Source organism: Streptomyces sp. NPDC012637, from assembly GCF_042954805.1.
Classification (GTDB): Bacteria; Actinomycetota; Actinomycetes; order Streptomycetales; family Streptomycetaceae; genus Streptomyces.
In genome coordinates, this window is the sequence record NZ_JBIBDS010000008.1 from 1 (window position 1) to 114,735 (window position 114,735).

General features: G+C 71.8%; 99 protein-coding genes and 3 tRNA genes (1 of these 102 only partly in view). 25 read left to right on the top strand and 77 right to left on the bottom strand.

What is annotated here, in order from left to right; all coding sequences use genetic code 11:
• The first annotated feature begins 345 nt into the window (after window positions 1-345).
• Together ACFY8W_RS28490 and ACFY8W_RS28495 are read left to right on the top strand one after the other, a co-directional pair.
• Complete coding sequence (locus ACFY8W_RS28490) at window positions 346-1,719, top strand: FAD-dependent oxidoreductase (RefSeq protein ID WP_391111100.1); 1,374 nt, start codon at window positions 346-348, stop codon at window positions 1,717-1,719.
• A gap of 84 nt (window positions 1,720-1,803) precedes the next feature.
• Complete coding sequence (locus tag ACFY8W_RS28495) at window positions 1,804-3,417, top strand: LuxR C-terminal-related transcriptional regulator (protein WP_391111103.1); 1,614 nt, start codon at window positions 1,804-1,806, stop codon at window positions 3,415-3,417.
• Between the two features lie 93 nt (window positions 3,418-3,510).
• Here the strand turns inward: ACFY8W_RS28495 and ACFY8W_RS28500 are convergent, their stop codons facing one another.
• Together ACFY8W_RS28500 and leuA are read right to left on the bottom strand one after the other, a co-directional pair.
• Window positions 3,511-4,203 (bottom strand): TerB family tellurite resistance protein, encoded by a 693-nt coding sequence (locus ACFY8W_RS28500; protein ID WP_391111106.1) that lies wholly within the window; start codon window positions 4,201-4,203, stop codon window positions 3,511-3,513.
• A 203-nt stretch (window positions 4,204-4,406) separates the two neighbouring features.
• The gene (leuA, locus tag ACFY8W_RS28505; protein ID WP_391111109.1) at window positions 4,407-6,170 is read right to left on the bottom strand and encodes a 2-isopropylmalate synthase; all 1,764 of its coding nucleotides are present in this window, start codon (window positions 6,168-6,170) and stop codon (window positions 4,407-4,409) included.
• 297 nt (window positions 6,171-6,467) lie between these two features.
• On the opposite strand from leuA, the gene ACFY8W_RS28510 reads away from it, so the two are divergent.
• Both ACFY8W_RS28510 and ACFY8W_RS28515 read left to right on the top strand, forming a co-directional pair.
• Window positions 6,468-7,526, top strand: a complete 1,059-nt coding sequence (locus ACFY8W_RS28510; protein ID WP_391111112.1) for a M4 family metallopeptidase — start codon at window positions 6,468-6,470, stop codon at window positions 7,524-7,526.
• A 20-nt stretch (window positions 7,527-7,546) separates the two neighbouring features.
• Entirely contained in the window at window positions 7,547-7,810 is a 264-nt protein-coding gene (locus ACFY8W_RS28515; protein ID WP_391111114.1) for a protealysin inhibitor emfourin, read from the top strand.
• Between the two features lie 84 nt (window positions 7,811-7,894).
• Here ACFY8W_RS28515 and ACFY8W_RS28520 read toward each other — a convergent pair whose 3' ends face one another.
• The 10 genes from ACFY8W_RS28520 to ACFY8W_RS28565 form a co-directional block, all read right to left on the bottom strand.
• Window positions 7,895-8,782, bottom strand: coding sequence for a hypothetical protein (locus ACFY8W_RS28520; protein ID WP_391111117.1), 888 nt, complete (start codon window positions 8,780-8,782; stop codon window positions 7,895-7,897).
• Between the two features lie 4 nt (window positions 8,783-8,786).
• Window positions 8,787-9,143 carry a peptidase inhibitor family I36 protein gene (locus ACFY8W_RS28525; protein ID WP_391111119.1) on the bottom strand — a complete coding sequence of 119 codons (357 nt, stop codon included), beginning with the start codon at window positions 9,141-9,143 and terminating at the stop codon, window positions 8,787-8,789.
• Between the two features lie 96 nt (window positions 9,144-9,239).
• The gene (locus ACFY8W_RS28530) at window positions 9,240-10,226 is read right to left on the bottom strand and encodes a helix-turn-helix domain-containing protein (RefSeq protein ID WP_391111122.1); all 987 of its coding nucleotides are present in this window, start codon (window positions 10,224-10,226) and stop codon (window positions 9,240-9,242) included.
• Window positions 10,227-10,382: 156 nt separating this feature from the next.
• Window positions 10,383-11,342: a GTPase Era gene (gene era, locus ACFY8W_RS28535; RefSeq protein WP_391111125.1), complete on the bottom strand. Its 960-nt coding sequence runs from the start codon at window positions 11,340-11,342 to the stop codon at window positions 10,383-10,385.
• A gap of 21 nt (window positions 11,343-11,363) precedes the next feature.
• Window positions 11,364-12,317 (bottom strand): WxL protein peptidoglycan domain-containing protein, encoded by a 954-nt coding sequence (locus ACFY8W_RS28540; protein WP_391111128.1) that lies wholly within the window; start codon window positions 12,315-12,317, stop codon window positions 11,364-11,366.
• Window positions 12,318-12,388: 71 nt separating this feature from the next.
• Entirely contained in the window at window positions 12,389-13,735 is a 1,347-nt protein-coding gene (locus tag ACFY8W_RS28545; protein ID WP_391111131.1) for a beta-xylosidase, read from the bottom strand.
• Between the two features lie 222 nt (window positions 13,736-13,957).
• The gene (locus ACFY8W_RS28550; protein WP_391111134.1) at window positions 13,958-14,437 is read right to left on the bottom strand and encodes a hypothetical protein; all 480 of its coding nucleotides are present in this window, start codon (window positions 14,435-14,437) and stop codon (window positions 13,958-13,960) included.
• 231 nt (window positions 14,438-14,668) lie between these two features.
• A complete protein-coding gene (locus ACFY8W_RS28555; protein ID WP_391111137.1) occupies window positions 14,669-15,031 on the bottom strand; it encodes a cytidine deaminase in 363 nt (120 codons plus the stop codon).
• 26 nt (window positions 15,032-15,057) lie between these two features.
• The gene (locus ACFY8W_RS28560; RefSeq protein ID WP_391111140.1) at window positions 15,058-15,789 is read right to left on the bottom strand and encodes a hypothetical protein; all 732 of its coding nucleotides are present in this window, start codon (window positions 15,787-15,789) and stop codon (window positions 15,058-15,060) included.
• Window positions 15,790-15,960: 171 nt separating this feature from the next.
• The gene (locus ACFY8W_RS28565; RefSeq protein ID WP_391111142.1) at window positions 15,961-16,848 is read right to left on the bottom strand and encodes a helix-turn-helix domain-containing protein; all 888 of its coding nucleotides are present in this window, start codon (window positions 16,846-16,848) and stop codon (window positions 15,961-15,963) included.
• A gap of 112 nt (window positions 16,849-16,960) precedes the next feature.
• Here ACFY8W_RS28565 and ACFY8W_RS28570 point away from each other — a divergent pair, with 112 nt between their 5' ends.
• The gene (locus ACFY8W_RS28570; RefSeq protein ID WP_391111145.1) at window positions 16,961-18,409 is read left to right on the top strand and encodes an MFS transporter; all 1,449 of its coding nucleotides are present in this window, start codon (window positions 16,961-16,963) and stop codon (window positions 18,407-18,409) included.
• Between the two features lies 1 nt (window position 18,410).
• Here the strand turns inward: ACFY8W_RS28570 and ACFY8W_RS28575 are convergent, their stop codons facing one another.
• From ACFY8W_RS28575 to ACFY8W_RS28595, 5 genes are all read right to left on the bottom strand, one after another.
• On the bottom strand, window positions 18,411-18,764 hold the full coding sequence (locus ACFY8W_RS28575; protein WP_391111148.1) for an MmcQ/YjbR family DNA-binding protein: 354 nt from the start codon (window positions 18,762-18,764) through the stop codon (window positions 18,411-18,413).
• Window positions 18,761-20,065, bottom strand: coding sequence for a CNNM domain-containing protein (locus ACFY8W_RS28580; protein ID WP_391111151.1), 1,305 nt, complete (start codon window positions 20,063-20,065; stop codon window positions 18,761-18,763). Before ACFY8W_RS28580 ends, ACFY8W_RS28575 begins: the two co-directional genes overlap by 4 nt.
• A 13-nt stretch (window positions 20,066-20,078) precedes the next feature.
• The gene (gene ybeY, locus ACFY8W_RS28585) at window positions 20,079-20,576 is read right to left on the bottom strand and encodes an rRNA maturation RNase YbeY (protein ID WP_391111153.1); all 498 of its coding nucleotides are present in this window, start codon (window positions 20,574-20,576) and stop codon (window positions 20,079-20,081) included.
• A gap of 12 nt (window positions 20,577-20,588) precedes the next feature.
• The gene (locus ACFY8W_RS28590; RefSeq protein ID WP_391111155.1) at window positions 20,589-21,611 is read right to left on the bottom strand and encodes a PhoH family protein; all 1,023 of its coding nucleotides are present in this window, start codon (window positions 21,609-21,611) and stop codon (window positions 20,589-20,591) included.
• Window positions 21,612-21,742: 131 nt separating this feature from the next.
• Window positions 21,743-22,846: a PfkB family carbohydrate kinase gene (locus ACFY8W_RS28595; protein WP_391111158.1), complete on the bottom strand. Its 1,104-nt coding sequence runs from the start codon at window positions 22,844-22,846 to the stop codon at window positions 21,743-21,745.
• 279 nt (window positions 22,847-23,125) lie between these two features.
• Here ACFY8W_RS28595 and ACFY8W_RS28600 point away from each other — a divergent pair, with 279 nt between their 5' ends.
• Window positions 23,126-24,475 carry an MFS transporter gene (locus tag ACFY8W_RS28600; protein ID WP_391111161.1) on the top strand — a complete coding sequence of 450 codons (1,350 nt, stop codon included), beginning with the start codon at window positions 23,126-23,128 and terminating at the stop codon, window positions 24,473-24,475.
• Window positions 24,476-24,560: 85 nt separating this feature from the next.
• Here ACFY8W_RS28600 and ACFY8W_RS28605 read toward each other — a convergent pair whose 3' ends face one another.
• From ACFY8W_RS28605 to hrcA, 7 genes are all read right to left on the bottom strand, one after another.
• Window positions 24,561-25,565, bottom strand: coding sequence for an adenosine deaminase (locus tag ACFY8W_RS28605; protein ID WP_391111164.1), 1,005 nt, complete (start codon window positions 25,563-25,565; stop codon window positions 24,561-24,563).
• A gap of 24 nt (window positions 25,566-25,589) precedes the next feature.
• Window positions 25,590-26,492: a ribonuclease Z gene (locus tag ACFY8W_RS28610; protein WP_391111166.1), complete on the bottom strand. Its 903-nt coding sequence runs from the start codon at window positions 26,490-26,492 to the stop codon at window positions 25,590-25,592.
• A gap of 30 nt (window positions 26,493-26,522) precedes the next feature.
• Entirely contained in the window at window positions 26,523-26,882 is a 360-nt protein-coding gene (locus ACFY8W_RS28615) for an HIT domain-containing protein (RefSeq protein ID WP_391112192.1), read from the bottom strand.
• A gap of 295 nt (window positions 26,883-27,177) precedes the next feature.
• Complete coding sequence (locus ACFY8W_RS28620; RefSeq protein ID WP_391111169.1) at window positions 27,178-27,921, bottom strand: 16S rRNA (uracil(1498)-N(3))-methyltransferase; 744 nt, start codon at window positions 27,919-27,921, stop codon at window positions 27,178-27,180.
• Window positions 27,918-28,997 (bottom strand): nitronate monooxygenase, encoded by a 1,080-nt coding sequence (locus ACFY8W_RS28625; protein ID WP_391111172.1) that lies wholly within the window; start codon window positions 28,995-28,997, stop codon window positions 27,918-27,920. Before ACFY8W_RS28625 ends, ACFY8W_RS28620 begins: the two co-directional genes overlap by 4 nt.
• Window positions 28,998-29,294: 297 nt before the next feature.
• The gene (dnaJ, locus tag ACFY8W_RS28630; protein ID WP_391111174.1) at window positions 29,295-30,431 is read right to left on the bottom strand and encodes a molecular chaperone DnaJ; all 1,137 of its coding nucleotides are present in this window, start codon (window positions 30,429-30,431) and stop codon (window positions 29,295-29,297) included.
• Entirely contained in the window at window positions 30,432-31,451 is a 1,020-nt protein-coding gene (gene hrcA / locus ACFY8W_RS28635; protein WP_391111177.1) for a heat-inducible transcriptional repressor HrcA, read from the bottom strand. It lies immediately after the preceding gene.
• A 147-nt stretch (window positions 31,452-31,598) separates the two neighbouring features.
• Between hrcA and ACFY8W_RS28640 the strand changes: the two genes are divergently transcribed.
• Together ACFY8W_RS28640 and ACFY8W_RS28645 are read left to right on the top strand one after the other, a co-directional pair.
• Entirely contained in the window at window positions 31,599-32,321 is a 723-nt protein-coding gene (locus ACFY8W_RS28640; protein WP_391111180.1) for an MBL fold metallo-hydrolase, read from the top strand.
• A gap of 84 nt (window positions 32,322-32,405) precedes the next feature.
• The gene (locus ACFY8W_RS28645) at window positions 32,406-33,209 is read left to right on the top strand and encodes a DUF3097 family protein (RefSeq protein ID WP_391111183.1); all 804 of its coding nucleotides are present in this window, start codon (window positions 32,406-32,408) and stop codon (window positions 33,207-33,209) included.
• Window positions 33,210-33,281: 72 nt separating this feature from the next.
• On the opposite strand, the gene hemW is transcribed toward ACFY8W_RS28645, so the two are convergent.
• The 3 genes from hemW to lepA all read right to left on the bottom strand — a co-directional run bounded on the left by hemW (window position 33,282) and on the right by lepA (window position 38,531).
• Window positions 33,282-34,514 carry a radical SAM family heme chaperone HemW gene (hemW, locus tag ACFY8W_RS28650; protein ID WP_391111186.1) on the bottom strand — a complete coding sequence of 411 codons (1,233 nt, stop codon included), beginning with the start codon at window positions 34,512-34,514 and terminating at the stop codon, window positions 33,282-33,284.
• Between the two features lie 76 nt (window positions 34,515-34,590).
• A complete protein-coding gene (locus ACFY8W_RS28655) occupies window positions 34,591-36,468 on the bottom strand; it encodes an AMP-binding protein (RefSeq protein ID WP_391111189.1) in 1,878 nt (625 codons plus the stop codon).
• A 191-nt stretch (window positions 36,469-36,659) separates the two neighbouring features.
• Window positions 36,660-38,531, bottom strand: coding sequence for a translation elongation factor 4 (lepA, locus tag ACFY8W_RS28660; RefSeq protein ID WP_391111191.1), 1,872 nt, complete (start codon window positions 38,529-38,531; stop codon window positions 36,660-36,662).
• A gap of 185 nt (window positions 38,532-38,716) precedes the next feature.
• Here lepA and rpsT point away from each other — a divergent pair, with 185 nt between their 5' ends.
• Window positions 38,717-38,983, top strand: a complete 267-nt coding sequence (rpsT, locus tag ACFY8W_RS28665) for a 30S ribosomal protein S20 (protein ID WP_030211082.1) — start codon at window positions 38,717-38,719, stop codon at window positions 38,981-38,983.
• A 357-nt stretch (window positions 38,984-39,340) separates the two neighbouring features.
• On the opposite strand, the gene holA is transcribed toward rpsT, so the two are convergent.
• Window positions 39,341-40,330, bottom strand: a complete 990-nt coding sequence (gene holA, locus ACFY8W_RS28670) for a DNA polymerase III subunit delta (protein ID WP_391111193.1) — start codon at window positions 40,328-40,330, stop codon at window positions 39,341-39,343.
• Window positions 40,331-40,385: 55 nt separating this feature from the next.
• Between holA and ACFY8W_RS28675 the strand changes: the two genes are divergently transcribed.
• Window positions 40,386-40,631, top strand: a complete 246-nt coding sequence (locus tag ACFY8W_RS28675) for a hypothetical protein (protein WP_391111195.1) — start codon at window positions 40,386-40,388, stop codon at window positions 40,629-40,631.
• 122 nt (window positions 40,632-40,753) lie between these two features.
• Here the strand turns inward: ACFY8W_RS28675 and ACFY8W_RS28680 are convergent, their stop codons facing one another.
• From ACFY8W_RS28680 to ACFY8W_RS28725, 10 genes are all read right to left on the bottom strand, one after another.
• A complete protein-coding gene (locus tag ACFY8W_RS28680) occupies window positions 40,754-41,644 on the bottom strand; it encodes a YceI family protein (protein ID WP_391112195.1) in 891 nt (296 codons plus the stop codon).
• A 142-nt stretch (window positions 41,645-41,786) separates the two neighbouring features.
• Window positions 41,787-43,046, bottom strand: coding sequence for an MFS transporter (locus ACFY8W_RS28685; RefSeq protein ID WP_391111198.1), 1,260 nt, complete (start codon window positions 43,044-43,046; stop codon window positions 41,787-41,789).
• A 5-nt stretch (window positions 43,047-43,051) separates the two neighbouring features.
• The gene (locus tag ACFY8W_RS28690; protein WP_391111201.1) at window positions 43,052-43,648 is read right to left on the bottom strand and encodes a helix-turn-helix domain-containing protein; all 597 of its coding nucleotides are present in this window, start codon (window positions 43,646-43,648) and stop codon (window positions 43,052-43,054) included.
• Window positions 43,649-43,703: 55 nt separating this feature from the next.
• Window positions 43,704-46,451: a ComEC/Rec2 family competence protein gene (locus ACFY8W_RS28695; protein WP_391111203.1), complete on the bottom strand. Its 2,748-nt coding sequence runs from the start codon at window positions 46,449-46,451 to the stop codon at window positions 43,704-43,706.
• On the bottom strand, window positions 46,448-47,206 hold the full coding sequence (locus ACFY8W_RS28700; RefSeq protein WP_391111205.1) for a helix-hairpin-helix domain-containing protein: 759 nt from the start codon (window positions 47,204-47,206) through the stop codon (window positions 46,448-46,450). Before ACFY8W_RS28700 ends, ACFY8W_RS28695 begins: the two co-directional genes overlap by 4 nt.
• A gap of 578 nt (window positions 47,207-47,784) precedes the next feature.
• Entirely contained in the window at window positions 47,785-48,630 is an 846-nt protein-coding gene (locus ACFY8W_RS28705; RefSeq protein ID WP_391111208.1) for a DegV family protein, read from the bottom strand.
• Window positions 48,631-48,901: 271 nt separating this feature from the next.
• On the bottom strand, window positions 48,902-49,687 hold the full coding sequence (locus ACFY8W_RS28710; RefSeq protein ID WP_391111211.1) for a hypothetical protein: 786 nt from the start codon (window positions 49,685-49,687) through the stop codon (window positions 48,902-48,904).
• 187 nt (window positions 49,688-49,874) lie between these two features.
• Entirely contained in the window at window positions 49,875-52,745 is a 2,871-nt protein-coding gene (gene leuS / locus ACFY8W_RS28715; protein ID WP_391111214.1) for a leucine--tRNA ligase, read from the bottom strand.
• Between the two features lie 263 nt (window positions 52,746-53,008).
• Window positions 53,009-53,081: transfer RNA gene (locus ACFY8W_RS28720), tRNA-Ala, on the bottom strand.
• A 69-nt stretch (window positions 53,082-53,150) separates the two neighbouring features.
• Window positions 53,151-53,223: transfer RNA gene (locus ACFY8W_RS28725), tRNA-Ala, on the bottom strand.
• Between the two features lie 122 nt (window positions 53,224-53,345).
• Here ACFY8W_RS28725 and ACFY8W_RS28730 point away from each other — a divergent pair.
• Window positions 53,346-54,701: a glycosyltransferase 87 family protein gene (locus tag ACFY8W_RS28730; protein ID WP_391111216.1), complete on the top strand. Its 1,356-nt coding sequence runs from the start codon at window positions 53,346-53,348 to the stop codon at window positions 54,699-54,701.
• On the opposite strand, the gene ACFY8W_RS28735 is transcribed toward ACFY8W_RS28730, so the two are convergent.
• The 8 genes from ACFY8W_RS28735 to ACFY8W_RS28770 form a co-directional block, all read right to left on the bottom strand.
• Window positions 54,680-54,913 (bottom strand): hypothetical protein, encoded by a 234-nt coding sequence (locus tag ACFY8W_RS28735; protein WP_005317760.1) that lies wholly within the window; start codon window positions 54,911-54,913, stop codon window positions 54,680-54,682. The two genes, ACFY8W_RS28730 and ACFY8W_RS28735, sit on opposite strands and share 22 nt — an antisense overlap.
• 250 nt (window positions 54,914-55,163) lie before the next feature.
• Window positions 55,164-55,236, bottom strand: a tRNA-Ala gene (locus ACFY8W_RS28740).
• A gap of 139 nt (window positions 55,237-55,375) precedes the next feature.
• Window positions 55,376-56,029 carry a histidine phosphatase family protein gene (locus ACFY8W_RS28745; protein WP_391112198.1) on the bottom strand — a complete coding sequence of 218 codons (654 nt, stop codon included), beginning with the start codon at window positions 56,027-56,029 and terminating at the stop codon, window positions 55,376-55,378.
• The gene (gene rsfS / locus ACFY8W_RS28750; RefSeq protein ID WP_391112201.1) at window positions 56,026-56,463 is read right to left on the bottom strand and encodes a ribosome silencing factor; all 438 of its coding nucleotides are present in this window, start codon (window positions 56,461-56,463) and stop codon (window positions 56,026-56,028) included. The genes ACFY8W_RS28745 and rsfS overlap by 4 nt, the downstream gene beginning before the upstream one ends.
• Window positions 56,464-56,543: 80 nt before the next feature.
• On the bottom strand, window positions 56,544-58,346 hold the full coding sequence (locus ACFY8W_RS28755) for a LytR C-terminal domain-containing protein (protein WP_391111219.1): 1,803 nt from the start codon (window positions 58,344-58,346) through the stop codon (window positions 56,544-56,546).
• 19 nt (window positions 58,347-58,365) lie between these two features.
• Window positions 58,366-58,986: a nicotinate-nucleotide adenylyltransferase gene (nadD, locus tag ACFY8W_RS28760; protein WP_128979797.1), complete on the bottom strand. Its 621-nt coding sequence runs from the start codon at window positions 58,984-58,986 to the stop codon at window positions 58,366-58,368.
• 52 nt (window positions 58,987-59,038) lie between these two features.
• A complete protein-coding gene (locus ACFY8W_RS28765) occupies window positions 59,039-59,203 on the bottom strand; it encodes a hypothetical protein (RefSeq protein ID WP_384416701.1) in 165 nt (54 codons plus the stop codon).
• Between the two features lie 83 nt (window positions 59,204-59,286).
• A complete protein-coding gene (locus ACFY8W_RS28770; RefSeq protein ID WP_391112262.1) occupies window positions 59,287-59,613 on the bottom strand; it encodes a hypothetical protein in 327 nt (108 codons plus the stop codon).
• A gap of 128 nt (window positions 59,614-59,741) precedes the next feature.
• On the opposite strand from ACFY8W_RS28770, the gene ACFY8W_RS28775 reads away from it, so the two are divergent.
• Window positions 59,742-60,866: a M48 family metalloprotease gene (locus ACFY8W_RS28775; protein WP_391111224.1), complete on the top strand. Its 1,125-nt coding sequence runs from the start codon at window positions 59,742-59,744 to the stop codon at window positions 60,864-60,866.
• Here ACFY8W_RS28775 and ACFY8W_RS28780 read toward each other — a convergent pair.
• The 8 genes from ACFY8W_RS28780 to rfbA all read right to left on the bottom strand — a co-directional run bounded on the left by ACFY8W_RS28780 (window position 60,851) and on the right by rfbA (window position 69,012).
• Entirely contained in the window at window positions 60,851-61,930 is a 1,080-nt protein-coding gene (locus ACFY8W_RS28780; RefSeq protein WP_391111227.1) for a hypothetical protein, read from the bottom strand. The two genes, ACFY8W_RS28775 and ACFY8W_RS28780, sit on opposite strands and share 16 nt — an antisense overlap.
• A gap of 99 nt (window positions 61,931-62,029) precedes the next feature.
• A complete protein-coding gene (locus ACFY8W_RS28785; RefSeq protein ID WP_391111229.1) occupies window positions 62,030-62,602 on the bottom strand; it encodes a hypothetical protein in 573 nt (190 codons plus the stop codon).
• A gap of 89 nt (window positions 62,603-62,691) precedes the next feature.
• The gene (locus ACFY8W_RS28790; RefSeq protein WP_391111232.1) at window positions 62,692-63,975 is read right to left on the bottom strand and encodes a glutamate-5-semialdehyde dehydrogenase; all 1,284 of its coding nucleotides are present in this window, start codon (window positions 63,973-63,975) and stop codon (window positions 62,692-62,694) included.
• Window positions 63,976-64,362: 387 nt separating this feature from the next.
• Window positions 64,363-64,851 (bottom strand): hypothetical protein, encoded by a 489-nt coding sequence (locus ACFY8W_RS28795; protein ID WP_391111235.1) that lies wholly within the window; start codon window positions 64,849-64,851, stop codon window positions 64,363-64,365.
• Window positions 64,852-65,019: 168 nt separating this feature from the next.
• Window positions 65,020-66,141 (bottom strand): glutamate 5-kinase, encoded by a 1,122-nt coding sequence (gene proB / locus ACFY8W_RS28800; protein ID WP_391111238.1) that lies wholly within the window; start codon window positions 66,139-66,141, stop codon window positions 65,020-65,022.
• Window positions 66,142-66,410: 269 nt separating this feature from the next.
• Entirely contained in the window at window positions 66,411-67,400 is a 990-nt protein-coding gene (gene galE / locus ACFY8W_RS28805) for a UDP-glucose 4-epimerase GalE (RefSeq protein WP_391111241.1), read from the bottom strand.
• Between the two features lie 100 nt (window positions 67,401-67,500).
• Window positions 67,501-68,106 (bottom strand): dTDP-4-dehydrorhamnose 3,5-epimerase, encoded by a 606-nt coding sequence (rfbC, locus tag ACFY8W_RS28810; RefSeq protein ID WP_386863225.1) that lies wholly within the window; start codon window positions 68,104-68,106, stop codon window positions 67,501-67,503.
• Between the two features lie 27 nt (window positions 68,107-68,133).
• Window positions 68,134-69,012: a glucose-1-phosphate thymidylyltransferase RfbA gene (rfbA, locus tag ACFY8W_RS28815; RefSeq protein ID WP_391111243.1), complete on the bottom strand. Its 879-nt coding sequence runs from the start codon at window positions 69,010-69,012 to the stop codon at window positions 68,134-68,136.
• Window positions 69,013-69,138: 126 nt separating this feature from the next.
• On the opposite strand from rfbA, the gene rfbB reads away from it, so the two are divergent.
• From rfbB to ACFY8W_RS28855, 8 genes are all read left to right on the top strand, one after another.
• Window positions 69,139-70,125 carry a dTDP-glucose 4,6-dehydratase gene (gene rfbB, locus ACFY8W_RS28820; RefSeq protein WP_391111246.1) on the top strand — a complete coding sequence of 329 codons (987 nt, stop codon included), beginning with the start codon at window positions 69,139-69,141 and terminating at the stop codon, window positions 70,123-70,125.
• Window positions 70,125-71,039 carry a dTDP-4-dehydrorhamnose reductase gene (gene rfbD / locus ACFY8W_RS28825; protein WP_391111249.1) on the top strand — a complete coding sequence of 305 codons (915 nt, stop codon included), beginning with the start codon at window positions 70,125-70,127 and terminating at the stop codon, window positions 71,037-71,039. Before rfbB ends, rfbD begins: the two co-directional genes overlap by 1 nt.
• A complete protein-coding gene (locus ACFY8W_RS28830) occupies window positions 71,036-72,304 on the top strand; it encodes a hypothetical protein (protein WP_391111252.1) in 1,269 nt (422 codons plus the stop codon). Before rfbD ends, ACFY8W_RS28830 begins: the two co-directional genes overlap by 4 nt.
• Window positions 72,305-72,452: 148 nt before the next feature.
• On the top strand, window positions 72,453-72,845 hold the full coding sequence (locus tag ACFY8W_RS28835) for a DUF2304 family protein (protein WP_391111254.1): 393 nt from the start codon (window positions 72,453-72,455) through the stop codon (window positions 72,843-72,845).
• Window positions 72,842-73,576, top strand: coding sequence for a glycosyltransferase (locus ACFY8W_RS28840; protein ID WP_391111257.1), 735 nt, complete (start codon window positions 72,842-72,844; stop codon window positions 73,574-73,576). Before ACFY8W_RS28835 ends, ACFY8W_RS28840 begins: the two co-directional genes overlap by 4 nt.
• Window positions 73,573-74,517, top strand: coding sequence for a glycosyltransferase (locus ACFY8W_RS28845; protein ID WP_391111260.1), 945 nt, complete (start codon window positions 73,573-73,575; stop codon window positions 74,515-74,517). Before ACFY8W_RS28840 ends, ACFY8W_RS28845 begins: the two co-directional genes overlap by 4 nt.
• A gap of 48 nt (window positions 74,518-74,565) precedes the next feature.
• The gene (locus ACFY8W_RS28850; RefSeq protein WP_391111263.1) at window positions 74,566-76,836 is read left to right on the top strand and encodes a CDP-glycerol glycerophosphotransferase family protein; all 2,271 of its coding nucleotides are present in this window, start codon (window positions 74,566-74,568) and stop codon (window positions 76,834-76,836) included.
• Between the two features lie 40 nt (window positions 76,837-76,876).
• A complete protein-coding gene (locus ACFY8W_RS28855; protein ID WP_391111266.1) occupies window positions 76,877-78,445 on the top strand; it encodes a hypothetical protein in 1,569 nt (522 codons plus the stop codon).
• 348 nt (window positions 78,446-78,793) lie between these two features.
• Here ACFY8W_RS28855 and obgE read toward each other — a convergent pair whose 3' ends face one another.
• From obgE to ACFY8W_RS28945, 18 genes are all read right to left on the bottom strand, one after another.
• Window positions 78,794-80,233: a GTPase ObgE gene (gene obgE, locus ACFY8W_RS28860; protein ID WP_391111269.1), complete on the bottom strand. Its 1,440-nt coding sequence runs from the start codon at window positions 80,231-80,233 to the stop codon at window positions 78,794-78,796.
• A 108-nt stretch (window positions 80,234-80,341) separates the two neighbouring features.
• Window positions 80,342-80,596, bottom strand: a complete 255-nt coding sequence (rpmA, locus tag ACFY8W_RS28865; RefSeq protein WP_010476314.1) for a 50S ribosomal protein L27 — start codon at window positions 80,594-80,596, stop codon at window positions 80,342-80,344.
• A 14-nt stretch (window positions 80,597-80,610) separates the two neighbouring features.
• Window positions 80,611-80,931: a 50S ribosomal protein L21 gene (rplU, locus tag ACFY8W_RS28870; protein WP_365340082.1), complete on the bottom strand. Its 321-nt coding sequence runs from the start codon at window positions 80,929-80,931 to the stop codon at window positions 80,611-80,613.
• Between the two features lie 186 nt (window positions 80,932-81,117).
• Complete coding sequence (gene galU / locus ACFY8W_RS28875; RefSeq protein ID WP_391111274.1) at window positions 81,118-82,038, bottom strand: UTP--glucose-1-phosphate uridylyltransferase GalU; 921 nt, start codon at window positions 82,036-82,038, stop codon at window positions 81,118-81,120.
• 91 nt (window positions 82,039-82,129) lie between these two features.
• On the bottom strand, window positions 82,130-85,885 hold the full coding sequence (locus tag ACFY8W_RS28880) for an Rne/Rng family ribonuclease (RefSeq protein WP_391111276.1): 3,756 nt from the start codon (window positions 85,883-85,885) through the stop codon (window positions 82,130-82,132).
• 235 nt (window positions 85,886-86,120) lie between these two features.
• Complete coding sequence (locus ACFY8W_RS28885) at window positions 86,121-86,912, bottom strand: TIGR03936 family radical SAM-associated protein (RefSeq protein ID WP_391111277.1); 792 nt, start codon at window positions 86,910-86,912, stop codon at window positions 86,121-86,123.
• Between the two features lie 125 nt (window positions 86,913-87,037).
• The gene (locus ACFY8W_RS28890) at window positions 87,038-88,423 is read right to left on the bottom strand and encodes a hypothetical protein (RefSeq protein WP_391111280.1); all 1,386 of its coding nucleotides are present in this window, start codon (window positions 88,421-88,423) and stop codon (window positions 87,038-87,040) included.
• Between the two features lie 72 nt (window positions 88,424-88,495).
• Entirely contained in the window at window positions 88,496-90,427 is a 1,932-nt protein-coding gene (locus ACFY8W_RS28895) for a TIGR03960 family B12-binding radical SAM protein (RefSeq protein ID WP_391111283.1), read from the bottom strand.
• A 52-nt stretch (window positions 90,428-90,479) separates the two neighbouring features.
• Entirely contained in the window at window positions 90,480-92,021 is a 1,542-nt protein-coding gene (locus tag ACFY8W_RS28900) for a CHAD domain-containing protein (RefSeq protein WP_391111286.1), read from the bottom strand.
• Between the two features lie 70 nt (window positions 92,022-92,091).
• Entirely contained in the window at window positions 92,092-93,291 is a 1,200-nt protein-coding gene (rodA, locus tag ACFY8W_RS28905; protein WP_391111288.1) for a rod shape-determining protein RodA, read from the bottom strand.
• Between the two features lie 3 nt (window positions 93,292-93,294).
• Window positions 93,295-95,490 carry a penicillin-binding protein 2 gene (gene mrdA / locus ACFY8W_RS28910; RefSeq protein WP_391111291.1) on the bottom strand — a complete coding sequence of 732 codons (2,196 nt, stop codon included), beginning with the start codon at window positions 95,488-95,490 and terminating at the stop codon, window positions 93,295-93,297.
• Between the two features lie 19 nt (window positions 95,491-95,509).
• Entirely contained in the window at window positions 95,510-96,178 is a 669-nt protein-coding gene (gene mreD, locus ACFY8W_RS28915) for a rod shape-determining protein MreD (RefSeq protein ID WP_391111294.1), read from the bottom strand.
• Window positions 96,175-97,194 (bottom strand): rod shape-determining protein MreC, encoded by a 1,020-nt coding sequence (gene mreC / locus ACFY8W_RS28920; protein WP_391111297.1) that lies wholly within the window; start codon window positions 97,192-97,194, stop codon window positions 96,175-96,177. Before mreC ends, mreD begins: the two co-directional genes overlap by 4 nt.
• A gap of 77 nt (window positions 97,195-97,271) precedes the next feature.
• The gene (locus ACFY8W_RS28925) at window positions 97,272-98,291 is read right to left on the bottom strand and encodes a rod shape-determining protein (RefSeq protein ID WP_046905593.1); all 1,020 of its coding nucleotides are present in this window, start codon (window positions 98,289-98,291) and stop codon (window positions 97,272-97,274) included.
• Between the two features lie 293 nt (window positions 98,292-98,584).
• Window positions 98,585-98,998, bottom strand: coding sequence for a nucleoside-diphosphate kinase (gene ndk, locus ACFY8W_RS28930; RefSeq protein WP_391111300.1), 414 nt, complete (start codon window positions 98,996-98,998; stop codon window positions 98,585-98,587).
• Window positions 98,999-99,297: 299 nt separating this feature from the next.
• Window positions 99,298-99,651, bottom strand: a complete 354-nt coding sequence (locus ACFY8W_RS28935) for a DUF4233 domain-containing protein (protein ID WP_391111303.1) — start codon at window positions 99,649-99,651, stop codon at window positions 99,298-99,300.
• A gap of 3 nt (window positions 99,652-99,654) precedes the next feature.
• Window positions 99,655-101,202, bottom strand: coding sequence for a glutamate ligase domain-containing protein (locus tag ACFY8W_RS28940; protein ID WP_391111306.1), 1,548 nt, complete (start codon window positions 101,200-101,202; stop codon window positions 99,655-99,657).
• Window positions 101,203-101,407: 205 nt separating this feature from the next.
• The gene (locus tag ACFY8W_RS28945) at window positions 101,408-102,547 is read right to left on the bottom strand and encodes an ATP-binding protein (protein ID WP_391111309.1); all 1,140 of its coding nucleotides are present in this window, start codon (window positions 102,545-102,547) and stop codon (window positions 101,408-101,410) included.
• A 102-nt stretch (window positions 102,548-102,649) separates the two neighbouring features.
• On the opposite strand from ACFY8W_RS28945, the gene ACFY8W_RS28950 reads away from it, so the two are divergent.
• The 4 genes from ACFY8W_RS28950 to ACFY8W_RS28965 all read left to right on the top strand — a co-directional run bounded on the left by ACFY8W_RS28950 (window position 102,650) and on the right by ACFY8W_RS28965 (window position 107,578).
• A complete protein-coding gene (locus tag ACFY8W_RS28950) occupies window positions 102,650-104,029 on the top strand; it encodes an ATP-binding protein (protein ID WP_391111311.1) in 1,380 nt (459 codons plus the stop codon).
• On the top strand, window positions 104,026-104,712 hold the full coding sequence (locus tag ACFY8W_RS28955) for a response regulator (protein WP_391111314.1): 687 nt from the start codon (window positions 104,026-104,028) through the stop codon (window positions 104,710-104,712). Before ACFY8W_RS28950 ends, ACFY8W_RS28955 begins: the two co-directional genes overlap by 4 nt.
• A 158-nt stretch (window positions 104,713-104,870) precedes the next feature.
• On the top strand, window positions 104,871-106,025 hold the full coding sequence (gene wecB, locus ACFY8W_RS28960; protein ID WP_391111317.1) for a non-hydrolyzing UDP-N-acetylglucosamine 2-epimerase: 1,155 nt from the start codon (window positions 104,871-104,873) through the stop codon (window positions 106,023-106,025).
• A 221-nt stretch (window positions 106,026-106,246) separates the two neighbouring features.
• Window positions 106,247-107,578 (top strand): glycosyltransferase, encoded by a 1,332-nt coding sequence (locus tag ACFY8W_RS28965; protein ID WP_391111320.1) that lies wholly within the window; start codon window positions 106,247-106,249, stop codon window positions 107,576-107,578.
• A gap of 138 nt (window positions 107,579-107,716) precedes the next feature.
• On the opposite strand, the gene ACFY8W_RS28970 is transcribed toward ACFY8W_RS28965, so the two are convergent.
• Window positions 107,717-110,338 carry a valine--tRNA ligase gene (locus ACFY8W_RS28970; protein WP_391111323.1) on the bottom strand — a complete coding sequence of 874 codons (2,622 nt, stop codon included), beginning with the start codon at window positions 110,336-110,338 and terminating at the stop codon, window positions 107,717-107,719.
• Between the two features lie 138 nt (window positions 110,339-110,476).
• Between ACFY8W_RS28970 and ACFY8W_RS28975 the strand changes: the two genes are divergently transcribed.
• Window positions 110,477-111,448 (top strand): hypothetical protein, encoded by a 972-nt coding sequence (locus ACFY8W_RS28975; RefSeq protein WP_391111326.1) that lies wholly within the window; start codon window positions 110,477-110,479, stop codon window positions 111,446-111,448.
• 110 nt (window positions 111,449-111,558) lie between these two features.
• Here the strand turns inward: ACFY8W_RS28975 and ACFY8W_RS28980 are convergent, their stop codons facing one another.
• The 4 genes from ACFY8W_RS28980 to ACFY8W_RS28995 all read right to left on the bottom strand — a co-directional run.
• Entirely contained in the window at window positions 111,559-111,831 is a 273-nt protein-coding gene (locus ACFY8W_RS28980; protein WP_391111329.1) for a hypothetical protein, read from the bottom strand.
• 170 nt (window positions 111,832-112,001) lie between these two features.
• Window positions 112,002-113,285 carry an ATP-dependent Clp protease ATP-binding subunit ClpX gene (gene clpX, locus ACFY8W_RS28985; RefSeq protein ID WP_128980430.1) on the bottom strand — a complete coding sequence of 428 codons (1,284 nt, stop codon included), beginning with the start codon at window positions 113,283-113,285 and terminating at the stop codon, window positions 112,002-112,004.
• Between the two features lie 156 nt (window positions 113,286-113,441).
• Window positions 113,442-114,104, bottom strand: a complete 663-nt coding sequence (locus tag ACFY8W_RS28990; RefSeq protein WP_391111332.1) for an ATP-dependent Clp protease proteolytic subunit — start codon at window positions 114,102-114,104, stop codon at window positions 113,442-113,444.
• Between the two features lie 62 nt (window positions 114,105-114,166).
• On the bottom strand, window positions 114,167-114,735 hold the 3' portion of the coding sequence (locus ACFY8W_RS28995) for an ATP-dependent Clp protease proteolytic subunit (protein ID WP_351182970.1). It continues 49 nt past the right edge of the window; only the last 569 of its 618 coding nucleotides appear in the window; the start codon falls outside the window, past its right edge — the gene reads right to left on this strand; it ends in the stop codon at window positions 114,167-114,169.

Genomic DNA, 114,735 nt, shown 5'->3' on the forward strand with positions numbered 1-114,735 from the left:
CAACGGCTGGCTCGCCGTCACCTGGTGCGCCGGCCTCGCGGTACTCGGCTACCTCTGGTCGACGTCGAAGTTCAACGACGACCCGAAGTAACCGCCATGACGGGGCGAACCGCCTCCCGCACGCCGTACCGGCTCCGCACCATCCGAGGGCGGTGCACACCGACGACACGTCGGAGTGCGCCGCCCTTTCGCGTGCCACAATCCACGCGGGCACTTATGGAACCCATAAGTCCACCTTATGGGGCCATAGACCGGGGGCGGGTACTCCTCCGCGACCCGGATTATTTAGGGTGACCTAAGTGGCGGCGCCTTCGCCGCCACGTCGCTTGCGAAGGGAATCCAGTCATGCCCCGCCCCCTCCGGGTCGCGATCGTCGGCGCCGGCCCCGCCGGGATCTACGCCGCTGATGCGCTGCTGAAGTCCGAGGCCGCCGCCGAACCGGGTGTGTCCATCGACCTCTTCGAGCGGATGCCGGCCCCGTTCGGCCTCATCCGCTACGGCGTGGCGCCCGACCACCCGCGGATCAAGGGCATCATCACCGCCCTCCACCAGGTCCTGGACAAGCCGCAGGTCCGCCTCTTCGGCAACGTGGACTACGGCACCGACCTCCACCTCGACGACCTCCGCGCCTTCTACGACGCCGTGATCTTCTCCACCGGCGCCATGGCCGACCGCGAGCTGAAGATCCCCGGTGTCGAGCTCGACGGCTCGCTCGGCGCCGCCGACTTCGCCTCCTGGTACGACGGCCACCCGGACGTCCCGCGCACCTGGGAGCTGTCCGCCGAGAAGGTCGCCGTCCTCGGCGTCGGCAACGTGGCGCTCGACATCGCCCGCATCCTCGCCAAGACCGCCGACGAGCTGCTGCCGACCGAGATCCCGGCGAACGTCTACGAGGGCCTGAAGGCCAACAAGGCCGTGGAGATCCACGTCTTCGGCCGCCGCGGCCCGGCGCAGGCCAAGTTCAGCCCGATGGAGCTGCGCGAGCTGGACCACTCCCCCAACATCGAGGTCATCGTCAACCCCGAGGACATCGACTACGACGAGGGCTCGATCGCCGAGCGGCGCAAGAACAAGCAGACCGACATGGTCGCCAAGACCCTGGAGAACTGGGCGATCCGCGACACCGGCGACCGCCCGCACAAGCTCTTCCTGCACTTCTTCGAGTCCCCGGTCGAGATCCTCGGCGAGGACGGCAAGGTCGTCGGCCTGCGCACCGAGCGCACCGAGCTGGACGGCACCGGCAACGTCAAGGGCACCGGCCGGACCACCGACTGGGACGTCCAGGCCGTCTACCGCGCCGTCGGCTACCTCTCCGACGAGCTGCCCAAACTGCCGTGGGACACCGTCAGCGGCACCGTCCCGGACCAGGGCGGCCGCGTGATCGAGGAGGGCGGCGAGCACATGGCCTCCACCTACGTCACCGGCTGGATCCGACGCGGCCCCGTCGGCCTCATCGGCCACACCAAGGGCGACGCGAACGAGACCGTGGCCAACCTGCTGGACGACTTCGCCAACGGCCGGCTCCTCACGCCCGAGACCCCGGAGGAGGACGCGGTCGTGTCCTTCCTGGAGGGCAAGGGCGTCACGTACACGACGTGGGAGGGCTGGTACCGGCTCGACGCCGCCGAGAAGGCGCTCGGCGAGCCGCAGGGCCGCGAGCGCGTGAAGATCGTCGAGCGCGAGGACATGCTGCGCGCCAGCGGCGTCGAGCTCGCCTGACGCCCGTGACACCGGCGTGACGCCCGTCCGACCAGCCGCGGCTTCTTCCCGGTCCTATTCTGAAAGGACCGGGAAGGAGCCGTCATGGCCGTGCTGGAACGGGCCAGGAGTGCGGCGGCCCGCGAGGACTGGGCCGGTGCGTACGCCCTCCTGCACGAGGCCGACCGGCATCCCGCCGACGTCCTGACGCCCGGTGACCTCGACGCGCTCGCGGACTCCGCGTGGTGGTCGGGCCGGGTCGACGAGTCCGTCGCGGCCCGGCTGCGGGCGCACGCGGCGTACGTGGCCGAGGGCGACTGGCGCGGCGCCGGACTCACCGCGTGGTGGCTGTCCTTCGAGTACCGCCGCCTCGGCCGGCCCGCGGCCGCCGCGGGCTGGCTGCACCGCGCCCGGCACCAGCTGGAGGGCCGGCCCGACTGCCCCGAGCAGTGCTTCCTCGCCTGGACGGACACGGAGGAGGCCGACGGACACCACGACCCGGCCGCGGCCCTCGCCGCCGTCCACCGCATGGGCCGCCTCGCCCTCCGCTCCGGCAGCCCCGACCTCCTCGCCCTCAGCCGCCAGGCGGAGGCCTCCGTCCTCCTCGCCCAGGGCCGCCGCGCGGAGGCCTTCGCCCTCCTCGACGACGCGATGGCCTCGGTGACGGCGGGCGAACTGAGCGGCCTGTTCACCGGCCGGCTCTACAGCCTGGCCCTCACCCAGTGCATGTCCGCCGCCGACCTCCGCCGCGCGGTGGAATGGACGGACGCGGCGATGGCCTGGTGCGCGGCCCCCAACAACCCCTTCCGGGGCCTGTGCCGGATCCACCACGTCGAGGTGCTCGACCTGCTCGGGGAATGGACCCGGGCCGAGGAGGCGGCGCGCCTGGTGTGCCAGGAGGTGTTCGTCGACTCGCTCGGCACGGCGGCGGCCGCCTCGTACGCGGCCGGGGAGATCCAGCGGCGGCAGGGGCGCCTGGAGGAGGCGGCCCGGTCGTACGGGCGGGCGCACGAGCTGGGCCGGGTGCCGCAGCCGGGGCTCGCGCTGCTGCGACTCGCGCAGGGGCGCGCGGACACCGCGCTGGCGGGGCTGCGGCTCGCGCTCGACTGCCAGTCCGACCCGGCGCACGACCTGCTCGGCCGGGCCCGGCTGCTCGCCGCCCTGACCGAGACGAGCCTCGCCCTCGGCGACCGCGCCGCGGCCGCCGGAGCCGCCACCAACCTGGAACGGCTCGCCTCCCCCGACGTCCCGCTGCTCTCCGCGATGGCGGCGACCGCCCGCGGCTCCGTCACGCTCGCGCCCGCGCCGCTGAAGCGCGCCCTGGCGCTCTGGCTCCGGCTGCGCGTCCCCTACGAGGCCGCGCAGGTGCGGATGCTGCTCGCGGCCGCCGACCGCGCGGCCGGCGACGAGGAGGCGGCCCGCCGCGACCTGCTCGCCGCCCGTGCGGCCTTCGAGCGCCTCGGTGCCGTACCGGACGCCCGCCGCGCCGCCGCCCTGCTGACCGGCCGGCCGCCGCGGCGGCCGCCCGGCGGGCTGACCGTGCGCGAGGCGGAGGTCCTGCGGCTCGTGGCCTCGGGTGCGAGCGACCGGGACGTCGCCCGGAAGCTGGTGATCAGCGAGCACACGGTCACCCGCCACCTGAACAACATCTTCGCCAAGCTGGCCGTCTCGTCCCGCGGGGCGGCGACGGCGTACGCGTACGACAACGGCCTGGCGTAGCGCCCGTCCGCCGTGATCGGGCCCGCGCGGCCGCGCCTCGTACGAGGGCGGCACCGTCCGGCCCGCGCCGCCGCGCCTCGGCGGTCGTGCCCCTCAGCCGACCTTGCGCGCCGTCGCGAGCAGCCGTGCCGTGTCGTCCGCGCACAGGGCGAGCGCGTTGCCGACGGTGGTGAGGACCTCCCGCTCGGCGGGGCTGTACGGGCCGTCCGCGAGGGCGATCATCGCGCCCTGGAGCAGGATCGATTCGCGGCCCGAGGGGGCCAGGTGCGGCGAGAGCGGTTCGAGTGCCTCGTGGAGCTCGATGGCGAGGGCCGCTCCTCCGCTGCTGACGTCCGGCAGGAAGCGGCCGGTGTCGGCGGCCAGCGCCTCCACCAGCTCGACGAGCTGGAGCCCGGTGCAGTCGGCGAAACCGGCCGCCCGCACACCGCCCACGGCGATGTCGACGGCGGTACGGGAGGAGGTGCCGCCGGCCGCGAGGACGGCGAGGGCCACGGTGTGCACGGCGTCGCGCAGCATCCCGGAGAACCGGCTCGTCGTCGGGTGGGCCAGCACGTCCGTGCCGAAGTGGGTGTGGCAGGCGGCGCACTCCACGACCGGTCCGGCGTGGCCCCGGGGCAGCAGCGGCACGCCCAGGACGGCGAACCGGCGGCGGCCGGTGCGTCGGCGGTAGTTGCGGTCCCCGCCGCACTCCTCGCAGAAGAACTCGCCGTCGCCGACCGTGTTCCACGAGGTGCGAATTCCGCAGAGAACCCTGCTCCGGTCCCGTGACTTCCGCGCTGACCGCACGCCGCACCTCCTTAACGTCCCGGCAACACTGCCGGCGTTGGCGTGATGTTAGCCACATCGATGATGTGGCGTCAGCACCTCGTCAGCAGAACGCCAAGGAGATGGCCGAGACCCGCCGCCCATCGCAGCAGCCCGGAGGGCGATCCGCCGGTGGCGAGATCACCCTCTGGGGTGGACGAGGGCAGCGGGTCCGGGGGCGGGCGTCAGCGCGCGGAGCGGTTGACCGCGGAGACGACGGCCTTCAGCGAGGCGCGGGTGGTGTTGGCGTCGATGCCGATGCCCCACAGGACCTTGCCGTCGATGGCGCACTCGATGTACGAGGCGGCCTGCGCGGACGCGCCCTCGCTCATCGTGTGCTCCTGGTAGTCCAGCAGTCGGGCGTCCACGCCGACCGCCTGCAGCGCGGCGAAGAAGGCGGAGATCGGACCGTTGCCGGAGCCGGTCAGGACGGTGTCGACGCCGTCGACGACCGCCTCGACCTTCAGGGTGTCGGTGCCGTCCGTGTCCGAGGTGGACTGGCCGGAGCGCAGCTGGATGCGGCCCCAGGCGTTGTCCGGGTTCGGCAGGTACTCGTCCTGGAAGACGGACCAGATCTCCTTCGGCGTGACCTCGCCGCCCTCGGCGTCGGTCTTGGCCTGGATGATCCGCGAGAACTCGATCTGCATCCGGCGCGGCAGGTCCAGCTTGTGGTCGTTCTTCAGGACGTACGCGATGCCGCCCTTGCCGGACTGCGAGTTGACGCGGATGACGGCCTCGTAGGAGCGGCCGACGTCCTTCGGGTCGATCGGCAGGTACGGGACGGCCCACTCGATGTCGTCGACGGTCTTGCCCTGGGCGGCGGCGTCCGCCTCCATGGCGTCGAAGCCCTTCTTGATGGCGTCCTGGTGGGAGCCGGAGAAGGCGGTGTAGACCAGGTCGCCCGCGTACGGGTGGCGCGGGTGGACCTCCATCTGGTTGCAGTACTCGCTCGTGCGGCGGATCTCGTCGATCTGCGAGAAGTCGATCTGCGGGTCGACGCCCTGGCTGAACAGGTTCATGCCCAGGGTCACCAGGTCGACGTTGCCGGTGCGCTCGCCCTGGCCGAACAGGCAGCCCTCGATGCGGTCGGCGCCGGCCATGATGGCCAGCTCGGCGGCCGCCACGGCCGTACCGCGGTCGTTGTGCGGGTGGACGGACAGGCAGACGTGCTCGCGGCGGGTCAGGTTGCGGGACATCCACTCGAAGCGGTCCGCGTGCGTGGACGGCGTCGAACGCTCCACGGTGGCGGGCAGGTTGAGGATGATCTCGCGGCCCGGGCCGGGCTGCCACACGTCGCAGACCGCCTCGCAGACCTCCAGGGCGAAGTCCAGCTCGGTGTCGGTGAAGATCTCCGGGCTGTACTGGTAGCCGAAGGTGGTCTCCGGGCCCAGCAGCTTCTCCGCGTACTCCATCACCAGGCGGGTGCCGTCGACCGCGATCTGCTTGATGTCGTCCTTCGAGCCGCGGAAGACGACCCGGCGGAAGGTGGGCGCGGTCGCGTTGTACAGGTGCACGGTGGCGCGCTTGGCGCCGACCAGGGACTCCACGGTCCGCTCGATCAGGTCCTCGCGGGCCTGGGTCAGTACGGAGATGGTGACGTCGTCCGGGATCGCGCCCTCTTCGATGATCGAGCGCACGAAGGCGAAGTCGGTCTCGCCGGAGGACGGGAAGCCGACCTCGATCTCCTTGTAGCCCATGCGGACCAGCAGGTCGAACATCTCGCGCTTGCGGGCCGGGCTCATCGGGTCGATCAGCGCCTGGTTGCCGTCGCGCAGGTCGGTCGACAGCCAGCGGGGCGCCTTGGTGATGCGCTGCTCGGGCCAGGTGCGGTCGGGGATGTCGACGGCCTCGTACTGCCCGTACTTGTGCACGGGCATCCCGGACGGCTTCTGCAGGTGCGTCGCGTTGGTGACGGGCGTCGGGCGGCTGATGAACGGCGACTGGGACATTGCGTAGGGCTCCTCGGAAGTCCTGCGAGAGAGGGACGGCCGACTGTCGAACGCAACACCGAAACCCGCGGGGAGGGGGTCGGCCTACGACTACAGGCCCTCGCCGCGGCAGCTAAGGAGAAGCAGCCCGAAACGCATGATGTGCGTCACCATAGCCCAGGACCGGCGGGGGCGGACGTCCCGTTTCAGTATGCGGGACGGCCCTCACGTCAAGGGAGAAAGGTGACCCATCACTCTATTTCACCAATCACCGTCGCTGCTCGTGACAGTCACGCCACACAGTGCCACATTGCAGGGATGACTCCCCCCTCTTGCTCCACCCCACCCGGCGTCTGCTCGATCGTGCCGCCCCACATGCTGGAGCGGCTCGCCGAGTCCGACAACCCGGCCTTCGCCGAGGCCGCCCGGCGCACCCTCCTCGTGGACGCCACCCAGCGCTCGGCCCGCGAGGAGGCGCCTCCTGCCCCGGCCGGCGGCGAGGCCTCCGACAAGCCGCAGCGCACCGTCTACGACGCCGAGCACGGCACCGAGCTGCCCGGTGCCGAGGTGCGCGGCGAGGGTGAAGCGGCCGTCGCCGACACCACCGTCAACCGGGCCTACGCCGGGCTCGGCGCCACCTTCGACCTCTTCGCGAAGGTCTACGGCCACCGCTCGATCGACGGGGCCGGGATGCCGCTGCTCGCCACGGTCCACTTCGACGAGAAGTACGACAACGCGTTCTGGAACGGCGAACAGATGGTGTTCGGCGACGGCGACGGCGAGCTCTTCCTCGACTTCACCATCCCGGTCGACGTCATCGGCCACGAGCTGGCCCACGGCTTCACCCAGCACACGGCGAACCTCGCCTACTTCGGCCAGTCCGGGGCGCTCAACGAGTCCGTGTCCGACGTCTTCGGCTCGCTCGTGAAGCAGTACGCGCTCGGCCAGACGGCCGACCAGGCGGACTGGCTGATCGGCGCCGGGCTGCTCGGCCCCGCCATCGACAACGGCGTGGCGCTGCGCTCGATGAAGGAGCCGGGCACGGCGTACGACGACGACGTCCTCGGCAAGGACCCGCAGCCCGCCACGATGGACGACTACGTCCGCACGAGCTCCGACAACGGCGGCGTCCACATCAACTCGGGCATCCCCAACCACGCCTTCTACCTGCTCGCGACCGAGCTCGGCGGCTTCGCCTGGGAGCGGGCGGGCCGGATCTGGTACGACGTGATGACCGGCGGAACACTGACCGAGGAGGCCCGGTTCTCCGAGTTCGCGCGGGCGACGGTGGCCTCGGCACGGAAGCTCTTCGGCGACGGCGACGAGCTGGCGGCCGTCCTCAAGGCCTGGTCGCTCGTCGGCGTGCCGACGAACTGAGACCCCTGTAGACAGGTCCCATGCGGATTCGAATACAGCGCACGGGAGGCTTCGCGGGCGTCCAGCGGTCGGCGGAGGTGGACACCGCCGGCCTGGCGGACGCGGCCGAGTGGCACGGTCTGGCCGACACCGTCCTCAGGGAGGGCGGGGGAGACGGCCGGGCCGTGCCGGACGGCTTCTCGTACGAGATCACGATCGACGACAGGACGATCCACTGCTGCGACCCGGACCTCACGGACACGCAGCGGACCCTCATCACGAGGGTCCTGAAGGAAGGCGCCTGACCCGCGCCCCGGCCTGGGCCGGCTCCCGGCCCGAGTCGCGCCCCGTGCCCCGCCGGCCCGCGTCGCGCCCCGTGCCCCGCGGGGTCACGCGCCCGTCCGGCGCAGGGCGCGCTCGCGCAGCTCCCCGACTCGGCGGGCCTTCGTCCATGAGGACTCGGGCAGACGGGCCTGGACGTGCTCCTGGGCGGTGCGCGTGGCCTCCGCGAGGTCTCCGCGGCTCTGGCAGAGCGCGTCACGCCGTGCCAGTTGCTGTTCGCGGCGGCCCGTCCGCAACAGGGCCGAGCGGTCGCCACCGGCCCGGAGCACCGCCTCCTGGATGAGTCGTCGGGCCTGCTGGAGCGTGGTGACCTTCTCCCCCTGCTCCGCCATGCAGGCGGCCCACGTCTTCTGCGCGGCCACGAACTCGGGGGAGGCGACGACCTGGGCGACGATCTCCGTAGCCGCTCCGGTGGCGTCGACCTCCGCCTGTTCCCACGCCCCGCCGTACACGTCGCGACGGGCCAGGTACACGCAGCCGTCGGTGTTGACGCGCAGGGTGGGCGCGCCGCTCGCCGTCAGCGTGATCTGCCGCTCCCCCGTGCCGATCAGCGCCTTCTGCCAGGCCGTGCGCCTGGGCTCGGCCAGTCGTGCGACGGCGGCCGTGTTGGGGTCTTCCGCAGGGCCCGCGAGCGCGACGGACGCCAGGCCGTACCCGTCGGCGCCGGCGGCGTCCTCCGTCAGCAGCCCGTAGGGGTTCGCGGAGACGTAGCGGCCACCGGGCACCGGCTCATAAGTGAATCCGCGTCGCTGCATGCACGCCTCGACGGAACGTTCCTCGGCCTCGTGCAGCGCCCCGGCCTGCCGTTCCGCAACGACGGTGACCCCGTCGAGAGGGACGGGGAGGCTGTCGGCGTCCCCGTGGGCGGGTGCCGAGGAGCACCCGCCCACCGCCAGCAGGCACAGGACGAACAGGGCTGCTGGTCGCAGGTTCACGGCATCAGCACCAGTAGTTCGACGCGATGTTCTTGTAGTACGGGGTGCCGGACAGGTCGCCCAGGCCGTACCCGCGGGGGATGTTCATCGAGGAGCCGGTGTAGCCGGTACCGCTGTACACGCGGACGCTGCACTGGGTACCGGAGTTGGACACCGAGACGGCGTTGTCGAACTTGTTGTACTGGAGCAGGTTGGTGTTGTTGCCGTAGACCGTGCCCGGGTCGCCCGCGTAGTCCGTGTACAGGTACGCGCAGAGCGCCCCGGACGGGCACGGAGACGCGGACGCCGGCGTGACGGAGAGGCCGACGCCGAGCCCGGCGGCGGCGAGCACGGCCGCACTCGCGATCAGCTTCTTCAGCATGTGGGTTTCCTCCCGTAGTGGCGGTGGTGCTTCCACCGACCACCACGACGCTAGTCAGCCTCACCCACCGGGTCATTCACACCGGGTGCCCGGTCGTTACCTCTGCGCGCCCTTGCTCAGCAGGGCCCGGTGCCGGTACTCGCCCGGCGGCATCCCGTACGCGGTCCGGAAGGCCCGGCTGAAGGCGGCGGGCCGCGGGAATCCCCAGCGGGTGCCGATGGCGTGCACCGTGAGGTCGCTGAGGTGACGGGCGGACAGGTCGCGCCGGCAGTGTTCGAGACGCTGTCTCCGGATGAACTCGGCGACCGTCGTGTCGTGGTGGCGGAAGAGCCGGTGCAGGGCGCGGACGGACATCTGGTGGGCGGCGGCGACGGCGGAGGGCGTCAGGTCCTCGGACCCCAGGTGAGCGCGGATGAACGACTCGATCCGCAGGAGCAGGACCTTCTCCCTGGCGGACGCCGGCACCGCCTGCTGCCGGTCGAGGTGGTGGGCGAGGACCGCGCCCGTCAGGTCGAGCACGGTGGTGTGGAGCCTGCCCGTGTCCTGGGGCGTGCAGTGGGGCACCTCTTCACGCAGGCCGGTGAGGAAGCGGGCGAGGAGTCCGCCCACGCCCTGCCGCGCGGGGAGCGGCACCGCGAGGAGCCGGGAGGCGTGGGCGTCGCGGAAGGGGAGCAGCCTCTTCGGGAAGTGCAGGATGAGCGAGCCCGCCGGCGGCCCGTCCGCGGTGACCGAGGCCTCGTACGGCCGCGAGGAGTCGTACAGCACCATCTCGCCCCGGCCCAGCGTCACTCGTCGGCCGCTCTGCTCCAGCCGCTGGTGCCCGCCGGTGATCAGGGCGAGGTGGTACAGCTCGGGATCCGACCTCCTGATGAGCGCCGGGGTACGCCGGCAGGCCAGCGGGCTGTAGCTGAAGTCCGCGAGCTGTACGCCCTCCCGCAGGGCCATGGCCTTCAGCCGGACTCGCAGGGGGCCCTCGCCCAGCGGTCTGACCTCGGTGGCGCCGAGCGCCCGGTGCGAGAGGCCCCGCCAGCCGCTTGCCCGCGCACCCGCCGGCGAGGCGTCACCGTCGAAGACGACGTCCACGTGTCCCCCTGTTGCTCGATCGACCGATCATGTCGATGCCTCGACCGGATGATCATGTCGACGGAACAGGGGGGACCCGCGCCGTTCCCTGTCCCTGGGACGGGGGCCGGGCGTCCCAGGGACGGACGGGACGGGAGAAACCCGGCTCGGCTCGCCCTAGAAGCCGAGCCGCCGGAGCTGCTTGGGGTCCCGCTGCCAGTCCTTCGCGACCTTCACGTGGAGGTCCAGGAAGACCGGGGTCCCGAGCAGTGCCTCGATGTGCTTGCGGGACTTCATGCCGACCTCCTTGAGGCGGCTGCCCTTGGGGCCGATGATGATGCCCTTCTGGCTGGGGCGCTCGATGAAGACGTTGGCGTGGATGTCGAGCAGCGGGCGGTCCGCGGGGCGGCCCTCGCGCGGGATCATCTCCTCCACGACCACCGCGATGGAGTGCGGCAGCTCGTCCCGCACGCCTTCGAGCGCGGCCTCGCGGATCAGCTCCGCGACCATGACCTGCTCCGGCTCGTCGGTGAGGTCGCCCTCCGGGTAGAGCGGCGGGGACTCCGGCAGGAGCGGGATCAGCAGGTCGGCGACCAGCTGCACCTGCTTGTCGCCGACGGCGGAGACGGGCACGATCTGGGCCCACTCGATGCCGAGCTCCTTGCCGAGCTGGTCGATGGCGATCAGCTGCTCGGCGAGGGTCTTGGAGTCGACCAGGTCGGTCTTGGTGACGATGGCGACCTTCGGCGTCTTCCGGATCTCGGCGAGTTCCTTGGCGATGAACCGGTCACCGGGGCCGAGCTTCTGGTCGGCGGGCAGACAGAAGCCGATCACGTCGACCTCGGCCCACGTGGTGCGCACGACGTCGTTGAGCCGCTCGCCGAGCAGGGTGCGCGGCTTGTGGAGGCCGGGGGTGTCGACCAGGATCAGCTGGGCGTCCGGGCGGTGCACGATGCCGCGGACGGTGTGCCGGGTCGTCTGGGGCCGGTTGGAGGTGATCGCCACCTTCTGGCCGACCAGAGCGTTCGTGAGGGTGGACTTGCCCGCGTTGGGTCGCCCGACGAAGCAGGCGAAGCCCGCCCGGTGGGGGGCGGTGTTCTCATCGGTCTCAGGGGTGCGAACGCTCATGGGGGCCATTGTCCCCGATGAGCGCCCGCCTCACGTACTCAGTGCCCGTCGGCGGCGCATCCGCAGGGCCAGGACGCCTCCGGCGGCTCCGGTGAGCAGGGCGGCCAGCGGCAGCCAGGGCAGCGCCAGGAAGGAGACGCGGCCGGACTCGCGGACGTCCTCGGCCGTGGCGGTGAGGGTCACGTCGCCCCAGTCGAGCTGCGGCGATCCCGTCCACCGCGCGGTGAGCCGGATCTTCTGCCGGGGCAGCAGCTCGGCGGGCAGCCGGTCCAGGTCGCGGGAGAGCAGGGTGCGGCCGAAGAGGCCCTGTGCGGTGAGGGCCACCTTGGGGTTGAGGGTGACGTTGCCGCGGTTGTGCAGGGTGTAGCCGACCAGGGCACTGCTGGTGCGGGTGCCGGGAACGAGCGGCCGGTCCTGGCTGAGGGTGACGTCCTCGACGGACAGGGCCGGGACCGTGGGTCCGCCGACCCGCAGATAGACCCGGGCGCCGACCGCCCGCTGCACGCCGAGCGCGACGGGGCCGCCCGCGCCTTCGGCGATCCGCTCGTCGAGGGCGACGACGGCACCGGGATGGTCGCCGGGCTCGGCGTCTGCGGGGACGGTGAGGGTGTACGGCACGGTGACGGCCGAACGCGCGGGGACGGTGACCCGGTCGCGGGCGGGCCTGATCCAGGCGCCGGCGCCGGTCTGCTTCTCCTGCCGGGTGCGGACGGCGAAGCCGCCGTCGCGTTCGGTGTTGTAGGCGTCGGCGCCGTACAGGAGGAAGGTGAGCGGGGCGGCGGTCTTGTTGGCGACGGTGACCTTGTCGGTGACGGTGGTCCCGGGGTCGGCCGAGAGGTAGAAGTACGGGCGGCTGCCGAGCCGCGACGCGGCCGGGTAGACGGCCCACTCGCCGTTCTCGGCGGCGGAGGCGGGCGCGGCGGCGGGCAGCGGGCCCAGCAGCGCCAGGGCGGTGCACAGGAGGAGGACGTACAGCGTGCGCACGGGTGCGGACCCCTTGAGGTAGGTGGCGGGCCGGCCGGGTGCGCGCCCGGCCCGCTCGGCGGTCGGTCGGGTCAGGACAGCGTCAGCGTGAGCACGCCCGCGTACGAGCCCGGCGCGGTGAACGCGGGGACGTCGAGGGACAGGCCCGCGTCGACGGTGAACTCGCCGCCGGTGAGGGTGCCGTTGGGCGTGGAGGCGAGGGTCGCGCCGGTGCTGCCGACGGCACCCGCGCTGCCGGGCACGCAGGTGCTGGGGCTGCCGGCCTTGGTCGTGCAGGCCGGGCTCCAGCTGAGCCTGCCGGCACCGATGGCGCCGCCGGGACCGGTGAAGTCGGTGACCTTGCCGGTCAGGGACCAGCCCGCGGGCCCGCCGCGGAAGTCCTTGACCGTCACCGTCTTCAGCGCGCCGGTGGCCGCGCCGCCCTGCCCGAAGTCGACGGCCGAGAGCTCGACGGCGTCGCCGGCCTGGGTCATCGACAGCTCGCCGGCCTTGACCGACGCGGTGACCTTCTGGCTGTTCGGCGGGGGCGGGGTGTCGTCGATGACCTGGTACGCGACGGGGCCGGCGCCCTTGTCGGGGTCCCAGGCCGCGCCCTCGTACGCCACGATCCCGGTGGTCGCCAGGTCGCTGACGCTCAGACGTGCGGCGAAGCCGCCCTGGCTGTCCGTGGTGACGGTCATCCGGTCGGCGGTCTCGGCCGCTCCGGCCCGGCCGACGACCGTGACCTCGGCGAGCGGCGTGAACTTGCTGCCGGTGACCGTGACCCGGACGCCGGGCGCGCCGGAGGCGTTGTCGAGCTGGAGGGCCCGCTCGTTGGCGCCGGGCTGTGCCGTCGCGGTGACCGTCTCGGAGACGGGCGCGGGCGGGTTGGTCACGGTGCAGGGCGTGTCCAGCTCCATGATGTAGCTGGTGTGGATGTTGTAGTCGCCGGGCGAGAGGTCGATCGCGCCGGGCGCGGTGACCGTGAAGGTGCCCTTCATCGAGAAGGGCGGGAAGGCGCCCTTGCCGGGGACGGGCGGGTTCTTCTTCTCGCCGGTGACGGTGACGGAGCCGGTCTGGGCGCCGCCGAGGGTGACCTTGCCGCTCGGGGTCATGATGTCGGCGGGGAGGGCCAGGTCGACCGGGTTGGAGGCGGCGGGCTTGGTGACCGTGTAGGTGACGGTGACCGTGTCGCCGACCTTGGGTGCCGGGTTGTCGACCGTGATCTCGGCGGTGGTGGTGCCGTCGATGGGCGGGATGCCGGCGATCGGCGGCGGTATGCAGTGGGTGGCGAACTCCACGGCCTTGGAGGCGGTGGTGAGCGCGCCGGCCGGCGCGGCGAACGCCCCGCCCGCGGTGAGGGCGAGCGCGGTGGCGCCGAGGGCGGCGGTCCAGCGACGCCGTCTTCGAGCCGCCGCGCGGCTTCGGGTCTGTGCCATGTGGGTCCCCTCCTGAGGGATGAGAGGGCGCCATTGACGGCTGCGGGCCGAGAGAAGTCAATGGAATCGAAATGCACCGACTGATGACCCATCAGATACTGTCAAGATCGGCAGTCGGGGACGGTTTCCCCAGGTCACAGCGGCGCCTCGACTGAAGCACCGCACGGCACAGCAACGACCGGCACCGCCCTCGGCGGTACCGGTCGGCCGTGCGGGAAGGGCTCAGCTGAACACGAAGGGCCCGGGCGACTGCGAGGTGAGCGCGTCACAGTTCACCGTGACGCCGAAGATCACCATCTTGAGCGCGGTGCCCGCGAAGTAGGAGTCGAGGCTGTCGCCGGAGGCGACCGTCCCACTGAGCGGGCCGATGGTGACGGCCTGGTTCGCGGCGAGCGCCGGGTTCTTCTTGCCCGTGAACACCCGGGTGCCGCCGCCGGCCTTGGCCATCGTCAGCGTGGCGCTGATCTGGTCGGCGCCGACCGCGATCGGCGTCTTCACCGCGGAGGTGAGGGTGATGGTCGCGGCGGTGCCGCTCTGCGTGGCGGTGAGCGTGGCACCGCCACCGCCCCACGACCCGCAGTCGTACGTGGCCGTGGCCGAACCCGGCGACACGGCGGCGGCCCCCGGCGCGAAGACGAGACCGGCGGCGGCGAGGGCTCCGGAGAGCACCGCGACGATCCCTAAGCTGCTGCTGCTTCTCATGGCGAGGTCGTACCCCTTCCGTTTCCGATGACGAACGCAGGGGTGCGGACACTGCGTCAAGGAACTCCGCGAGAAGGGCGGAGAACTGACGGTCCGTCGGACCGGTCGCTGCTATTGACGCGCATTCTTCACAAGAGCACAAGGCCCGTGCGGGAGCGGTACCACGAGGGCCCGGCGCGTGGTCCACGCGCCGGGCCCCCAGGGTTCGTACGTCACGGACGCACGGGCCGTTCAGCCCGCTGTGACCGCTTCCCGCAGCCGCCCGTCGGGCCCGGCGAGCAGCACCGGGGTCTCCGGCCCGCCCAGGTCCCGCACGGCCGCGCGGTCCTCGTCGGACGCGGACTCCGCGGTGGAGACCACGGCCGCGGCCTCCAGCGACTGCGCGCCGCTGGCGACGGCCATCGCGACGGCGGTCTGCAGCGCGCTCAGCTTGAGCGACTCGAGTGCGACGGTCCCGGCGACGTACGTCCGCCCGGTCTCGTCCCGTACCGCGGCGCCCTCCGCGACCCCGTTCCGGGCGCGGGCGCTGCGCGCCAGCGTGATGATCTTGAGGTCCTCGGCGCCGAGGTCGTCGTGCTCGCGGTTGAGTGTCATGATCCGAGGATAGGTCGGGTCGCGGCTCAGCTCTGAGCGGCCTTGGCGAACTTCTCGGTGGCCGTCTTGGCGAGGCCGTCGAAGTCCTTCTCGGCCTTCGCGGCGTCCGCGAGGTGCACCATGCGGAACGCACCGGTGCCCTGTCGGCCGACCAGGAGCTTCGGCTTGATCGTGATGCCGGGGGAGACCTCCAGCGCGAACCGGAAGGCCAGCACCTCCTCGGCGCCCTGCGGGGCGGTGAGCTTCTCCACCCCGAGCTTCATCTTCTGGCCCTCGGTCTCGACGGAGAAGCTCGTACAGGCGTCGAGCGCCGTGGCGATCTTCTTGGTGTAGTCGGCCGCGCCGGTGCCGGCGAAGGTCATGACCTCCTGGCTGAGCTCGGATGCGTTGTTGCCGATGACGAAGTCGACGCTCGCACCCTTGGTGGCGCCCGGGACGTTGGCGCTGATCATGTCGGCGAGCGGCTGGCACTCGGCCTTGTCGGACTTGTAGTCCGACTTGTCGTCCTCGCCCTTCTTGGCCTTCCAGCCGGACGGCAGGTCCTTGACCTCCAGGGCGGCGGCCTTCATCTGCGCGTCCGTCAGCGGCGCGGCCGGCGCCTCGGACGTGGGGGCGGCGGAGGTCGTCGCGCCGGCGGCCGGCTTGTCCGCGCCGTCCTTCTTGGTGTCCTCCTTCGCCCCGCCCCCGCACGCGGCGGTCAGCGAGAGCGCGGAGACGGCGAGGGCGGCGGCCAGGCCGCGGCTGATGCGAGTACGCATGGTGAACTGCCTTTTGAGGGTGGGTGAATGAGCGGAAAACGCCTGGTCACCGGGGTCGGCGACCGAACGGCGAGGAGAATATACGGGGCCGGTGACAGGCCCCTGTCACCGGCCCGTCCCTATCCGGCCCCACCTGGCCCTCCCCGGTCGGGTGCGTCCCGAGAGCGTCCGTCAGCCCGCCACCGGGTACATCGCCCCCCGCCGCCCCTCCGGCGACGTCAGCCACTCCAGCTTCGCCGCCGTGTCGGCCTCGGGAAGCGGGGTGTGGAGCACGATCACCAGGTCTGGGCGGGCCGGTACGCGGAGCTGGGTGGCCTCCACGTGCAAGGGGCCGGCCAGCGGATGGTCCAGGATCTTGCGGGTCTGGCCGCCCGGCATGATGTCCCGCTGCTCCCACAGCTCCGTGAACTCGGCGCTGGCCGCCTTCGCCTCCTCGACCACCGCCCGGAAGCCGTCGTCGTCCGGGCTCTCCGAGCAGGCCGCCCGGAACTGGGCGACGACCTTGGGCGCCAGATCCGCCCAGTCGTTCGCCCGGGAGCGGTAGATCGGGTCGGTGAAGAACGAGATCAGGCAGTTCTGGACGATCTCCGGCCGCATCCCGAGGACGAAGGACGCCGCCTCGTTGTACATGACCGTGTTCCAGTAGGCGTCCATGATGTGCGCCGGGAACGGCATCCACGCCTCGATCAGCCGTCGCAGCCCGTGGCACATGTCCACCGAACCCGGGTCGACCTCCGGCGCGGGCGGGTTGAGGCCCGCGAGGACGTACAGGTGGCGCCGCTCGGCGGGGCTCAGCCGCAGCACCCGCGCGACGGAGTCGAGCACCTGCGGGGAGACGGTGATGTCGCGCCCCTGCTCCAGCCACTGGTACCAGGAGACCCCGACACCGGCGAGGACGGCGACCTCCTCGCGGCGCAGCCCCGGCGTGCGGCGCCGGGCACCGCCGTCCGGCAGACCGGCCTCGGCGGGCGTCACCCGGGCCCTGCGGCTCATCAGGAACTCGCGCAGTTCGGCCAGTCGGTGGGCCTTGCCGTCGGTACTCTCCAGCGCCGTGGCCACGTGTGCTTCCTCCCCCTGGACGCATGGTGGTGTCTGGTCGTGCCTGGTGGTGCGACCAACAGGATAAGTTCCCGCTCCCCACGGACATTCCCGCGCCACGAGAGTCGTGGCCATGGCAACCGTCACCTCCCCCGAGGCTTCCCCGAACGAGACCGCCCCGGTCGCTCCCGCTCCCCCGACCCCCACGGCCCCGGCCGCCCCCGCGCTCACCGGCCGCGCCCGGCTCATCCTCATCGTGCTGTGCGCAGCCCAGTTCATGGTGTCGCTGGACTTCTCCGTCCTCAACGTGGCCTTGCCCGTACTCGGCGCGGACCTCGGCCTCAGCACCTCCGCCCTCCAGTGGGCGGTCACCGCCTTCGCCCTGCCGTCCGGTGGCTTCCTGCTGCTCTCCGGCCGGATCGGCGACCTGTACGGACGCAAGAAGCTGTTCCTCGCCGGCCTCGCTCTCTTCGGCGCGGCCTCGCTGCTCGCCGCCTTCGCCTGGAGCCCGGCCGCGTTCCTCACCGGCCGCGCCCTGCAGGGCCTGGGTGCGGCGGCGATCGTGCCGACCGGCATGGCCCTGCTGACCACCACCTTCCCCGAAGGCCCGCAGCGCGACCGGGCGCTCGGCATCTCCGGCACCATCCTGTCGCTGGGCTTCACTATCGGCATGGTCCTGGGCGGTGTCATGACCGACACGTTCGGCTGGCGCTCGACCATGGGCCTGCTCGCCGTGTTCAGCGTGCTCGTGCTGCCCTTCGCCCCGGGCCTGCTGCCCGAGTCCCGCACTCCCGAGCGGCCCCGCCTCGACGTGCCGGGCGCGGTGACCGTCACCGGCGGCCTGCTGTCCCTGATCTACGCCCTGTCGACGGCGGCCCAGCGCGGCTTCGGCGGCACGGACGTCCTGGTCACCCTGGTGGCGGGCGTGGCCCTGCTGGTCGCCTTCGTGGTCGTCGAGTCGCGGCACGAGTCCCCGCTGGTGTCGCTGCCGATGCTGAGGCGGCGCACCGTCGCCTTCGGCAACCTGGGCGGGCTCGTCACCTTCGCGATGATGTCGACCGTCGTCTTCGTCCTGACCCTCTACCTGCAGGAGACGCTGGGCCTGTCCGGCTTCCAGACCGGTCTGGTCTTCGGCGTCCAGGGCGTGCTGTCGGTGCTCGCCGGCTCCTTCGCCGCCAAGGTGATCGGCCGGATCGGCGCCCGCCGCACCCTGGTCCTCGGCCTCACCGGCCAGGGCGTGCTGACCGCCGGGCTGCTCGCCATCGGCACGGACTCCGGCGCCGTCCTGGCGACGGTCGTGGTCTCGCTGGCCTCCATGTGCCACCTGGCCGCGATCATCTCGTACGGCGTGACCGTCACCTCCGGCGTCCCGGACGAGGAGCAGGGCCTGGCCACCGGGCTGGTGACCACGACCCAGCAGGTCGGCCTCACGGTCGGCATCCCGCTGCTCGGCGTCCTCGCCACGACCGGCGACAGCCTGTACGGGGGCGTGCGCACGGTGCTCGCGCTGGACGTGGCGATCGTCCTGGTGACGGCGGCCCTGGTCGCGCTCGGCCTGCGGCGCCGGACAGGCCTCAGGTGAGCTACGGCCGGTCGAGACGGAGCCGTACCGCCTTCGGCAGGCCGGCGACGACGAGGTCGTACGAGTCCTCGACGAGCTCCCGGACCATCCGGTCCGGGAGCTCCGGCACGGTCACCGTGTTCCAGTGCCGCTTGTTCATGTGGTAGCCGGGCGCGATCGCCGGGTACTCCTCGCGGAGCCGTACGGCGTCCTCCGGGTCGCACTTGAGGTTGACGCTCAGCGGATCGGCGTCCAGCCACGACAGCGCGAACATCTTCCCGGCGACCTTGAAGACCGAGACGTCCGGGCCGAACGGGAACTCCTCCGTCGCGTCGTTGAAGTCCAGGCAGAACGCGCGCAGCTGGTCGGGCGTCACCTCTCGGTCTCCTCCTCGTCGGTCTTGCCGAGCGGCTCGACGAGCACCGTCACGATCTTGTTCCGGCGGCCTGCCGGGGACTCGGCGGTGAGTCGCAGGGCCCGCCCGTCGGGCAGTTCGACGACGGCGTTGGCGCCGGCGATCGGCACCCGGCCGAGGGCCTTGGCGAGCAGTCCGCCGACGGTCTCCACGTCCTCGTCGTCGTACTCGTCGGGGCCGAAGCCGTAGAGCTCGCCGAGGTCGCCGATGTCGAGGCGGGCGGTGACCCGGTAGCGGTCCTCGCCGAGCTCCTCGACGGGCGGCAGCTCCCGGTCGTACTCGTCGGTGATCTCGCCGACGATCTCCTCCAGGATGTCCTCGATGGTGACGATCCCGGCCGTGCCGCCGTACTCGTCGATGACGACGGCGACGTGGTTGCGCTCCTGCTGCATCTCGCGCAGCAGGTCGCCCGCGTTCTTGGTGTCGGGCACGAAGGCAGCCGGGCGCATGGTCGTGGAGACCACGTCCGCCTCGGCGTCCCGGTTGATGTGCGTCTTGCGGACCAGGTCCTTCAGATACACGATGCCGACGATGTCGTCCTCGTTCTCGCCGGTCACCGGGATGCGCGAGAAGCCGGAACGCAGCGCCAGGGTGAGGGCCTGGCGGACGGTCTTGTAGCGCTCGATGCAGACGAGGTCGGTGCGCGGCACCATCACCTCGCGCACCAGGGTGTCGCCGAGCTCGAAGACCGAGTGCACCATGCGGCGCTCGTCGTCCTCGATCAGCGACTCCTGCTCGGCGAGGTCGACCATGGCCCGCAGCTCGGCCTCGGACGCGAACGGGCCCTTGCGGAAGCCCTTGCCGGGCGTGAGCGCGTTGCCGATGAGGATGAGCAGCTGCGGGATCGGGCCCATGACCCGGGCCAGCGGAAGCAGCACGTACGCGGCGGCGGTCGCCGTGTTCAGCGGGTGCTGACGGCCGATGGTGCGCGGCGAGACGCCGACGGCGACGTACGAGACGAGCACCATCACCGCGATCGCGACGAGCAGCGCCTGCCAGGTCTCCGAGAACTCCTCCAGGCAGGCGTACGTGACGAGGACGCCGGCGGCCATCTCACAGGAGACGCGGACGAGCAGCGCCACGTTGAGGTAGCGGGTCGGGTCGGAGGCGACCTGGGCCAGCTTCTCGGCGCCGCGCCGCCCGGACCGTACGGCCTCGGCGGCGCGGAAGGTGGAGACGCGGGCGATGCCCGCCTCGGCGCAGGCGGCGAGCCAGGCGACGATGACGAGGGCGACCGCCCCGATGATCAGTTGTGCGCTCATGACCGGACGGGGGTCAGGAGACGGTCGGCGCCGGCGACGGGCCGGTCAGGCCGTGCTCCGCGCGCCAGCCGTCCACGATGGCGGCCTGGAGACCGAACATCTCGGCCTTCTCGTCCGGCTCCTCGTGGTCGTAGCCGAGGAGGTGCAGCACTCCGTGGACGGTCAGGAGCTGGAGCTCCTCGTCCATGGAGTGCCGCGTCGGGGCGTCCTCGCCCTGCTTCTTGGCCACCTCGGGGCAGAGCACGATGTCGCCGAGGAGCCCCTGCGGGGGCTCCTCGTCGTCCTTCGACGGCGGGCGCAGCTCGTCCATCGGGAAGGACATGACGTCCGTGGGGCCCGGCAGGTCCATCCACTGGATGTGGAGCTGCTCCATCGCCTCCGCGTCCACGACGATCACCGAGAGCTCGGAGAGCGGGTGGATGCGCATGCGCGCGAGCGCGTAGCGGGCGATGTCGAGGATCGCCTGCTCGTCGACCTCGGTACCGGACTCGTTGTTGACGTCGATCGACATGTGCTCTTGCTTCTACTTCCCGTTGCGGCCGTTGAGGCTGTCGTACTTCTCGTACGCGTCGACGATACGGCCGACGAGCTTGTGCCGTACGACATCCTGCGACGTGAGCAGGGAGAAGTGCACGTCCTGGACCCCGTCCAGGATCTCCCGGACCTGGCGCAGACCGCTCTTCGTGCCGCCGGGCAGGTCGACCTGGGTGATGTCACCGGTGATGACGATCTTCGAGTCGAAGCCGAGGCGGGTGAGGAACATCTTCATCTGCTCGGGGTTCGTGTTCTGCGCCTCGTCGAGGATGATGAACGCGTCGTTGAGCGTCCGGCCGCGCATGTACGCGAGCGGCGCGACCTCGATCGTCCCGTTCGCCATCAGCTTGGGGATCGAGTCGGGGTCGAGCATGTCGTGCAGGGCGTCGTAGAGCGGGCGCAGGTACGGGTCGATCTTCTCGTAGAGCGTGCCGGGCAGGAAGCCGAGCCGCTCGCCCGCCTCGACGGCCGGCCGGGTCAGGATGATCCGGGTGACCTGCTTGGACTGCAGGGCCTGGACCGCCTTGGCCATGGCCAGATACGTCTTGCCGGTGCCGGCGGGGCCGATGCCGAAAACGATCGTGTGCTTGTCGATGGCGTCGACGTAGCGCTTCTGGTTGAGCGTCTTGGGGCGGATGGTCCGGCCGCGGCTGGAGAGGATGTTCTGGGTGAGCACCTCGGAGGGCGTCTCGACCGCCGCTTCCCCGTTCTCCTCACGCAGCATCGCGATCGAACGTTCCACGGCATCCTCCGTCATCGGCTGACCGGTGCGGAGCACCAGCATCATCTCGTCGAACAGGCGCTGGACGACCGCGACTTCCTTCGCGTCGCCGACCGCGCTGATCTCGTTTCCCCGTACGTGGATGTCCGTCGTCGGGAACGCGTCCTCGATCACGCGCAACAGGGAGTCGCCGGAGCCGAGCACCATGACCATGGGGTGCTTGGCGGGGACCGTGAACTGGGCGCGTGCCTGCCCCGGCGCGAGGGCGTGGGCTGTGGGTGTCTGAGTCATGGGCCGGCACTGTGGCCTGCACATACCTCCCGTTGCAGGGTTCTCGCTGCTCGACAACCTCTCGGGTACCAAGCCTACGACTCGCCCCGGACATCGCCGAAGCCTTTTACGGAAGGGCCGGAGGGATCCGGTCAGGTGGCGGGCGCGGGCCGGAAGCCGATCGTCGGGACCGCGCGGCGCAGCGGCCAGGGGCGGGCCGGGCGGTCCCGGAGCAGCCGCTCCAGGAAGGCGTAGCGGTCGCGCAGGGCGGCCGGGTCCTGGCACTCGTGGCCCTGGACGTGCTGCCACCAGGCGGCGATCTCGCCCCAGGTCGGCGCGGACAGCGAGCCGCCGAACTCCTGCACGGAGAGCGCGGCGGTGAGCCCGGCGAAGGCGAGCCGGTCGGCGAGCGGCCAGCCGGCGAGGGTCCCGGTGACGAATCCGGCGACGAAGACGTCGCCGGCCCCGGTCGGGTCGAGGGCGGAGACCTGGATGGCGGGCACCTCGGCGGTCTCGCCGGTGGCGCCGTCCACGGCGTACGCGCCCTCGGAACCGAGCGTGACGACGGCGTACCGCACCTTGTCGGCGAGCGCGCGGGCGGCGGCGCGGGGACAGTCGGTGCGGGTGTAGCGCATCGCCTCGGCGGCGTTGGGCAGGAAGGCCTCGCAGTGCTGGAGGTCGGCGAGCCCGGCGAGGTCCCACCGTCCGGTGTCGTCCCATCCCACGTCGGCGAAGACCTTGGCGCCGCTGCGGGCGGCCCTGGCCACCCACTCCTCGCTGCGGCCGGGCACGAGGGAGGCGACGGCGGCGCGGGCGTGCGGCGGGTAGGCGGGCAGGGCACCGTCGAAGGGCGGGGCCGCGTGACCGTGGGACACCATGGTGCGCTCGCCCTCGTAGGCCATGGAGACGGTCACGGGCGAGTGCCATCCCGGCACGGTCCGCGACAGCGAGAGGTCGATGCCCTCGCCCTGTTCGAGGGCGTCCCAGCAGTACTCGCCGTAGTGGTCGTCGCCGAACGCGGCGGCGAGCGAGGTGCGCAGACCGAGCCGGGCGAGGGCGGTGGCCATGTTGGCGACGCCGCCGGGGCTCGACCCCATGCCGCGGGCCCAGGACTCGGTGCCGCGCACGGGGGCGGAGTCGAGCCCGGTGAAGATGATGTCGAGGAAGACCGTGCCGGTGAGGAAGACGTCGCACTCGGGGTCGGTGGGCTCGCGCAGGCACACCAGGGGGTCGACGTCGGTGTCGCGTTCGGTCACGGCAGGCTCCCCGGTCGTGGTGCGGCGGATCGGCACGTGGTGCTGATCCGGACAGTGTGCCCGAAGGGGACGCTGAGACGGGGCTGACGCAACGAGATCGCCACGTGATACCCGCAGAATCCCATCCCAAACCGATCGTGACCCATATCACAGACCGAATCGGGGGATTCAGCGGGATAACACCTTCTCCGCCCACTCGGATGCTTGATACACATGGTGCCGCGACCCCGTGGATCACCGGGCGCCGTCTCATTTCCCCGTTCAGTTCCTGGAACGCCCATGCCGTCGCGCCGCCCGCGTGCCCTGGGGGCGCTCGTCGCTCTCGTCGCCCTGTTCACGGCCGGTTACGTCGCCCCGTACCTGCTGCCGACGGTCGTCGGACGGCTGTCCGCGGGCCTCGGCCTCAGTCCGGCCGGAGCCGGACTGATCGGCTCGATCCTGCTCCTCGGCTCGGCCTCGGCGGGCTTCACGCTCGCCGCCCGCGTCGAACGGATCGGCCCCCGCCGAGCCGCCCGCCTCGGCCTCGCCCTGATGACCCTCGGCTACGGCACGGCCGCGACGACGGACCTCGTGCCCCTGGTCGTGGCGGGCGCGACCGTCGGCGGCTTCGGCTCCGGCACGGCGACGGCGGTGGCCGCGGCGGGCATCGCGGGCCGCCCGGACCCGCACCGCGCCTCGGCCCTGGGCCTGCTGTCGGTCTCGGCGACGGCCGGAGCGCTCTACCTGACCCTGCCGCACCTGGGCGGCGGCCACGCCCTGCCGTTCGCGGCGATCGCGGCCGTGGCGGTCGTGGTGGCCCCGTCGACGGCGTGGCTGCCGGGCGGCACGGGGGCCGCGGACCGCGGGCGGGCCGCCGCCGCCGACGCACCGCACCACGGGCCGCTCCCCCACCGCCGCGCCGGCACCGTCCTCGCGGTCGCCATCCTGTGCTGGTCCATGGCGCAGAACGCGTTGTGGGGCGTCAGCGGACGGATCGGGCTGACGCAGGCCGGTCTCTCCGAGGTCGCGCTCGGGATGGTGTTCGCCGTGGCGCTCGGCGCCGGGCTGCTCGGCGTCATCGGGGCGGGCGCCCTGGGCGCACGGCTCGGCCGGGCGGTGCCGATCGGCGTGGGCACGGCGCTGATCGCGGGCTGCGTGCTGCTGAGCTCGGCCGCCGAGGGCCCGGTGTCCTTCGCGACCGGCGAGATCGCGTGGAACGCGGTCTACCCGGTCGTGCTCTCCTACCTCCTCGGCCTCGCCGCCTCGCTCGACCCGCGCGGCCGCTGGGCCGTCCTGGTCGGCTCGGCCTCCTCGCTGGGCGTGGCCTGCGGCCCCGTCGTCGGAAGCGTCCTGTCGGAGGCGGCCGGCTACCCGGGCATGGGCGCGGTGCTCTGCGCCCTGCTCCTCCTGGTCGCCGTGCCCATGACGGCCGTCGCCCGCCACGCCTCCGGCCGACCGCTGGTCCCCGGCTCCGTCCGCCGCCGCGGCGGCGCGCCCGCCGCGGTCCTCGCCGCGACGACCCCGCCGAGCGCCCTGGTGCCGCAGATGGGCGCCCCGGAACAGGAGATCGCCCCGATCCCCGTTCCCACCGCCCGCCGCCGCGCGGCGAAGTCGGCCTTCCGCCTGGCCCGGCCGACGGACCGCGGGTAGGGACGCGCGTGCCGGGCGTCGCGGCGCCGGCAAGCTCCGGAGGGCACGCCCCAGGGCCGCGGGACCGCGTCGCGCCCGGCCCCCGTCACGCCCCGCCGGCGCCGAACTCGTACGCCTCGACCTCCGTCAGGTACCGCTCCCGACGCGCCTCGTCGTCCTCCAGGAACGAGGCCAGGAACGAGTTCCGGGCGAGCGTCCTCAGGTCCTCCGGGCCGAGCCCCAACGCCTCGCGCACCGCGTCGAAGTTGTCGCCCGCGTAACCGCCGAAGTACGCCGGATCGTCGGAGTTGACCGTCGCCACGAGACCGGCCTCCAGCATCGACCGCAGCGGGTGCGCCTCGAGGACGTCGACCGCCCGCAGCCGGACGTTCGACAGCGGGCACAGCGTCAGCGGCACCCGTTCGCGGACCAGGCGCTCGACGAGCGACGGGTCCTCCAGGCAGCGCAGGCCGTGGTCGACGCGCTCCACGCCCAGCATGTCGAGCGCCTCGCGGACGTACTCCGCCGGCCCCTCCTCGCCCGCGTGGGCGACCCGCCGCAGCCCGAGCCGCGCGGCCTCCTCGTACACCGCGCGGAACTTCGCCGGCGGATGCCCGACCTCCGCGGAGTCCAGGCCGACCCCGGTGATCCGGCCGAGATACGGCTTCGCGGCCTCCAGCGTCGCCATCGCCGACTCGGCCGGCTCGTCGCGCAGGAAGCACATGATGAGCCGGGTGGAGATCCCGTGCCGCTCCTCCGCGCGGTCGAGCGCCGCGCCGAGCCCCTCCACGACCACGCCCATCGGGACGCCCCGCGCGATGTGCGCCTGCGGGTCGAAGAAGATCTCGGCGTGCCGTACGCCCTGCTCCGCCGCCCGCGCCAGATACGCGTCGGCGAGGTCCGTGAAGTCGTCCGCGGTGCGCAGCACCGCCATCAGGCTGTAGTACAGGTCCAGGAAGGACTGCAGGTCGCTGAAGCGGTACGCCTCGCGCAGCGCCGCCGTGTCGGCGTACGGCAGTGTCACGCCGTTGCGCCCGGCGAGCGCGAACGCCAGCTCGGGTTCGAGGGTGCCTTCGATGTGGAGGTGCAGTTCGGCCTTGGGTACGGGCATGGTTCCGTCTTCTCGGTACGGGGGCTATCTCTTCGGTACGGGGACCCTCATCAGGTCCTGCGCGATGCTCAGTTCCCCCTCGAACCCGGCCGCCCGCGCCTGCCGCTCGAACTCCTCCGGGTCGGCGTACCGCTGCGAGAAGTGCGTCAGGACGAGGTGCCGCACTCCCGCTTCCCGGGCCACCGCCGCGGCCTGGCCCGCCGTCAGATGACCGTGGTCCACGGCGAGCTGCACGTCCTCGTCGAGGAAGGTCGACTCGATGACGAGCATGTCCGCGCCCTCGGCGAGCGCGTGGACCCCCTCGCACAGCCGGGTGTCCATGACGAACGCGAACCGCTGCCCGCGCCGCACCTCGCTGACGTCCTCCAGCGTGACGCCGTCCAGGACGCCCTCCCGCTGGAGCCGGCCCACGTCGGGGCCCGCGATGCCGTGCGCGGCCAGCCGCTCGGGCAGGATGCGGCGCCCGTCCGGCTCGGTCAGCCGGTAGCCGTACGACTCCACGGGATGGGAGAGCCGGCGCGCGTCGAGCGTGAACGTGCCGGTGACGGCCAGCGGCCCGTCGGCGGCCACCGGCGCCTGGGTCAGCTCCACCGTCTCGCGGTACGCCGTGGCGTACCGCAGCCGCTCGAAGAAGCGCTGCCCGCTCGCCGGATAGTGCGCGGTGACCTGGTGCGGCACCTGGTCGAGGTTGATCCGCTGGATCACCCCGGCCAGGCCGAGCGAGTGGTCGCCGTGGAAGTGCGTGATGCAGATCCGGTTCAGGTCGTGCGCGGCGACCCCGGCCCTGAGCATCTGCCGCTGGGTGCCCTCACCGGGGTCGAAGAGGATGCCGTGGCCGTCCCAGCGCAGCAGGTAGCCGTTGTGGTTGCGGTGCCGGGTCGGGACCTGGCTGGCCGTGCCGAGGACGACCAGTTCGCGTACGGACAAGGGTTCTGACTCCGTCCGGTCCGTCCGGGGTTATCCGGGCGGCCAGTTGAGGCCCCGGCCGCCGAGGACGTGCGCGTGGGCGTGGAAGACGGTCTGCCCGGCGCCCGCCCCGGTGTTGAACACGATCCGGAAGCCACTGCCGTCGACCTTCTCCTGCGCCGCGACCTCGCCGGCCTCACGCAGTATGTCGGCGGCGACGGACGGCGCGGCGGCGGCGAGCGAGGCGGCGTCCGGGTAGTGCAGGCGCGGGATGACCAGGACGTGGGTCGGCGCCTGCGGGTTGATGTCGCGGAACGCGAGGGTCGTCTCCGTCTCGCGCACGATCGTCGCCGGGACCTCTCCCTCCGCGATCTTGCAGAACAGGCAGTCGCTCTGCGGCTCTCCGGCCATGGCCCGGGCCTCCTCGCCTCCGTCGATCATCAGTACACGCGCATGCTATCGGTGCGGTCGGACACTGCTCACGACCAGCGCCCCGCCGGCGTCGGACCCGTCTGACCGCCGGCGTCGGACCGGCATCCCACCGACGTCAGACCGGCCTCCGACCCGGCTCGGAGCAGCGCCCCGCCGGCGTGGGACCGGCGTCGGACCGGCGCTCCGACGTCGGACCGGCGTCCGGCCCGGCTCGGACCGGTGTCCCACCGACGCCCGACCGGCGTCGGACCGGAGTCCGGGCGGCCGGTGCCGCTCACGACCAGCGACCGGTCCGTCCGAGGACGAGCGCCGCGGCCGCCGTACCCGCCGTGGAGGTGCGCAGGACGCTCGGCCCGAGGCGGTACGGCCTGGCGCCGGCCTCCTCGAACAGCGCCAACTCCTCCGGCGAAACGCCGCCTTCGGGCCCGACGACGAGGACGATCGAGCCCTGCGCGGGCAGTTCGGCGGTCGCCAGGGCGGCGCTCGGGTGGTCGCGGTCCTCGTGCAGGACGGCGGCGAAGTCGGCCTCGGCGAGGAACGCGGCGACCTGCTTGCCCGTCATGAGTTCCGCGACCTCGGGAAAGCGGGTGCGGCGCGACTGCTTGCCCGCCTCGCGGGCGGTCGCCCGCCACTTCGCGAGGGCCTTCAGACCACGGTCGCCCTTCCACTGGGTGATGCAGCGCGACGCGGCCCACGGCACGATCGCGTCGACGCCCGTCTCCGTCATGGTCTCGACGGCCAGCTCGCCGCGGTCGCCCTTGGGGAGGGCCTGGACGACGGTGACACGGGGCGCGGGCTCGGGCTCCTCGTGGACGGCGGTGACCTCGACCGTCAGCTGGTCCTTGCCCTCGGCGGCGGCGACCACGCACTCGGCCCAGCCGCCCCGCCCGTCGGTGAGCACCAGCTCCTCCCCGGCGCGCAGCCGCTTCACGGACACGGCGTGCCGGCCCTCGGGCCCGTCGAGGAGGAAGCCTCCGGGGGCGGGGACGGTGTCGACGACGAAGACGGGTGCGGTCATGACTGGTTCCTCTGGACGAGATCGTTGAGCGCGGTGCCGAGCTCGGCGGCCAGCACCTCGACGAGCCGGCCGGCCGGCAGCTCGCGGGCGAGACGGTGGCCCTGCCCGGCCCACAGGGCCATGCCCTGCGGGTCCCCGGCGGTCGCGGCGGCCTTGCGCAGCGGGGCGGTGAGGTGGTGGACCTCGGGGTAGGCGGCGGGGGCGTACGGCCCGTGCTCGCGCAGGAAACGGTTCACCAGACCGCGCGCGGGCCGACCGGAGAACGCCCGGGTGAGCTCGGTGTGGGTGAACAGCGGGTCGGTCAAGGCCCGCTTGTGCAGCGGATGCGCACCCGACTCGGGACAGACCAGGAACGCGGTGCCGAGCTGGGCGGCGTCGGCGCCCGCCGCGAGGACGGCGGCGATCTGCCGGCCGCGCATGATCCCGCCGGTCGCGACGACCGGCAGCCGGACGTGCTCGCGGACGTCGGCGAGCAGCGCGAGCAGCCCACGGCCGCCGCCGGCGTCGCCGGGCAGGTCGTCGCGGTGCGTGCCCTGGTGGCCGCCCGCCTCGACGCCCTGCACGCAGATCGCGCCCGCGCCGGCGCGCTCGGCGGTCCGGGCCTCCTCGACGGAGGTGACGGTGACGATCGTGAACGTACCGACCCGGGCGAAGGCGTCGAGCGCGTCCCGGTCGGGGCAGCCGAAGGTGAAGGAGACGACCGGCACGGGGTCGTCGAGCAGGATCGCCAGCTTGGCGTCGTAGGCGTCGTCCCGGCCCTGTTCGGGATCGCCGAGCCCGGTCTCGTACCAGTTGGACTCGCCGGCCAGCTGATGGCTGTAGACCTCGACGGCGGCCCGGTCCGGGGGCAGGCCGCCCGGCGGCATGAAGAGGTTGACCCCGAAGGGCTGCGCGGTGAGTCCGCGGACCTGCTTGATCTCCTGGTAGAGCCCGCCGGCGGTCTTGTACCCGCCGGCCAGGAACCCGAGCGCCCCGGCCTCGCACACGGCACCGACGAGCTCGGGACAGGAGGCGCCACCCGCCATGGGGGCCTGCACGATCGGAAGACGCGAGAGATCGTTCAGTGCGGTGGACATGCAGGCATCGTGCCATGCCGCGAGGGCGGGGCCGAAACACGAAGGGCGCCCCGCACAAGGTGCGGGACGCCCTTCGTTCACGTACTCGGCTCAGCGCCCGTCGAACGTGTCCTACAAGCGCGAGAACAGCCCCTGCCGCCCCGGCGGACCGTGCCGGCCCGGGGACAACCCCCCGGAACCCCCGGCAGACCGCCTAACGCCCGTTGAACGCGTCCTTCAAGCGCGAGAACAGCCCCTGCTGCCCCGGCTGACTGTGCCAGCCCGGGGGACAACCCCCCGGAACCCCCGGCAGACCGCCTAACGCCCGTTGAACGCGTCCTTCAAGCGCGAGAACAGCCCCTGCTGCCCCGGCTGGAACTGGCCCTGCGGGCGCTCCTCGCCGCGGAGCTTCGACAGCTCCCGCAGCAGGCGCTCCTGCTCCGGGTCGAGCTTCGTCGGGGTCTGGACCTCGACGTGGACGATCAGGTCGCCGCGGCCGTTGCCACGGAGGTGGGTGACGCCGCGGCCGTGCAGCGGGATCGACTGGCCGGACTGGGTGCCCGGACGGATGTCGACGTCCTCCAGACCGTCGAGGGTCTGGAGCTGCACCTTCGTGCCGAGGGCGGCCGCCGTCATCGGGAGGGTCACCGTGCAGTGCAGGTCGTCGCCGCGCCGCTGGAAGACCTCGTGCGGGGTCTCGTGGATCTCCACGTACAGGTCGCCGGCCGGGCCGCCGCCCGGGCCGACCTCGCCCTCGCCGGCCAGCTGGATCCGGGTGCCGTTGTCGACGCCGGCCGGGATCTTGACCGTGAGCGTGCGACGGGACCGGACCCGGCCGTCGCCCGCGCACTCGGGGCACGGGGTCGGGACGACGGTGCCGAAGCCCTGGCACTGCGGGCAGGGGCGGGAGGTCATGACCTGGCCCAGGAAGGACCGGGTGACCTGGGAGACCTCACCACGGCCGCGGCACATGTCACAGGTCTGCGCGGAGGTGCCGGGCGCGGCGCCCTCTCCGGAGCAGGTGGTGCAGACGACGGCCGTGTCGACCTGGATGTCCTTGGTGGTGCCGAAGGCGGCCTCTTCGAGGCTGATCTCCAGGCGGATCATCGCGTCCTGGCCGCGCCGGGTGCGCGAGCGCGGGCCGCGCTGGGACGCCGTACCGAAGAAGGCGTCCATGATGTCCGAGAAGTTGCCGAAGCCGCCCGCGCCGAAGCCACCGGCCCCGCCGCCGCCGGACGAGGAGAGCGGGTCGCCGCCGAGGTCGTAGACCTGCTTCTTCTGCGGGTCCGACAACACCTCGTACGCGGCGTTGATCTCCTTGAACCGCTCCTGCGTCTTCGGGTCCGGGTTCACGTCCGGGTGAAGCTCGCGGGCGAGGCGGCGGAAGGCCTTCTTGATCTCGTCCTGGGACGCGTCTCGGCGTACGCCGAGTACGGCGTAGTAGTCCGTGGCCACTTACGACTCCGCCAGGATCTGTCCGACGTAACGTGCCACTGCGCGTACCGCTCCCATCGTTCCGGGGTAGTCCATGCGGGTCGGTCCGACCACGCCGAGTTTTGCGACTGCCTCGCCGCCGGAACCGTAGCCGACCGAGACGACGGACGTGGAGGTCAGGCCTTCGTGGCCGTTCTCGTGCCCGATGCGTACGGTCATGCCCGATTCCTTGGCCTCGCCGAGCAGCTTGAGGAGCACCACGTGCTCCTCGAGAGCCTCCAGGACGGGCCTGATCGTGAGGGGGAAGTCGTGTCCGAAGCGGGTCAGATTGGCGGTACCGCCGATCATGAGCCGCTCCTCCTGCTCCTCCACGAGGGTTTCGAGCAGGGTCGCGAGCACGGTCGAGACCGTGCCGCGGTCCTCCATGTCCTCGAAGGACTCGGGCAGGTCCTGCACCAGCTGCGGCACGTCCGCGAAGCGGCGGCCGACGACGCGGCTGTTGAGCCGGGCCCGGAGATCGGCGAGGGAGATCTCGCCGAAGGGCGCCGGGCAGTCGATGACCCGCTGCTCGACCCGGCCGGTGTCGGTGATCAGCACCAGCATCAGCCGGGCGGGCGCCAGCGACAGCAGTTCCACGTGCCGGACCGTCGAACGGGTCAGCGAGGGGTACTGCACGACGGCGACCTGCCGGGTCAGCTGCGCGAGCAGCCGGACCGTGCGGCCGACGACGTCGTCGAGGTCGACGGCTCCGTCGAGGAAGTTGTGGATCGCCCGCCGCTCGGGCGTCGACAGGGGCTTGACTCCGGCCAGCCGGTCGACGAAGAGCCGGTAGCCCTTGTCGGTGGGGATGCGTCCGGCGCTGGTGTGGGGCTGGGCGATGTAGCCCTCCTCCTCGAGGACCGCCATGTCGTTGCGGACGGTGGCGGGCGAGACACCCAGCTTGTGCCGCTCGGTGAGCGCCTTCGAGCCGACCGGCTCCTCCGTCCCGACGTAGTCCTGGACGATGGCGCGCAGCACCTCGAGCCTGCGTTCGCTGAGCATCGTGCGCACCTCCAGCTGTCGATCCGGTTCCGGTTGCTCCGGATTTGGCACTCGCCCTGTTCGAGTGCCAGGAATCCCCCGGCCAGTGTACGGCGGCCCACGTCGCTCCTGGCAAGGAGGCGGGCTCGGAGCGGTTAGCGTCACGCCATGGACATCGACTGGGAAGCGTACGGGTGGGAGCGGCTCGGGGACGGCGTGGGGAGGTGCCGGCTGGAGGGCTGGGACGCCACGTCGGGCCTGGTCATCGGGCGGGACGCGGTCCTGCTGTACGACACGGGCGCCACGCTCGCGCAGGGCACCGAACTGCGGTCGCAGGTGTCGGCTCTCACGGGCGGCCGGAGGGTGACGCATGTCGCACTGAGTCACCCGCATTTCGACCACGTGCTGGGCACGGCGGTCTTCGCGGGCGCCGAGGTCTTCGGGGCGGTGGGCATGGACACGCTGCTGCCACGGGACCGCGAGGCGCTGCGCACGGACGCGGTACGGCAGGGGGTGGACGAGCGGGCCGCGGCGGAGGCCGCCGAGGTCCTGGTGGCCCCGCGGCACACCGTGACCGGCGAGTGGACCCTCGACCTGGGCGGCCGCCAGGTCCTCCTCGCGAACGTCGGCCCGGGCCACTCGGGTCACGACCTGGCCCTGCTCGTGACCGGGGAGCGCGAGATCGTCTTCTGCGGCGACCTGGTGGAGGAGTCGGGCGAGCCCCAGGCGGGCCCGGACGCGATCCCGTCCCGATGGCCGGCCGCCCTCGACCGCCTGCTGTCCCTCGGCGGCGAGGACGCGGTGTACGTGCCGGGCCACGGCGCGGTGGTCGACGCGGACTTCGTCCGACGCCAGCGGGAGGAACTGGCACGCCGCTTCGACGTGTCGTAGCGTCGCCCGAATGCGCGGTCACCAAACGGATCTGACACCGTTTCGACTGCGCTGCCGCCGCCCTCACCGGACAGAATCGAGCCCATGCGGAGCTACAACCCCGACCTGACACCGCCGTGGAAGCGTCCGGCGGCCGTGCCGGAGGTCCCGGCGGACCGTGACCTGGTGGTCGAGGAGGTCACGACGGGCTTCTGCGGCGCGGTGATCCGCTGCGAGGCGGGCACGGTGACCCTGGAGGACCGCTTCGGCAAGCACCGCGTCTTCCCGATGGAGCCGCGCGGCTTCCTCCTGGAGGGCCGGACGGTCACCCTGGTCCGCCCCTCCCGCCCGGCGCCGGCGCGCCCCACCCGTACGGCCTCCGGGTCGATCGCCGTCCCGGGCGCCCGGGCCCGGGTCGCCCGGGCGGGCCGCATCTACGTGGAGGGCCGGCACGACGCGGAACTGGTGGAGCGGGTCTGGGGCGACGACCTGCGCATCGAGGGCGTGGTGGTGGAGTACCTGGAGGGCATCGACGACCTCCCTGCGATCGTGGCCGAGTTCGCCCCGGCCCCGGACGCCCGGCTGGGCGTCCTGGTCGACCACCTGGTGACGGGCTCCAAGGAGTCCCGTATCGCCGCCCAGGTCTCCTCGCCGGACGTCCTGATCGTCGGCCACCCCTACATCGACGTCTGGGAGGCGGTGAAGCCCGCCTCGGTCGGCATCCGCGCCTGGCCGACGGTCCCCCGCGGCCAGGACTGGAAGACCGGCGTCTGCCGCGCCCTCGGCTGGCCCGAGAACACCGGCGCGGCCTGGCAGCACATCCTGTCGAGGGTCCACTCCTACAAGGACCTGGAGCCGGAACTCCTGGGCCGCGTGGAAGAACTGATCGACTTCGTCACAGCTCCATAAGGGGTGCGTCGCCTCGACTCCCCACCACAGACGGCCCGAGCGTGACGCCGCCGGGTCTCCGTCAGGCGCGGACTAGTCCACCAGGTCCCGCACCACCGCGTCGGCCAGCAGCCGGCCACGGAGGGTCAGGACCGCCTGGCCCTCGGCGTAGGGGCCAGGGGCGAGGAGCCCGTCGTCCAGCGCCCTCCGGGAGGCGGCCAGGCCCGCGGGCCTGAGCAGGTCCAGAGGGCACCCCTCCCGCAGCCGCAGCTCCAGGAGGACCCGCTCCACCCGCCGGTCCTCGTCCGACAGGACCTCCCGCCCGGCTCCCGGCGACTTGCCGGCGCCCAGGGCCGCCGCGTACGCGCCGGGGTGCTTGACGTTCCACCAGCGGACCCCGCCCACGTGGCTGTGCGCGCCGGGACCGGCGCCCCACCAGTCGGCGCCGCGCCAGTACAGCTCGTTGTGGAGGCAGCGGCCGGCCTCCGAGGTGGCCCAGTTGGACACCTCGTACCACTCGAAGCCCGCCCCGGACAGCACCTCCTCCGCCATCAGGTACCGGTCGGCGTGGACGTCGTCGTCGGTCATGGGTATCTCGCCGCGACGGATGCGCCGGGCCAGCTGGGTGCCCTCCTCCACGATCAGCGCGTAGGCGCTGACGTGGTCGGGTCCGGCGCCGAGCGCCGCCTCCAGCGACGCCCGCCAGTCGTCGTCGGACTCGCCGGGCGTGCCGTAGATCAAATCCAGGTTGACGTGCTCGAAGCCCGCCGCCCGCGCCTCCGCGACGCACGCCTCGGGGCGCCCCGGGGTGTGGCTGCGGTCGAGGATCTTCAGCACGTGCTGCCGGGCGCTCTGCATGCCGAACGAGATCCGGTTGAAGCCGCCGGCCCGCAGCTCCTCCAGATACGCGGGTCCGACGGACTCCGGGTTCGCCTCGGTCGTCACCTCGGCGTCGTCCGCGAGCCCGAACTCGTCCCGGATGACCGACAGCATCGACACCAGGTCCGCCGCGTCGAGCAGCGTGGGCGTGCCGCCGCCGACGAAGACGGTCCGCACCGGCCGCGGGTCGTCGCCGAGCACCTTGCGGGCGAGCCGTATCTCCTCCGCGACCTGCCCCGCGTAGTTCTCCCGGGACGCGAGCACGCCTCCGGCACCGCGCAGCTCGCTCGCGGTGTAGGTGTTGAAGTCGCAGTAACCGCACCGGGTGGCGCAGTACGGCACGTGCAGATAGAACCCGAGCGGACGCTCCCCGGCCCCTTGCAGGGCGCTCGCGGGCAGCGCTCCGTCCTCGGGCATGGGTTCACCATCGGGCAGTACGGAAGGCATGAAGCCATTGTCCCGTACTGCCCGACGGACCCGCCCAGCCTGTGGAAAACTCCGCGCCGGGCGCGGAATCCGCAGGTCAGGCCTCCCGCGCGCCCTCGTACATCTCGTCGATCAGGTGCTGGTAGGTCCGCTCGACGACCGGCCGCTTCATCTTCAGGCTCGGCGTGAGCTCGCCGTGCTCGACGTCGAGGTCGCGCGGCAGGAGGCGGAACTTCTTGATGGTCTGCCAGCGCTGCAGGCCCTCGTTGAGGCGGGCGACGTAGCCCTCGACGAGCTTCTCGGTCTGCGGGGCGGCGACGACCTCGGCGTAGGACTTGCCGGCGAGGCCGTGCTCGGCGGCCCAGCCGAGGATGGACGGCTCGTCGAGGGCGATGAGCGCGGAGCAGTAGTTCCGGTCGGCGCCGAGGACCACGATGTTCGAGACGAACGGGCAGACGGCCTTGAACTGGCCCTCGATCTCCGTCGGGGCGATGTACTTGCCGCCGGAGGTCTTGAACAGGTCCTTCTTGCGGTCGGTGATCCGCAGGTAGCCGTCGGCGGACAGCTCGCCGATGTCGCCGGTGTGGAACCAGCCGTCGGACTCCAGGACCTCGGCGGTCTTCTCCGGGAGGCCGTGGTAGCCCTCCATGATGCCGGGGCTGCGCAGCAGGATCTCGCCGTCGTCGGCGATGCGGACCTCGGTGCCGGGCAGCGGCTTGCCGACGGTGCCGGTGCGGTAGGCCTCGCCCGGGTTGACGAAGGAGGCGGCGGAGGACTCCGTCAGGCCGTAGCCCTCCAGGATGTGGATGCCGGCGCCGGAGAAGAAGTAGCCGATCTCGGGAGCGAGGGCGACGGAGCCGGAGACGGCGGCGCGCAGCCGGCCGCCGAAGGCCTCACGGAGCTTCTTGTAGACGAGCGCGTCGGCGACCTTGTGCTTGGCGGTGAGGCCGAAGGGCGCGGAGGCGGTGCCGGTGCGGCGGAAGTTGTCCTGGGTGACCTTGGCGTACTCGCGGGCGACGTCGGCCGCCCACTGGAAGATCTTGTACTTCGCGCCGCCGCCCTCGCGGGCCTTGGCGGCCACGCCGTTGTAGACCTTCTCGAAGATGCGGGGGACGGCGGCCATGTAGGTGGGCTGCACGACCGGCAGATTGACGATGATCTTGTCGATGCGGCCGTCGACGGCGGTGACGTGACCGACCTCGATCTGCCCGGAGGTGAGCACCTTGCCGAAGACGTGGGCGAGCGGCAGCCACAGGTACTGGACGTCGTCCTGGGTGACGAGGCCGGTGGCGGCGATGGCCTTGGCCATGTACGACCAGCTGTCGTGCCGCAGTCGCACGCCCTTGGGGCGGCCGGTGGTGCCCGAGGTGTAGATGAGGGTGGCGAGCTGGTCGGAGGTGATCGCGGCGACGCGCTCCTTGACGACCTCGGGGTGCTTGTCCAGGTAGGCCTTGCCCCGCGCCTCCAGGTCGGCGAGCGAGAGCACCCATTCGTCGGAGGTGTCGGCGCCCTCCGCGTCGATGACCACGACGTGGTGGAGGTTCGGGAGCTCGGCGCGGCGCTCGACGGCCTTGGCGAGCTGTTCGGCGTTCTCCGCGATGAGCACGCGCGAGGCGGAGTCGGACAGGATGAAGGCCGACTCCTCGGCGTTGGTCTGCGGGTACACCGTGGTGACGGCGGCGCCGGCGCACATGACGCCGAGGTCGGCGAGGATCCACTCGACCCGGGTCGCGGAGGCGAGGGCGACCCGCTCCTCGGGCTCGACACCGAGGTCGATGAGTCCGGCGGCGATGGCGTGGACCCGCTCGGCGGCCTGCGCCCAGCTGAGCGACTTCCAGTCGTCGGGACCCTGGCCGGCGGCGGCGGGTACCGGATAGCGGTAGGCCTCGGCGTCCGGGGTCCGCTCGACGCGCTCAAGGAAGAGCGCCGCCACGGACGGCGGCCGGTTCTCGATCAGGGTCTGTGTGTCGCTCACGACGTCCTCCGGGCGGCGGCGGTGCGGTCAGGCGGGGCGTAACTAACTGGCGAGTAACCTTCGAGCGGCTTCAGAGTAGAGCGCCGGAGTCTGGCGCGTAAGGGCTTGCATATAACGAACGGGTCTGCACGCCGGCGGCGCACAGACCCGTTCGGTGTACATGTGAATGTACGGGGCAGCTATCGGGGAGACTACTTCTTGGCCTTGCCGCCCGCCGCGTCGTCGCTCGACAGGACGGCGATGAAGGCCTCCTGCGGCACCTCCACCGAACCGACCATCTTCATCCGCTTCTTGCCTTCCTTCTGCTTCTCCAGCAGCTTCCGCTTACGGGAGATGTCACCGCCGTAGCACTTGGCGAGGACGTCCTTGCGGATGGCGCGGATGGTCTCGCGGGCGATGACCCGGGAGCCGATGGCGGCCTGGATGGGCACCTCGAAGGCCTGCCGCGGGATGAGCTCGCGCAGCTTGGCGACCAGTCGCACACCGTAGGCGTACGCGGCGTCCTTGTGGGTGATCGCCGAGAAGGCGTCCACCTTGTCGCCGTGCAGCAGGATGTCGACCTTGACCAGGCTGGAGGACTGCTCGCCGGTGGGCTCGTAGTCCAGCGAGGCGTAGCCGCGGGTCTTGGACTTCAGCTGGTCGAAGAAGTCGAAGACGATCTCGGCCAGCGGGAGGGTGTAGCGGATCTCGACCCGGTCCTCGGAGAGGTAGTCCATGCCGAGGAGGGTGCCTCGCCGGTTCTGGCACAGCTCCATGATCGAGCCGATGAACTCGGTGGGCGCGAGGATCGTGGCGCGCACGACCGGCTCGTACACCTCGTTGATCTTGCCCTCGGGGAACTCGCTCGGGTTGGTGACCGTGTGCTCGCTGCCGTCCTCCATGACCACGCGGTAGACCACGTTGGGGGCGGTGGCGATCAGGTCGAGGCCGAACTCGCGCTCCAGGCGCTCGCGGATCACGTCCAGGTGGAGCAGGCCGAGGAAGCCGACGCGGAAGCCGAAGCCGAGGGCCGCGGAGGTCTCGGGCTCGTAGACCAGCGCGGCGTCGTTGAGCTGGAGCTTGTCGAGCGCGTCGCGCAGCTCGGGGTAGTCCGAGCCGTCCAGCGGGTACAGGCCGGAGAAGACCATCGGCTTCGGGTCCTTGTACCCGCCGAGGGCCTCCTGGGCGCCCTTGCTCTGGGAGGTGATCGTGTCACCGACCTTGGACTGGCGGACGTCCTTCACACCGGTGATCAGGTAGCCCACCTCGCCGACGCCGAGGCCGTCGGCCGGCAGCATTTCGGGCGAGTTGGTGCCGATCTCCAGGAGCTCGTGCGTCGCGCCGGTCGACATCATCTTGATGCGCTCGCGCTTGTTGAGCTTGCCGTCCACGACACGGACGTAGGTGACGACACCGCGGTAGGAGTCGTAGACCGAGTCGAAGATCATCGCGCGGGCGGGGGCGTCGGCGACGCCCACCGGGGCCGGGATGTCCCGGACCGCGCGGTCGAGGAGGGCCTCGACGCCCATGCCCGTCTTCGCGGAGACCTTGAGGACGTCCTCCGGCTGGCAGCCGATGAGGTTGGCCAGCTCCTCGGCGAACTTCTCCGGCTGGGCGGCCGGCAGGTCGATCTTGTTGAGCACCGGGACGATGGTGAGGTCGTTCTCCATCGCCAGGTAGAGGTTGGCCAGGGTCTGCGCCTCGATGCCCTGCGCGGCGTCCACGAGCAGGATCGTGCCCTCGCAGGCGGCGAGCGAACGCGAGACCTCGTAGGTGAAGTCGACGTGCCCGGGGGTGTCGATCATGTTCAGGATGTGCGTGCGCCCCTGCTCCGGCCCCTCGGTCGGAGCCCAGGGCAGACGGACGGCCTGGGACTTGATCGTGATGCCGCGCTCACGCTCGATGTCCATCCGGTCGAGGTACTGGGCGCGCATCTGCCGCTGGTCGACCACACCGGTCAGCTGGAGCATCCGGTCGGCAAGCGTCGACTTGCCGTGGTCGATGTGCGCGATGATGCAGAAATTGCGGATCAGAGCCGGGTCGGTACGGCTCGGCTCGGGCACGTTGGTAGGAGTCGCGGGCACGCAGGGTTCTCGTCTCGGGCGATGTTCAGAACGGATACGTAGGCTCCATCGTCCCATGACCGCGGGACCTCGGTCGGTTTGGGCGGTGTGGAGAGCGGCTGATATCGTGGACGGCTGTGTCTCGTGTGCCCTCTCAGCTGCGCGACACATCCTGAAGAAACATCGAACCTGTAAAGGCTCTTTTCGTGGCGAACATCAAGTCCCAGATCAAGCGGAACAAGACCAACGAGAAGGCGCGCCTTCGCAACAAGGCCGTCAAGTCGTCGCTCAAGACCGCGATCCGCAAGGCCCGCGAGGCTGTCGCCGCCGGCGACCTCGAGAAGGCCACCGTTGCCGCTCGTGCCGCCTCGCGTCAGCTCGACAAGGCTGTCTCGAAGGGTGTCATCCACAAGAACGCCGCCGCCAACAAGAAGTCGGCGCTGGCCACCAAGGTTGCCTCCCTCCAGGGCTGAGCTCTGATGTGACCAGGCCGTACGGGATCCAGCGGGCCCTCTAACCGCTCCCGGCCGGCCACCCCGGCTCCGTACGCGAGACGCGTTCGCCACGCGTGTACGAGCCATCCCGGATGTACGACGAAGGCCCCGCCGCCCTCCTTCCCCAGGAGGCGACGGGGCCTTCGCCGTTGCTCCGGCGGGGCGCTCGGACTAGGCCGTTTCCTTCGGATCAGGGCCGGACAGGCCGCGGCGTCCGGTGCGGTCCATCGCAAGGCGCCGGAGCGTCGCGACAGCGGAGCTGCCGGGGCGCTTCGGCAACGCGGCGAGGTGCCGTGCCGGACGCCGCGGACCCGGCCAAGATCCGGGAGAGACGGCCTAGCCGCGTCGCATGCGGGCCGCGCGGGCGATGGTGACGACCGCCTTCTCCAGGGCGTACTCGGGGTCGTCGCCGCCACCCTTGACGCCCGCGTCGGCCTCGGCGACCGCGCGCAGGGCGAGGGAGACGCCGTCCGGGGTCCAGCCGCGCATCTGCTGGCGGACGCGGTCGATCTTCCAGGGCGGCATGCCCAGCTCGCGGGCGAGGTCGGCGGGGCGGCCGCCGCGGGCCGAGGAGAGCTTGCCGATCGCCCGGACGCCCTGCGCGAGCGCGCTGGTGATCAGGACGGGCGCGACACCGGTTGACAGGGACCAGCGCAGCGCCTCCAGGGCCTCCGCGGCTCGTCCCTCGACGGCGCGGTCCGCGACCGTGAAGGACGAGGCCTCGGCACGGCCCGTGTAGTAGCGCCCGACGACCGCCTCGTCGATGGTGCCGTCGACGTCCGAGGTGAGCTGTGCCACGGCGGAGGCCAGCTCCCGCAGGTCGCTGCCGATCGCGTCGACGAGCGCCTGGCAGGCCTCGGGCGTGGCCGAGCGGCCGAGCGACCGGAACTCCTGCCGCACGAACGTCAGCCGCTCCGCCGGCTTCGTCGTCTTCGGGCAGGCCACCTCCCGCGCTCCCGCCTTGCGGGCCGCGTCGAGGAGTCCCTTGCCCTTGGCGCCGCCCGCGTGCAGCACGACGAGGGTGATCTCCTCGGCCGGCGCCTCGAGGTACGCCTTGATCTCCTTGATCGTCTCCGCCGGCAGGTCCTGCGCGTTCCGCATCACCAGGACCTTGCGCTCGGCGAAGAGCGAGGGGCTGGTCAGCTCGGCGAGCGCGCCGGGCTGGAGCTGCTCGGGAGCGAGGTCGCGCACGTCCGTGTCGGCGTCGGCGGCCCGGGCGGCCGCCACCACCTCGCGCACCGCGCGGTCGAGCAGCAGGTCCTCCTGGCCCACGGCGAGCGTGAGGGGGGCGAGGAGATCGTCGGGGGAAGACTTCTTGGTGGCCATCGCGCTCCAGCATCCCACGCGCCACCGACAGCCGGGCGTCGTCGAGAATGTGCACGTGAGCGATGTGAGACACGTACTGGTCCTGCCCGACCGCGACGCGGCCGAGAAGGTCGCGGAGGAGCTGCCCGACCGCTTCGGCGTCGCCGAGGAGCCCCAGCTGGTCCGGGACGCCCTGGCGGGCGAGGACGACGCCGAGGACGCCCAGTGGCTCGTGGTGGTCGAGGACCCGGAGGGCCGCCTCGACCCGGCAGTGCTCGACGCGCTGGCCGCCGAGTACGACGGCTGGCTGGAAGCCCCGTAGAGCCCGGCTCAGGGGCCGCAGCGCCCCTGAGCCCAGCCGGCCCCAGGCCGCTCCAGGCCGTCTCAGGCCGTCTCAGGCCGTCTCAGGCCGTCTCAGGCCGTCTCAGGCCGTCTCAGGCCGTCTCAGGCCGTCGGCGGGGCCTTGGGAACGATCTGGACGTCCAGGTCGATGGTGATGCTGGAGCCGACCGCCGCGATGCCGCGGGCGAGCAGCGTCTGCCAGGTGAGGGTGAAGTCCTCGCGGTGCAGCTCGGTCGTCGCGCGGCAGGCGCCGCGGGTCTCTCCCTGCAGCCCGTTGCCCAGGCCGAGGTACTGGGTGTCGAGGGTGACCGTACGGCTGACGCCGTGCAGGGTGAGCGCGCCGGTGACGGCCCAGCGGCTGCCGCCCTTGTGGACGAAGCGCTCGCTGTAGAACTCCATCGTCGGGTACGCGCCCACATCGAGGAAGTCGCCGGAACGCAGGTGGTCGTCGCGCATCCGGACCCCGGTGTCGATGGAGGCCGCGTCGATGACGACGTGCATGGCCGAGTGCTCCATGCGCTCGGCGATCCGGACCGCGCCCGCGAAGCTGTTGAACCGGCCGTGGATCCGGGCGAGGCCGATGTGCCGCGCGGTGAAGCCGATCTGGGAGTGCGCGGGATCGATCTCCCAGTCACCCGGCTCGGGCAGGGCCTGCTGGGGCGCGACCTGGAGCCGGACGTCGCCCAGGCCCGCGTGCCCGCTCTCCTCGACGACGGCGTTGCCGTGGTACGGCGTGTAGCCCTCGGCCGTGACCGCCAGCCGGTACTCCCCGGCCGGCACAGTCGCGAGGACGCTGCCATACGGGTCGGTCTCACCGGCGAGGACCTTGCGGCCGACCGTGTCGGAGACCGTGAACTCGGCCTGGCGCAACGGCTCGTCGACGGGATCGAGGACCCGGCAGCTCAGGACACCCGCCGACGCGGGCACCGCGATCCCCGCGAACGGGCCGCCCCGAGAAGCCCCCGCGCCACGCTTGCCGAACAGACCGAACACCTTCACGTACCCCCGGACGAACCGCTCACGTTTCCGTTTCAACGAATACGCATTCGATCACTGATGCGGCGTTGGAGGCAAACAGCGGAAGTGTTACCGAAGGTCCGAATTAAAGATTCCGGTGACGACCGCTTGGTGCCGCTTACACGGGCGCGGCAACTCGCGCCTGCTCCGGCAGCTCCCGGAGGCGCGGCACCGGCGAGGGCAGCAGCCACAGCACCGCGAACAGCGCGCCCACGGTCGCGATCCAGAGGGTGGGCCGCAGCCCCAGCGTGGAGCCGAGCAGCCCGCCTGCCAGCGCACCGACCGGACGGAAACCGTGGTTGAGCGTCCGGTAGGCGCCCATCACCCGCGACCGGACGGCATCGGGTATCCAGGCCATCTGGAGCGATCCGCCGGCGACGTCGGCCATCATCACGCCGACGCAGGACAGGAACTCGGCGAGGAAGAGCAGACCGACGACCAGCGGCAGCGGACCGCTCGCGGCCGGTATCAGGAGCAGGGGAAGGGTGAACCCCAGGAATCCGGTGACGAGCGAAGGACCGATGCCGATCCGCCTGACGACCGCCCCGCTGAACGCCGCCCCGATCAGCCCGCCGACGGCGCCGGCCCCGAGGATCGCGCCCAGCAGGCCCGCGCTCAGGCCGAGCTCGGCGGTCGCGTAGAGGACGAAGAGGGTGCTGAACATGAAGTTGAAGAACTGCACCGTGCCCGAAGCGGCGAACAGCGCACGCATCGAGGGGTCCCGCAGCACCCAGCGCAGCCCTTCGGTGAAGTGCCCCTTCTCGACCGGCGCGGGAGCCGGCTCGGCCGGACGGATCCTGGCCAGGTAACCGGCCGACACCAGATACGTGAGGGCATCGGCCAGCAGTGCGAACGGTGCCGTGAGCACCTGCACCAGGACACCGCCGATGCCCGGCCCGGCCAGCCAGGCCATCGAACGACTGCCGTTGACCAGCGAGTTCGCCTGCACGTACCGCTCGGTGGGCACCAACGCCACGAACAGCGTGGTGTTGCACGCCTCGAACATCACGCTCAGCGCTCCCACCCCGAAGGCGACCGCGTACAGCTGGCCGAGCGTCAGCACGCCGAGCAGATGGGCGACGGGCAGGGTCAACAGCAGGGCCGCCCTGCCGAGGTCGGCCGCGATCATCGCCCACCGGCGGTGGGCCTGGCGGTCGGCCCAGGCCCCGAGCGGCAGGTTGAGCAGCAGCGCGGGCAGCAGCTCGGCCGTCTTGAGCCAGCCCATCTCGGCCGCGTCGGCGCCCAGGACGAGCACGGCGGCGAGCGGCAGCGCCATGAGCGAGATCTGGTCGCCGACGAGCGAGACGGTCTGTCCGGTCCAGTACCGCCGGAAGGACCGCTCGCGCAGCAGCGCGGGTATGCGTGCTGCGATCGCCATGGTGGTCACTCCCCCTCCTCCTCGTCCGGGGTCTCCCGGTCCAGATAGGCGATCCTCAGGACACTGACCGGGCGGGCGCCCTCGGGCCGCCGGGCCGCATTCGTGCCGCGCTCCTCGTAGGGCCGCAGCAGTTCCTCCATCTGCCGCCCGAGACCCGCGAGCTCCTCGGGCGTGAGGTAGAGCAGTGAGTCGCCGTACTGCTCGGCCTCCTGCCACTCCCGGGGCAGGGTGCGCCGGTTCTCCACGGCCCGGAGGACGCGCTGGAAGTAGAGCTGGATGGCGGCCCCGCTCAGCGCGTCCGCCGCCTCGGCCACGGCCGGGTCCTCACTGTGGCCCGGCCATTCGGTGTACTGCGCCGTCGCCTGCCAGGGTTTCTCCCGCCCCTTGCCCCCGGGTGCCTGCTCCACCAGCCCGTACTTGGCGAGTATCCGCAGGTGGTACGAGCAGCTGGCGACGGACTCCCCGGTCAGCGCGGCGGCCCTGGTGGCCGTGAACGGCCCCTTGCTCCGCAACAGTCCCACCAGGGTCATCCGCGTCGGATGGGCGTAGGCGCGTAGGGCCCGGGGGTCGGTGAGCTGGATGCTGCGAGGCTGCTCCGTCATGATGGAAACATAGCTTTAGAAAGACTCCTTTACAACGGTTTCTTTAGATGAGGCCTCAGCCGGTGTCGACCGCGAGCGTGTACGCCATGAGCCCGGCACCCGCACCGCTGACCGCGATCGCCCCGTCCCGGTCCGTGCTCAGCACCCGCGCCCCGCCCGCGCGGAGCGCCCGCACCGTCCGCGACGAGGGATGCCCGTACGGGTTGTCCCGGCCCGCCGACACCAGCGCGAGCCGCGGCCGCACCGCCCGTATCAGCCCCGGGTCCTGATAGGCAGAGCCATGGTGGGCGACCTTGAGCACGTCCACGGGCGGAAGCGCCGGATACGCCCGCAACAGACTCTGCTGGGCCGGAGGCTCGAGGTCCCCGAGCAGCAGCAGACTCACCCCACCGGCAGCCCGCACGAACAACGTGACACTGGCATCGTTGGCCCCGCCCTCCCCCGACTCCTCGAACTTTCCTGAACCCCTGAGCTCCCCGAACTCTCCGGAGCCCGTGAGCTCCCCAGACGCTCCGGAGCCCGTGAGCTCCCCGGCCCCTCCGGAGCCCGTGAGTTCCCCGGACATTCCCGGCTCTCCCGAGTCCCGGGACCCGCCCGGCCGTATGACCTCCCCGACCGCGCCCCACTTCCTGACCTCCCCGGCCGCTCCCAGCCCTCCCGGCTTCCGGGACCCGCCCAGCCCTCTGACCTCCCCGGACGCTCCCGGCTCTCCCGGCTCCTCGGCGTCCGCCCGGCCCGCCGGGCTGCCCCTCGCTCCCGGGCCGGCCCGCGGCCACAGCACCGACCACTCCAGCGGGCCCAGCCTGCGCCGCTCGCCCGCCCCGGCCCGCACCAGCGGGACGCCGGCCGCGCGTGCCGTCCGCCGCACGAACTCGGCCTGCCCCCGTGGCTCTTCGAGCCCGGTCGTCTGGATCGCGCCGACCGACCGCCCCCGCAGAACCCCTGGCAGGCCGGCCACATGGTCCGCGTGGAAATGGGTGAGCACCAGGAGCGGGATCCGACGCACCCCGAGGTCCCGCAGGCACCGGTCCACCGCCGCCGGATCGGGCCCCGCGTCCACCACGACGGCCGTGTCACCGCCGGCCGCGAGCACGGTCGCGTCGCCCTGGCCGACCTGGCACATCGCGAACACCCACCCCGGCGGCGGCCATCCCGACACCAGCCGGACCAGCGGCGGCGGCCGCACCACCGCCAGGAGCAGCAACACCGCGCAGCCCGCCCCGATCCACCGCTGCCGCGGCAGCCGCCGGACGGCCAGGAGCACGAGCCCGGTCAGCAGCGCGAGCAGCAGCCCGCCCCACCAGCCGTCCGGCCACGACGTCTCCGCACCGGGCAGCTCCGCCCCGGTGCGCGCCACCCTGGCGATCCACCGGGCGGGCAGCCCGGCCAGCCAGGCCACCGCCTGTGCCGCTCCCGGCCAGACGGCCGCCAGGGCCAGCGTGAGGAACCCGAGCACCGTGGCCGGGGCCACCGCGGGCTCCGCGAGCAGATTGGCCGGGACCGCGACCAGGCTCACGCGGGCCGCGAAGACCGCGACGACCGGCGCGCACACCGCCTGAGCCGCGAGCGTCGCGGCCAGCGCCTCCGCGATCCTGCCCGGCACCCTCCGCCGCCGCAGCGCCTCGCTCCAGCGCGGGGCGACCGTGAGCAGTGCCCCCGTGGCCAGGACCGACAGCAGGAAGCCGTAACTCCGCGCCAGCCACGGGTCGTACAGCACGAGCACCAGCACCACGGCGGCGAGCGCCGGGATGAGCGAGCGCCGTCGGCCGGTGGCGACCGCGAGCAGGGTGACGAGCCCGCATGCCGCCGCTCGCAGCACGCTCGGATCGGGCCGGCACACCACCACGAACGCCAGCGTCAGCCCTCCCCCGGCGAACGCCGTGGCACGCAGCGGGATACCGAGGCGGGGAGCGAGTCCGCCTCGCTCGGCCAGTTGCGCCGTGCCGGGTCTGCCGATGAGCAGCAGCAGGACGAGTGTGAGGTTGGATCCGGACACAGCCAGAAGGTGCGTCAGATCGGTGGCCTCGAAGGCCTCCTTCAGGTCGGGCTCGACCCTGGAGGTGTCGCCGACCACCAGGCCCGGGAGCAACGCCCGGGCATCGGGCGCGAGATCCTCCGTGGCCCGCCGCAGCCCGGCGCGCAGTCCGCCCGCCGTGCGCTGCAGCGTGCTCGGCGGCCCGGTGACCGGAGGCTCCCCTGAGCCGTCGACCCGCAGCACCGCGGCGAACGCGTCTCCGGAGCGCGCCGGGACGGCGAGCCTGCCCGACACCCGCAGCCGGGTCGACGGCAGCAGCCGCAGCCAGGCCTCGCGCTCCTCCCCCGCCGGTACCACGAGCAGGACCGGCGCCCTGGTCCGGTGCACCGCGCCGTCCCGCTCCTCGACCCGCGTCAGCTCGCCCTCCACGACCACGGACACCGGCGCCGCCCGGCTCCCGCGCACCTTGGGCGGAGTGAGCCTCGGGTCGGAGGTGACCGCCACCTCCGCCACCACTCGGCCGTCGTCCCGGGCGAGCTCGGGCACCGGCCCCCGGTGCAGGTCCGCCGCGTGCAGCCCGGCAGACGTCGCCCCGGCCGCCGCGCACAGCAGCACACCCGCGAAGGCGGTCGCCCGCGGTCCGCGCCGGGCGGCCGGGAGCAGAAGCAGCGCCGCACCCGCGAGACAGAGCAGCACGCCCGCGACCGTCCACCAGCCGGCGACGCCGACCGCGAGCGCCGCCCCGCCCCAGGCGGCGAGGGCCGGCGGCACGAGCCGCAGATCGGCCGGGCCTTCGCCCCAGGGCGCCGGACGGATGTCCTCGCTCACGGCCGGACCAAGGGCTCGAGGTCCGCGAACCTGCGTGCGCCGATCCCGTTGACGTCCCGCAGCTCGGCCACCGACCGGAAACCCCCGTGCTCGACCCGGTGCTCCACGATGTGCCGCGCGAGTACCGGCCCGACACCGGGCAGGGCGTCGAGCTGCTCGACGGTCGCCGCGTTGAGGCTCAGCGGGTTGGCCGGGCTCGGCGGCGCTGGCGCGGCACCCGGAGCGCCCGCAGCGCCCACGACCGCGCCGACGGTCGCGGCGACGGGAAGCCCGACCACGACCTGCTCGCCGTCCAGCAGGACCCGCGCCCGGTTCAGACCCGTCAGATCCGTGCCGGGGCGAATGCCACCCGCCGCGCGCAAGGCGTCCGTGACCCGGGACCCGGCGGGCAGGGTGAACACTCCCGGCCGGCGCACCTTGCCGCCGACGTCGACCACGACGACCCCACCCGCGCTCGCGCTCGCCTCGGCCACCATGGCAGGGCGCGGACCCGACGCCGGTGCCGTCGGCGAAGTCGCCGCCGGGTCCGGGAACGACACCGCCGTCCCGGGCAGCGGCCGGGCCGCGGCGACCACCTCGGGCGCCCTCACCTGCTCCGGCCGCCCGGCCCAGAAGTAGGCCCCCGCGCCACCCGCGGCCACGGCCAGGACCACGGCGAGCGCGGCCAGCGACCGCCGCTCGAGCCCGCACCGCGACTGGACCCACAGCGGCAGCCGGTCGCGCAGCGCGAGCCGGGCCATCTCCCCGCGCCGCACGGGCGGTTCGGGCCCCGCCCGCCCCCGCTCACCCGACGCCGACCCCGTCGGCGGCCCCGACAGCGGCCCCGACGACTGTGACGGCGGTTCCGGGGGCGTGGAGGGGTCTGAGGGGGCAGAGGAGCCCGGAGAGGTCGAGGTTCCCGGTGCCGGTCCCGGCGGTCCCGGCACGGGCGGCGGCGCCGTGGACGGGAACAGCGCCTCGCCGCGCCGTCGTACCGCCGTCGGTCCCGCGGCCGCGCCGGCCGCCCGCCTCCGATGGATCCGTGCGGCCGCGACCCGCGACCGGGACCTTCCGTCCGAACCGGGAGGACGTCCCGGCCCGCTGGTCGGTCCACTACGACGTGATGCGATGTGTGTGCGAAGAGTCATGGCATCGACGGTAGGCCGACCCCGCGTCCCTCTGCCGAGACCACCCGATTCCCGTGGATAACCGACCAGTTGTGGAAAACTCCGCCACCCTCACGAGGGACGCCAGGCGTCAGCACGACCCATCAGCATCACTCAGGTCACGCAGGGCACGCAGAGCACACAGAGCACGCAGAGCAGGCAGGGCACGCAGAGCAGGCAGGGCAGCGTCAGCAAGGGGACACGACCACCGCGAGCAGCCCCGGACCGGTATGGGCGCCGATGACCGCACCGACCTCGGTGACCTGGAGGTCCTCGACGGCCGGCAGGCGTTCTCGCAGCCGCTCGGCGAGCACGGCGGCCCGGTCGGGCGCGGAGAGGTGGTGCACGGCGATGTCCACGGGTCCGGCACCGGCCCGCTCGACCGCGATCTCCTCCAGCCGCGCGATCGCCTTGGACGCCGTGCGCACCTTCTCACGCAGCTCGATCCGGCCGCCCTCGAGTTCGAGCAGCGGCTTCACGGCCAGCGCGGATCCGAGAAGCGCCTGAGCGGTGCCGATGCGGCCCCCACGGCGCAGGTAGTCGAGCGTGTCGACGTAGAAGAAGGCGGAGGTGCTCGCGGCGCGCTTCTCGGCGGCCGCGACGGCCTCGTCGAGCGAGCCGCCCGCGTCTGCCACCTCGGCCGCCGCCTGGGCGCAGAACCCGAGCGCCATGCCGACCATCCGGGTGTCGACGACCCGTACGGGCACCGGGGCGTCCTTGGCGGCGAGCACGGCGGCGTCGTAGGTGCCGGAGATCTCACCGGACAGGTGCAGCGAGACGACGCCGCCGGCGCCCGCCTCGGCGGCGGCGCGGTAGGTCGCCGCGAAGACCTCGGGCGCGGGGCGGCTGGTGGTCACCAGGCGCCGCTTCTGCAGGGCTTCCGCGAGCGAGCGGGCCGAGATCTCCGTCCCTTCCTCCAACGCGCGGTCGCCGATGACGACGGTGAGCGGAACGGCCGTGATGGCGTGCCGCTCCATCGTCTGGGGTGGCAGGTAGGCCGTGGAATCGGTGACGATCGCGACATGCCGGGACATGAGCGGGAGGTTACCCGCAGGGGCCGCCGCACGGCAGCCCGGGCCCCCGCCACCACCACAGCAACCTCGGACGCCTCAAGCGGAACGCCGCGTGGGAACACCACCGACACGTCCGCCGACCCATCCGCAAAATCCCGGCCCGAGCCCTGCCCCTCGCCCTGGTCCTATCCCTGATCCTGAACTCAGGCCCCGCCGCCGCGGCCCCAGCAGCCGCAGCCGCAGCCGCAGCCGCAGCCGCAGCCGCAGCCGCAGCCCAGGATCCCGCCCGCCCTCAGCTCGTGGTCTCCGGTCGGGTCGACTTCTCCCACGGGTAGGTCGTGCCGCGCGGGTCCGGCGCGTTGATCGCCTGCGGCCGGCCGGACGGCCCCGCCTCGGCGCCCGACCATGTCTGCCCGTGCTCGGCGCCCGCCGCCGGAGCCCCGGCCGCCGGCCATCCCTGCCCGGAACCGGCCGGGCCGGCCGCGCCGCCCGCACCATGGACCTGGTTCTCGAGAGCTTCGTCGACACCGTCCGCACGCGTCCAGTGCCGCAGCGCGCCCGCCTCCATGTCGATCTGGGCGCTCAACGAGGACAGGTCGTCCTCGGCGAATCTGCGGGCCCGGTCGCGTGCCGCGAAGCGCAGCGCGTCGGCGGAGTGGGTGATCTGCTGGGTTCGGTGGCGCAGGTCCGGCAGCTGGGACGCGACATGGGCCCGGTCGGGCTCGCGCTCCAGCCTCTTGATGTCTTCGTCGAGCTCTCGCCCATGGGCGCTCAGCCGCTGGAAGAGGTCCAGGGACTCCCTCAGGGACGCGTCCTCGGCCGCGCCCGCGTGGAGCGCTTCCTGCGTGGCGCGCATCGAGGTGCGCAGAGAGAGCCTCAGCTGGGCCAGCTCGCCCGCAACACCGGTCTGGCCGAAGCTCTTGGCCCGCAGCGTGGTGTCCTCGACCGTGCGCCGTGCGTGGTCGATGGTGCGGTCCACCCCACGCTTGGCCGCCTTGGCCACCTTCACCGTGGCATAGACCCCGAGCGCCACGAAGGCGACGAAGAGCAGCGCCAAGATCGTGATCAAGGCTTCCATGTGGCTCGCCCCTCCGGCCGCTGTTGTGGTTCTTCCACGGTAAACGGAAGGGGCAGGCCGACGGTTCCATTCGAACCCTCAACCTGCCCCGACCCACCCCCTAGGGGTCGTGCGCCGTCAGGCGCAGTGTGCCCCGGAGACGTACGTCACCACCGGCGTCAGCCGGAGACGCCCGTCACCACCGTCGTCACCCGGCGACGATGTTGACCAGCTTCGGCGCGCGGACGATCACCTTGCGGATCTGCGCGCTGCCCAGCGCCGCCACCACGTTCGCGTCACCCAGCGCCAGCGCCTCCAGCTCCGCGTCGGTGATCGACGGGGAGACCTCCAGGCGCGCCTTGACCTTGCCCTTGATCTGCACGACGCAGGTCACGGTCTCGTCCACGACGTAGGCCGGGTCGGCGACCGGGAAGTCCTGGTGGACGACCGACTCGGTGTGGCCCAGGCGGTGCCACAGCTCCTCGGCGATGTGCGGGGCCAGCGGGGCGACCAGCAGCACCAGCTGCTCGGCGACCGGGCGGGACACCGGGCCACCGGTCTTCGTCAGGTGGTTGTTCAGCTCGGTGATCTTGGCGATGGCGGTGTTGAAGCGCATCGCGACCATGTCCTGGGCGACCCCGTCGATGGCCTTGTTCAGCGCGCGCAGGGTGTCCTCGTCGGCCGGCTCGTCGACGACCGTGACGTCGCCCGTCGCCTCGTCGACGATGTTGCGCCACAGCCGCTGCAGCAGTCGGTACTGGCCGACGACGGCGCGCGTGTCCCACGGGCGGGAGACGTCCAGCGGGCCCATGGCCATCTCGTACAGGCGCAGGGTGTCGGCGCCGTACTCGGTGCAGATCTCGTCCGGCGTGACCGCGTTCTTCAGGGACTTGCCCATCTTGCCCAGGACGCGGCTGACCTTCTCGTCCTGGTAGTAGTAGCCGCCGTCGCGCTCCTCGACCTCGGCGGCCGGCACGGCGATGCCACGCGAGTCCCGGTAGACGAAGGCCTGGATCATGCCCTGGTTGTACAGCTTGTGGAACGGCTCGGCGGAGGAGACGTACCCCAGGTCGAACAGCATCTTGGACCAGAAGCGGGCGTACAGCAGGTGCAGCACGGCGTGCTCGGCACCGCCGACGTACAGGTCGACGCCGCCGGTGGGCATGCCCTCGCGCGGGCCCATCCAGTACTGCTCGATGGCCGGGTCGACCAGCTTCTCGTCGTTGTGCGGGTCCAGGTAGCGCAGCTCGTACCAGCAGGACCCGGCCCAGTTGGGCATGGTGTTGGTCTCGCGGCGGTACTTCTTCGGGCCGTCGCCCAGGTCCAGGGTGACGTTGACCCAGTCCTCGTTGCGGGACAGCGGGGTCTCCGGCTGAGTGTCCGCGTCGTCCGGGTCGAAGGTGCGCGGCGAGTAGTCGTCGACCTCCGGCAGCTCCAGCGGCAGCATGGACTCGGGCAGCGAGTGGGCGACGCCGTCCTCGTCGTAGACGATCGGGAAGGGCTCGCCCCAGTAGCGCTGGCGGCTGAACAGCCAGTCGCGCAGGCGGAAGTTGACGGTGCCCTCGCCGATGCCGCGGTCGGCCAGCCAGGAGGTGATCTTCGCCTTGGCCTCGACGACGCCCAGGCCGTCCAGGGAGATCTCGTCGTTGGCGGAGTTGATCAGCTTCGCCTCGTAGGAGCCGAAGGCGTCGTCCCAGGTGGACGGGTCGGTGCCGCGGTCGTCGGACGGCTCCACGACGCAGCGCATCGGCAGCTCGAAGGCGCGCGCGAAGGCGAAGTCACGGCTGTCGTGCGCCGGGACGGCCATGATCGCGCCGGTGCCGTAGCCCATCAGGACGTAGTCGGCGATGAAGACCGGGACCTGCTGGCCGCTGACCGGGTTGGTCGCGTACGCGCCGGTGAAGACGCCGGTCTTGTCCTTGGCCTCGGCCTGCCGCTCGACGTCGGACTTGGCGGCGGCCTGCTTGCGGTACGCGTCGACGGCCTCGGCCGGCGTCGCGTGACCGCCGGTCCACACGTCGTGGGTGCCCTCGGGCCAGGCGGCCGGGACGATCTTCTCGACCAGGTCGTGCTCCGGCGCCAGCACCATGTAGGTGGCGCCGAACAGGGTGTCCTGGCGGGTGGTGAAGACGGTGATGGCGCCGGTGTCGCCGACCTGGAAGTCGACGCGGGCGCCCTCGGAGCGGCCGATCCAGTTGCGCTGCTGCAGCTTGATGGCCTCGGGCCAGTCCAGGCCGTCCAGGTCGTCCAGCAGGCGGTCCGCGTAGGCGGTGATGCGCATGTTCCACTGGCGCAGCTTGGCCTTGAAGACGGGGAAGTTGCCGCGCTCGGAGCGGCCGTCGGCGGTGACCTCCTCGTTGGCCAGGACCGTGCCCAGGCCCGGGCACCAGTTGACCGGGGCGTCGGAGGCGTACGCCAGGCGGTACTCGCCCAGGACCTCGGCGCGCTCGACGGCGCTCAGCTCGCTCCACGCGCGCGTGGAGCCGGGGATCTCACGGGTGCCGTTCTCGAACTGCTCGACCAGCTCGGCGATCGGGCGGGCCTTCTTGGCGTCGGCGTCGTACCAGGAGTTGAAGATCTGCAGGAAGATCCACTGGGTCCACTTGTAGTAGCCCGGGTCGATCGTGGCGAACGACCGGCGCTTGTCGTGGCCCAGGCCCAGCCGGCGCAGCTGGACCTTCATGTTCTCCATGTTGGCCTCGGTGGACACGCGCGGGTGCGTGCCGGTCTGCACCGCGTACTGCTCGGCCGGCAGGCCGAAGGCGTCGAAGCCCAGGGTGTGCAGCACATTGTGGCCGGTCATGCGCGCGTGGCGGGCGAAGACGTCGGTGGCGATGTAGCCCAGCGGGTGGCCGACGTGCAGGCCCGCACCGGACGGGTACGGGAACATGTCCATGATGAACTTCTTGGGGCGGGCCGCCACGGCCGCGTCCCCGGCCAGGTCACCGCTGGGGTTCGGGGCCTCGTAGGTGCCCTCCGCGTCCCAGGCGTCCTGCCAGCGTGCCTCGATGTCGGCGGCCAGAGCCGCCGTGTAGCGATGCGGGGCCGCCGTCTCGGCAGCCGTGTTGATCTCGGTCATGGTCCTTGAAGCTCCATCGATCGTCTCTGCCCACTGCCAGCACTGCCACGAAATGAAAAATCCCCTCGCACAGGAGGGGACGCCGCGCCGATGCCGACCGGATCTTCATCCGTCGGGACTGATCAGCGCGGCCCGCTAAGCAGAAGGCGTACGGCACGCATGGCGTCAGGGTACCGCAGGGCCCGAGCGGGCCGCACCGGCGTTCCGGGGAGCGACACACGACGAAGCGGGCCATCCGATCCGGATGACCCGCTTCTCATCTGTGGAGCTAAGGAGAATTGAACTCCTGACCTCTTGCATGCCATGCAAGCGCTCTACCAACTGAGCTATAGCCCCGTGCGAGGGATTCAGAGTACCGCAGAAGCGGTGCGAGCCGACCCTTCCGGGTGGCCCGCTTCCCTTCTGTGGAGCTAAGGAGAATTGAACTCCTGACCTCTTGCATGCCATGCAAGCGCTCTACCAACTGAGCTATAGCCCCTTGCTGCTCGTCACCGCTCCGGCTTGCGTCGCGGCGACGGACAGAACAGTAACCGGCCGTCCGACGGTTCTCCAAATCCGTTTCTCCGGAGCTGTCCGGACCTTTGGGTAGGGTCGCCCACTGTGTCCGTCTCCGCGCCCCCTCCGACCCGCGCCCGCCGGTGGCCCCTGGCCACCGCCGCGGCGGTCTGTCTGCTCTCGTTCACGGCCTTCTGGGTGGCGCAACGCCTCGCCCACGTGAACATGCTCGACGTGATGGTCTACCGGGCCGAGGCCGAGACGCTGCGGGCCGGCGACGACCTCTACGCGATGCGCGCCACCTCGGCGAACCTCGCGATGACCTATCCGCCGTTCGCCGCCGTGCTGTTCCTGCCGCTGACCCTGGTGAGCGTGCCGCTGATGCGGACGCTCACCACCGCGGGGAACCTGCTCCTGGTGGTGGCGCTGGTCCGGCTCTCGCTCCAGCTGATCCGTCCCGGGCTCTCCCGCCCGGCGGCCCGCGCCGAGCTGTGGCGGGCGACACTCCTGGTCGCCGCGATCGTCGTCTGGTCCGAGCCGGTCTGGACGACGCTGCGCTACGGGCAGATCAACCTGCTCATAGCGGTGGCGGTGCTCTGGGACCTGACCCGCCGCGAGGGAAGCCGCTGGGCCGGCCTGGGCATCGGGCTCGCCACCGCCGTGAAGCTCACCCCGGGCCTCTTCGTGGTCCTGCTGCTCGCCGCCGGCCTGCTGCTGTGGCGCCGGGACCGGGCGACGAACCAGTGGCTGCGGACGGCGCTGACGGCCACCGGGGTCTTCCTGGGGGCGACGCTGGCGATGGCGGTGGCCCTGCCCGCCGACTCGCGGAGGTTCTGGACAGGGACGCTGTTCGAGACCGGCCGGGTCGGCCACGCCGAGGAGACCGCCAACCAGTCCATCAGCGGCGTCCTCGCGCGGCTGATGCACACCGACGCGCCGGGCCTGTGGTGGGCGGCCGCCGCGGCCCTCCTGGGCGGCGCGGCGATCGTCCTGGCGGTGCGGGCAGCGCTCCGCGGCGACAAGGCGGTGGCGGTGACCGTCACCGCGTTCACCGCCCTGATGATCAGCCCGATCTCCTGGTCCCACCACTGGGTGTGGTGCGTGCCCCTGCTGATCCTGCTGTACGACCGCTGCACGCGCGCGTGGACGGTGACGGGAGCCGTGGCGCTGGCCTTCGCCTCGTTCGCACTGTGGTGGGTGCCGCACGACCCGGGCCGCCCCGAACTCGACCAGAACGCCGGGCAGATGCTGCTCTCGGCGGTCTATCCGCTGACCGCTCTCGCGGTGTTCGCAGGTTACGCGCTGGCGCGGTGGCGGGCGCGCGGTTCACGACCCGGCGGGCACGCGGCCGCGGACCCGGTCACGGACGGGCCTCAGGGCGAGCGTCAGGACGGGACGCGGGCGGGCGTCGTCGGCCCCCGGGTCCCCGTGGGCGGGCGTCAGGCCGTCGCGAAGGAGTAGAACCGCTTCAGGGTGCAGTGCTCGTCGAGGAGCCGGCCGTAGATCGGCTCCCCTTCGAGCTCACGGTAGGTCTCGATGGGGTCGCCTTTTATGATCAGCGCCCGCGCGCACTCCTCGCACCAGTACTGGAACTCGGGGTTGACCGGGTCCATGTCCCGGACGATCGGCGTACCGCTGCCGCACCAGTCGCACTTCCGCCTGTGTGCACCCATCACTCAGCTCCCGCTGTGAGTGCGGGACGTGTGCCGGGTGCGTGGCCCGGGAGCGGATTCCGCGACGGCATCGGCATCGATCTCCTCGGCACCGTCCACGGCCATGCGCGCTCCCTCCCGCCCGGACCCTGTTCCCCTCCGGCGGTCCGATTCTGCCATGGCCCCGCAAGGGGGTCAGCGGCCTTGGGCACGCCGGGAGGTGACGGAACGACGAATCCCGCCCCCTACTGGGGACGGGATCCGGTGACTGTGGAGCTAAGGAGAATTGAACTCCTGACCTCTTGCATGCCATGCAAGCGCTCTACCAACTGAGCTATAGCCCCTCGTGTTCCCCGCGCTGAGCGCTGCGAACAAGAAGAACTTTAGCCTGTGACCAGCCGGAAAGTGAAATCCGGGTTCGGCGGGCCGGTCGCGGGACCGGTCACCACCGCCGCGGGGCTCGGCCTCAGCCGCCGCGGGGCCTCAGTCGTCGTCGCCGAGAACGGGCTCGGGCAGCGTCCCGGCGTTGTGCTCCAGAAGACGCCAGCCGCGCGCTCCCTCGCCGAGGACGGACCAGCAGCAGTTCGAGAGGCCGCCCAGGCTCTCCCAGTGGCGGGCCTCCAGGCCGAGCAGCCGGCCGATGGTGGTGCGGATGGTGCCGCCGTGGCTGACCACGACGAGCGTGCCGTCCTCGGGCAGCTTCTCGGCGTGCGACAGCACCACCGGGGCGGCCCGGTCGGCAACCTCGGTCTCCAGCTCGCCGCCGCCGCGGCGCACGGGCTCGCCGCGCTTCCAGGCGGCGTACTGCTCGCCGTACCGCGCGGTGATCTCGTCGTGGGTCAGGCCCTGCCACTCCCCCGCGTACGTCTCGCGCAGCGCGGAGTCGTGGGCGACGGCGTGACCGGTGAGCGCGGAGAGCTCGGCGGCCGTGGCCGACGCCCGCTTGAGGTCGGAGGCGACGATCGCGTCCGGCTTCAGGGCGGCGAGCAGCCGGGCGGCACGGCGGGCCTGGAGGAGACCGGTCTCGGTGAGCTCGATGTCCGTGCTGCCCTGGAAGCGGCGCTCCAGGTTCCAGGAGGTCTGGCCGTGACGCCACAGCACGATGCGGCGGCCGGTGCCGCCCTTGCCACTGGTCAGCTCAGCTCACCGTCCGTCCCGTCGGTCCCCATGAGCCGAGCGTGCTCCTCGGCCTTGCCGCGGGTCTTGATCGCGTCCTCGGGCAGCGGCAGCTCGGGGCAGTCCTTCCACAGCCGCTCCAGAGCGTAGAAGACCCGCTCCTCGCTGTGCTGGACGTGGATCACGATGTCGACGTAGTCGAGGAGGATCCAGCGGGCGTCGCGGTCGCCCTCGCGGCGCACCGGCTTGGCGCCGAGCTCCTTGAGCAGCCGCTCCTCGATCTCGTCGACGATCGACTTGACCTGGCGGTCGTTGGGCGCGGAGGCGAGCAGGAAGGCGTCGGTGATCGACAGCACGTCGCTGACGTCGTACGCGATGATGTCGTGCGCGAGCCGGTCGGCCGCCGCCTGGGCGGCGGCGTTGACGAGCTCGATGGAGCGGTCCGTGGCGGTCACAAGCAGGCTTTCGTCGGCGGTCAGAGACACCTCAAGGGTCTCATGTACCGCCGACGGCCCCGAAAGGGATGACAAAAGGGTCACCGCTTGACGCCGGGGATCTTGTAGTCCTCGCCCAGGATCACGGTGACCTCGGCGTTTCCGCCGGGCTTGCCCTTGGTGACGGATCCGGCGGGCAGCCCCAGGGTCTTGGCGACCTCCGCGGCGGTCGCCTTCTGGGCGTCGTCCGCGTACACGACCTGAGACTTCTCCTGGGTGCCGGCCTTGGTGCCGCCGACCACGGCGTAGCCGCCGTTGATCAGGACCACGCGGGCGGCCTCGGTGGCGTCCTCGCCGGTGGCGTCGCGGATCGCGACCCGGGTCGCGGCGCCCTGCTCGGGCGCGCTGACCTTGCCGCCGAGGATGTCCTTGACGACGCTGTCGCCGGTGGCCCCGCTGAGGGAGCCGTCGGGCTCGACGGGCAGCACCGCGGTCTTGTAGTCGCCGACCTTGGCGTGCTCGGCGAGCTTGGCGAGGGAGGCGCCGAGGTCCTTCTCGGGCAGCGACGGGTCGAGGATCTGGGCCAGGGTCTCGATGGTGACCGTGGCGGCCTTGGGGTCGTCGGAGATCTTCCGCAGCACGCCGTACATGACCTGACCGAAGCGCTGGAGCTGCTTGACCTCGGCCTCCCCGGGCGCCCGGTAGGTGGCGTAGGCGACGGCGGCGCGGCCGTTGAGGGTCTGGTTCTCGCCCTTCTTGACCAGCGGCTCCGTGCCGGGCTTGTCGCCGGGCACGTCGGTGTCGGTGGTGATGTCGATGTTGCTGACGAGCTCGACGAGGTTCTCCAGGTACGGGGTGTCGAGCCGCCAGGTACCGGCGATCTTCGCGCCGAGGAGGTTGCCGAGCGCCTCGCGGGTGCCGCTGGAGCCGTCGTCCTCGACGGACTTGGCGAGGGTGGTGGTGGCGCCTTCGTCGTCGGCGACGGCGAGCGCGTTGGGGAGCAGGACGGTGGTGCCCTGCTTGGTGGTGCTGTTGTCGACGAGGAGGGCGGTGGAGGTGCCGCCGCCCTTGGTGTTGTGCAGGTGGACGACGATGGTGTCCCGCTGCTGCGGGCCCGTGGCGGTGTTCTGCCCGGGGGCGTCGCCGGCCATGCCGGGGAGCTTGCCGGCCGACCAGAGGTAGCCGACGCCTCCGACGGCGGCGAGCACGAGGACCACGACGAGGGCGACGACGCGGTTGCGACCGCGGCGGCGGGCCTCCTCGCGGCGCTCGGACCGGCTCTCGGTGAACTTGAGCCAGTCGATGACGTCCTCGGAGTCCTCGTCGGGCTCCTCGATGAACGAGAACTGCTCGGTGCGGTAGTCGCGCCCGTCTCCCTCGGGCGCCGGGCGCTGCCCGGGCACGCCGGCGGGCGGTGCGGGCTGCGCCGACGGGGCGGGGGCCTGGAGGGGCGGCGGGGGCGCGGGCTCTGTGCGCACCGCCCACTGCTGGCCCGTGTCGTACTGCTGACCGGTCTCGTACGGGCGGCCCGCGTCGTACGGCCGCCCGGCGTCGTACTGCCGTCCCGAGTCGTACTGCCCGCGGTCGTACGAGGGCTGCTGGGCGTACGGGTCGTACTGCGGCTGCTGGGGGCTTTGGGGCGCCTGAGGCTGGTGGGCCTGGTGCGACGGGGCGGACTGCTGCCCGTACGGGTCGTAGCCGTAGGCCTGCTGCTGTTCGTGCTGCTGAGGCTGCTGGGGTTGCTGCGGCTGCTGCGGCTGCTGCGGCTGCTGCTGCTGCTGCGCGTACGGGTCGTAGTGCTGCTGCGGGACCTGCTGCTGGTACACCGGCTGCCCGTACGCGTCGTAGCCGATGATCTGCGGCTGCGGATAGTACGGGTCGTACGGGTTCTGCTGATCGTTCACCGGTGCCCCTCCCCGAGGCTCACTCGCCGCGGTACAACTGGCGCTTGTCGATGTAGCGCACCACACCGTCCGGGACCAAATACCAGACCGGGTCGCCCTGTGCGACCCTCGCCCGGCAGTCCGTGGAGGAGATGGCGAGCGCGGGGACCTCGACCAGCGACACGCCGCCCTTGGGCAGGCCGTCGTCGGTGAGGTCGTGACCCGGGCGGGTGACGCCGATGAAGTGGGCGAGCGCGAAGAGCTCCTCGGCGTCGCGCCAGGTGAGGATCTGCGACAGCGCGTCGGCGCCGGTGATGAAGAAGAGATCCGAGTCGCTGTTGAGGGAGCGCAGGTCCCGCAGGGTGTCGATCGTGTAGGTCGCGCCGCCGCGGTCGATGTCGATGCGGCTGACGGAGAACTGCGGGTTGGAGGCGGTGGCGATGACCGTCATCAGGTAGCGGTCCTCGGCCGGCGAGACGGCCTTGTGGCTCTTCTGCCACGGCTGCCCGGTCGGCACGAACACCACCTCGTCGAGGTGGAACAGGGCGGCCACCTCGCTGGCGGCCACCAGGTGTCCGTGATGGATCGGATCAAACGTTCCGCCCATCACGCCGAGTCGGCGCTTGCCGCGACCGCCAGTAGGCACTTCCTGCTCTCCCATGCGTGCAGAGCCTACTGGCACGGCGGCGAACGCCGGATCAGCGGCCTCGGGCTCAGCGGTCCCGGTTGAAGCGGGTGGTGATCCACAGGAGCAGAAGGAGCGCGAGCAGGGCGCCGCCACCCGTCACGTACGGGTTGAGGCTTTCGTGGTTGCCGCCGTGCTCGGCACCCTCGTTCGCGAGCGTGACCAGGTTGGCGGCGGTGGCGTGGAGGCTCATCTTCGGCAGGACCTTCGATCGGGGATGGGAGCGGAGACTTCGCGCACATCGTATGCGGCGCGTCGCCGAGCGCTCACGCCGACTCAGGCGTTGGCGTCACCGGGGCCGTTTTCGGTGCGCGCGGCGGTGGCCTCCCGCCCCTTCGCGGCCTCCGCGGCCTCCTCGGCCGCCGCCGGGTCCTGGGTCGCCGCGGCCTCCTCGGCCGCCGCCGGGTCCTGGGTCGCCGCGGCCTCCTCGGTCGCCGCGGGGTCCTCGCCGCCGTTGCCGTAGCCGCGCAGCAGGAACCAGGCGAGGAGGGCGCCGCCGACGATCGAGACGAGCAGCACGATCCGCAGCGTGCCGCCGAGGCCCGGCTGCTCCGAAGCCGCGGCGAGCAGGGGCGTGACGGCGGTGGTCGTGATGTCCGGCATGGCGGTCGTGCTCCTCGGTTGTCCACAGTGCCCGAGTTATCCACAGGCTCGGGCACACGGTAGCCGCCTCGCCTAGTCTGGGCTGAGTCAGGGGGACGAGCACCGACTCGTACGAACAGGGGGCATCCATGACCGACAACCACCAGGGACACCTGCCCGGGCGGCAGCGAAAGCGCTTCGCCGGGATCTCCTCGCGGGCCTATGAGCACCCGGCCGACCGCTCGGCGCTGGTCGCGCTGCGCAAGCTGAGCGGCTTCGACACGGTTTTCAAGGCACTCAGCGGACTGCTGCCCGAGCGGAGTCTGCGACTGCTGTTCCTCTCCGACTCCGTGCGGGTGAGCGACGCGCAGTTCTCCCATCTCAACGACATGCTGCGGGACGCCTGTTACATCCTGGACCTGGAGAAGGTCCCGCCGATGTACGTCACGCAGGACCCGAAGCCGAACGCGATGTGCATCGGTCTCGACGAGCCGATCATCGTGGTCACGACCGGCCTGGTGGAGCTGCTCGACGAGGAGGAGATGCGGGCCGTCGTCGGACACGAGGTGGGCCACGCGCTCTCCGGCCACTCGGTCTACCGGACGATCCTGCTCTTCCTCACCAGCCTGGCGATAAAGATCGCCTGGATCCCGCTGGGGAACGTGGCGATCATGGCGATCGTCACGGCGCTGCGCGAGTGGTTCCGCAAGTCGGAGCTGTCGGCCGACCGCGCCGGGCTGCTCGTCGGCCAGGACCTGCAGGCCTCGATGCGCGGCCTGATGAAGATCGCCGGCGGCAACCACCTCCACGAGATGAACGTCGACGCGTTCCTCGCCCAGGCCGACGAGTACGAGAAGGGCGGGGACCTGCGCGACTCCGTCCTGAAGATCCTCAACGTGCTGCCGCGCACCCATCCCTTCACCGCGGTGCGGGCGGCCGAGCTGAAGAAGTGGTCCGAGACCCGCGACTACCAGCGGATCATGGACGGCCACTACCCGCGGCGTTCGGAGGACCAGGACACCTCGGTGACCGACTCCTTCCGCGAGTCCGGGCGGCACTACGCGGACCACGTGCGCACCAGCAAGGATCCCCTGATGAAGCTGGTCAGCGACATAGCCGGCGGCGCCGGGGACCTCGCGGGCGACCTGGGCGGGAAGATCTTCGGCCGGTTCGGCGGAGCCGCCGGCGGCGGCCAGGGCGGCGCGAAGGGATCGCAGGGGTCCCAGGGCTCGCCGGGTGCCGACGACGCGGAGCCGGGTCAGAGCGAGGGCTGAGCGCTCGGGGCCAGCGCGCCGCAGAGCGAGGACGTGGTGGGCCGGTCCGTGGCATACGGGTCGGTGACCGCCTGGCGGCTCGGGTCTGCGGCCCGCTCGCCCGCGAGGAGCGGCCGCAGCGAACCGCTGGTGTCGGCGTCGCAGGACTGCGGGCCCGCCTCGACGGTGCTGGTCAGCAGTTCGGCGCGGTGCATCCGCAGGTCCTCGCGGTCGAAGCGGAAGTGCAGCTCGCGGTGGACGGTGAACAGCGAGGCCTGCGGCGCCGGGCCGCCGCCCGAGGTGGCGGGCCGGACGGCGTAGGTGAAGGTGTGGTCCGCCATGACGTCGATCAGGTCGGTGTCGACCTCCGCGTACCGCAGGGTGCCCTGGACGCGGACGGCGGGGTCGGCGAGGACGACCTTGCTCGGGTCGAAGCGGATCAGCCAGCCGGAGGCGGCGTGCCGGCCGTCGTCCTGGGACGACTCGACGCTCCGGTCGAACTGCTCCAGCTGGTCGGGGTCGACGAGGAGCCGGGGCGGGCGGACGGTGAGTCCGGCCAGGACGTCGGGTTCGAGGGAGGAGGCGACCAGGTAGTCCTTGGCGATGCCGAGGGCGGTGACCACCTGGCTCTCGGAGAAGTGGGTGGTGCGGGCGGCGAGGGGGAAGTTGATGCCGGCGGCGCCGATGGGGTACTCGGCGACGGGGCTGTGGGCGAAGAGGCCGGCGGGGGTGCCGCCCGGCACCGGGCCCTGCGGGGCGAGCGGGACCACCGTGGTGCGCAGGGGTTCGGCCCGCTGGTCCACCGGGGGCTGGTACGGGTTGCGGACGCCCAGATAGACGGCCGTGCCGAAGGCCAGCACGATCAGCAGGACGAGCAGCAGGGCCTGCCGGGAGCCGCTGCGGCCCTCCCAGGAGGGGCGGGAGCGGACCGCCTGCGAGTGCTCGCCCATCCGCTCCTCGGCGGAGAACTCCTGGAGCCGGGCAGCGCGGACGAACGCCTCGTCGAAGACGACGGATCGGTACTCGTCCTCACCGCCGGGGAGCCCCTCGGGAGTCCCCTCAGGCGGGTCGCCACGCCCTGCCATACCTTCAGGGTAGGTCGGCGGAAGCTTCGGTAAACGCCCAGGTACACGACAACTTCGGAAGAATTCCGACGCGGCTGCGGCGAACGGGCGAAGGGCTCCCTAGGGAGCGCCCGGAGCAGCGGGAACGGGGGGTGCGGAGGACGCGGTGGCGGCCGAGGGGACGGCACGGGGCTCGTCGACGCCGGTGGTGGCCGGCGGGGGCATGCGGTCCTGGCGGTTGGCGGAGGCACCCCGGTAGACGGCGCTGAAGGCGAGGGCGACCATGCCGACGCCCATGACCAGGGCGAGTACCCAGGCGACGGGGCGGTGCCAGCGGGCGCTGCCGCGGTAGGGGCGCAGGGCGCCGCCGTGGGGACCGTAGGGGCCGAAGTCGTCGTCGGCGGTGTCCGGGTCGTAGCCGTCGGGGTGGCGGGCGAGGTCGTAGCCGTCCTCGTAGGGCTCCTCGTCGGCGAGACCGGCCACGGCGCGGGCCCGGGCGGCCTCGGCCTCGGCGCGGGCCTGGGCGGCGGCGAGCAGTCGCTCGACGGCGGTCGGCTCGTGGATCTCGGCGGCCCGCACGAAGTCCTCGTCGAAGACCACGGTGGCGAAATCCTCGTCGGCGCCGCCGCGGTCGACAGAGTCATCGGGGTCCCCGCCGTCCTGGAACGGCATGCCCCCCACGTCGTCCGGCACGGGTTCAGAGTAGACCGGGGAGGGGGTTTTGGGCAGGGAGAGCGCAAACTGTCCCTGCCCCGATCGGGCGTCCGGCGGGCGGGCGCCGGTTACCGAACGTGACCGTCGCCGGTCACGATGTACTTGGTGGAGGTGAGTTCCGGAAGGCCCATGGGGCCCCGGGCGTGCAGCTTCTGGGTGGAGATGCCGATCTCGGCGCCGAAGCCGAACTGTCCGCCGTCCGTGAAGCGCGTGGAGGCGTTGACGGCGACGGTGGTGGAGTCGACCAGCTGGGTGAAGCGGCGGGCCGCGGCCTGGGAGGTGGTGACGATGGCCTCGGTGTGGCCGGAGGACCACAGCCGGATGTGCTCGACGGCCTTGTCGAGGGAGTCGACCACGGCGGCGGCGATGTCGTAGGAGAGGTACTCGGTCTCCCAGTCCTCGGCAGTGGCCGGGACGACGGTGGCCTTGCTGCCCTCGGCGCGGGCGAGGACCCGCTCGTCGGCGTGGACGGTGACGCCGGCCTCGGCGAGGGCGTCCAGGGCGCGCGGCAGGAAGACGTCCGCGATGTCCTGGTGCACCAGCAGGGTCTCGGCGGCGTTGCAGACGCTGACCCGGTGGGCCTTGGAGTTGACCAGGATCTCGACGGCCATGTCGAGGTCGGCCTGGGCGTCGACGTAGACGTGGCAGTTGCCGGTGCCGGTCTCGATGACCGGGACGGTGGACTCCTCGACGACGGTCTTGATCAGCGAGGCGCCGCCGCGCGGGATGAGGACGTCGACGAGGCCGCGGGCGCGCATCAGCTCGCGGACGGAGTCGCGGGACTCGCCGGGGACGAGCTGGATGGCGTCGGCGGGCAGTCCGGCGCCGCCGACGGCGTCGCGCAGCACCTTCACCAGGGCGGTGTTGGAGGAGTACGCGGAGGAGGAGCCGCGCAGCAGGACGGCGTTGCCGGACTTCAGGCAGAGGGCGGCGGCGTCGACGGTGACGTTGGGGCGGGCCTCGTAGATGATGCCGACGACGCCGAGCGGGACGCGGACCTGGCGCAGGTCGATGCCGTTGGGGAGGGTCGAGCCGCGGACGACCTCGCCGACCGGGTCGGGCAGCGCGGCGACGTGCCGGACGTCGGCGGCGATGGCCCGTACCCGCTCGGGCGTCAGGGTGAGCCGGTCAATGATGGCCTCACTGGTGCCGGCCTCGCGGGCGCGGGCGATGTCCTCGGCGTTGGCCTCGACGATCTCGGCCGTGCGGACCTCCAGGGCGTCCGCCATGGCCAGCAGGGCGTCGTCCTTCGTCGCGCGCGGGAGTGGCGCGATTTCGGCGGCCGCGGCGCGGGCCCGGTAGGCGGTCTGGGCGACCGGGGACATGTTGTCGAAGGGCATGAGCGAGGTCATGCCCGCAGGGTACTGGCACCACTGCGGACATCCCTCACGTATCCCGCTCCCGTCCCGTACTGCGAGACGTCCGCCGACCGGATGTCGAAAGGCCGGATGTCGTCAGCAGCCGGACGTCGTCCGTAGGGGTGGACTCGCCGGTTGAGGTGAACGCCGCCGGTTGAGGTGAACGCCGCCGGTTGCGGTGGTCGCTGTCGGTTGCGGGCGCCGCCGCCGGTGGGGTGGGCGCCGCCGGTTGCGGTGGGCACCGTCAGTTGCGGTGGGCACCGTCGGTTGCGGTGGGCGCCGTCGGTTGCGGGCGCCGCCGCCGGTTGCGGTGGGGCGCTGTCGGTTGCGGTCGCCCGCCACCGGTTGCGGTGGGGGCGCTGTCGGTTGCGGTGGACGTCGTCAGTAGGGGTGGACACCGACCGGGGCGGCCGGGGGCGGGCCGTAGCCCTCGGCGATCCGCTGGTGGTAGGTCTCCCGGTCGATGACCTCCAGGCCGACGATCTCCCACGGCGGCAGCTTGGCGCTCTGCCGGTGCTCGCCCCACAGGCGCAGCGCGACGGCGGCCGCGTCGTGGAGGTCGCGGGCCTCCTCCCAGTACCGGATCTCCGCGTGGTCGTTCGCGTAGCGGCTGGTCAGCAGGAAGGGGTGGTCGTGGGCCAGCTGTTCGAGGGCCCGGCGCACCTCCTGCAGCGGGGCCGCCGCGCCGGAGACGCTGAGGGTGATGTGCCAGAGCTTGGACACCTCCCGCTCCGGTGTCCTCGTGTCCGCCCCTGTGTCCTCGGGGGTCCCGTCGAAGGATTCCTCGTCGAAGTCGGCTCCGGCCTCGACGCTCGTCAGGGCGCGTTCGGCCGTCCCGCGGGGCGATGCCCCTGGGCGCGCTCGTCTCACCGGCGGCCTCCTGTGTGATGCCTGTGCTGCGTGCTGCGATCTGCTGCGCGTGCTGGTGTTCCCCACCCTCTCGTTGCCCCCGAGACAAAGTTGACCAGCCCGCGGCGGCGCATGGGGCGGTTTTGGTAAAGGTCCCTACCGGATGACCAGACTTTCAGCCGTTTCGGTTCACATGACGACGAGGTCGTCTCGGTGCACGACCTCGCGCTCGTACTCCGGTCCGAGTTCGCGGGCCAGCTCGTGGGTGGAGCGGCCGAGCATCCGGGGGATCTCCTTGGCGTCGAAGTTGACGAGCCCGCGGGCGACGGCACGGCCCGCGGTGTCCCGCAGCTCCACCGGGTCGCCGGCGGTGAACTCGCCCTCGACGGCCGCGATCCCCGCCGCGAGCAGCGACTTCTTGCCTTCGACCACGGCCCGTACGGCGCCGTCGTCGAGGGTGAGGTGGCCCTGCGGGGTGGAGGCGTGGGCGAGCCAGAGCAGCCGGTCGGCGGACCGGCGGCCGGTGCGGTGGAAGTACGTGCCGGTGTCGCGGCCGGCGAGGGCGTCGGCGGCGCGTACGGCGGAGGTGAGCACCACCGGGATGCCGGCGGCGGCCGCGATCCTGGCGGCCTCGACCTTGGTGACCATGCCGCCGGTGCCGACGCCCGCCTTGCCGGCGGAGCCGATCTCGACGTGGGCGATGTCCTCGGGGCCGGTGACCTCGGCGATGCGCGAGGTGCCGGGCTTGGACGGGTCGCCGTCGTAGAGCCCGTCCACGTCGGAGAGGAGCACGAGCAGGTCGGCGCGAACGAGGTGGGCGACGAGCGCGGCGAGCCGGTCGTTGTCGCCGAAGCGGATCTCGTCCGTGGCCACGGTGTCGTTCTCGTTGACGACCGGCAGGGCTCCCATGGCCAGGAGCTGGTCGAGGGTCCGGTAGGCGTTGCGGTAGTGGGCGCGGCGGCTGGTGTCGTCGGTGGTGAGCAGGACCTGGCCCACGCGTACCCCGTAGCGGGCGAAGGAGGCCGTGTAGCGGGCGACGAGCAGGCCCTGGCCGACGCTGGCGGCGGCCTGCTGGCGGGCCAGGTCCTTGGGACGGCGGGTGAGGCCGAGCGGGGCGAGTCCCGCGGCGATGGCGCCGGAGGAGACCAGGACGATCTCCTTCTCGCCGCCGCTGCGGACCTTGGCGAGGACGTCCACGAGGGCGTCGACACGGTCGGCGTCGAGGCCGCCGGACGCGGTGGTCAGCGAGGACGAGCCGACCTTCACGACGATCCTGCGGGCTTCCGTCACGTACTGCCTTGCCTCTGTCACCTGCGTCGTCCTCGCCGTCGTGCTCATTGCCCGTGCCCGTACTCATTGCCCGTGTCCAGGCCGGTGCTCAAGGCCCGCGCCCGTACTCATTCGCCTGCGTTCAGGCCGGTGCTCCAAGCCCGCGCCCTCACTCATTGCCCGTGTCCAGGCCGGTGCTCGAAGCCCGTGCCCGTGCTCATTCGCCTGCGTCGAGAGCCCGTTCCCGTAGCCCGTGCCCGGGCTCTCGCCTCGGCAGGCAATCTACGCGAGCCGGTTCGGGCGCCGCCCGTCTATTCCGCGGGCTGGACGGGGCGCGCGGTGTGCGCGGCCCAGGCCGAGGCGATCATGGAACGGACGTCGTGTCGGGCGGTCCAGCCCAGTTCGGCGGAGATCCGTTCGGCCGAGGCGACCACCTTCGCCGGGTCTCCGGGCCGCCGCGCGACGACCTCGGGCTCGACGTCGTGGCCGGTGACCTCGCGGATCAGGTCGATCATCTCCCGTACCGACACGCCCTCGCCGCGGCCGATGTTGAGCGTCAGGTCGTGGTGCTCGCCTTTCGCGGCCCGCTCGGCGAGCCGGCGGGCGGCGGCCAGATGGGCGTCGGCGAGGTCGGCGACGTGGATGTAGTCGCGGACGCAGGTGCCGTCGGGCGTCGGGTAGTCGTCGCCGAAGACCAGCGGCGGCCGTCCGGAATCGAGCCGCTCGAAGACCATCGGCACGAGGTTGGAGACACCGGTGTCGGCGAGTTCGGGCGCGGCGGTGCCGGCCACGTTGAAGTAGCGCAGACAGGCGGTGGCCATGCCGTGGGCGCGGCCGGCGGAGCGCACCATCCACTCGCCCGTGACCTTGGTCTCGCCGTACGGGCTGAGCGGGGCGCACGGGGTGTCCTCGGTCACCAGGTCGGTGTCGGGCATGCCGTACACGGACGCGGAGGAGGAGAAGAGGAAGGACCGGACCCCGGCGTCGGCGGCGGCTTCGAGGAGGACCTGGAGGCCGGTGACGTTCTCGCGGTAATAGAGGAGCGGGCGTTCGACGGACTCCCCGACGGCCTTCTTGGCCGCGAGGTGGACGATCCCGGTGACGGCGTGCTCGCGGAGCACCCGGTCGACGAAGGCGCGGTCGAGGACGCTGCCGCGCTCCAGCGGCACGTCCGCGGGCAGGCGGGCCGGGTCGCCGCTGGAGAGGTCGTCCAGGACGGCCACCCGCTCACCGGCCTCGGTCATGGACTTGACGACATGGGAGCCGATGTAGCCGGCGCCGCCGGTGATGAGCCACGTCATCCGGGCAGCCTAACCCGAAAGGGACGGCGGCCCGGCCGCTCCCCGAAGGGAGCCGCCGGGCCGCCGCACGCCGGTCGGAACCCGACCGGTCCAGCCGTGTTCAGCCGCGCTCGGCCAGCGAGGCGCGGAACGCCACGCACTCCTCGTACACCGGCAGGATGCCCGCCTCGCGCGCCTGCGCGAGGGTCGGGCCCTCGGCGTCCTTGGCGGACAGCTCGGGCACGCCGTCGACCGGCCACTCGATGCCGATCTCCGGGTCCAGCGGGTAGACGGTGCGCTCGCGCTCCGGCGCGTAGCCCTCGGAGCAGAGGTACGTCACGGTCGCGTCGTCCGTCAGCGCGCAGAAGCCGTGGCCGAGGCCCTCGGAGAGGTAGACGGCCTTGCGGTCCTTGTCGTCGAGGCGCACGGCCTCCCAGCGGCCGAAGGTCGGCGAGCCGACCCGGACGTCCACGATGATGTCGAGGACCGCACCGCGCACGCACGTCACGTACTTGGCCTGGCCGGGCGGCACGTCGGCGAAGTGGATGCCGCGCACAACACCGGCGGCGGACACCGAGAGGTTGCCCTGCTTCAGGTTCAGCGGGTGGCCGACCGCCTCGGCCATGCGCTCCGCCTTGTACCACTCGAGGAAGAGGCCGCGGGCGTCACCGTGCTGCTGCGGGACGAACTCCCAGGCGCCCTCGATACCAAGGGGGTTGACCTTCATGGAAAGAGCCGTTTCCTCTCTCGGGCCTCAGGCCTGCTCGGCTTCGTGCGCCAGCAGGTCGAGCAGGTAGTCGCCGTAGCCGCTCTTGGTCAGCGGCTCGGCGAGGGTGCGCAGGTGGGCGTCGTCGATGAAGCCGGCGCGCCAGGCGGCCTCCTCGAGGCAGCCGATCTTCATGCCCTGGCGCTCCTCGACCACGCGGACGTATTCGGAGGCCTGGACGAGGGACTGGAAGGTGCCGGTGTCCAGCCAGACGGTGCCGCGGTCCAGGACGGAGACCTGGAGCTCGCCGCGGTCGAGGTAGTACTTGTTGACGTCGGTGATCTCCAGCTCGCCTCGGCCGCTCGGCTCGAGGTTCTTGGCGATCTCGACGACCCGGCTGTCGTAGAAGTAGAGGCCCGGCACCGCGTAGCGGGACTTCGGGTTCTTCGGCTTCTCCTCGATCGAGCGGGCGACGCCGTTCTCGTCGAAGTCGACGACACCGTAGGCGGTGGGGTCGGACACGGCGTGGGCGAAGACCACACCGCCCTCGGGCTGCTGGTACTTCGCGAGCTGCCGGCCGAGGCCGACGCCGTGGAAGATGTTGTCGCCGAGGATCAGGGCGACCGGGTCGTCGCCGATGAATTCCTCACCGATGACGAAGGCCTCGGCAATTCCGTTCGGCTTCTCCTGGGTCGCGAACTGGATGTCCAGCCCGAAATCGGACCCGTCGCCCAGAAGCCGCTCGAACTGGGGGCGCTCCTCGGGACCCGTGATGATCAGAATCTCCCTGATGCCCGCCATCACGAGGGTCGACAGGGGGTAATAGATCATCGGCTTGTCGAAGACCGGCATCAGCTGCTTCGACACGGCTCGGGTGATCGGCCACAGTCGGGAGCCGGTACCACCGGCAAGCAAAATTCCACGCATGGGCACGCAGCCTACGGCAGCGCCGAGGGGCCCATCGCCACCGCCGCCCTACCCCTTACGTGAGAACGGCCACGGAACGGCGGGCGAACTGGTGTCGGCACCCGAGCCCATAGAATGGTGGCCCTTATGAGGATTCTGGTCACCGGCGGCGCCGGGTTCATCGGTTCACAGTTCGTGCGGGCACTGCTCTCCGGAGAGCTGCCCTCCAGCGAGGGCGCCCAGGTCACCGTCCTGGACAACCTCACCTATTCGGGTAACGAGGCCAATCTCGCCCCCGTGGCGGGCAAGCCCGGCTACACCTTCGTCCAGGGCGACATCCGCGACTACGCGACCGTCGACGACGTCATGCGCGGCCAGGACGCGGTGGTGCACTTCGCCGCCGAGTCCCACGTGGACCGCTCGATCCTGGACTCCTCGCCGTTCGTCACCACGAACGTGCTGGGCACCCAGGTGCTGCTCGACGCGGCCAAGCGGCACGGCGTCGGCCGGTTCGTGCACGTCTCCACGGACGAGGTGTACGGCTCGATCTCCGAGGGTTCCTGGACCGAGGACTGGCCGCTCGCGCCGAACTCCCCGTACTCGGCCTCCAAGGCCGGTTCGGACCTGCTCGCGCTGTCGTACCACCGCACGCACGGCATGGACGTCGTGGTGACCCGCTGCTCCAACAACTACGGGCAGTACCACTTCCCCGAGAAGATGATCCCGCTGTTCACCACGAACCTGCTGGACGGGAAGAAGGTGCCGCTGTACGGCGAGGGCCTGAACATCCGCGACTGGCTGCACGTCTCGGACCACTGCCGTGGCATCGAGATGGTGCTGCGCGGCGGCCGCGCCGGTGAGGTCTACCACATCGGCGGCGGCACCGAGGTCACCAACAAGGAGCTCACCGGTCTGCTGCTGGACGCCTGCGGCGCCGGCTGGGACATGGTCGAGCACGTCGAGGACCGCAAGGGCCACGACCTGCGCTACTCCCTGTCGATCGCCAAGATCCAGGAGGAGCTCGGCTACACCCCGCAGGTCACCTTCGAGCAGGGTCTCGCCGACACCGTCCAGTGGTACCGCGACAACCGCGCCTGGTGGGAGCCGCTGAAGGCCAAGGCGGCGCTGGCCTGATGAGCGCCGACGCCCCCACCCGCTGGCTGATCACCGGTGCGGCCGGGATGCTCGGCCGTGACCTCGCCGAGGTCCTGGCCGAGGCCGGCGCCGACGTCACCGCGCTGACCCGCGGCGAGCTGGACATCACCGACGCCGACGCGGTCCGCGCGGCGGTCGACGGCCACGACGTGGTCGTCAACGCCGCCGCCTGGACCGACGTCGACGGCGCCGAGACCGAGGAGGCCGCGGCCACCCGGATCAACGGCGACGGCCCGCGCGCCCTCGCCGCGGCGTGCGCCGGGACCGGCGCGGTGCTGCTCCAGGTCTCGACCGACTACGTCTTCCCGGGCGACGCGACCGAGCCGTACCCGCACGACGCCCCGACCTCCCCGGTGAACGCCTACGGCCGCAGCAAGCTCGCGGGCGAGGAGGCGGTCCTCGAGCTGCTGCCCGAGCGCGGCTACGTCGTGCGCACGGCGTGGCTGTACGGGGCGCACGGCCGGAACTTCGTGGCGACCATGCTGAGCCTGGCGGCGCAGCGCGAGACCCTCGACGTGGTCGACGACCAGCGCGGCCAGCCGACCTGGACCCGGGCGCTCGCGCGTCAGCTGCGGGACCTGGGGCAGGCGGCCGTGCGGGGCGAGGCCCCGGCGGGCGTCTACCACGGCACGGCGTCCGAGACGGCGACCTGGTTCGACCTGGCGCGGGCGGCCTTCGAGCTGACCGGCCTGGACCCGGAGCGGGTGCGGCCGACCACCTCGGAGAAGTTCGTCCGGCCGGCCCGCCGTCCCTCCTTCAGCGTCCTCGCGCACGAGCGCTGGGCCGAGGCGGGCGTGGCGGTGCAGCCGCACTGGCGCGAGCAGCTCGTCGAGGCCCTGAAGGTCATGGCCCCGGGTGCGACCCCTGCTGCGGGCGGACGGTCGGACGCGTGACGGTGCTCGACCGCATCACCACCGCCCTGCCGCGCGGTACCGCGTTCGTCGGAATCGGCACCGCGCTGCTCGGCGGGGCGAACTACGTCCATCTCGCGGCGGCGGGCCACTCGCTCTCCGTCGACGACATGGCGAGCTTCTCGGTCCTGTGGACCGTGGTGGCCTCCATAGGTCTGGGTCTGTTCTTCCCGGTCGAGCAGGAGGTCACCCGTGTGGTGGCCGCCCGGGTGGTGGCCGGCGACGGCGCGCTGCCCGTGCTGCGGCGCGGGGCGGTGCTGTCGTTCGGGCTGCTCGCGGCGGTGCTGCTGCCGCTGGCGGTGTTCGCCGGCCAGATCGCCGACCTGTTCTTCCACGGCGACCGGGGCCTGGTGGCCGCGCTCGGCGGTGCCTTCGCCGCGCTGGCCTGCGCCCATGTGACCCGCGGTGTCCTCGCGGGGCTCGGCCGCTTCGAGTCGTACGGGCTGCAGTTGGGGCTCGACGGGCTGCTGCGGATCGTGTTCTCGGTGGCCCTGGCGCTGGCCGGGGTGTCGTCCGTGGTGACGTTCGCCGCGGTGATGACGGTCGCGCCGCTGGTCGCGGTGCTCGTGACGCTGCCGCCGGTGCTGCGCGGGGCGCGGCCGGGTTCGACCGCGCAGTGGCCCGAGCTCATCGAGCACCTCGGGCTGCTCGTCGGCTCGACGCTGCTCGCCCAGGTGCTCGTCAACATCGCGGTCATCAGCACCAAGCTGATCTCGACGGACGACAGCGCGCTGGTCGCGGCCCTGTTGTCGGCGCTGGTCCTGGCGCGGGTGCCGCTGTTCGCGTTCGGTGCCTTCCAGGCCTCGCTGCTCGCGGGGCTGTCGACGGCGCAGGCCGAGGGCGACGCCCAGGGCTACCGGCGGCTGCTGCTGCGGGCGTGCGCGATCACCGGTGCCATGGGCGTGGTGTTCGGGGTCGGCGCGGTGGTGCTCGGCCCGTTCCTGCTGCCGGTGCTGTTCGGTTCGCCGGACGTGCTGGGGCCGGTGGACTTCCTGTGGCTCTCGGTCGGCACGACGCTCTACATGATGGCGATGGTGCTCGGCCAGGCGCTGCTCACGAGCGGCGCCGCACGGCAGCAACTGGTGTCCTGGATCGTCGGGACGGCCGTGCTCCTGGCGGTCACGCTGAGTCCTCTGGAGCTGCGGACCCGGGTCGAGATCGCCTACGCCGTGGGGTCGCTGGCGGTGGTCACCTGCATGACGCTGCTTCTTCGCCCTCGTGTAGGCTACCGTTCGGTGCACTCATAGGAATGATCACCATTCCCTCACTCTCCGTGACCAACGCGACGGACAGTGTGCTGCAGTATCGCGGCGTCCTTCGCCCCTCCCCCGGAAAAAGTAGACAGGCCGTTTCCATGAGTCGTCCGATAGACCGGAGCCCCGCGTGAAGTTGTGGATGCTGACTTCGGTCACCGGAGTCTTTCTCGTCGCGTGCATCATCGAGCTGCTGCGCCGCCGCAAGCTCAAGGAGAAGTACGCCTTCCTCTGGGTGCTCACCGGACTGGTGATCATCCCGCTCGGCTTCTTCCCGAGCGGCCTCGACTCGGTCGCCCGCGCCGTCGGCGTCCGCTCGGGTGTCAGCCTGCTCCTCTTCCTCAGTGTCGCGTTCCTCTTCATCGTCTGCCTCCAGCTGAGCTGGGAGGTGGGCCATCTCGAGGAGGAGGGCCGCACCCTTTCGGAGGAAGTGGCGTTGCTCCGCATCGACGTACAGGAACTGCAGAAGCAGGTCGCGGATCACGCGGCGTCCGCGGACGCGGCCGACCGGGCCGGGCAGGGGGGCCTCAAGTGATCGACGGCAAGCGCGTACTCATCATCATGCCCGCGTGGAACGAGGCCGAAGGCGTCGCCGACGTCATCAAGGAGGTCTACGCGACGCTTCCCGGAGTCGACGTCCTCGTCGTCGACGACGGCTCGGCCGATGACACGAGCCGGGTGGCCCGTGCCGCGGGCGCGACGGTGATGACGCTCCCTTACAACCTCGGCGTGGGCGGCGCGATGCGCGCCGGCTACCGCTACGCGTACGACCGCGGCTACGACATCGCCATCCAGGTCGACGCCGACGGCCAGCACGACCCGCGCAACGTGCCCGAGCTGATCGCGCGCCTGGACCAGGGCGCCGACCTCTGCATGGGCGCGCGTTTCGCCGGCACCGGCGACTACGAGACCCGCGGCCCGCGCAAGTGGGCCATGGTCGTGCTCGCCTTCTGGCTGTCGAAGATGGCCAGGACCAAGCTGACCGACGTCACTTCCGGCTTCCGCGCCTCCAACCGCGACCTGATCGACGTCTTCGCGCACTGGTACCCCGTGGAGTACCTGGGCGACACGGTGGAGTCCACCATCGCCGTCGTCCGGGCCGGTTACCGCGTCGAGCAGGTGCCCGTCGCCATGCGTCCGCGCGCCACCGGCACGCCCAGCCAGTCGCCCTGGAAGGCCACGCTCTACCTGGGCCGCATCGGCATGATCCTGCTGCTCGCGCTCAGCCGCCGCTCGGCTCTCGGCCCCAAGGGGAAGACCAAGTGACAGCGGTGCAGAACCCCGACAGCGCCGACAGCACGGCGGACGGCGCCCCGCTCGACATCATGCTCCCGCACTACGGCGACACCGGCCTGATGCAGGCCGCCGTGCGCAGCGTGCTGGAGCAGACCGACGGGAACTGGCGGCTGACCGTCGTCGACGACGGCAAGGAGCCCGGCGTACCCGAGTGGTTCGCCTCCCTCGGCGACAGCCGGGTCCGCTACATGCGCAACGAGCAGAACCTGGGCATCACCCGGAACTTCCGCAAGTGCGTCGACCTCGTCGAGTCCCGCCACTTCAGCATGCTCGGCAGCGACGACCTGCTGCTGCCGAACTACGTCGCGACCATGCGGGCCGCCATCGCGGCCTTCCCCGACGCGACGATCTACCAGCCGGGCGTCGAGGTCATCGACGAGCACGGCAACCCTTCGACGACCCTCGGCGACGAGGTCAAGAAGCGGCTGTACGCGCCGAAGGACACCGGGCGTCGCCTGCTGCTCTCCGGCGAGTCGCTCGCCGCCAACCTCCTCGGCGGCAACTGGCTCTACTTCCCGTCCATCGTCTGGCGTGCCGACGCCGTCAAGGAGATCAGCTTCCGGGAGGACCTGTCGGTCATCCAGGACCTGGCGCTGATCATCGAGCTGATCCGGCGCGGCGGAAAGCTGGTCGTCGATCCGACCACCGCGTTCCGCTACCGCCGGCACTCCGGCAGCCTCTCCTCGGCGGAAGCCGTGTCCGGCGCCCGCTTCGGCGAGGCCGTGCGCTTCTTCCACGAAGTGGCCGACGACCTCGACGCACACGGCTGGCCGAAGGCCGCGCGCGCCGCGCGTCGGCACCTGTCCATGCGACTGCACGCGCTGACAATGGTTCCGGGGGCGCTGCGCCACGGACAGTCGAAGACCATACGCACGCTCCTCGGCTACGCCCTGTCCACGAGCCAGCGCTGACCCGGCGGTCACGCCCCTGTCTCCCACGTCAGATTCCACGGTATTGAGATGACACAGACGCAATCCTCCTCCGGTTCCGAAGTCCCCCTGTTCAGCATCATCGTTCCCACCTACAAGGTGCAGGCGTTCCTGCGGGACTGTCTGGACTCGGTGCTTGAGCAGTCGTTCGGGGACTACGAGCTCCTGGTCGTCAACGACTGCTCGCCGGACGGTTGCGGCGCGATCATCGACGACTACGCCAAGGCCGACCCGCGCGTCGTGGCGATGCACCTGGAGCAGAACGTCGGTCTCGGCCGGGCGCGCAACGCCGGCATGGCCCGCGCCAAGGGCAAGTACCTGCTCTTCCTCGACAGCGACGACACGATGCTGCCCGGCTCGCTCCAGGCCATCGCCCGCCGCATCGAGGAGTCCGAGGACCCCGACCTGGTCGTCTTCGACTACTCGCGCACCCACTGGGACGGCCGGATCACGCCGAACGCCCGCGCCGACGTGCTGGCCAAGGCCGCGAAGCAGGGCGTCTTCGCGCTGAAGGACCAGCCGGAGCTGCTCAACCTGCTCCAGGTCGCGTGGAACAAGGCGTACCGCCGGGACTTCATCGAGCAGTGGGGCTTCCAGTACCCGTCGGGCTACTACGAGGACACCCCCTGGACCTACCCGGTCATGATCGCGGCGGAGACCATCGCCGTGCTCGACCGCGTCTGCGTCTACTACCGCCAGCGGCGCCAGGGCAGCATCCTGCACAGCACCAGCCGCAAGCACTTCGACGTGTTCGACCAGTACGAACTGGTCTTCGCGTTCCTGGACGAGAACCCCCAGTTCGACGAGTACCGGGGCGCGCTGTACGAGCGCATGGTCAACCACTTCCGTGTGGTCGACGTCTCCCCCGGCCGTCTGCCCGACGACGCGCGTGCCGAGTTCCGCGAGCGCTGGGCCGAGGTCGAGGGACGCCTGCGTCCGAAGGGCCACCCGGCCGCCCCGCGCGGCAAGGGCCAGATGATCCCGGCCAAGCACCGCGACAAGGCCCGCCAGACGGTCCGCTCGCTCAAGCGCAAGAAGTCCGTGCCGGCGAAGCTGAAGAAGAAGCTGCGCAAGCGCGTCCTCCAGGCCTACTACCGGGCCCAGCGACTGCTCCCGGTCCAGAAGGACGTCGCCGTCTTCGCGGCGTACTGGAACGGCTCGTACTCCTGCAACCCGGCGGCGATCCACGAGAAGATGAAGGAACTCGCCCCCGGCATGAAGGCGGTGTGGGTCCTCAAGAACGACGCCACCAGCCGCCCGCCGAAGGGCGTGCCGACCGTCCACCCGGGCTCGCTCGGCTTCTGGAAGGCCATGGCGCGCGGCAAGTACTTCGTCAACAACGTCAACTTCCCGCCGTCCGTGGTCAAGCGCCCCGGTCAGGTCCACCTCCAGACCCACCACGGCACCCCGCTCAAGCGCATGGGCGTCGACCTGGCGGACTACCCGGTCGGCCGTCGCGGGATGAACCTGGTCCGGCTGATGGACCGGGTGGACCGCTGGGACTACAGCCTCACGTCCAACAGCTTCTCCACCGCCGCCTGGGACCGCGCCTACCCCTCGTACTACGAGGCGCTGGAGTACGGCTACCCGCGCAACGACCAGCTCGTGAACGCGTCGGCGGCGGACGTGGCCGCGGCCCGCAAGAAGCTCGGCATCGCCGAGGGCACCAAGGTGATCCTCTACACGCCGACGCACCGCGACTACCACGACGCCCCGAAGCAGATGCTGGACCTGGAGAAGTTCGCCGAGGCGATCGGCTCCGAGTTCACCCTCCTCGTGCGCGCGCACTACTTCTACGACCAGAGCCTGCTGGCCTCCGGGTCGACCGGCGGCGCGCGTCTCGTCGACGTGAGCGCCCACCCGTCGGTCGAGGAGCTCTACCTCGCCGCGGACTGCCTGCTCACGGACTACTCGTCGGTGATGTTCGACTACGCGAACCTCGACCGGCCGGTCGTCATCTACGCCAACGACTGGGAGGTGTACCGCACCACCCGCGGCACCTACTTCGACATCACCGTCGACTCCCCCGGTCTGACCGTGCAGACCGAGGCCGAGCTGCTCGAGGTCTTCACCTCGGGCCGCTGGGACAGCCCCGAGTCGGACGCGGCCCGCGCCGAGTTCCGCAAGACCTTCTGCGAGTTCGACGACGGCCGGGCGGCCGAGCGTGTGGTCCGCAAGGTGTTCCTCGGCCAGGACGAGGTCCCGCCGGTGCTGCCGATCGGCGAGCGTCCGGTACCGCCGCGGCCGGGGCAGCAGCCGCTGGCCGAGGTGGCTCGACCGCGTGACCGAGAGACCGTCTGAACCGGCTAACCTGTTCGACTGTCCCGATCGTCCATCCACGATGCCCAGCGGAGCCGAGTTGAAACTCCCGCGCAACGCCTTTCTCAGCAAGCAGTGGGAGAGGATCCCGGAGAAGCGCCGACTGCCCTTCGCGGTCTACGCCACGACGCAGATCCTCTTCCTGCTGTGGTGGGCGGCGTTCTTCCCCGGCGCCCTGAGCTACGACTCGATCACCTACGTGTGGCACGTCACCACCGACAACTGGATGTCGAACCACTCCGTGGTCTACGACTCCCTGGTGTGGCTGGCGCTCAACACCACCGGTGATCTGTGGATCCTGACGCTGGCCCAGACGGTCGCCATGTCGGCGACGCTCGCCTACTGCGCCGTCACCCTGCGGAAGTGGGGCGTACGGCAGCGGTGGGCGGCCGTCGCCGCGTGCGTGCCGGCGGTGCTGCCGCCGACCGCCGTCTTCGTCATCTTCGTGTGGAAGGACGTGCCGTTCGTCATCGGCTCGATCCTCGCCTTCGGCGCGGCGGGCCGGCTGGCGGCGCGGCGGGCCCGCGGTCGTCAGACCGTCCGGGACCGGGACTTCTACCGCACCGTCGCGCTGCTCTTCCTGGGCTTCCTGGCGATGGCGCTGTTCCGCAACAACGGCATGCTGGTCGCCGTCATCGCCGCGCCGATCCTGCTGATCGCGCTGCCGTCGATGCGACGGTGGGTGCTCGCGGCGACCGCCGTGCCGGTGCTGATCTTCGGCCTGCTGACCAGCGTGGTCTACCCGGCTGCCGGAGTGAAGACCCCGCCGAAGGACGCGGTGTACGCCTTCTTCTACGCGGACATCGCCGTCGCGTACGGGCAGCGCCCGGGCTTCTTCACCAAGGAGGACAAGGCGCTGATGTCCAGCATCGCGCCGCTGTCCCACTGGAAGGGCCGCGCGGCCAACTGCTACAACGCCGACTGGGCGATGGAGTCCCCGCCGATGAACCGGCCGCTCGCGGCCGAGCGCAACGACGAGCTGATGGCCCTGTGGAAGCGGGTCATGAAGCGGACGCCCGACCTGGTGATCGGCGCGCGGGTGTGCCGGGCGCACATCGCGTGGGCGGTCTTCCCCGGCCCGAAGGAGCTGCGGGCGAACACGCTGCTGAGCGACCCGCAGACCTCGAAGACGCTGTTCAGCTACCTCAAGTGGAACGAGGACATCAAGCACAGCGAGTACCGTCCCAAGCTGAAGATCCGCCCGCTGTCGGAGCCGCTGCACAAGGTCGCGGACTTCTCCTGGCGCGCGTTCAAGGTGCCGCAGCTGCAGTGGCTGCTGTTCCGCGGGGCGATCTGGTGCTACGCGACGTACGCGATCGTGCTGCTGTTCCGCCGCCGCACCAAGCTGAAGGGCACGATGGCGCTGCTGGCGGTCACGCTGGGCCTCCAGCTGACGGTCCTCGCGGCGAACCCGGCGCCGCTGTGGCGCTACATGATCGGCCCGATCTTCATCGGCATCCTGATCCTCCCGCTGCTCCGCGCGAAGCCCGGCTTCGGCCCGCGCCCGGACCAGGATCCGGCCAAGCCGACCGAGTCCGAGCAGCAGGACTCCGACCCGGAACCGGAGCCGACCCCGGCACCGGTGGCCTGACGGACACCTGAAAGGGGCCCGGCCTCCTCACAAGAGGAGACCGGGCCCCTTTCGCATGCGCGCCCGCGTACCGCAGGCCGCCGACGGCGATCGCCTGTGACCGATGGAACGGCTCCGGATGCGCGCGCACGTCCGTGCACGGGCGCGCGACGCCTGGACGTGGCTTCGGACGGCTGCGCCGGACTCCGTCTGCGCCCCCATGGCCGCCCTCGCACTGCCCGGCCCCAGAGGGGCCTCGCAGGCTTCCGACGGCTGCGCCGGACTCCGTCCGCCGAACGGGTCGGGCCCCCGCCGGAAACAGTCCGGCAGGGGCCCGTGTGCGTCCGCGCGCGTGCGCGCGCCGCGTGCCTAGAACGGGTCGAACTCGTCGAACTCGCGCTGGGCGTCGTCGCGCTCCGCCTGGCGGTCGCGGCGGCGCTGGGCGGCCGGGCGGGGGGCCTCCATGCGGTGGTCCTCGCCTCGGCGGCCGAGCATCTCGGCGCCGGCCACCATCGTGGGCTCCCAGTCGAAGACGACCGCGTTCTCCTCGGAGCCGATCGCAACGCCGTCGCCGGCGCGGGCGCCGGCCTTCATCAGCTCGTCCTCGACGCCGAGGCGGTTGAGGCGGTCGGCGAGGTAGCCCACGGCCTCGTCGTTGTTGAAGTCGGTCTGGCGGACCCAGCGCTCGGGCTTCTCGCCGCGCACGCGGTACACGTCCTCGTGCTCGTCGTAGGTGACGGTGAAGCCGGCGTCATCGACCGCCTTCGGGCGGATGACGATACGGGTCGCCTCCTCCTTCGGCTTGGCCGCGCGGGCCTTCCCGACGATGTCGGCGAGCGCGAAGGAGAGCTCCTTGAGGCCCGTACGGGCGACCGCGGAGACCTCGAAGACGCGGTAGCCGCGCTCCTCCAGGTCCGGGCGGATCATGTCCGCGAGGTCCTGGCCGTCCGGGATGTCGATCTTGTTGAGGACGACGATGCGCGGGCGGTCGTCGAGGCCGCCGTACTGCTTCAGCTCCTCCTCGATGACGTCGAGGTCGGTGACCGGGTCGCGGTCGGACTCCAGCGTCGCCGTGTCGAGGACGTGCACCAGGACCGAGCAGCGCTCGACGTGGCGCAGGAACTCCAGGCCCAGACCGCGGCCCTGGCTGGCGCCGGGGATCAGGCCGGGGACGTCGGCGATGGTGTAGACGGTGGAGCCGGCCGTGACCACGCCGAGGTTCGGGACGAGGGTGGTGAAGGGGTAGTCCGCGATCTTCGGCTTCGCGGCCGAGAGGACCGAGATCAGCGAGGACTTGCCGGCGCTCGGGTAGCCGACGAGCGCCACGTCGGCGACCGTCTTGAGCTCCAGGACGATGTCCTCGAGGTCGCCGGGCTCGCCGAGCAGCGCGAAGCCGGGCGCCTTGCGCCGGGCGGAGGCCAGCGCCGCGTTGCCGAGGCCGCCTCGGCCGCCCTGGGCGGCGACGTAGGTGGTGCCCTCGCCGACCAGGTCGGCGAGCACGTTCCCCTTCTTGTCGAGGACGACGGTGCCGTCGGGCACGGTCAGGACCAGGTCCTGGCCGTCCTTGCCGGAGCGGTTGCCGCCCTCGCCGGGCTTGCCGTTGGTCGCCTTGCGGTGCGGCGAGTGGTGGTACTCGAGGAGGGTGGTGACGGACTGGTCGACGACCAGGATCACGTCGCCGCCACGGCCACCGTTGCCGCCGTCGGGGCCGCCGAGCGGCTTGAACTTCTCCCGGTGGACGGAGGCGCAGCCGTGGCCTCCGTTACCCGCGGCGACGTGCAGCTCGACGCGGTCCACGAAGGTGGTCATGGTTGTGCCTCCAGAAAGCTATGTATCGGAATGTCTATCTAGTAACACGCGAAAGGCGGACCCGCTTCCCTTCCGGGAAGTGAGGTCCGCCTCCGCAAAGTGATCCGATCAGGCGACCGGAACGATGTTCACGACCTTGCGGCCACGGAAGGTGCCGAACTGCACCGAACCGGCCTGCAGGGCGAACAGCGTGTCGTCGCCGCCACGGCCGACGCCCGCGCCCGGGTGGAAGTGGGTGCCGCGCTGGCGGACCAGGATCTCACCCGCGTTGACGACCTGACCGCCGAAGCGCTTCACGCCGAGCCGCTGGGCGTTGGAGTCGCGACCGTTCCGGGTGGACGATGCGCCCTTCTTGTGTGCCATTGCTCAGTCCCTCTTTACTTCGCGGCCGTCGGGATGGACGTGACCTTGATCGCCGTGTACTGCTGACGGTGACCCTGGCGACGGCGGTAGCCGGTCTTGTTCTTGTAGCGCAGGATGTCGATCTTGGCGCCCTTGGTGTGGTCCACGACCTCGGCCAGGACCTTGATGCCCGCCAGGACCCACGGGTCGCTGGTCACGGCGTCGCCGTCGACGACGAGCAGGGTCGAGAGCTCGACCGTGTCGCCAGCCTTGGCGGTGGAAATCTTGTCAACCTCAACGATGTCGCCGACAGCAACCTTGTGCTGGCGACCACCGCTGCGCACGATGGCGTACACGCGGATCTCTCTCTCACTCGGTAACGGGACCTCTGACGCCAGCCGCCCACGCGCGGGCCTGGGGCCTGCGGCGGACCGGGATCGGACGAGCGGCCTCTCCCGGAGAACCGGGAGGGAGGTGCTCAGAGGCGCGGCGTATCAGTCGACACGCCGACGGTCTAGGTTACGGGCGGGTCCCGTAGGGGGTCAAATCCCGGGGGTTTCGGCGGTCTCGGCGACGAAGGCCTTGAGCCAGGCGCGGAAGTCCGGCCCGAGGTCCTCGCGCTCGCAGGCGAGGCGCACGATGGCCCGCAGGTAGTCGCCGCGGTCACCGGTGTCGTAACGGCGGCCCTTGAAGACCACGCCGTGCACCGGGCCGCCGAGCTGCTCGTCCGCCGCCATCTTCTGCAGCGCGTCGGTCAGCTGGATCTCGCCGCCGCGGCCCGGCTCGGTCTCGCTCAGCACGTCGAAGACGGCCGGGTCGAGGACGTAACGGCCGATGATCGCGTAGTTGCTGGGCGCCTCGGACGGGTCCGGCTTCTCGACGAGGCCGGTGATCCGTACGACGTCGGCGTCGGCGGCCGGCTCGACGGCGGCGCAGCCGTACAGGTGGATCTGCGCCGGGTCGACCTCCATGAGGGCGACGACGCTGCCGCCGTGCTCGCCGAGGACCTCCAGCATGCGGGCGAGCAGCGGGTCGCGCGGGTCGATCAGGTCGTCGCCGAGGAGCACGGCGAAGGGCTCGTCGCCGACGTGCGGCTGCGCGCAGAGCACGGCGTGGCCGAGGCCGCGCGGGTCGCCCTGGCGCACGTAGTGCATGGTGGCCAGTTCGCTGGACTCCTGGACCCGCGCCAGGCGCTCCTCGTCGCCCTTGCGGACGAGCGCCTCCTCCAGCTCGTAGTTCCGGTCGAAGTGGTCCTCGAGCGGGCGCTTGTTACGGCCCGTGATCATCAGGACGTCCGACAGCCCGGCCGAGACCGCCTCCTCCACGACGTACTGGATCGCCGGCTTGTCGACGACCGGCAGCATCTCCTTCGGCGTCGCCTTGGTGGCCGGCAGGAAGCGCGTGCCGAGGCCGGCGGCGGGGATGACGGCCTTGCGCACGCGGGGAGCGGGGGTGTTGTTCATCGGGCTGGTTCCTGGTTCCGATTCTGGGTCAATGCCGTGTGGACCGTCCTCGGCGGGAGGACGGTCCACACGGGTCGCGTCGGTGACTGGGTCAGTCCTGCGCGGGGGCGGCGGTCTTCTTGGCGGCCGCCTTCTTGGCGGTCGTCTTCTTCGCCGCGGTCTTCTTGGCCGCCGCCGTCTTCTTGGTGGCGGCCTTCTTCGCGGTGGCCTTCTTGGCGGTCTTGCGGGCCGCCTTCTTGGCCGCCGGAGCGGAGGCCTCGGCGGCCTCCTCCGCGGGCTCGGACACGGACTCCGCCGCCTCGGCGGCCGGGGCGGCGGACGCCACCACGACCACGGCGGCCTCCTCGGCACCGGTCGGCGAACCGGCCGGGGCGGTGGCCTTGCGGACCACCCGGCGGCGCGCCCGCGGCGGGGCGGCCGCGGGGGCCTCCTCGACGACGGCCGGCTCCACGACGGGGGCCTCGACGACGGCCGGGGCCTCCTCGACGGCGACCGTCTCGACCACCGTCTCGGCGACGGGCTCGGCGGCCGGCTGCGCGGTGGCGGTCACCGGCGCCGTGGCCTTGCGGGTGGCACGGCGGCGGGTGCGCGGCGCGGGGGCCTCCTCCGCGACCGGCTCGGCCACGGGGGCCTCGGCGACCGGGGCCTCGGCCTTCGGCTTCTCCTCGGCCTTCGGCTCCGGTACGACGACTTCGAAGGTCTCCGTCTCGGTCAGCGCCGGCGAGGCGGCGGGCGCCGACACCCGGCGGGTCGCCCGACGACGGCCACGGCCGCGCGTGGCGGCCGCCTCCGCCTCGGCGGCGCTGCCGTACAGCTCCTCGTCCGGGGCGATCGGCTCCGGCAGGGCCACCGGGGCCGCCAGCTCCGCCGCGACCTCGGCCGCGGTCTCGACCTGCTCGGCGGGGGCCTCGTGGGTCTCGACGGCCTCGTGGGTGTGCTCGTGGACGTCGCCGCCGCGGCCGCGCTTCTTCGAGCGCTTGCCACCGCCACCGCCGCCGTGCGTGGCCGGCTGCTCCATGTGGACGATGACGCCGCGGCCGTTGCAGTGGACGCAGGTCTCCGAGAAGGACTCCAGGAGGCCCTGGCCGACCCGCTTGCGGGTCATCTGGACCAGGCCGAGCGAGGTGACCTCGGCCACCTGGTGCTTGGTCCGGTCGCGGCCCAGGCACTCCAGGAGGCGGCGGAGCACCAGGTCGCGGTTGGACTCCAGGACCATGTCGATGAAGTCGATGACGACGATGCCGCCGAGGTCGCGCAGGCGCAGCTGGCGGACGATCTCCTCGGCCGCTTCGAGGTTGTTCCTCGTCACGGTCTCCTCGAGGTTGCCGCCCTGACCGGTGAACTTGCCGGTGTTGACGTCGACCACGACCATCGCCTCGGTCTTGTCGATCACCAGCGAGCCGCCGGACGGCAGCCAGACCTTGCGGTCGAGCGCCTTCATCAGCTGCTCGTCGATCCGGTACGTCGCGAAGACGTCGACCTCGCTCGTCCACTTGGACAGGCGGTCGGTCAGGTCCGGGGCGACGTGGTTCACGTACCCGTGGATGGTCTCCCAGGCGTCGTCACCGCTGACGATGACCTTGGAGAAGTCCTCGTTGAAGATGTCGCGGACGACGCGGACGGTCATGTCCGGCTCGCCGTAGAGAAGGGTCGGCGCGTTGCCGCTCTTCGCCTTCTTCTGGATGTCCTCCCACTGCGCCTGCAGTCGCTCGACGTCACGGCGCAGCTCGTCCTCGCTCGCGCCCTCGGCGGCGGTGCGCACGATGACGCCCGCGTCCTCGGGGACGATCTTCTTGAGGATGGTCTTCAGACGGGCGCGCTCGGTGTCCGGGAGCTTGCGGCTGATGCCGGTCATCGAGCCCTCGGGCACGTACACGAGGTAGCGGCCCGGCAGGGAGACCTGGCTGGTCAGGCGGGCGCCCTTGTGGCCGATCGGGTCCTTCGTCACCTGGACGAGGACCGACTGGCCGGACTTGAGCGCGCTCTCGATGCGGCGCGGCCCGTTGGCCATGCCGAGCGCCTCGAAGTTGACCTCACCGGCGTACAGGACGGCGTTGCGGCCCTTGCCGATGTCGACGAAGGCGGCCTCCATGGACGGCAGCACGTTCTGGACCTTGCCCAGGTAGACGTTGCCGACGTAGGAGGTGGCCTGCTCCTTGTTGACGTAGTGCTCGACGAGCACGTTGTCCTCGAGGACGCCGATCTGGGTGCGCTCGCCGTTCTGGCGGACGACCATCACGCGCTCGACGGCCTCGCGGCGGGCGAGGAACTCGGCCTCGGTGATGATCGGCACGCGGCGGCGGCCCTGCTCGCGGCCCTCGCGGCGACGCTGCTTCTTGGCCTCCAGACGGGTCGAGCCCTTGATGGACTGCACCTCGTCGGACGGCTCGGCCTTCTCGCGGGCCGGACGCGGCTCGCGGACCTTGACGACCGTGCGGACGCCGTCCTCGTCGGTCGTCTCGGCCTCGCCGGCGGCGTCACCGCTGCGGCGACGGCGACGGCGGCGACGGCGGGAGCTGCTGGAACCGGAGCCCTCGGCCTCCTCGCCCTCCTCGGGCTCCTCCTCGCCCTCGGCCTCGGCCTCATCGGCGTGGAACTCCTCGCCCTCCTCCTCGGTCTCCTCGACCTCGGCGAGCTCGCCGCGGCGACGGCGACGGCCGCCACGACGGCGACGGCGGGACGGGCGGTCCTCGTACTCGTCGTCCTCCTCGGCCTCGGCCTCCGCCTCGGGGGTGGACTCGACCTCGGGCTCGTCGGCGACGGTGGCCGGGACGGGCTCGACGGCGACCGGCTCACCACGGCGACGGCGGCGACGGCGGGCGCGGGGCGACTCCTCGGCCTCGACGGCCTCGACCGTCTCGACGACCTCGGCGGTCTCCTCCTCCGGCTCCTCCTCCTCGGGGGCCTCGGCCGCGGCCATGGCCGCGGCGGTCTCCGGGGTCTGGAACATGGGCTCGGTGAAGACCGGGGCCTGGAAGACGGCGACGGCCGGGCGGGCGGCGCGGCGGGAGCGCGGCGCCTCCTCGGTCTCGGACGGCTCGGCGGTGAACTGCGGCGAGGTGGCGCGGCGGCGGGAGCGGCCGCGGGTGGCGGCCTGCTCGGCGGCGGCGACCTCGACGGCGTGCGAGGCGATCTCCTCGACGGTGTCGGCGGGCAGCGCCTCGCCGGAGGTCTCGGCGGCGAGCTCGGCGGCGACGTCCGGGGTCACCTCGGGCGTGCCGGTCTTACGGGTGGCCCGGCGGCGGGTACGCGGCGCGGGCGCGGCCTCGGCCACGGCCTCGGCGGTCGGGGCGGCCTCGGCGGCGGGCTCCTCGGCCGGGGTCTCGGCCTCGGCCTGGACCGGCTCCGGGGACGTCACGGCGCGCGTGGCGCGGCGGCGGGTACGACGGGCCGGAGCGGCCTCCTCGACGACGGGCTCCTCGGCGGGGGCCTCGGTCTCGGCGGCGGGCTCCACGGCCTCGGCCTCGGCCTGCACCGGCTCCGGGGACGTCACGGCGCGGGTCGCGCGGCGACGCGTACGACGGGCCGGAGCGGCCTCCTCGGCGGCCGGGGCGGCCTCCTCGGCGGCGGGCTCCTCGGCCGGGGCCTCGGCCTCGGCCTGCACCGGCTCGGGCGCGCTGGCCTTGCGGGTGGCACGGCGGCGCGGACGCGCGGGCGCCGGCTCCTCGGCGGGGGTCTCGGTGACCGGGGGGGAGGCCTCCGCGGCCTCGGCGGCGGTCTCGACGGTGTCGGTGCTCCCGGCCGTCACCGGCGGGCCGGCCGGCCGGGAAGCGGCGCGCCGCCGACGGCGCGGCGGCAGCTTGTCACCGGGTGCGTTGTTGTCGGTGTCTTCGGGCTGTTCGAGCATGCGGGCGGTTCTCCCGTCACGCTCCCGGGCGCCGCGCCTGGTTCCGGTCCGGCGGCACGGACGCGCGTGAAGCGCGGTGCCGCCGCCCGGGGCGCGGGCGCCGCACGGGAGCTTCAGTGTCTGGCTCGCCGGTTCCGTACGCCCTGTGCGGACGGCCTGGCGAAAGTCTCCTGGTCAGTGCGCTGCCCGACCCAGGTGGCTCCCGAGTCCAGGGCGGCGCTGCGACGACCGGTCCTTACGCGGTGCCCGCACCTGGCGCCGTCGCAGAAGCGGTCGCGGCGGCCGTGGGTGGAGCGGCCGTGACTGCCTCGCGGTCGGGCGCGAGCGGGTCGGTCACCGTGCCGGACTCCTCGTCGAAGAGCCCCTGCGCCAGCCTGGTCACCGCAGCGGGGACCGGCGGCGCCAGGTCGGCCACAGCTCGGAGACCGGACAGGACGTCGTCGGGTCGAACGGCAGGTGTCACGTGCCGAACAACCAGCCGCAGTATCGCACAGGCGCTGTCCAGCGGCCTATCACCCTGGGGATCGCCCTGGGCGGGGGCCGCGGTCAGCTCCACGACGGCACCGCGGGTGTCGAAGGTACGCAGACCGTTCTTGGTCTTGCGCTGTACTTCCACGGTCTCGGCCGCGAGAAACGCCTCGACGGCCTTGCGGGCCGTGTCGACGTCGACGCCGTCGAGCCGCAGCTCCCACACCGAGGCCGTGAGCCGGTCGGCGAGACCGGAGGTCCTGGCCTCGACGGCGTCGACGATGTCGAGACCGTTCGGCATGGACTCGTCGAGCATGGCCCGCAGCGCCTCCGGGTCGCGGACCTCGGTGAGCGCGATCTCCAGGTATTCGGCCTCGGAGCCCGTACCCGTGGGGGCGGCGTTGGCGTACGACACCTTCGGGTGCGGGGTGAACCCGGCCGAGTACGCCATGGGCACCTCGGCACGGCGCAGCGCACGCTCGAAAGCGCGCTGGAAGTCACGGTGGCTGGTGAACCGGAGGCGGCCGCGCTTGGTGTAGCGCAGTCGGATGCGCTGCACCGCCGGTGCGGGCGGCGGGCCTTCGGGCTGTCGCTTGCCCAGTGGTTCTTCTCCTCGGTGCGGGGCGGGCGCGGCCGTCCGCGCCGCCCTCGAAATGCGGGTGTGCCCTGGGGGGCCCGCCCGGCTCACCCCCGCTTCTGGAGGGAGATCTCGGGTCCGGGCGCCGCGCCGGGGACGTTCGTTGTACTACCCAGAGTACGCGCCTCCGCCACCTGCGGTTCCCCGGCCCGGTCCGTCCTGCTCCCGCCGATCAGCGCACGCCAGGCGTCCTGGCGGGCCTGCCGGACGGTGTCACGGGCGGAGGCGAGGGCCGCGCGCGCCGCCTGCCGGGCCTCGACGGCGGCCTTCCGGGCCGGGATCCAGACGGCGTCGCGCACCCAGTGGCCGACGGGGGTGAAGACCTCGCGGTAGACCCAGACGGCGGGGCGGCGGACCAGGTTGCGGGCGACCCAGGAGAACGGCCGCGCGACGAGGTTGCGGGCCGCCCAGACCAGCGGCCGGGCGACCAGGTGGCGGGCCAGCCAGGCGAGGCCGCGGCCCACGGCGCGGGAGAGGTAGCCGGCGGTCCGCCAGCAGATGGCGAGCGCGTCGCGGACCTCACGGCCGAGGGGCACGAGGATCCGCTGCCCCAGCCACACCGCGGGACGCGCGATCCCGTACGTGACGACGGGCACGACCAGGTACCGCCACACGGCGACGAACGGCCACGCCACGGCCTTCGCGAGCAGCTCCGCACCGGCCGCGAGACCGCGGCCGAGACCCGCGAAGGCCCAGGCCAGGGCACGCCCCGAACGGGTGAGCAGCCACCCGGCCGCGCGGCCCACCGGGACGAGCACCGAGCGGTACAGCCATCCGGCGGGCGCCAGCACCCCGTACCGGACGAGGGGAACGACGACGTACCGGAAGAGCGCGAGGAGGGGCCAGGCGATCACCTTGCCGAGCAGACCGCCGACCTCCACGAGGCCACGACCGAGCCGCGTGAAGACCCAGGCGAGCCCCCGCCCGACGCCGGTGAGCACCCAGGCGAGACCGCGCCAGGCGCGCTCGGCGCCCCAGGCCAGACCCCGCCAGAGCCCGCCGAAGAACCAGGCCAGACCCCGCCCGACGCCCGCACCGACCCACGCCAGCCCGCGCCACAGCCCGCCGAACACCCACGCCAGACCCCGCCCGACGCCCGCACCGACCCACACGATGCCCCGCCACGCGCCGCCGAAGAACCAGCCCAGTCCGCGGCCGATGCCCTTCGCCGCCCAGGCCACGGCGCGCCCCGCAGGGGCCAGCACTCGGTGCCAAAGCCAGCGGACCGGGCGGCGCACCGTGTGGTCGTAGAGCCAGGCGAGGCCGCGGCCCGTCGGGCGGAGCAGGGCGCGGTCGAGGAAGCGGGCGCCGGCCTTGAGGGCGTCCCAGGCCATGCGGACCGGCAGGACGAGGACCAGCACGACGATCCGGACCGGGATGCGGATCAGGGCGTGCGGGGCGGGCGGGACCGGCGCCGGGTTTTCCGTGCTCATGACCGACAGGACGCCGACGGCCCGGCGGAGGGTTCACCCTCCGCCGGGCCGTCACCCGACTGATACGCGGGACTACTTGTTCACGACCGACAGCGGCAGCAGCTTCTTGCCGGTCGGGCCGATCTGGATGGCCGTGTCCATCTGAGGACAGACGCCGCAGTCGAAGCACGGGGTCCAGCGGCAGTCCTCGACCTCGGTCTCGTCGAGCGCGTCCTGCCAGTCCTCCCAGAGCCAGTCCTTGTCGAGACCGGAGTCCAGGTGGTCCCAGGGCAGGACCTCCTCGTAGGTGCGCTCGCGGGTGGTGTACCAGGCGACGTCCACGCCGAACCCGGGCAGCGTCTTCTCGGCGCACGCCATCCAGCGGTCGTACGAGAAGTGCTCGCGCCAGCCGTCGAAGCGGCCGCCGTCGTCGTAGACCGCGCGGATGACCGCGCCGACGCGGCGGTCGCCGCGCGACAGCAGGCCCTCGACGATGCCGGGCTTGCCGTCGTGGTAGCGGAAGCCGATCGAGCGGCCGTACTTCTTGTCGCCGCGGATCTTGTCCCGGAGCTTGGCCAGGCGCTCGTCCGTCTCCTCCGCCGACAGCTGCGGGGCCCACTGGAACGGCGTGTGCGGCTTGGGCACGAAGCCGCCGATGGAGACGGTGCAGCGGATGTCGTTCTGGCCGGAGACCTTGCGGCCCTCGGCGATCACGTTCATCGCCATGTCGGCGATCTGGAGGACGTCCTCGTCGGTCTCCGTCGGCAGGCCGCACATGAAGTACAGCTTCACCTGGCGCCAGCCGTTGCCGTACGCGGTGGAGACGGTCCGGATCAGGTCCTCCTCCGAGACCATCTTGTTGATGACCTTGCGCATGCGCTCGGAGCCGCCCTCGGGGGCGAAGGTGAGACCGGAACGGCGGCCGTTGCGGGTCAGCTCGTTGGCGAGGTCGACGTTGAACGCGTCGACGCGGGTCGACGGCAGCGACAGGCCGACCTTGTCGTCCTCGTAGCGGTCGGCGAGGCCCTTGGCGATGTCACCGATCTCGGAGTGGTCCGCGGAGGACAGGGAGAGGAGGCCCACCTCCTCGAATCCCGTGGCCTTCAGACCGCGGTCCACCATCTCGCCGATGCCGGTGATGCTTCGCTCCCGCACGGGGCGCGTGATCATGCCGGCCTGGCAGAAGCGGCAGCCGCGGGTGCAGCCGCGGAAGATCTCGACGGACATCCGCTCGTGGACGGTCTCGGCGAGCGGGACGAGCGGCTGCTTGGGGTAGGGCCACTCGTCGAGGTCCATGACGGTGTGCTTGGAGACGCGCCACGGCACACCGGACTTGTTGGGGACGACGCGGCCGATGCGGCCGTCGGGCAGGTACTCGACGTCGTAGAAGCGCGGGATGTACACGCCGCCGGTCTTGGCGAGGCGGAAGAGGACCTCCTCGCGGCCGCCCGGCCGGCCCTCCGCCTTCCACTGCCGGATGATCTCGGTCATGTCGAGCACGGCCTGCTCGCCGTCGCCGATGATCGCCGCGTCGATGAAGTCGGCGATGGGCTCGGGGTTGAAGGCGGCGTGGCCGCCGGCGAGCACGATCGGGTGGTCGACGGTGCGGTCCTTCGACTCCAGCGGGATGCCGGCGAGGTCGAGGGCGGTGAGCATGTTGGTGTAGCCGAGCTCGGTGGAGAAGCTGAGGCCGAAGACGTCGAAGGCGCCGACGGGGCGGTGGCTGTCCACGGTGAACTGCGGCACCTTGTGCTCGCGCATCAGCTCTTCGAGGTCCGGCCAGACGCTGTAGGTGCGCTCGGCGAGGACGCCTTCGCGTTCGTTCAGTACCTCGTAGAGGATCATGACGCCCTGGTTGGGCAGGCCGACCTCGTACGCGTCCGGGTACATCAGCGCCCAGCGGACGTCGGCGGACTCCCACGGCTTGACCGTGGAGTTCAGCTCTCCACCGACGTACTGAATCGGCTTCTGCACGTGCGGGAGCAGAGCTTCGAGCTGCGGGAAGACAGACTCGGCAGCAGACATCTCGAACCTTCGTGAGCTGGCAGGGGGGCGACTCTCAAGCGTACCCCGGTGCTCAGTGGCTCAGCGCCGCCCTGATTTTCCGCGCCGAGGCCCGCTTCCAGAGCTTCTGGAGCTCGCGCTGCAGGGCCTCGCCGGCGGCGGCCTCGCGCTCGTGGAGGACGCCCCAGGTGAAGGCGGACTCGCCGGCGGCGTGGGCCCGGTCGGCGAGGTCGCGCAGGGCGGTGCGGGCGACGACGCTGTCCTGGTGGTCGCCGAGGCAGCTCTGGACGGCCTTGATGCGTTTCGCGAAGCGCTTGGCCGGCTTGCCGAGGGTCGGTACGGCGGCGTCGCCGGCGTAGCGGGCGCGTTTGGCGGCCTTGCGGGCCTCGTGGAGGGCGAGGTCCCGGTCGTGGCCGGGGTCGAGGTCGAGGGCGTGGGCGACGCGGCGGGAGAGGCGGCGGTAGTCGCGGCGGATGGCCTTGGGCAGCACCTTGGTCGCCTTCTTGCCGGCGTCGGGGAGCAGGGGCGGGTCGGCGAGGAGGGCGTCGAGGCGGTCGAGGAGTGCCAGGTGGCGGGGGGAGTCGAGGGCGTCGAGGGTGTGCCGCCGGGCGTCGCCCGCCTTGGCCGAGTTCCAGGCGCGCAGCCTTCCGCGTACGGGCCCGACGACCAGCTCGTGCGGCAGGGCGTCGAGCGCGGCGTGCAGGCGGGCGTCCAGCACCTCCAGGTCACGGGCCTGGCCGAGCTCTCCGGCGAGCCATTTCAGCTCCTCGCCGACCGGGTCGGTGACGGTCCGGTCGAGCACCTTCTTGTACGTCTTGAAGGCGCTGCGCAGGCGGCGTGAGGCGACGCGCATCTGGTGGACGCCGTCGGGGAGGTCCCGCCGCACGGCGGGGTCGAGCGCGACGAGCGCGTCGACCTGCTCACGCACGTACGCGAGCACGGCGTGTCCGGCGGTCCCCTCGTCGCCCGCCGCGGCGCGGTCCGTGCGGCCCTCGCTCCCGCGGGGCCGCGCGCCCGTCTCGTCCAGGGCCCTCGCCAGCTTGGAGGGGGCGTGGGACGGGTGGATGCCCGCCTTCTCCAGGTGTTTCCCGACCGCGTCGAGGACGGCCTCGTCCACGTCGTCCGCGAGTTCGACCTCGATCTCGGTCCAGGAGGTCTCGGCGCCGGTCGGGAGGTGTTCGGCGTGGACGGTGTCGACGGAGAGTTCGGCGAGGAGTGTGCCGTTCTTCGCGGTGAGGTGGCGGACGTCGCGGGAGGAGCGGAGGCGGACGACGGGGACGACCTCGTGGTGGCGGACGCGGGAACGCAGGAGCCCCGCCAGGGAGCTCGGGAGGCTCTCCGAGAGCGGGGCTCTGATCTCGTCGCGGATTCCGGACGCGACCGGGAACTTCAGGTGCCAGCCGGCGTCCTTGCCGCCGGTGCGGCGGCGCAGGGTGAGGGAGTCGGCCGCGAGGCGCAGGTCGGGCGTGTCGTAGTAGACCGCGTCGAGTTCGGTGACGCCCTCGTCGCGGACGGCGGCCACGCCCCGGACCTTCGTGAGGTCCGGGACCGCCGTCCCCGCACCGGCCTCGTACTTCCGCTCGATCTCGCGCTTCGTCTCCGCGCTGTCCGTCATGAATCGAATCTAGACGGCCGGTGGAGGAAAGGGCAGAGGGACCGCGGCCGTCGGCTCCGGCGTTTTCGGCTCAGGCGCTCATCGGTCGCTGCACCCTGATCGACTGGAGCAGTCCGATCGCCACCCACACCGCGAACATCGACGAGCCGCCGTACGAGACGAAGGGCAGCGGCAGGCCCGCGACGGGCATGATGCCGAGGGTCATGCCGATGTTCTCGAAGGACTGGAAGGCGAACCAGGCGATGATGCCGGCCGCCACGACCGTGCCGTACAGCTCGGTCGTCTCGCGGGCGATCCGGCCGGCGCGCCAGAGGATCACGCCGAGCAGCGCGAGGATCAGTCCGGCGCCGACGAAGCCGAGCTCCTCGCCCGCGACGGTGAAGATGAAGTCGGTCTGCTGCTCGGGCACGAACTGGCCGGTGGTCTGGTGTCCCTTGAAGAGGCCGGCGCCGTAGAGGCCGCCGGAGCCGATGGCGATGCGCGCCTGGTTGGTGTTGTAGCCGACGCCGGCCGGGTCGAGCTCGGGGTTGGCGAAGGCGGCGAAGCGGTTGATCTGGTATTCGTCGAGCATGCCGAGCGTGGTGACGAGGACCGCGCCGAGGACGCCCGCGCCGATCAGGCCGAGGACCCAGCGGTTGGACGCGCCGGAGGCGAGCAGCACGCCGAGCACGATGACGGCCATGACCATGACGGAGCCGAGGTCGGGCATCAGCATGACGATGCCCATGGGCAGGGCGGCGAGGGCGAGGGCCTTCGCGACCGTGCCGTGGTCGGGGTGGATCTGGTCGCCGGCGTCGACCTTGGCGGCCAGCAGCATCGCCATCACGAGGATGATCGTGATCTTGACGAACTCGCTGGGCTGGAGCGAGAAGCCGCCGCCGATGACGATCCAGGCGTGGGCGCCGTTGATGGTCGCGCCGAGCGGGGTGAGGACGGCGAGGATCAGCAGGATCGAGATGCCGTAGAGGATCGGCACGGCGCCGCGCAGGGTGCGGTGGCCGAGCCAGATCGTGCCGATCATCAGGGCGAGCCCGATGCCGGTGTTGAGGACGTGCCGGAACAGGAAGTAGTACGGGTCGCCCTGGTTCAGCTCGGTACGGCCGCGCGTGGCGGACCAGACGAGCAGGGCGCCCATGAGCGAGAGCGCGAGCGAGGACAGCAGGATCGGCCAGTCCAGCCGGCGCAGCACGGAGTCGCGGGCGGTGAGCCTGGCGAGCGCGCCGCGGTCGGGCGCGTAGCGGGAGACGGAGAAGGTCGTGCGTGTCGTCATCGGTCAGTCCCTCAGGAAGGGGGGCGGGCCGTGGAGGGGTTCCTGTCCGCCGCGGTTCTCCTCGGCGTTCGGGTCGACCAGCTGTGACTTGGGGTCGTACGGCTTGATGGCGGGCGACTCGATGGTGCCGTCGGGCTGGATCTTCGGCAGGGTCTTCTGCGGCTGGGGCAGCAGGGCCCGCTTGAGGTCCTGGTTGCCCGCGTCGTCGAGGCCGTAGAGGGCGTCGTAGATGTTGCGCACGGCGGGGCCGGAGGCGCCGGAGCCGGTGCCGCCCTGGGAGATCGTCATGACGATGGTGAAGTCGTCGGTGTAGGTCGCGAACCAGGAGGTGGTCTGCTTGCCGTAGACCTGGGCGGTGCCGGTCTTGGCGTGCATCGGGATCTTGTCCTGGGGCCAGCCGCCGAACCGCCAGGCGGCGGTGCCGCCCGGCTCGACGACGGAGCGCAGGCCCTTGTCGAGGTCGCGGATGGTCTGGGCGTCGACCGGGAGCCGGCCGTGGGCCTGGGGCTTGATCTCCCGGATCTTCTTGCCGTCGGGGCTGATGACGGCCTTGCCGATGGTGGGGTTGTAGAGGGTGCCGCCGTTGCTGATGGCCGCGTAGGCGGTGGCCAGCTGGATGGGGGTGATGAGGACGTCACCCTGGCCGATGGCGAAGTTGATGCTGTCGTAGGCCTTCAGCTGGTTGCCTTCGAGGCAGCTCTCGTACGCGATCTGCTCGACGTAGCTGCCGCCCTTCTTGCCCTGCTTGCACCAGGCGTCCTTGTTGGCCTCCCAGAAGCTCTGCTTCCAGTGGCGGTCCGGGATGCGGCCCTTGACCTCGTTCGGGACGTCGATGCCGGTCTCGGCGCCGAACCCGAACTCGTGGGCGGTCCGGTAGAACCAGTCCTTGGCGTCCTTCTTCGGCTTGAGGCCGCCGTCGCGGGACCACTCCTGGTGGCCGAGGCGGTAGAAGACGGTGTTGCAGGAGAACTTGAGGGCGTCGCCGAGGGTGATGGGGCCGTGGCCCTTGGACTCGAAGTTCGCGAAGCTGCGGTTGCCCATGCTGTACGAGCTGCTGCAGAGGTACTTGTCGTTGAAGTCGTTGCCGGCGCGCACGGCGGCGCTCGCCGACACCACCTTGAAGACGGAGCCGGCCGGTGCCTGGCCCTGGATCGCCCGGTTGAGCAGCGGGTAGTTGGAGTCCTTGCTGGTGAGGGCGGCGTAGTCCTTGGCGGAGATGCCGCCGACCCAGGCGTTGGGGTCGTAGTCGGGCTGGGAGGCCATCGCGACCACGCGGCCGGTCTTCGACTCCATGACGACGACGGCGCCCGCGTCGGCCTCGTACTTGCGGCCGGTGATCTTGTCGGTCTCGCCGCGGACCGTCTTCATCGCCTGGGCGAGCTCGTACTCGGCGACGGACTGCACCCGGGCGTCGATGCTGGTGACGAGGGTGGAGCCGGCCACGCCTGGGTCGGACTTGGTCTGGCCCATGACCCGGCCGAGGTTGTCCACCTCGTAACGGGTCACGCCGGCCTGGCCGCGGAGCTCCTTGTCGTACGTGCGCTCGATGCCGGAGCGGCCCACCTGGTCGGAGCGGAGGAACGGCGAGTCCGTGTCCTTGGCCTTCGCGATCTCCTCGTCGGTGACGGGCGAGAGGTAGCCGAGGACCTGGGCGGTACGGGCCTTGCCGGGCGCCGGGTAGCGGCGTACGGCGGCGAGTTCGGCGGTGATGCCGGGGAAGTCCTCGGAGGCCTCACGGATCGTCAGCGCCTGCTGGGTGGTCGCCTTGTCGGTCACCGGGATCGGCTGGTAGGGCGAACCGTTCCAGCAGGGCTTGGGCGTCTGGGAGTCGCAGAGCCGGATCTTGTTGACGACGTCCTGGGGCTTCATGCCGAGGACGCCGGCGAGCCGGGTGAGGACGGCCTTGCCGTCGTCCTTCATCTTCATCAGCTCGGTGCGCGAGGCGGAGACCACGAGCCGGGTCTCGTTGTCGGCGAGCGGGACGCCGCGGGCGTCGAGGATGGAGCCGCGCACGGCGGGCTGGACGACCTGCTGGATGTTGTTGCTCTTGGCCTCGTCGGCGTACTCCTTGCCGTTGCGGATCTGGAGGTACCAGAGGCGTCCGCCGAGGGTGAAGAGCAGGGAGAAGACGAGTACCTGGATGACGACGAGCCGGATCTGGACGCGCGGTGTCCGCCCGGTCTCGGGGATGTTGCTCATGCTGCCGCTGCCCCCTGGGTCACAGTCGCTTGACTCCCTTGATGCGTCCGGCGCGTGCGGCGCGGGTCCTGGCGGCCTTGACGCGCAGGCCGCTGCGCTGGGTGCCGATCCTCAGGCCGGTGCCGGAGGAGAGCCAGCCGGAGGAGACGTCGGCTCCGTTGGCTCCGTTGGCATCGGCCAGCGGGTCGTTCTCCGCGCGCCGGGCGAGGGCCATGATGAGCGGCACGGTGAAGGGCGCGAGGAGCAGGTCGTAGAGGGCCGCGGTGAACAGCAGGAAGCCGAGGCCGACATGGCGGGCGGCGGTGTCGCCGACGAGGGCGCCGACGCCCGCGTAGAGGAGGGTGGAGCCGACAGCGGCGACGACGACCACGGCCATGGGTCCGGTGGCGGACTTGAGCCGGCCGTTCTCGGGGCGGGCCAGTCCGCAGAGGTAGCCGACGACGCACAGGACGAGGGCGTAGCGCCCGGCGGCGTGGTCGGCGGGTGGGGCGAGGTCGGCGAGCAGCCCGGCGGTGAAGCCGACGAGGGCGCCGGTCACGTGTCCGTACACCAGGGCGAGGGCGACGACGGTGAGCAGGACGAGGTCGGGGACGGCGCCGGGGAGCTGGAGGCGGGCGAGGACGGAGACCTGGACGACGAGCGCGACGACGACCAGGGCGGCGGAGAGGAGGATGCGGTTGAACTTCACGGTGTCTCCCCCTGGTCCTGCTGCTGGTTCGCGGCGTCGGGCTGCTGGTTCTGGTCCTCCGGCTTCAGGCCCTGCTGCGGGTTCTGGTTCTGTCCGGCCTGCTGTCCGTCCGGTGGCGGCGGGGTGACCGTGACGGTGACGGTCGGGGCGGGCTTGGGCTTGGGCGGCAGGACCGTGTCGCGCGGGTCGGTGCGCGGGGCCTGGACGACGACGCCGACGATGTCGAGCTTGGTGAAGCCGACGTACGGGCGGACGTAGATGTTGCGGGTCAGGCCGCCGCCCAGGGGGTCGACGCGGACGACCTCGCCGACCGGCACTCCGGGCACGAAGGGCTTGCTGCCCGCGGAGCCGAAGGTGACGAGGCGGTCGCCGGTCCTGACCCTGGCCTTGCCGTTGAGGAGCTGGACGAGCAGCGGGCGGTCGCCCTGCCCGGTGGCGAAGCCGAGTTCGTCGGTCTTCTCCATGCGGGTGCCGACGGTGAAGTCGGGGTCGTTGGCGAGCAGCACCGTGGAGGTGGAGGGGCCGACGGTGGTGACGCGGCCGACGAGTCCGGAGCCGTTGAGCACCGTCATGTCGCGCCGGATGCCGTCGCGGGCGCCGACGTCGATGGTGACGGTCCAGGAGAAGCCCTGGGCGGCTCCTATGGCGACGACCTGGGCGCCCTTGATGCCGTACTGGCCGGCGCCGGCGGTCTTCAGCATGGCGTCGAGCTCGCGCAGCCGGTTGCGGTTGCGGTCGTCGCTGCCGAGCTTCGCCTTGAGGGCGGCGTTCTCCTGCTCCAGGGCGGCGATCCGGTTGTGCCGCTCACCGGAGTCGCGGACCGCTCCTATCGCGTTGCCGATGGGGTCGACCGCCGAGGCGACTCCGTTCTCGACGGGGCCGAAGACCGCGGCCGCGGCCTGTCGGGCACCGTCGACCGGCGACTCCTGGCCTCCTCGGATGTCCACCGTGATCAGTGCGAACGCGATGGCGACCAGCAGTACCAGGAGCAGCCGGCTCTCTCGTGTGTCCCTCACGTGCGGCGGCCGTGCCCTTCCCTCGTGGTTCGTTCTGCAGATGTTCGTACCGTACGGGCCGGAGCCCGGCCGGTCCGTCAGCGGCGCGGCTGGGCGTCGAGGACCTGCTGGAGCGCCTCGAACTCCTCGACGCACTTGCCGGAGCCCAGCGCCACCGAGTCCAGCGGGTCCTCGGCGATGTGGATCGGCATGCCGGTCTCACGGCGCAGCCGCTCGTCCAGACCGCGGAGCAGTGCGCCGCCACCGGTGAGAACGATGCCGCGGTCCATGACGTCACCGGACAGCTCGGGCGGGCACTTGTCGAGCGTGGTCTTCACCGCGTCGACGATGGCGTTGACCGGCTCCTCGATGGCCTTGCGGACCTCGGCGGCCGAGATGACGACGGTCTTGGGCAGGCCGGAGACGAGGTCGCGGCCGCGGATCTCGGTGTGCTCGTCCTGGTCGAGGTCGTAGGCGGAGCCGATGGTGATCTTGATCTGCTCGGCGGTGCGCTCACCGAGGAGGAGCGAGTACTCCTTCTTGATGTGCTGGATGATCGCGTTGTCGAGCTCGTCGCCGGCCACCCGGATGGACTGTGCCGTGACGATTCCGCCGAGGCTGATGACGGCCACCTCGGTGGTGCCGCCGCCGATGTCGACGACCATGTTGCCGGTGGCCTCGTGGACCGGAAGGCCCGAGCCGATGGCCGCGGCCATGGGCTCCTCGATGATGTGCACCTGGCGGGCGCCGGCCTGGGTGGAGGCCTCGATGACGGCGCGGCGCTCGACGCCGGTGATGCCGGAGGGCACGCAGACCACGACCCGGGGGCGGGCCAGGTAGCGACGCTTGTGGATCTTGAGGATGAAGTAGCGCAGCATGCGCTCGGTGATCTCGAAGTCGGCGATCACCCCGTCCTTGAGCGGACGGACGGCGACGATGTTGCCGGGCGTGCGGCCGATCATCTTCTTCGCCTCGGCACCGACCGCGAGGATCCCGCCGGTGTTGGTGTTGATCGCGACGACGGACGGCTCGTTCAGAACGATGCCTCGACCCCTGACGTACACCAGCGTGTTGGCGGTCCCGAGGTCGACAGCCATGTCACGGCCGATGAACGACATTGAGTTCCCCTTGTTTCCCATGAGGATGCGTCGGGCCTTCCCTAGCGGAGCGTTGACGGCTTCTCAGGTCGGCGAGGTGGTGACTGCAGGTGGTGCGGCGTGGAGTTTTCCCATCGTAGTGCCGCCCGCACGGATACCGCGCGGCGGACCGCCCCAGTCCACCTCTGTATAGGTGACGGAATGACGCGGCGATCCGTTCCCGGGATCGGCGTTCATATGCCTGGGGGCGACCGAATTCCTTCGGTCGCCCCCAGGCATGGGCCGATCGGCTGACGCCGGGTCAGCGAAGGCCGTCAGGAGAGGCCCGGGAAGAAGATCTTCAGCTCACGGGCGGCGGACTCCTCGGAGTCCGAGGCGTGGATCAGGTTCTCGCGGACGATGGTGCCGAAGTCGCCGCGGATGGAGCCCGGGGCGGCGGCGATCGGGTCGGTCGGGCCTGCCAGGGTGCGCAGGCCCTCGATGACCCGCTCGCCCTCGACGACGAGCGCGACGACCGGTCCGGACTGCATGAAGCCCATCAGCGGCTCGTAGAAGGGCTTGCCCTTGTGCTCGCCGTAGTGCTGCTCCAGCGTCGCCTGGTCCAGCTCGCGCATCTCCAGGGCCGTGATGGTCCAGCCCGCCTTGCGCTCGATACGGCCGATGATCTCGCCGATCAGACCGCGGCGGACGGCGTCGGGCTTGAGCAGGACGAGCGATCGCTGGCTCACGGGGGAACTCCTTCGGAACAACGGTGTGCGGGGCAAGGGCCTGGCCGGCGGACCAGGGCCGGATGGGCCGCGGCGTCCGGTGCGGTGCGTCGCAAGGTTCCGGAGTGCCTCGGCAGCGGAGCTGTCGGGGCGTTCGGCAACGCGGCGAGGTGCCGCACCAGGCGTCGCGGACCCGGCCGTCGTCCGCCGTCCAGGCCCTAAGAATCTACAGGGCCCGGACCGGCCGCAGTCACGCAGCGTCAGGCCCTGCGGAGCCCCGGGGATCCCCAGGACCGCGGGGCAGGCCCGGGGGCCCGCCCTCAGGCTCCGGCCGACTCCGCCTCCTGGCGGGCGGCCCAGTCGGCCTTGACGGCGTCGATCTTCCGTCCGTAGTGCACCGAGGCCCACCACAGGACGGCGAACACCGCGCCGAGGAAGAACATGACCGGCACCACGAACCCGCTGGCGACCAGCGCGATCTGCAGGGCCCAACCCATCTGGACGCCGCCCGGCCGGGTGATCATCCCGCACAGCAGCACCGACAGGACCATGGCGACCCCGCAGACCCACCACACCGTGGACATCGCCAGCGAGTCGTCCTTCATGGCGACCAGGCCGGCGAACCCGATCACGAAGAACTCGCCGATCAGCGTCGAGGAACACAGCACCCGCATGGGTCAGCCCTTCTTGAGCAGCAGCCGGGCGTCGCCGACCGTGAAGATCGAACCCGTCACGAGGACGCCCGCGCCCGCGTACTCGCCCTCTTCCTCGGCGAGCGTGATCGCCGCCTCCAGGGCGTCGTCGAGCCGCGGCTCGACGACCACCCGGTCCTCGCCGAAGACCTCGACCGCGAGCGCGGCGAGCGCGTCGACGTCGGTGGCCCGCGGGTTGGAGTTGGCCGTGATCACGACCTCCGCGAAGATCGGCTCGAAGGCCTCCAGGAGGCCCTTGGCGTCCTTGTCGCCGCTGGTGGACACCACGCCGATGAGCCGGGAGAACCCGAAGGCCTCGCTCACTCCCTCGGCGGTGGCCCGCGCGCCGTGCGGGTTGTGCGCCGCGTCGAGGATGACGGTCGGCGACTTGCGGACCACCTCCAGGCGGCCCGGCGAGGCCACCTGGGCGAAGGCCCGGCGGACCGTGTCGATGTCCAGGGTGCGGGCGTGCTGCGCGCCGATGCCGAAGAAGGCCTCGACGGCGGCGAGCGCCACGGCCGCGTTGTGCGCCTGGTACGCGCCGTGCAGCGGCAGGAACACGTCGTCGTACTCGCCGCCGAGGCCGCGCAGGGTGAGGAGCTGGCCGCCGACCGCCACCTCGCGGGAGACGACGCCGAACTCCATGCCCTCGCGGGCCACGGTCGCGTCGACGTCGACGGCCTTCTTCAGGAGCACCTGGGCGGCGTCGACCGGCTGCTGGGCGAGGATCACGGTCGCGTCCGGCTTGATGATCCCGGACTTCTCGCCGGCGATCTCAGCGGTCGTCCCGCCGAGACGGTCGGTGTGGTCCAGGTCGATCGGGGTGACCACGGCGACGGAGGCGTCGATGACGTTGGTGGCGTCCCAGGTGCCGCCCATGCCGACCTCGACGACGGCCGCGTCGACCGGGGCGTCGGCGAAGGCCGCGTACGCCATGCCGGTCAGCACCTCGAAGAAGGACAGCCGGTACTCCTCGCGGGCGTCGACCAGCTCCACGTACGGGGCGATGTCCCGGTACGTCTCCACGAAGCGCTCCGGGTCGATCGGGGCGCCGTCGAGGCTGATCCGCTCGGTGATGGTCTGCACGTGCGGCGAGGTGTAGCGGCCGGTGCGCAGGTCGAAGGCGCCGAGCAGCGCCTCGATCATGCGGGCGGTGGAGGTCTTGCCGTTGGTGCCCGTGATGTGGATCGACGGGTAGGCGCGCTGCGGCTCGCCGAGCACGTCCATCAGGGCCGCGATCCGGGTGACCGAGGGCTCCAGCTTGGTCTCGCCCCAGCGCGTCGACAGCTCGGTCTCGACGTCGCGCAGCGCCTTGTCGACCTCCGGGTCGGCGGGCCGGGAGGGCACCGGGTCGCCCTGCGGCGGGCCGGACATGGCGCGCAGGGTGCGGCTGCCGGCCTCGATCACCGCCAGGTCCGGGTCGCGGGTCGTCTCGGTGTCGACGATGTCGTCGAACAGGTCGCCCTGGTCGCTGTCGTCGAACCGGTCGTCGTCGAACTGGTCGCGGTCGTTCTGGTCGCTCGGCTCACTCACGCACCCAGTCTACGGAGCGGCACCGACAGGACCATGGACCCACCCCTTTCGGGACTTTCGCCCCGCCGTCCGCCGCGACCGCTCGGCAGACTCGACGATCACGGCCGTGGGCGCCGATGCCGGCGCGGCACGGACATGGGCGTCGGTGCCGGCACGGCCGACACGCTCCGCCACTCCCGCGGCCGGGGCGTCGTCCTCCCGGCCGTCAGCGGGTCAGGCCCGACGGGAGGGTCGCCGTCACCACGTAGGCGCCGTGTTCGCGGCGGGCCGTCAGAGTGCCGCCCATGCTGGTCACGCGTTCGTCCATGGAGAAGAGGCCGGTCCCGGTCGAGACCGGGGCCCGGTCCGGCGGGGTCTGGGCGAGAGGGTTGCGGACCTCGACGCGCAGGGACGGGCCGTCGACGTCGATGGCGACGCTGACCGGGAGACCGGGCGCGTGCTTGGCGGCGTTCGTCAGGCACTCCTGGACCACCCGGTGGACGGCCGTCTGACGCAGCGGCGACAGCGCCTTCGCCTCCTCCGCGACGGTGAGCTGCACCGGGCTGCCCATCCGCTCGCTCTCCTCGGCGAGCGCGGTCAGCCCTTCGAGACCGGGGGTGGCGGCGGCCCCGTCGCCACGCCGTACGACGGTCTCGTTGAGCATGCGGTGGGCGCGCCGCGCGGTGTCGGCGAGCTCCTCGAAGTCCTTCTGGTGCGCCTCTCCCCTGGCCCGTACGGCCAGCACCTCGGCCCGTACCGCGAGCACGGTGAGCTCGCGGCCCACCAGGTCGTGGACGTCACGGCCGACCGAGATCCGCTCCTCCTGGACGGCCTGCCGCGCGGCGGCCTCCCGCCGCTGGGCCTCCAGGGCGCGCACCAGGTCGTGGCGGTACGCGGCGATGCCGACGCCCGCGGCGAGGACGCCGAACGGGACGACGAGGCTCAGGAAGTCGCTGAGGTTCTCGCCGTGCGGGCCGGGCCAGCCGGGGGTCTCGAAGTACGCGTAGGCCGCGCCGACGTACAGCAGCGTGGCGACGACGGCGACCCGGCGGCCCCGGAAGCGGCCGAGCGAGTAGAGCGCGAACTGGATCATCGTGAGCTCGTGCAGCCAGCCCATCAGGCCGAGCGCCACCAGGAAGGGCACCCAGGGCGCCTGCCGCCGCAGCACCAGGGTGGCCGCGCCGGCCGCGAGGACCAGGGTGGCGGTGACCCCGGTGAGCGAGTTGTCCGCGCGGGCGAGTCCCGGCACGTCCAGGAGCATCAGGCCGAAGGCGCTGAGCGCGGCGACGACGTCCGCCGCCCTGGGCGACACCGCCCACCGGTCCACGCAGCGGCGCAGCGCGGACGGGGCGGGAAGGGGAACCATGCGTTCCATCATCCCGGGTCTTTCGTCCCGACGCCGAGGACCCGAAGTCCCGCCCCCTGTGAGATCGGGCACTTTGCCCACATTGCTGTTTCACTCTGAAATGTGTACGAAGCGCCGCAGATGCCGCCCGAGCCGTCCCTGACGGGAGCCGTCCTCGACGCCCTCCCCCAGGCCGCCATGCTCGTCGACCGCGAGCTGCGGATCGTCCGCGTCAACCGACGCTTCCGCGCCCTCCTGCGCCTGCCCGACGACCTCGACCTCTCCCACCGCGCCTCGCGCGACCTGGTCCTCGAACAGGTCGCCGGCCTGCTCGACCGTCCGGAGGAGCGCCGCGGTTTCCTGGCGGAGGCCGCCACGCGGGCGCCCGTCACCCGGATCACCGACTACCACCTCAGCGACGGCCGCACGATCCGCCGCCGGCGCGCCCCGGTGGGCGAGGGCGAGGCCTTCACCGGCCATCTGTGGCTCATGGAGGACGTCACCCGGCAGCGCGAGGCCGAGGAGGGCATGTACGAGCAGGTACGGAAGCTGGCGGCGCTCGCCGACGAGCGCGCCGCCTTCGCCGGCCGGACCCTGCACGAACTGCGCACCCCGCTCGCGACCGTGCTGAGCCTCGCCGAGCTGCTGCTCGACCCGGCCGGCGGCCCGCTCGGCCAGGAGCAGGCCGGCTTCGTCGAGGCCATCCGCCGCAACGCCCGCCGCATGAGGCAGATCGCCGAGAACCTGCAGGGCGCCGCCGCGGGCAGCGCGGCCGCGGCCGCCGAGCCGCGGTTCGGCGACGTGCTCGTCCACGAACTGGTCGAGCGGGTGGTCCTCGACGCCCTCCAGCGGGCCGGCGGCTCCGGCCCGTACCTCGCGGCCGACTGCCCCGACGACGGGCCGCCGCTGCTCGCCGACGGGCACCTGCTGACCGGCGCCCTGGAGGAGATCGTCGCCAACGCGCTGCGCTTCACGCCCGAGGACGGCCGGGTCGAGATCCTGGGCAGGGTCGCGGACGGCCACTGGACGGTCCAGGTCCGCGACACCGGCATCGGCGTCCCCCTGGAGTACCACGAGGAGATCTTCACGCCCTTCGTCCGCGCCCCGAACGCCCGCCGCGGCGGCTACCCCGGCACCGGCCTCGGCCTGGCGGGCGCCCTGGACGCGGTACGGCTGCACGGCGGCACCATCGGCGTGCACGACCGCCAGAACGCCCCGGGCACCGTGTTCACCGTGCGGCTGCCGCTCACCCCGCCCGACGGACGACCGGGGCCGGGCGAAGGGGGGCGGTCAGGGCCGGGCGAGCGGGCGCGGGGCGAACCGGAGCGGGGCGAGCCGGCGCGGGGCGAGCCGGAGCGGGGCGAGCGAGCGCAGGGCGAACCGGAGCGGGGCGAGCGAGCGCACGGCGAGCCGGAGCGGGGCGAGCGAGCGCACGGCGAGCCGAGGCAAGGCGAGCGGGCGCTGGGCGAGCCGACGCGGGAGGAGGGGACGACGACCGCATGACCCGGCTGCTCATCGTGGAGGACGACCCGGACCTCTCGCTCGCGCTGCGCGTCCTGCTCACCCGGCGCGGCTACGAGGTCTCACTCGCCGCCGACGGACGTGAGGGCCTGCGCCGGCTCTTCGCCGAGCACCCCGCCCTGATGGTGCTCGACCTGCTCCTGCCCGGGCTCGACGGCTGGGAGGTGCTCGACCGCACCCGCGACATGTCCGACCTGCCCGTCCTCGTCCTCTCCGGCCTCGGCGAGGTCGACGACCGGGTGCGCGGGCTGCGCTCCGGCGCCGACGACTACCTGGTGAAACCGTTCGCGCAGGCCGAGCTCCTCGCCCGGGTCGAGGCCCTGCTGCGACGCGCCGGACCCGGCCACTGGGTGGGCGAGCCGGTCGAGGAGGACCTGCGGCTCGTCCCCGAGCGCCGCTCCGCCATCTGGCACGGCACCGAGATCCGGCTCAGCGACATCGAGTACCGGCTGCTCCAGCTCCTGGTGCGCAGCCGCGGCCGAACGGTCACCACCGAACAGCTCCTCGACCAGGTCTGGGACGACTCCACGGCGATCGGCCGCGACCGGGTGAAGTTCGCGGTGCTGCGGCTGCGCCGTAAGCTGCGGTACGCCGGGGGCCCGCACGCCCGGGACCCGATCGAGGCGGTACGGGGCCTGGGTTACCGCTACGACAGCCCGGCCTGAGCCGCCGCGGGCGGGAGGCGGGCGTGAGCAGGAACACGCCGAGGTCGGGACGGAAGTCCCGGGACCACCGTCACGAGCCGCGCCGCGCCGGCCGGAGCAACCGTCCGGCAACCGTGCGCCACCGCCCCGCGCCACCGACACCCGCCACCGTCGAGGGCATGCAGACCGTCCTCCCCGCCCGCAGTGTCGCCGTCGTCCTCGGTACCCGCCCCGAGCTGGTCAAGCTCGCCGAACTGATCCGCGTCCTCGGCCCCGCCGCCCGGGTCGTCCACACCGGCCAGCACTACGACGAGGAGCTGTCCGGCGGCTTCCTCGACGAACTCGGCCTGCCCGAGCCCGCGTACCTGACGGGCGTCGGCGGGCAGCCCAGGGCCGTCCAGATCGCCGCCGCGCTGCACGGCCTCGACGCGCTGTTCGCCGCCGAGCCGCCGCTCGCCGTCGTCGTCCAGGGCGACACCAACGCGGCCCTCGCCGGCGCGCTCGCCGCCAACGCCCGCGACCTGCCGCTGGTGCACGTCGAGGCGGGGCTGCGCAGCCATGACCGGGCCATGCCGGAGGAGCACAACCGGGTCCTCGTCGACCGGCTCGCCGACGTGCTGTGCGCCGCCACTCCCGACAACCGGGAGCTGCTGCTCGCCGAGGGCGTCCCGGAGGACCGGATCGCCGTCACCGGCAACCCGGTCGTCGAGGCGGTCCGCGACCACCTCCCGTCCGCGGAGGCGCGCGGGCGGCTGCTCGCCGCGCACGGGCTGACCGCCGACGGCTACGTGCTCGCGACCGTGCACCGCCCGGAGAACACCGACGACGAGCGTGCGCTCACCGCCGTCCTCACCGAGCTGGCCGGCCTCGCCCGTGAGCTGCCCGTGGTCCTCCCGCTGCACCCGCGCACCCGCGCGCGGATCGAGGCGGCGGGCCTGCTGCCGCTGCTGGACGGGGTGACGGTGCTGCCGCCCGCCGGTTACGGCACCTTCCTGGCGCTCGCCCGGCACGCGGCGCTGATCGTCTCCGACTCCGGCGGCGTACAGGAGGAGACCACCGTCCTCGGCCGCCCGCTGGTGGTCGTCCGCAACTCCACCGAACGCCCCGAGTCGCTGGCCGACTTCGCCGAGCTCGTCGACCCCGGCCCGGCCATCGGCACCGCCGCCCGCCGCCGCCTCGCCGAGGGCCCGCCCGGCCTGCGCCACCTGGCCACCCTCCCGAGCCCGTACGGCGACGGCACGGCCTCGCGGCGGATCGCGGCCCTGATCGCGAAGACGGTAGCGGCCAGGACGAGCACCGCAACGAAGCGGGAGCACGCGGCCCTGGCGGCCTGACGCCCGCATCGGCCGGGCAGGCCGGGCAGGCCGGGCAGGCCCGAGCCGAACCGCGCCATCGCCCGCTCGCCCGGCAGGCCGGACCGGCCCGAGCCGAACCGCGCCATCGCCCGCTCACCGTGCGGGCCGGCCCGCCACACCCGGCCTCGTACCGGGCCCCAGCCACCTCGCCCACCTCACTTACCCCGCCCCGCCCCTCCCCTCCCCTGCCACGGAGCCCCATGAGCCTCCCTCTTCTCCTCTCCGTCTTCCCGTTCCTCCTCCTCGGCTGCTTCCTTCTCTACTGGGCCGGCGCCCGGCACGCCTACGCGCGCCGCAAGCCCGCCGAGATCGGCGAACCCGCCGCGTACGACTGGCACTTCTTCGTGCCGTGCCGGGACGAGGAGGCCGTCATCGCGACGACCGTGGCGCGGCTGCGGGCCGACTTCACGGGCTCGCACGTGTGGGTCATCGACGACGCGAGCGACGACCTGACCGGGACGGTCGTCGCCGCGCTCGCCGAGCGGGATCCCCGGATCCACCTGGTGTCGCGGCACCGCCCGGACGCGCGGATCGGCAAGGGGGCCGCGCTCAACTCGGCGTACGACGCGCTCGACCGGCACCTGGGCACGGCCGACCGTACGCGGGTGATCGTCTGCGTCGTGGACGCCGACGGGCGGCTGGCGCCCGACGCCCTGGCGTACGTCAGCGGCCCGGACGGCTTCGGCGACCCCGAGACGGGCGGAGTGCAGATCGGCGTGCGGATGCGGAACGTCGACGACGAGCGCCCGCTGCCCGACCGAGGACGGCTCGCCAACGCGTACGCCCGGCTGCTCGTCCGCATGCAGGACGCCGAGTTCGCCGTCTCCAACGCCGGCATGCAGCTGCTGCGCCGCCGCACCGGCTCCGTCGGCCTCGGCGGCAACGGGCAGTTCACCCGGCTCTCCGCGCTCGACCGGATCGCGGCCGCCGAGCGGCGCCCCTGGCAGCGGGACGCGCTCCTGGAGGATTACGAACTCGGCCTGCACATGCGGCTGGCGGGCTACCGCATCACCCACGTCGCGGACACCTGGGTCTCCCAGGAGGCCCTGCCGTACACGCGCCGCTTCCTCACCCAGCGCACCCGCTGGGCGCAGGGCAACATCCAGTGCGTGCGGTACGCCGGGCGGATCGTCGGCTCCCGGCACTACAAGGCGTCCGGCGTCCTGGAGGCGCTGTACACCTTCTTCCAGCCCATCGCCCACCTCACGGCCCTCGTCCTGACGGTGGTCATGCTGGTCGCCGCCGGCCGCGATCTCGACCTCCTCGCCGCCTGGCCGCTCGCCCTCGCGCTCGCCCTGGTGTCGGTCGTCCCGTTCGTGCTGTGGGGCCCGGTCTACCGGCGCGAGTTCGCCCCCGACCGGTCCCGGCTCACGGGCCTCCTGTGGGGCTTCGCCCTGTGGCTGTACGCGTACCACCTCTTCGTCGTCTCCGCGCGCGGCTTCGTCCGGCTGCTGCGCGGCCGTACGGGCTGGGCGAAGACCCGGAGGAACGCGGAGACGGCGGGCGTCGGCCCGGTCGCCACGGAGTCGTAAGGAGCACACGGGGAAAAAGCAGACGCGGGAGGGGAAGACACGAGCGGGGGAGACGCGGGCGGGGCGGACGGCGCGAGGGGAACACGCGGAAGGGGCCCGGAACCACGTACGTGGTTCCGGGCCCCTTCGCGACGCGTGCTACGCCTGCGGCAGGTTCGCCAGCTGTGCCTGGATGCGGGCGATGTCCTCCTCCGCCTTGGCGAGGCGGGTGCGGATCTTGTCGACCACGTTGTCGGGGGCCTTCGCGAGGAAGGCCTCGTTGCCGAGCTTGCCCTCGGCCTGCGCCTTCTCCTTCTCGGCGGCGGCCAGGTCCTTCGCGAGGCGCTTGCGCTCCGCGGCCACGTCGATGGTGCCCGACAGGTCGAGCGCGACGGTGGCGCCGGCGACGGGCAGGGTGGCGGTGGCGGCGAAGCCCTCGCCCTCCGGCTGGAGGCGCAGGATCTGGCGGATGGCGGCCTCGTGCGCGACGAGCGGGGTGCCGTCGAGGGTGAGGCGGGCCGGCACCTTCTGGGCGTCCTGGAGGCCCTGCTCCTTGCGGAACCGGCGGACCTCGGTGACGACCCGCTGGACCAGCTCGATCTCCTTCTCCGCGGCCTCGTCGCGGAAGCCCGAGTCCTTCGGCCAGTCGGCGATCACCAGGGACTCACCGCCGGTGAGGGTGGTCCACAGGGTGTCGGTGACGAACGGGACGATCGGGTGCAGCAGGCGCAGCATGACGTCCAGGACCTCGCCGAGGACGCGGCCGGAGACCTTGGCGCCCTCGCCGCCTGCGAAGAACGTGGTCTTCGACAGCTCGACGTACCAGGCGAAGACCTCGTCCCACGCGAAGTGGTACAGCGCCTCGCTGAGCTTGGCGAACTGGAAGTCGTCGTAGAGCGCGTCGACCTGCGCGACCGTCTCGTTGAGGCGGGACAGGATCCAGCGGTCGGTCGCAGACATCGCGGAGGCGTCCGGCAGCGGGCCCTCGATCGTGGCGCCGTTCATCATCGCGAAGCGGGTGGCGTTCCAGATCTTGTTGGCGAAGTTACGGGACGCCTGGACCCAGTCCTCGCCGATCGGGACGTCGGCGCCCGGGTTGGCGCCCTTGGCCAGGGTGAAGCGGACGGCGTCGGAGCCGTACGCGTTCATCCAGTCCAGCGGGTCGACCGCGTTCGGGTTGGACTTCGACATCTTCTTGCCGAACTCGTCGCGGACGAGACCGGTGAGGGCGACGGTCTTGAAGGGGACCTCGCCGTCCATCGCGTACAGGCCGAACATCATCATCCGGGCGACCCAGAAGAAGATGATGTCGTGGCCGGTGAGCAGGACGTCGGTCGAGTAGAACTTCGCCAGGTCCGGGGTCTTCTCCGGCCAGCCGAGCGTGGAGAACGGCCACAGGCCGGAGGAGAACCAGGTGTCCAGGACGTCGGGGTCCTGGGTCCAGCCCTCGCCCGTCGGGATCTCGTCGTCGGGTCCGACGCAGACGACCTCGCCGTTCGGGCCGTACCAGATCGGGATGCGGTGGCCCCACCACAGCTGGCGCGAGATGCACCAGTCGTGCATGTTGTCGACCCAGTCGAAGTAGCGCCGGGAGAGCTCCTTCGGGTGGATCTCGACGGAGCCGTCGCGGACGGCGTCGCCGGCGGCCTGCGCCAGCGGGCCGACCTTGACCCACCACTGCATCGACAGCCGCGGCTCGACGGTCGTCTTGCAGCGCGAGCAGTGGCCGACGGAGTGCATGTACGGACGCTTCTCGGCGACGATCCGGCCCTGCTCCTTGAGCGCGCCGACGATCGCCGAGCGGGCCTCGAAGCGGTCCAGGCCGAGGAAGGGGCCGTGGACGGTGATGACGCCGTGCTCGTCCATGACCGTCAGGGACGGCAGGTCGTGGCGGCGGCCGATCTCGAAGTCGTTCGGGTCGTGCGCCGGGGTCACCTTGACGGCGCCGGTGCCGAACTCGGGGTCGACGTGGGTGTCGGCGACGACCGGGATCGTGCGGTCCGTCAGCGGCAGCTTGATCTGCTTGCCGACCAGGTGCTTGTACCGCTCGTCGTCGGGGTGGACGGCGACGGCCGTGTCGCCGAGCATCGTCTCGGCGCGGGTGGTGGCGACGACCAGGGAGTCCTCGCCCTCGCCGTAGCGGATGGAGACGAGCTCGCCGGCGTCGTCCTGGTACTCGACCTCGATGTCGGAGATCGCGGTCAGACAGCGCGGGCACCAGTTGATGATGCGCTCGGCGCGGTAGATCAGACCGTCCTCGTAGAGGTCCTTGAAGATCTTCTGGACGGCCTTCGACAGGCCCTCGTCCATGGTGAAGCGCTCGCGCGACCAGTCGAGACCGGCGCCGAGGCGGCGCAGCTGGCCGAGGATCCGGCCGCCGTACTCGTCCTTCCACTGCCAGACGCGCTCGACGAACTCCTCGCGGCCCAGGTCGTGGCGGGACTTGCCCTCCTCGGCGAGCTGCTGCTCGACCTTGTTCTGGGTCGCGATGCCCGCGTGGTCCATGCCGGGCAGCCAGAGCGTCTCGAAGCCCTGCATGCGCTTGCGGCGGGTCAGCGCGTCCATCAGGGTCACCTGGAAGGCGTGGCCCAGGTGGAGGGCGCCGGTGACGTTCGGCGGCGGGATGACGATGGTGTACGGCGGCTTCTCGCTCTTCGCGTCCGCCTCGAAGTACCCGCGCTCTACCCAGCGCTCGTACAGCGCCCCCTCTACCTCGGCCGGCGCGTAGGTGGTCGGCAATTCGGTGGTGGCTGCTGTCTGCTGCTGAGTGTTCTCGGTCACGGGCCCAGTTTAGGGGTGTCCCGGACCTGTCCTGAAACTCGATTGTTCGGTAACGGTGTGCCCCCCACTGCCCCGGCGGGGCACGGCTTCCGACAGGATGTTCGCTACGCATAAACATCCTGTGAGGGGAACCTGTCCATGAGCTACAACCAGCCGGGCCCGTACGGTGGCCAGCCGAACCCCTACGGCCAGCAGCCCGGCCCCTACGGCGGCCAGCCGAACCCTTACGGTCAGCCGCAGGCCCCGCAGCCGGGCTACGGCTACCCGCAGCAGGCCCCGCAGGGAGTCCCGCCGCAGCAGCCGTACGGCTACCCGCAGCAGCAGCCGCAGGCCCCCTACGGCCAGCCGCCCCAGCAGCCCCCGTACGGCGCCCCCCAGGGCCCCGGCGGCTACATGCCCCCGCCGCCCCCGGTCAAGAAGAGCAAGGCCGGCTGGATCATCGGCGGCATCGCGGTGGTGACGGCGATCGGTGTGGGCGCGTACTTCGTGTTCGGCGGGGGTGGCGCCGGCAACGGTGCCGTTGCCGATGACACCAAGGGCTACAAGCTGACCGCCCCGAACAGCGTCGGCGAGTACAAGAAGTCTCCGGACGCCTCGGGCAAGTCCACGACGCTGAACGACGAGCAGAAGGCGCGCGCCGAGGCGCTGGGCGTGAAGAACGCCGCCCAGACCTTCGGCCAGTACAAGAACAGCGCCGAGCCGCTCAAGGGCAAGCAGCTCAGCTTCAGTGGTCTGTACGGCGAGATCGCCGACCCGGAGAAGACGATCGACGCCTACTTCGCGAGCATCGGCAAGAACCCCGACGCCGAGAAGCTGGGCATGAAGTACGAACTCGTCGGCACCGCGGAGACGGTGGAGCCGTCGGGCTTCAAGGGCGCCCTGATGAAGTGCCAGAACGTGAAGATGACCAGTGAGAAGGAGTCGGGCTCGGCAGCGCTCGGACCCAAGTCGCTGGAGGCCCCGACCTGCATCTGGGCCGACTACTCGACGCTCGGCTCGGTCAACCTGATCGACCTGTCGACCATGATGACCGGCGGCGCCGCGCTGCCGCAGTCCGAGGTGGCCGACCTGGCGGCCAAGCTGTACAGCACCTCTCGCAGCAAGGCCTGATCGCACGGCCACCCCTGCCCGCCTCCGGGTGGGCGGGGGCGGTACCTCCGGCGGGGCGGGCGGACACGAACAGCCCGCGCCACCACGCTCGAGGCCGGGAGACTCGCCGGCTAGGCGGCCAGCGTGCAGGCCCTATTCGCGTGGGCAGTCTGGACGCCGATGGACACGAGGCCGCCAAGACACACGGTGTGCCCGGTCGGCACCTGAGCGCCCTTCCGGCAGGCCGCCTTCACCTTCGGACCGACCACGTATCCGGCGTTGCGCAGGTAGCTCTCGCACTGGGCAGGCGTCGCCTGTGCGGACGTCGCGGTCACGACCGGTAACACGACGGCAGCGGCAGTCAGGGTCGCTGCCGCGAGCAGCCGCTGGAATGTGGTGCCCATTTCGGTCTCTTCTCGAAATGACGCAGACGGATCGTCTGCACACGAGAACGAGATCATCAGGATGTTCGCCCGGCAATCAATCGGGGTGACTCCGTCCTGATTGCACCAGGTCTGGCGTCAAAACGCCTGTGCCCCGCCGGATGTCCGGCGGGGCACAGGCGTTTTCCAGCTCAGGCCGACTTCTCGTGCCTGCCGTCGTTCTTCACGATCCGCGGGACCAGCGTCGGGTTCACGTTGTCGCGGACCACGTCCGCCGTGATGACCACGCGGGCCACGTCCTTACGGGACGGGACCTCGTACATCACCGACTGGAGGACCTCCTCCATGATGGCGCGCAGGCCGCGCGCGCCGGTGCCGCGGAGGATGGCCTGGTCGGCGATGGCCTCCAGGGCCGGGCGGTCGAAGTCCAGCTCCACGCCGTCGAGTTCGAAGAGGCGCTGGTACTGCTTCACCAGCGCGTTGCGCGGCTCGACGAGGATCTTCAGGAGGGCTTCGCGGTCCAGGTTGTGGACCGAGGTGATGACGGGGAGACGGCCGATGAACTCGGGGATCATCCCGAACTTCACCAGGTCCTCCGGCATGACCTCCTGGAACTGGTCGCTCGCCTCGATCTCCCGCTTGGAGCGGATGGTCGCGCCGAAGCCGATGCCCTTGGCGCCGGCCCGCGACTCGATGATCTTCTCCAGGCCGGCGAAGGCGCCGCCCACGATGAAGAGCACGTTCGTCGTGTCGATCTGGATGAACTCCTGGTGCGGGTGCTTCCGGCCGCCCTGCGGCGGGACGGAGGCCGTCGTGCCTTCCAGGATCTTCAGGAGGGCCTGCTGCACGCCCTCGCCGCTCACGTCGCGCGTGATCGACGGGTTTTCGCTCTTACGGGCGACCTTGTCGATCTCGTCGATGTAGATGATGCCGGTCTCGGCCTTCTTGACGTCGTAGTCCGCGGCCTGGATCAGCTTGAGCAGGATGTTCTCGACGTCCTCGCCGACATAGCCCGCCTCCGTCAGCGCCGTCGCGTCGGCGATGGCGAACGGGACGTTCAGCATGCGGGCGAGCGTCTGGGCCAGGAGCGTCTTGCCGGACCCCGTGGGGCCGAGCAGCAGGATGTTGGACTTCGCCAGTTCGATGGCGTCGTCCCGGCCCTGCGCGCCGCCGTTCTCGCCGGCCTGGACGCGCTTGTAGTGGTTGTACACCGCGACCGAGAGGGCCTTCTTGGCCGGCTCCTGGCCGACCACGTAGCCCTCGAGGAACTCGTAGATCTCGCGGGGCTTGGGAAGCTCTTCCCAGCGCACCTCGCTCGTCTCCGCGAGCTCCTCCTCGATGATCTCGTTGCAGAGGTCGATGCACTCGTCGCAGATGTACACACCGGGGCCTGCGATGAGCTTCTTCACCTGCTTCTGGCTCTTTCCGCAGAACGAGCACTTGAGCAGATCGCCGCCATCACCGATGCGTGCCACGAGGTGCTTCCCCTTCGCCTGGGAGCGCTTGGTTCAGCGACTCCTGGTGCCTCATATTCGACGGTACCTTGCCGGGCCCCCCGTTCGGGCCCCCCTTGGCCCGGTTGGCATGGACGGGATTCGGCCATGCCCACCGGGGCGAGGGAAGGTCGAGCGTCAGGCTGCCGCGGCGGCCGTGCTCTTGCGGGTCGAGATGATCTGGTCGATCAGGCCGTACGCGAGGGCGTCCTCGGCGGTCAGGATCTTGTCGCGCTCGATGTCGTCGCGGATCTTCTCGATCGGGGTCGAGGAGTGCTTGGCCAGCATCTCCTCCAGCTGGCTGCGCATGCGCAGGATCTCGTTGGCCGCGATCTCCAGGTCGGAGAGCTGCTCACGGCCGGTGCCGCCGGAGGGCTGGTGGATCAGCACACGGGCGTTCGGCAGGGCCATCCGCTTGCCGGGGGTGCCGGCGGCGAGCAGCACGGCTGCGGCGGAGGCCGCCTGGCCCATGCAGACCGTCTGGATGTCCGGCTTCACGAACTGCATCGTGTCGTAGATCGCCGTGAGGGCGGTGAAGGAGCCGCCCGGGCTGTTGATGTAGATCGAGATGTCGCGGTCCGGGTCCATCGACTCCAGGCACAGCAGCTGCGCCATGACGTCGTTGGCCGAGGCGTCGTCGATCTGCACGCCGAGGAAGATCACGCGCTCCTCGAAGAGCTTCGCGTACGGGTCGTACTCGCGGATGCCCTGCGAGGTGCGCTCGACGAAGCGCGGCACGACGTAGCGGTTGTCCACCTGCGGGCCGCTGTAGAGGCCGCTCGCGGAGAAGTTCGGGGTCATGGGGCTGTTCACCATCCTGAGGGCGATCGTGGGCTGGGGGCGCTGGAGCGGGCTGCCGGGGCTCAGGCGCCCGTGCCGCCGCCGCCCGGGACACCCGCGGCGTGGGTGATGATGTCGTCGATGAGGCCGTACTCCTTGGCCTCTTCCGCGGTGAACCAGCGGTCACGGTCGCCGTCGCGGATGATCGTCTCGACGGTCTGGCCGGAGTGGTGCGCGGTGATCTCGGCCATGCGCTTCTTCGTACGGAGAAGGTACTCGGCCTGGATCTTGATGTCCGAGGCGGTGCCGCCGATGCCGGCGGAGCCCTGGTGCATCAGGATGTCGGTGTTCGGCAGCGCGAAGCGCTTGCCGGGGGTGCCGGCGGTGAGCAGGAACTGGCCCATGGAGGCCGCCATGCCCATACCGATGGTGACGACGTCGTTCGGGATGAACTGCATGGTGTCGTAGACCGCCATGCCGGCCGTCACCGAGCCGCCGGGGCTGTTGATGTAGAGGTAGATGTCCTTCTCCGGCTCGGCGGCCAGGAGGAGCATCTGTGCGGTGATCTTGTTGGCGATGTCGTCGTCGACCTGCTGGCCGAGGAAGATGATGCGCTCGCCGAGCAGCCGGTTGTAGACATGGTCGCCGAGGC

Excerpts from the sequence above, each read along its gene's own strand:
- ACFY8W_RS28490 (WP_391111100.1), top strand. The coding sequence starts at position 346 with ATGCCCCGCCCCCTCCGGGTCGCGATCGTCGGCGCCGGCCCCGCCGGG.
- ACFY8W_RS28495 (WP_391111103.1), top strand. The coding sequence starts at position 1,804 with ATGGCCGTGCTGGAACGGGCCAGGAGTGCGGCGGCCCGCGAGGACTGG.
- leuA (WP_391111109.1), bottom strand. The coding sequence starts at position 6,170 with ATGTCCCAGTCGCCGTTCATCAGCCGCCCGACGCCCGTCACCAACGCG.
- ACFY8W_RS28510 (WP_391111112.1), top strand. The coding sequence starts at position 6,468 with ATGACTCCCCCCTCTTGCTCCACCCCACCCGGCGTCTGCTCGATCGTG.
- ACFY8W_RS28515 (WP_391111114.1), top strand. The coding sequence starts at position 7,547 with ATGCGGATTCGAATACAGCGCACGGGAGGCTTCGCGGGCGTCCAGCGG.
- ACFY8W_RS28525 (WP_391111119.1), bottom strand. The coding sequence starts at position 9,143 with ATGCTGAAGAAGCTGATCGCGAGTGCGGCCGTGCTCGCCGCCGCCGGG.
- era (WP_391111125.1), bottom strand. The coding sequence starts at position 11,342 with ATGGCCCCCATGAGCGTTCGCACCCCTGAGACCGATGAGAACACCGCC.
- ACFY8W_RS28545 (WP_391111131.1), bottom strand. The coding sequence starts at position 13,735 with ATGGCACAGACCCGAAGCCGCGCGGCGGCTCGAAGACGGCGTCGCTGG.
- ACFY8W_RS28550 (WP_391111134.1), bottom strand. The coding sequence starts at position 14,437 with ATGAGAAGCAGCAGCAGCTTAGGGATCGTCGCGGTGCTCTCCGGAGCC.
- ACFY8W_RS28555 (WP_391111137.1), bottom strand. The coding sequence starts at position 15,031 with ATGACACTCAACCGCGAGCACGACGACCTCGGCGCCGAGGACCTCAAG.
- ACFY8W_RS28560 (WP_391111140.1), bottom strand. The coding sequence starts at position 15,789 with ATGCGTACTCGCATCAGCCGCGGCCTGGCCGCCGCCCTCGCCGTCTCC.
- ACFY8W_RS28570 (WP_391111145.1), top strand. The coding sequence starts at position 16,961 with ATGGCAACCGTCACCTCCCCCGAGGCTTCCCCGAACGAGACCGCCCCG.
- ACFY8W_RS28580 (WP_391111151.1), bottom strand. The coding sequence starts at position 20,065 with ATGAGCGCACAACTGATCATCGGGGCGGTCGCCCTCGTCATCGTCGCC.
- ybeY (WP_391111153.1), bottom strand. The coding sequence starts at position 20,576 with ATGTCGATCGACGTCAACAACGAGTCCGGTACCGAGGTCGACGAGCAG.
- ACFY8W_RS28590 (WP_391111155.1), bottom strand. The coding sequence starts at position 21,611 with ATGACTCAGACACCCACAGCCCACGCCCTCGCGCCGGGGCAGGCACGC.
- ACFY8W_RS28600 (WP_391111161.1), top strand. The coding sequence starts at position 23,126 with ATGCCGTCGCGCCGCCCGCGTGCCCTGGGGGCGCTCGTCGCTCTCGTC.
- ACFY8W_RS28605 (WP_391111164.1), bottom strand. The coding sequence starts at position 25,565 with ATGCCCGTACCCAAGGCCGAACTGCACCTCCACATCGAAGGCACCCTC.
- ACFY8W_RS28615 (WP_391112192.1), bottom strand. The coding sequence starts at position 26,882 with ATGGCCGGAGAGCCGCAGAGCGACTGCCTGTTCTGCAAGATCGCGGAG.
- ACFY8W_RS28620 (WP_391111169.1), bottom strand. The coding sequence starts at position 27,921 with ATGACCGCACCCGTCTTCGTCGTCGACACCGTCCCCGCCCCCGGAGGC.
- ACFY8W_RS28625 (WP_391111172.1), bottom strand. The coding sequence starts at position 28,997 with ATGTCCACCGCACTGAACGATCTCTCGCGTCTTCCGATCGTGCAGGCC.
- hrcA (WP_391111177.1), bottom strand. The coding sequence starts at position 31,451 with ATGCTCAGCGAACGCAGGCTCGAGGTGCTGCGCGCCATCGTCCAGGAC.
- ACFY8W_RS28640 (WP_391111180.1), top strand. The coding sequence starts at position 31,599 with ATGGACATCGACTGGGAAGCGTACGGGTGGGAGCGGCTCGGGGACGGC.
- ACFY8W_RS28645 (WP_391111183.1), top strand. The coding sequence starts at position 32,406 with ATGCGGAGCTACAACCCCGACCTGACACCGCCGTGGAAGCGTCCGGCG.
- hemW (WP_391111186.1), bottom strand. The coding sequence starts at position 34,514 with ATGCCTTCCGTACTGCCCGATGGTGAACCCATGCCCGAGGACGGAGCG.
- holA (WP_391111193.1), bottom strand. The coding sequence starts at position 40,330 with ATGGCCACCAAGAAGTCTTCCCCCGACGATCTCCTCGCCCCCCTCACG.
- ACFY8W_RS28685 (WP_391111198.1), bottom strand. The coding sequence starts at position 43,046 with ATGGCGATCGCAGCACGCATACCCGCGCTGCTGCGCGAGCGGTCCTTC.
- ACFY8W_RS28690 (WP_391111201.1), bottom strand. The coding sequence starts at position 43,648 with ATGACGGAGCAGCCTCGCAGCATCCAGCTCACCGACCCCCGGGCCCTA.
- ACFY8W_RS28705 (WP_391111208.1), bottom strand. The coding sequence starts at position 48,630 with ATGTCCCGGCATGTCGCGATCGTCACCGATTCCACGGCCTACCTGCCA.
- ACFY8W_RS28710 (WP_391111211.1), bottom strand. The coding sequence starts at position 49,687 with ATGGAAGCCTTGATCACGATCTTGGCGCTGCTCTTCGTCGCCTTCGTG.
- leuS (WP_391111214.1), bottom strand. The coding sequence starts at position 52,745 with ATGACCGAGATCAACACGGCTGCCGAGACGGCGGCCCCGCATCGCTAC.
- ACFY8W_RS28735 (WP_005317760.1), bottom strand. The coding sequence starts at position 54,913 with ATGGGTGCACACAGGCGGAAGTGCGACTGGTGCGGCAGCGGTACGCCG.
- nadD (WP_128979797.1), bottom strand. The coding sequence starts at position 58,986 with ATGGGAGAGCAGGAAGTGCCTACTGGCGGTCGCGGCAAGCGCCGACTC.
- ACFY8W_RS28765 (WP_384416701.1), bottom strand. The coding sequence starts at position 59,203 with ATGAGCCTCCACGCCACCGCCGCCAACCTGGTCACGCTCGCGAACGAG.
- ACFY8W_RS28770 (WP_391112262.1), bottom strand. The coding sequence starts at position 59,613 with ATGCCGGACATCACGACCACCGCCGTCACGCCCCTGCTCGCCGCGGCT.
- ACFY8W_RS28775 (WP_391111224.1), top strand. The coding sequence starts at position 59,742 with ATGACCGACAACCACCAGGGACACCTGCCCGGGCGGCAGCGAAAGCGC.
- ACFY8W_RS28780 (WP_391111227.1), bottom strand. The coding sequence starts at position 61,930 with ATGGCAGGGCGTGGCGACCCGCCTGAGGGGACTCCCGAGGGGCTCCCC.
- ACFY8W_RS28790 (WP_391111232.1), bottom strand. The coding sequence starts at position 63,975 with ATGACCTCGCTCATGCCCTTCGACAACATGTCCCCGGTCGCCCAGACC.
- galE (WP_391111241.1), bottom strand. The coding sequence starts at position 67,400 with ATGACGTGGCTCATCACCGGCGGCGCCGGCTACATCGGCTCCCATGTC.
- rfbC (WP_386863225.1), bottom strand. The coding sequence starts at position 68,106 with ATGAAGGTCAACCCCCTTGGTATCGAGGGCGCCTGGGAGTTCGTCCCG.
- rfbA (WP_391111243.1), bottom strand. The coding sequence starts at position 69,012 with ATGCGTGGAATTTTGCTTGCCGGTGGTACCGGCTCCCGACTGTGGCCG.
- rfbB (WP_391111246.1), top strand. The coding sequence starts at position 69,139 with ATGAGGATTCTGGTCACCGGCGGCGCCGGGTTCATCGGTTCACAGTTC.
- rfbD (WP_391111249.1), top strand. The coding sequence starts at position 70,125 with ATGAGCGCCGACGCCCCCACCCGCTGGCTGATCACCGGTGCGGCCGGG.
- ACFY8W_RS28835 (WP_391111254.1), top strand. The coding sequence starts at position 72,453 with ATGCTGACTTCGGTCACCGGAGTCTTTCTCGTCGCGTGCATCATCGAG.
- ACFY8W_RS28850 (WP_391111263.1), top strand. The coding sequence starts at position 74,566 with ATGACACAGACGCAATCCTCCTCCGGTTCCGAAGTCCCCCTGTTCAGC.
- ACFY8W_RS28855 (WP_391111266.1), top strand. The coding sequence starts at position 76,877 with ATGCCCAGCGGAGCCGAGTTGAAACTCCCGCGCAACGCCTTTCTCAGC.
- obgE (WP_391111269.1), bottom strand. The coding sequence starts at position 80,233 with ATGACCACCTTCGTGGACCGCGTCGAGCTGCACGTCGCCGCGGGTAAC.
- rpmA (WP_010476314.1), bottom strand. The coding sequence starts at position 80,596 with ATGGCACACAAGAAGGGCGCATCGTCCACCCGGAACGGTCGCGACTCC.
- galU (WP_391111274.1), bottom strand. The coding sequence starts at position 82,038 with ATGAACAACACCCCCGCTCCCCGCGTGCGCAAGGCCGTCATCCCCGCC.
- ACFY8W_RS28880 (WP_391111276.1), bottom strand. The coding sequence starts at position 85,885 with ATGCTCGAACAGCCCGAAGACACCGACAACAACGCACCCGGTGACAAG.
- ACFY8W_RS28890 (WP_391111280.1), bottom strand. The coding sequence starts at position 88,423 with ATGAGCACGGAAAACCCGGCGCCGGTCCCGCCCGCCCCGCACGCCCTG.
- ACFY8W_RS28895 (WP_391111283.1), bottom strand. The coding sequence starts at position 90,427 with ATGTCTGCTGCCGAGTCTGTCTTCCCGCAGCTCGAAGCTCTGCTCCCG.
- ACFY8W_RS28900 (WP_391111286.1), bottom strand. The coding sequence starts at position 92,021 with ATGACGGACAGCGCGGAGACGAAGCGCGAGATCGAGCGGAAGTACGAG.
- rodA (WP_391111288.1), bottom strand. The coding sequence starts at position 93,291 with ATGACGACACGCACGACCTTCTCCGTCTCCCGCTACGCGCCCGACCGC.
- mrdA (WP_391111291.1), bottom strand. The coding sequence starts at position 95,490 with ATGAGCAACATCCCCGAGACCGGGCGGACACCGCGCGTCCAGATCCGG.
- ACFY8W_RS28925 (WP_046905593.1), bottom strand. The coding sequence starts at position 98,291 with ATGTCGTTCATCGGCCGTGACATGGCTGTCGACCTCGGGACCGCCAAC.
- ACFY8W_RS28935 (WP_391111303.1), bottom strand. The coding sequence starts at position 99,651 with ATGCGGGTGCTGTGTTCCTCGACGCTGATCGGCGAGTTCTTCGTGATC.
- ACFY8W_RS28945 (WP_391111309.1), bottom strand. The coding sequence starts at position 102,547 with ATGGTTCCCCTTCCCGCCCCGTCCGCGCTGCGCCGCTGCGTGGACCGG.
- ACFY8W_RS28955 (WP_391111314.1), top strand. The coding sequence starts at position 104,026 with ATGACCCGGCTGCTCATCGTGGAGGACGACCCGGACCTCTCGCTCGCG.
- wecB (WP_391111317.1), top strand. The coding sequence starts at position 104,871 with ATGCAGACCGTCCTCCCCGCCCGCAGTGTCGCCGTCGTCCTCGGTACC.
- ACFY8W_RS28965 (WP_391111320.1), top strand. The coding sequence starts at position 106,247 with ATGAGCCTCCCTCTTCTCCTCTCCGTCTTCCCGTTCCTCCTCCTCGGC.
- ACFY8W_RS28975 (WP_391111326.1), top strand. The coding sequence starts at position 110,477 with ATGAGCTACAACCAGCCGGGCCCGTACGGTGGCCAGCCGAACCCCTAC.
- ACFY8W_RS28980 (WP_391111329.1), bottom strand. The coding sequence starts at position 111,831 with ATGGGCACCACATTCCAGCGGCTGCTCGCGGCAGCGACCCTGACTGCC.
- ACFY8W_RS28990 (WP_391111332.1), bottom strand. The coding sequence starts at position 114,104 with ATGACCCCGAACTTCTCCGCGAGCGGCCTCTACAGCGGCCCGCAGGTG.